Here is a 109,051-nt window from a genome sequence, read left to right as displayed (position 1 = left end):
CCACCAATCAGGATGGTGGCACCGTCGTGGATCTGGGAGAGCGCTTCCGTTAGGGTCGCTGCACTTTTATCTATCATGTCATCAACCTTTGGATGAAAACGGAAAATAAAGAAATACCATAAACCTAAGAGATGAACACCGATGAAGTGTCATCTCTACTGACATATCAGCTATCGTCATCACGCACAGAAGACGGATGACGATTGAGCGCCATGACTTCAATTTTCATATACGGATATAGCGGTAAGCCTTGTAAAATCGTATGTAGCTCTTCATTACTTTCGACATCAAAAATACTGATATTGGAATATTGTCCGGTAATACGCCAGATATGACGCCATTTGCCTTGGCGTTGCAACTCTTGTGAATAGGCCTTCTCGACCGATTTAATCTGATTGGCCTGATCAGTAGGCATGCTAACAGGTAAATGCACATCCATACGAACTTGAAACAACATAGTAAATTTCCTCTTCCTTAATGACGGCGTAACTGTTCGAGTTTGTCTTCGTCGACCTCAATTCCCAGACCTGGCGTATTGGGAACCACCAGCTCGAAGTTTTCATATTGCAAAGGTGTTTTCAAAATGCTTTGCGTCAGCAATAAAGGCCCGAACAGTTCAGTGCCAAACTCTAGTGTTTCAAAGGTACTAAAGGCATGTGCCGATGCAATACTGCCGACAGGCCCTTCGAGCATGGTGCCACCATATAAACTGATTCCCGCAAGACGCGCAATTTTTGCCACTTCACAGGCTTCAATCAGACCACCCGATTGTTCGACTTTTACTGCAAACACATCGGCACCCGATTTTTTGGCAATTCGATAGGCACTGTCTGGGCCAGTCAAGACCTCATCTGCCATAATGGCCACATCAAAACGTGCGGTCAGACGTGCTAAAGCATCTGTATTTTCAATCGCACAGGGCTGCTCAATCAGATCGATTCCACCATCTTGAAGCTGTTGAATCCCTTTAACACATTCAAGCTCAGACCATGCACGGTTCACATCTACACGTACACTGATTTCCGGGCCAAGTGCTTTTTTAATGGCAATTACATGATCGACATCATGCTGTAGCGGATTTGAACCAATTTTTAATTTAAAGGTATTATGGCGCTTTAATTCGATCATTTTTTTGGCTTCGGCAATATCTTTATCGGTATCACCTGAAGCCAATGTCCACAACACAGGTAATCGATCACGAATACGTCCACCCAGCAATTCACTCACGGGTATATTCAGTCGTTTAGCCTGTATCTCTAAAAGTGCAGTTTGAATTGCACATTTGGCAAAGCGGTTGCCATTGATACTTTTACGAATTAATTTTAGGGTTTGGGCTACATTTAAAGACGTCTTGATGGACAAGAGCAATGGCTTGAAATAGGTGTCGATATTGGCTTTAACACTTTCTGGACTTTCTTCGCCATAGTTTAATCCACCAATCGTGGTCGCTTCGCCCCAGCCTACAATGCCATCTTCCGTGATGATTTTGATCAAAACTAATGTCTGCGTCTGCATCGTGGTGACCGAAAGCTTGTGCGGACGAATAGTTGGAATATCGACTAAAATAGTTTCCACTGATTTATACATCGGTCCATCTTCTTTTCAATAAATACTATTTACATACCTTAAATTAATGTAATAATAAAAACGATAAACAATTTGGTATTTTTGCATACTAAAAAGGTATATAAAATCAATTAGGGCGTATAAATGGAACTAAGACATCTCAGATATTTTGTGACCGTGGTTGAAGAGCAAAGCATTTCCAAAGCTGCTGAAAAGTTGTGTATTGCCCAGCCGCCCCTCAGCCGACAAATTCAAAAACTCGAAGAAGAATTGGGAATTCAGCTATTTGAACGCGGCTCCAGACCGGCTAAAGTGACTGAAGCAGGTATGTTTTTTTATCAGCATGCTGTGCAGATTTTGACTCATACTGCACAAGCGTCCTCAATGGCAAAACGAATTGCAACGGTCAGTCAAACCTTGAGAATTGGTTACGTCAGCTCCTTATTGTATGGTTTGTTACCTGAAATTATTTATCTGTTTCGTCAACAAAATCCTGAAATTCACATCGAACTCATCGAATGCGGCACCAAAGATCAAATTAATGCCCTTAAGCAGGGAAAAATCGATCTGGGTTTTGGTCGGCTCAAAATTACCGATCCTGCAATTCGACGTATCGTGTTGCATAAAGAACAGCTCAAACTTGCAATCCATAAGCATCATCATCTCAATCAGTTTGCAGCAACAGGAGTTCATCTCTCTCAAATTATTGATGAACCGATGCTGCTGTACCCTGTCTCTCAAAAACCTAATTTTGCGACCTTTATTCAGTCACTCTTTACCGAGCTGGGCCTAGTACCATCCAAACTCACCGAAATACGCGAAATTCAACTGGCGCTCGGCTTGGTGGCAGCAGGTGAAGGCGTCTGTATCGTCCCGGCGTCTGCCATGGATATTGGGGTGAAGAATCTGCTTTATATTCCAATTTTAGATGATGATGCCTATAGCCCAATTTCACTCGCGGTGCGAAATATGGACCACAGTAATTACATTCCTAAAATTCTCGCCTGTGTACAGGAGGTGTTTGCAACACACCACATCAGGCCACTCATCGAATAAAATATGTCTGAAAAATTTCTACTATTTATTCAACGCGTAGCGCTTGGCTGAGTTGATCGAGTGCTGCGCTGTAATCGATGAACGTTTCATCGAGTGTTTGAACATGTTTGATTGACTGCTCAAGTTGAGCCTGACACTGCTCAATCAATTCACTCGTGGAAGCTTTGACAGCTTGTTGAAGCTGCTGCGTGAGAATCGTGTACAAGCCATCATGCACTAACATTCCCGCAATGCGTTCATACTGCATTTTTTCGATTTTTTCGATCTTGCTAAGCGAATCCAAATTTAAACCATAAGCATCAAGCTGAATTGCAACCTGTTGTTCGAATGCGACGTTCATCCACTCGTTCAAACTGTTCACTACGGCATCAATATCTTGTGTATTTGCATGTTGCTCAAGAAGTTGTGGCAGCTCAGGCAATACGCTACGCCAGACTGCCTCGGCTAAATCGGTGTGTCGCTGTCGTAAATCATCTTGAGCCTGTTTGAGGTCCTGTTGTATTTGCTCTAGATCGGGTTGCAGATAAAGCCTTAAACCTTCAATGACGTGTTCTTGCAAAAAATGCAACAATACTTCGGCAGGTTTACGCTGCTTATAGCGCAAAGCAGGCTCAATAAGGGCCAAAAGTGCTGCAAATAATCGCTCAAAACCAGCCTCGTTCATGGCTTGTGGAGTCATATCTGCTTCACGCGCCATTTGAGTTGAAACGGACACGGGCGGCTTTAATAAACTCACGTCCACTTGCATACTGTGCAATTTTTCTTGCGCACGCATTAATACATCAGACTCTTGCAACGCGCGTTGTTCTAAATTTTTATTGCAAAGCACTGTACATAGCTCACCATCAATTTCATCTTCTTCGACAAAATCGCTTCGGGTAATAACAGGAAATAAAGGTTTATGACGCTTTAACTCGCGCCCCAGTGCATCTAGCTCTTGCACCTGACCCGGTGAAGTTGCGCTACTGAGCCACAGCACACCATCTGCACTGTCGATAAATTTTTGTGTGAGCGCTGCATTTTCCTGAGTGCCAGAATGCAAACCTGGTGTATCTAGCAAAATAAGTTTTTCACCCAGACATACACCCTGTAGTTGCGCTGTCGTCTCGGTTGCACCTTCGCGTAAGCGAGATTCGGTATAAAATATCTGTTCATTTTGAACATGAAAATATTGCACGGTTTGTCCGTGAGAACGAAAGCATTCGGCCAGTAAGTTACACAATGAACTCTTTCCGGCATTAAACTTACCGAATACAAGCAACATCACCCGATCATGAAATACTTCGGCAACCGATTGAGCAGCACTAAAAGTATGCCATTCGGTATCCCAATTCGATACATGCGTTGTAAGCTTATGGTTAAATTGCTTGAGTTGATTGGCGATTTTTGCCTGCGTTGACCAGCCCGTTAAATCAAAGGTATTTTGTTTTAAAGCTGTAGCAAATGCTTCGCGCCATTGCTGCATCGATTGCAATGCCAACTGTATATCCCCTTGGGCAGTCGCAATCTGCCGGGTGTGTTCGATAAACAATTGAATGTGTCCGCCGCTGGTCATGCTGCACTCTCCATCTGTTGCAACGCCATCATTGCATTTTGAATACACCCTTGCTGCCGAATTGTCTGCTCAATCTTGGCAGCTAAAGCCATTCGGCCTGCTGACTTTTCAAAATAAAATCGAAACTCTCTTTGCAAGCGTTGTCGTTCGGTATCGGTATAAAACAATGCACGTAGCTGATCGCGAAATTTCACTGAAATTCCAAAAACCGCAACAATGACCGTATCAATACTTTTAATCGTAGTTTGCTGCTCTGTAGGTAAACCCACCACACCGTGACGTATGAGATGGCTATTGATCTCGATACAGGCACGTGAGTAAGCAATCTGCACTTTGGCACGTTGCTGCTTGGCTGCTGTATTTTTAAACATCGTGGCAAATGAATCTGGATTAAGTGCTTGATCTTGGCCATCTATATTTACAATGGGCTCTAAATCTACTCGAATCTTATCGAGTATGTTGATGAGTCCTGTATCAAAGTCATGTAATTGCTGCTGCTGTGTCTGTTGTAGTTGCTGAAGTACGCGTTTTTGATCGAGTAATAACTGATTGAGTTGATGATGCAAACCAGACAGTAATCTATTCTTTTCATATGCTCGTGCCGATGGAACCTGAGCAAGTGCCTGCTCAAGTGTATGTCGCAATGCACCGATTCCACTTTTTTCGATCAGCAAGGTTTTTCCGTTTTCAATGCCCTGACGGTGGCGAGTGGCCGAAACAGCCCAAATATCGAGTTTGGGTACCTGCTGTGCAATTGAGGTTTTAATCTGGGTTAAAATTGTCTGATCCGGTATCTGATCTATCTGGGTCAAGACCAGTATGGTTTGGCGCCGGCTATGGTCTGCATCTTCAATAAGTTGTTGTAAAAGATGATGCTCGGTTGCATCGAGTTCGCCTTCTCGGACTGAATGCACAAAAAGGCGAATATCTGCCTGTGTCCAGACTGCTTCAAAAGCATGACGATCATCCACTGCCGCAACATCTGCATCGAGTCCGGGTGCATCTAACCAACGCACCTGATCTTGTTTATGTTCGGCCAGTTGAATCGTCTCTCGTTTATCGGCAACAGAAAAAATATCTGTCCCGATCAGCTCATTGAGTAGTCGGCTTTTACCATGATTATATTTACCAATGACGGTAATGGTGGGGTCACAAGCAAACTGCATCAGACGAACCAAGCGTGCCAATTGCCCAGCCTGATTCGGCAATACGCTTAAAATTTTATCTACGGCTTCCTGAATGATTTGATTGTCCACGTAATTGTCTCCACCCTTCCCTGAAATAAAAACAGGCCAGTGATCTTGATCACTCGCCTGATAATTTTGAACCATTTTGGTGTATTACACCGCTAGACGTGGACGATCAACAACTTGGTTATCCACACCATCAACCAAACGCGTCAATTTTAGATCGAAAACCATTTCAGCGAATGGGCCTTCAACATCATTGGCCTTAATGGTTTCAGGATCGGTGTGTTCCACTGCATCAACCACCAAGCCTTCACGGGTTGCATAAGCAAAGTCGTCATAGGTGTACGGATCGCCAGCCACATTAATTTGCGTAGTCAGTTTGCGGTGTCCATCGGCAGAAACAAAATAGTGAATGTGCGCAGGGCGGTTACCATGACGGCCCAACTGATTCAGCAACTGTTGCGTTGGACCTTCTGGTGGGCAACCATAACCCGCAGGCAAAATGGTACGAACGCGATACTGACCGTTTTCATCGGTAATAATACTACGGCGCATATTGAACGCTTGCTGCTCGCCTGTCGGGTCGAAGTGTGAATAAAAGCCTTTGGTATTGGCATGCCAGATTTCAACTTTGGCATTTGGTAAAGGTTTTCCATCTGCATCAAAGATCGTGCCATGTAGAATCAGGGTATGACCATTTGGATCACTTCCGTCATCCATGCGCGCATAACCTACCGATTCAGGCGCACCTGCCACATATAGCGGGCCTTCAATGGTACGTGGTGTTGCATTTTCAATACCTAGTGCGGCATCTTCGGCATCCATACGCATATCGAGGTAGTGGTCAAAACCCAAGCCTGGCGAGAGTAAACCAGCTTCTTGATTGGCACCCAGCTGATTTAAATATGCCACACCCGCCCAGTATTCATCTGAAGTGATATTCAAATCTTCAATGGCTTTATATAAATCTGAAAGCACACGATGGATGATCTGCTTTACACGCGGATTGCCACCTTCTTGCTCAAGTCCGCTTGCAACACGTAAAAAATCTTGCACATCCTGAGTATTGAATATTTTAACTTCCATGGCTTTCTCCTTGAAATCGCCAAAACATCATTTGATAAACTTATCTGTCGACGCTATCGTTGAATGTGTTGTGCGTATTGGTTCAATTAACCTTTGCTTGGTTTGCCTCAGCCTTAAGCTTTACCTTGCTTCACACACCACAAACTTATTTATTTCGATAGTCGTTTCTATACCTTCCATACTGATCAACTGTATCTGAAACTTATGGGTAGTCCAATTCCTAAGAGAGTATGTTTTCATGCTTTTTTGGTATACTAATTTTTTCGACATCTGATTTAAAAATAAATCTTAATAAAAATTTTCAGGCTAAAATTCAAAATAAAACAATAAAATTCAAATATATATAATGTATTTAAATTTTAAAAAGTAAATTTAGCTCATAATGTGATCATTGCTATGGCCGAGCAGATATCGCTAAATACCTTCATAAAAGGAATATTCAGGAGTTAAAAAATTGTTATGCATTGAACTACTCAAACCCATGGTGGTTTCAACAGGAATGAAATAGAAACAAATTAAGCTGAGTGATATGTCATCTCTTAAAAAACAAAATTCGCCTTAGAATAAAGCGAATATGATAGAAATAATCGAATGGTCTAAATGACAAATTTAATTTAACTGGCTTTGGGTTTTAGTAAGATGAAATAGGCCAGCATGCCAATACACATCCCCCAAAACACCGAACTCAAGCCCAAGAAATGCATACCCGAAACGGTTGCCAAAAAGGTAATCAGTGCAGGATCTCGTTGCTGATCTTCTTGCATGGCAATTTTAATATTGCTTGCTATTGCACCCAAAAGCGCAAGTCCGGCCAGTGCAGCAATCAGCTCTTTGGGCAATAAGCTAAACAACGCTACAATACTACCTGCAAACACACCTCCCAAGATATAAAACAAACCATTTGCTATTCCAGCAATATAGCGTTTGTCTTTGAGTTCATGTGCATCTTTACCCATACATAAGGTGGCTGTAATGGAGGCCAAAACAATGGTAATTCCACCTGCAAAGGCAGCAAACAACGAGGCCAAGCTTGCGGCGGCAATAATTGGTTTGGCAGGTGTGTTATACCCACTGAGTTTTAAAATGGCCATGCCAGGGAGAAACTGCCCTGTTAAGCTCACCAAAATTAGTGGCAGCGCCAAATTTAAGGTTGAAAACCATGACCACTCTGGTGCAATAAACTGCGGACGTGCAATGTGAAATTCTAGCGGTACCGGATTCATTTTTCCAAGAAAAAAACTAAACGCTACACCACAAATAAGCACCCAAAGCATGCAGTAACGCGGTGAAAAGCGTCGACTGATCAGATAACACAGCAACATGCTAAACACGATCAAAGGTAAAGTATCGGTGGCAAGAAATAGCCCAAGACCAAACTGGAATAAAATGCCGGCCATCATGCCAGCAGCAATTCCCTGCGGTATCCATTTGAGTAGTTTGTCAAAATAGCCGGTAATGCCGACCAGAAAAATCACAATTGCCGCGGTAATATAGGCGGCAACGGCTTCATTTAAACTAATGTTGGGAAACAAAGTAACCAACAATGCCGTCCCGGGTGCCGACCACGCGGTCACTACAGGTGTTTTAAACCGAATAGATAAAAAAATACCTGTCACGGCGGCACCGATCGAAATAGCCCAAATCCATGAGATCATCATCTCTGTCGAGACGTGTGCTTTTTGTGCCGCCTGAAAGAAGATAATTAACGGGCCCGAGTATGAAATCAGGACCGCTAAAAAGCCTGCAATCGTGGCCGATAACGACCAATCTTGCTTCAATGTTTTTAACAGGGTTGTCATGATGCCTCCTTGCAGTCTCCCTTTAAATAATGACCATCAGATCATCCCTGATCGCCCCCACCCACCGGAAGCACGCTGCCCGTGATGTAAGAAGATTCATCTGAGGCTAAAAAGGTAATCGCATTGACTTGTTCATCAATACTGCCATAACGCCCTAAAAAGCTTCGATCAATGGTTTGGTCAACCACTTGTTGCATCCAGACTTTTTCATTTTCCGATAAAGGCTGAGCATTACGTGGAATCTTACGCGGCGGCGCTTCAGTTCCTCCCGTTGCAACCGCATTCACACGAATACCATGCTGGGCATGCTCAAAGGCAAGTGAAGCCGTTAAGGCATTTACACCGCCTTTTGAAGCCGAATATGGAATTCGGTGAATACCTCGTGTCGCAATTGACGACACATTCACAATAGTGCCCTGTTGATGTTTTAGCATTTCTGGAAGTACTGCACGGCAGCACCAGAGCGTTGGAAATAAGGAGCGATGAACCTCCTGAATAATTTCCTCTTCTGAAAACTCCTGAAAGGGTTTCATCCAGATTGCACCACCGACATTATTGATCAGCACGTCGATGCGTCCGTATTCGGCAATTGCGTGTGATACCACCGACTCTGCGCCAGCATAAGTTTCCAAATCTGTCTCAACAGCAATTGCCAATGCGCCCAAGGCTTTGATCTCAGCCAATACCGCCTGAATCAGATCAGAACGGTCGGCCAATACCAGACGCCCTCCCTCTTGGGCAATCCGTAGTGCAACACCACGACCAATGCCTTGAGCTGCACCTGTTACAATGACAACTTTATGTTCAAAACGTTGTGTCGAATTCATATCGGTCTCCGTTTTGAGTTAGTTGGCAGAGAATTTTTCAAATAAAAAGTTCGCGGGTTGAATCCCTTGTGTATCCAGCCAGCTCCGCACCGCTTCCACCATAGGAACCGGTCCGCACAGATACACATCAACTTCACCGCCATTTAGCCAGTCATTTTCGATATGACCCGTGACGTAACCTTTACGTTCATGTTGACTTTCTGCATGTGCCACCACGGTACGATATTCAAACCATGGTAGTTTCTGCTGAAGTGCATCGAGTTGTTCAAGCGCCACCAGATCACAATCTTGCGTTACGCCAAACACCAGTCGTACCGGATGCTCACTGCCTTTTTGCTCAAGTACTTGCAACATCGATAAAAACGGTGCGATTCCCGTACCGCCAGCCAGCATGAGCACAGGACGCTTGACTTCACGCAGATAAAAACTACCAAATGGTCCAGTAAAGCTCATTTTGTCGCCTGCTTTGGCCTGCACACTTAAATACTCGCTCATTTTACCTTGCGGCACATTACGAACCACGAACCCGGTTAAGCGATTGCCCGGTTGTGAGCTAAACGAATACGAGCGTGTTTCCGTGGTGCCCGGCAGCGTCACGTTGACATACTGCCCTGCCAGAAAATGAATATCGGGCTGACCGTCATCGAGCTGAATATCAAAGGTGATAGTCGAATCCGACAGATTTTCAACCCGCGCCAACGTGCCTTCAAAATGATGAATCTTGGTTTTACATACCTCAGAAGATGCCTGAATTTGAAATACAGCATCCGAAGTTGGACGACATTGACATGCCAAAACGTAACCCTGCTGCGCTTCTTCTGGGGTGAGTGCATCTTCAATGTAATTGTCTTCAGGCATGTCATAGTTGCCAGATTCACAAAAGGCACGACAGGTACCACACGCGCCTTCACGACAGTCCATTGGAATATTGATTTGCTGACGGTATGCGGCATCGGATAAGGTTTCACCTTGAGCGACGCGAATAAAACGGGTAACGCCATCTTCAAATTGAAGTGCTACTTGATGGTTTGACATGGCAGGAATCCTATTCAAATATAAACTCATAAATCCTCAGTCAAGTGTCCGTTTGACTGAGGTACAACTGATTTAGATATGATAAATATCAATGACTTGATTAATGTAATCATTCTTAAGCACCACATACTTGCTCAAGATTTTTGGTTGTTCACCTGAAAAATCGATTACATAGCGTGACATGCCAAAATAGCTGTAACTGTTTTTATAGCGGAAACTTAGCGTATTCCAGTTAAAACGTACTGTGACTTGAAGGCCATCACGTGATTCAACTTCGATATTGCTAATATTGTGTGCCGTACGCGTATCTGGCATGGTCGCCGATGAACGCTCGGTTTTAATCCGAAATACTCGATCTTCAAGACCTTGGCGATCTGGATAATAAATCAGCGAAATCTCAGTTTGAGGGTTTTCAGTAAGCTGATCGTTATCGTCCCACGCGGGCATCCAAAATGAGGCTTGCGGTGCGTAACATTCAAGCCAGTCATCCCATTGCTCATCATCTAAAAAACGGGCCTCGCTATACAAAAACTGGCTAATCTGTTCGATGCTGATGGTGTCTAAAAGTGCTGTAGCATTCATGCGTTCTCTCCCTGACGCGATGCAAATTCTTTTTCCGCAGCAATCGCTCGCTTCATACTTTTGAGCCAGTATTGATGCTGTGCCAAATACAAGCCTTCGTCTTCAGTTTTAATACCACTAATAGCCGGTTTTAATCCGATTTCATTAGCGGCATCATCTGGTCCATAAATCCAATGTTTTGATCCGCGGCACATGTCGTTCCATTCCAGTTCAATACCTGCATAACCAGCCTGACAGGCACGGAACTCCTCAAGATCGTCTGGTGTCGCCATTCCAGATGCATTAAAGAAATCTTCATACTGGCGAATACGGCGTGCACGCGCTTCGGGTGCTTCACCTACAGGCGCAATACAGTAAATGGTGACTTCGGTTTTATTGACCGAAATTGGACGTAAAACACGAATTTGCGAACCAAACTGATCCATCAGGTACACGTTTGGATATAAACACAAGTTACGTGAGCGTTCGATCATCCATTTCGACATTGCGGCACCGAATTTTTCGGTATATTCCGCTGCTTTAGGAAAGTTTGGTCGGTCTTCCGGATTACCCCATTGTGTCCAGAGCAACATATGACCATGTTCAAATCCATATGAACCACCGCCATGTTTCCCCCACGAGCCCGCACTCATCGCGCGAATGGTATCGCCTGCCTGTTTTTCTTTACGATGCTGCGTGGTGGCTGCATAGTTCCAGTGTACCGCCGAAACGTGATAGCCATCTGCTCCGTTTTCTGCGGTCAACTTCCAGTTTCCTTCATAGGTGTAGGTCGAAACACCACGCAGTACTTCAAGGCCCTGATCGGATTGCCCGACAATCATGTCGATAATTTTGGTGGTTTCCCCCAAAAACTCTTGCAGTGACGGTACATCAGGATTCAGGCTACCAAATAAAAAACCTTTATAACTTTCAAAACGCGCCACCTTTTTTAAGTCGTGGGAACCGTCCTGATTAAAACAATCTGAATAACCGGCATCGCTTGGATCTTTCACCTTCAACAGTTTTCCTGAGTTATTGAAGGTCCAGCCATGAAATGGGCAAGTATATGTGGCCTTATTACCACGCTTATGACGGCACAGCTGTGCACCACGATGTGAACATGCGTTAATCATGGCGTTAAGTTCACCGTTGCGATTACGCGCAATCAAAATCGGTTGTCTGCCAATATAGGTGGTGTAATAGTCGTTGTTGTTGGGAATCTGGCTTTCATGAGCCAAATAAACCCAATTTCCTTCGAAAATGTATTTCATTTCAAGATCAAAAAGTGCCTGATCTGTAAATACAGAACGATGTAACTTAAATTCACCTGTTTCGGTATTGTCTACAAGCAGTTCATCAATTCGGTCAAGATGGCTAGTATTAATGACGGGAATACGTGGCATATCCTTTCTCCAACATTCCAAAATAAGAAACTTGTCTAGGCCAGAGCAAAACGCTGTGCTTAGTCAAACATTCAATTAAACAACGCAACGCATAAAATGTTTACTTAACGGCAGAACCGTCGAATAAAACGAATATCCATTTCAGCTTTCAATTTTCCAAATTGAAGAAAGCATTTAATGGTTTAAGCCCCTGCCTTCTTCTTGTCTTTCTTGCTTGTTTATACCTTAAAAGAATGTTTTAATAAGTTCAAACACATTATTTGTATAATAAAATACCTATGGAGTATTTTTAAATGGAACTTAGACATCTCCGCTATTTTGTGGCGGTGGTTGAGGAGCAAAGCTTCACCAAAGCCGCAGACAAATTATGCATTGCACAGCCGCCCTTAAGCCGACAAATTCAAAATCTCGAAGAAGAATTGGGGATTCAGCTTTTAGAGCGCGGCAGCAGACCCGTCAAGACAACACCTGAAGGTCACTTTTTTTATCAGTACGCCATCAAACTATTGTCGAATGTCGATCAAATGGTTTCCATGACCAAGCGCATTGCCTCGGTTGAAAAAACCATTCGTATCGGATTTGTGGGTTCGCTCCTATTTGGTTTACTGCCACGAATTATTCATTTGTATCGTCAGGCGCATCCCAATTTACGCATTGAACTTTACGAAATGGGCACCAAGGCACAAACCGAAGCATTAAAAGAAGGCCGTATCGATGCCGGATTTGGTCGACTTAAAATCAGTGATCCCGCCATTAAACGTACCTTATTGCGTAATGAACGTTTGATGGTGGCCGTACATGCCAGCCATCCGCTTAATCAAATGAAAGATAAAGGCGTGCATTTAAATGATTTGATTGATGAAAAAATTTTGCTTTATCCAAGCTCGCCTAAGCCTAATTTTTCTACCCATGTAATGAATATCTTTTCTGATCATGGCTTAGAACCCACCAAAATTAATGAAGTCCGTGAAGTTCAACTGGCGCTTGGATTAGTGGCAGCGGGTGAAGGAATTTCATTGGTTCCGGCCAGTACGCAAAGTATCCAGCTTTTTAATCTGAGCTATGTGCCGCTTCTAGATCCCGATGCCATCACGCCCATCTATATTGCCGTGCGCAATATGGAGGAAAGCACTTATATTTATTCGTTGTACGAAACGATTCGCCAGATATATGCCTATGAAGGTTTTACTGAGCCACCGAACTGGTAGCAAAAAAACCCATCAGACTGTGAGGTGCTGATGGGTTTTTATAAATTTTTAGATTAATGCGAGACTGCTTCACTCACTTTCACCGTAGTGGTGTCGTTTTGATGGGCAATCGGGCTGATCGGTTCAGGTTGATACATACGTCGGTCATTGATTAAAAATACCGTAACAATACCAAGAACCGCAGGAATACTCAGTGCCAGAAAGTTATAGAAGTGCGGCAGTTGCAAAGACAATAACCATCCAGTCAAGATTGGCCCTAAAATTGCGCCGACACGCCCCATGCCAAGCCCCCAACCAATTCCAGTAGAGCGGACATTTGGGGCATAAAATTTTGCCATATAGGCCAGCAGCATAATTTGAGCACCAATTGAGGCTGCGCCCGCACATGCAATTAAGATATACAAAATCACACTGCTAAACTGGAAAGACAACAGACTCAGTGAAATCGCACCCAGCAATAACAAGCCCATGGTCACAAATTTGACGTTGTAGCGGTCCGCCAGATATCCACCCAAAATAGAGCCGATCATTCCCCCCACGTTTAAAGAGAACAAGAAAATGAGACTCTTCGAGAGGTTATAACCTGCTTCAATCATCAGTTTTGGCAACCAGTTCCCCAGTGCATAAACCATAATTAGTGTCATAAAAATTGAGCACCAGAACATCATCGTACTAAACGCACGCTGTTCCTGAAAAATCATTTTGACTGGCGCTTGTGCCTGATTTTGATTCGATGAGTTCAGTACAAAAACATGATCGGGCTGATACTGATACGACGGCACCATTTTGGTCATAATAAAACGAACCGTTTCATCTTTCTTTTTGCGAACCAGATAGTCAATCGATTCAGGCAAAACTTTCATGAGAGGCAATAACAACACCAATGGAATTCCGGCAATCATAAACATGATTTTCCAGCCATAAAGTGGTACCAAAATCGACCCCAGAAAAGCTGCCGTCATGCCGCCAATGGCATAACCACTAAACATTAACGTTACAAAAAAACTTTTAAATTTTTTCGGTGCATATTCACTGACCAGCGCAATTACGTTTGGCATTACACCACCAATGCCTACACCTGCCAAAAAGCGAAATATGGAAAATTGCGTGGTGGTTTCAGAAAAACCGCACAATACCGTGCACAAGCTAAATAAAATAATACAGACCGCAATGACTTTTTTACGGCTCACACCCAAATGTTCAAGCTTGTCGGCGATGGTGCCAAAAATCAGGGCACCAAACATCATACCAAACAATGCAATACTGCCAATAAAGCCCGCGGTGACCGGATCAATGGCCCACTCTTTCATCAGAAGCGGTAGTGCCACCCCGTAAATTACCAGATCGTAGCCATCAAAAATAATAATGAGGGTACTGAGTATAATCACTCGCCAATGAAACGGCGTGAGCTTTGAGTCGTCAATCATCTGGTTGACATTAATTTCTCTAGACATAACATTCCTCCATCCATAAGGATTTAGCACCAAGCACTCAGAATTTTTTGGTGTAAGTTAGAAATAAACGATTTTCGTTAAAATCCGTTCCGTAACGGACTTTATACGGGATATACAACCACTGGAATCCGACGCCTTTTAGCTTTGGATTTTGAAAGGCGTAATTCAAAATAAAGTTGCTTTCTTGCTCTTTGTTTTTCAGACCTGTTGCGGTCTTAAAGTCGTACCCATACACATGCTTAAAGGTAAAATTTAAACCCGGTACATAATCTTTAAAGTCGTAGCCATAGATAAAGTGAACTGATTTTTCATCAGCTTTAAAGAAGCCTGTGGTGTTCCAGTTAATGAAATAGGTTTCAGGTAAAAAGCCATCTGGCAGTGGGTAAGCATCTCCTACAATTTGCTGATAACCCAATCCAACAGTATGATTTCGGTACTTTAAAGTTTCTAAAATTCCGAAGTTTTGGCTATCGATGTTGTAATTTTTATTGTCTTCACTGGCATTAAAATATTTAAGCTTGGTGTGCAACGAGGCCTCAGGCGAAAGCTTGTAGCTATAATCTGCGCCAAGATAATGTTTGTTATAAAGATTTTCTAAATTACCAAAATAATATTCAAGCTTTAAATTCGGTAAAACCTGATACTTTAAATCGATGTAATTTAAACCGTCCGAAACGTATTTGATGCCATTTTTGGTGAAGGTCAGTTTACGAAAATCTTCTTCGTTACGTGGCGATACTTTAGAAATTATCCCGATTTCACCGGTAAGCTTACTGGTCAGTTTCGAATTGAGACTAACCCCCTGATACGAAGTCAGTAACTGACGGCTACGGTCTACCGCAGTGACGGGTAAATCTGGCCAAAGCTCGCCCACACGAAGCTCGGTTTGATCATATTTAAGTTTAAGTGTTCCACCATATTTTAAATAATCACGCGCCTGCTCTTGGCTTACCGGATCAAAAGGTAAAATGGTATCTGCCACACCCTTGTCATGACTCAAACGAACCGCATATTGCACTGAACCATCCACACCAATTTCAAGTCCATCGATGGGTGTTTTGTAATAGTCAGATTTATAAAATAAAGAAGCGCCTTGCGACCAGCTACCGGTGTCCTTGACAGCATTGCCGTCATAATCACGATCGATATAAGCGTTTTTGAGGCTAAGTGTCCAGTTATCTTGAGCATTGACCACTGTCGGTATCACACCGATACAGCCTACCATGCCAAAAGTAACCCCCATTCGTAGCATAAACTGATAAAGACGCGTTGTTGAATATTGCATAGGTCCTTCCCAAAAGATCATCCTGATCATGTAATAAAAATAATTATTGATCGCTAATTTATTTTTTTTAATCACGTGTGTCGATATTCAAAAATACATATATTCATACCTTTAGGATATGTTAATGCGGATAAAACGCCTGAAATCTATAAAATCAACTTTTATACACAACTCAAAAAGTATCTTTGCTATAGTCAAAAAAGATTCAATGGACGATGAAAAGATGATGTTGTTTCTGATGTAGTCGCGAGCAACGTTTCTTTGTTTTTGAAGGATTCAAACTATGCAAATTTCATCAAGTCGTGACTGGTGCCAAGTTAAAGATTATTTTTATAAAACGGGTCAAGTTCCAGAACAAACCGAGCTTGATCCAACCATTTTACAGATGTGGCATAAAGCCAAAGCAGCGGGCTTGAGCCCGTTCACGCCAGTTCCAGCCTCGACACAGCAGCCCCTAACCACAGACGATATGCGTCTATCTGAAACGGTTTTTCCTATTTTGAAAGATATTTGGGCGCTGTTTAAACATCAGAATATTTGTACATTTTTCCTGAATACCCAATTTAAAATTATTGCCGAATATCAAAATCCTGACCCTCATTCGCCCTATCATTTTTTAAAGCAAGGTCAAGTTCTGGATATTGCACAGTTTGGCAGTATTGCGCCCTCGTGTAGTATTTTGAGTCAGATGCCGATCATTATGATGGGCCACCAGCATTATTTAAATGAATTCTCTGACTTTTACTGTGCATCTGTACCTGTGTTCAATGGTCAGGGCAAAATACTGGGCGCGCTGGACATCACCTCGTATCGTGAACAACTGGCCAGTAACTGGCTAAGACACCTGCTTTATCAGGGATATGTGGTTGAAAATGAAATTATAAAAAAGAATATGCCAGCACAGCATCAGCTGCTTTATTTTCAGCATTCAGAAGATTTATTAAAAACAGCCTATACTGGCATGATTGAAATTGATGCCACGGGGCAGATTCAAAAAGCCAATCAAATGGCACTAACTTTACTCAATACGTCTATTGATCAATTATTGTATAAGCCCATCTCGAACTATTTCAGTTCGATCAGTACCCTCGCCTCACTTGAGCAGCAGACGCAATTTATACGTAGTCAAGACGAAGCGCTGTTTTATGCACGTTTATACACGCCTCAAATGACTAAAAAAGCAAGCCACCTATTCAGCATATCTACACCCGATTTCAAAGATATTGCCAAATTAAGCAAAATCTTGCATTCCGATGTACCCATTTTAATTACGGGTGCCACAGGCTCAGGTAAAGATCATTTGGCACGTCAAATTCACGAATTTGCGGCAAAAGATCAGGCATTTATTTCGATTAACTGTGCAGCTATTCCTGAACACTTACTTGAATCTGAACTTTTCGGCTATGAAGCAGGTGCTTTTACAGGAGCAAGTGCCAAAGGCAAACGTGGTTTGATCGAACTTGCTCATCAGGGCATTTTGTTTTTAGATGAAATTGGTGATTTACCCAAACATTTACAGGCAAAATTATTACGCGTTTTACAAGATCAATTTTTTTATCGTGTAGGCGGTCATAAGCCGATTCAAAGTCAGTTCAAATTAATTTCTGCCACCCATCAAGATCTATTGGCAATGATTGACAACCATGACTTCAGAAGTGATTTGTATTACAGAATATGTGGCTATCAGATCGAGTTACCACAACTCAAAGACCGTCCAGATAAAATTGATATTTTTAAGACACTGCTGGCCAAAGCCAAAATTTACAGTTGGTCGGTCAATGTTCAAGAACAGTTCGATCGCTACGATTGGCCCGGAAACATTCGAGAATTGGCTCATGTGATTCAACTTTCTGCGGCGCTTATAGCGCATGATTCTCTTGAACATGCGCATCTTGAACATTTACATGTACCACAGCAACGAAAAGTTACGCCCCAATCCTCCCTAGCAAATAAGCCTCAAACTTCACTGAATCAGATGACCAAACAGCTCGTTTTAGACATTTTGCAACAAGAAAAAGGCAACATCTCTCAAGCCGCTAAGCGACTCAATATCTCAAGAACAACACTGTATAAGTATTTACAGTAATAAATCCTAAAAGTAGTACTGTACATTGTTCAGATTCTGGACAATGTACAATTCAATAGTGTTCAGCCCCTGAACAACCACCCGAAAATTTAAAAAATTAATTAAATAAAAACAATAATTTAAATATTGGCACATTCCCTGCAATAGGTGTGATATCGATACTACACATACGATTTTAGTCTGTGTGATTTTAAACAATCGTAAGAACGAAATTATCGAAAAAGCACGAACAGGACGTTACGAGGTCTATATGACATTACTTGATGCTTCAATTTGGAACAAAAAATTATTTAACGGCGGTTGGTTTGAAAGCGGACAACCCTATGGTGTGGTAGAAGTTGCCACAGGTGAGCAGCTCGGCCAGACAGGCTCTGCATCGCCCACAGATGTTGCTCAAGCAGCGAAAGAAGCGCAAACGGCACAGCGGCAGTGGTGGGCGCTCGATTATTTAGAACGCCAAGCCGTATTTGAAAAAGCCGTACAGATTGCCACAGAGCACCAAGATGAACTGGTCAATTGGCTGATTCGTGAAAGTGGTTCACTGGCACTTAAAGCTCAGTTTGAAGTGAAAGTAAGCATTCAAATGCTTAAAAACTGTATTGCCTTTCCGCAGCTAGATCAGGGGAACGTATTACCGAGCCGCAACGGTAAATTAAGCTTGGCCAAACGCTTACCGTTGGGTGTGGTCGGCGTAATTTCACCTTTTAATTTTCCGCTTTATTTGGCGCTTCGTGCGGTTGGGCCAGCTTTGGCATTTGGTAATGCGGTGGTACTTAAGCCAGATGAACGAACGGCGGTATGTAGTGGTTACGCAATTGCCCGCATTTTTGAACTGGCTGGCCTACCAAAGGGATTACTGCATGTATTACCAGGTGGCGCCGATACAGGTGAGGCACTCACACTCGATCCACATATTGCCAGCATTCAGTTTACGGGTTCAACGCAGGTGGGCCGTATCATTGGTGCCAATGCCGGCAAAACTTTGAAAAAAGTCTCGTTAGAACTTGGCGGCAAAAACTCGCTGATTATTCTTGACGATGCCGATCTCGATTTAGCAGCCGAGAATATTGCATGGGGTGCATTTTTGCATTCTGGCCAGATTTGCATGACATCTGGCAAAATCTTGATTCATGAAAAAATTTACGATGCTCTCAAAGCGCGCGTAATCGAAAAGGTCAAACGCTTTGTGGTGGGTAATCCTTTAGAGCAAAACGTGACCATTGGCCCTTTGATCAATGAAAAGCAAAGCAAGCGCGTAGAAGCATTGGTTCAAGCCGCGGTTGAACACGGCGCGACCCTTGAAGTTGGAGGTAAAGCGAATGGCCCGTTCTTTGAGCCAAGCGTACTTTCACAGGTGCAAGCAGATAATCCAATTTTCAGTGAAGAGATCTTTGGGCCAGTGGCCGTACTGATTCCTTTTGCAAGCGATGAACAAGCGATTGAACTGGCCAATATGGGGGATTATGGGCTTTCGGCTGGCATTATTTCATCCAATGTGGGGCGTGCCATGCAACTCGGTGCACAGCTAAATGTCGGTTTGTTACATATCAATGATCAGACCGTAAATGATGAAACGATTAATCCATTTGGCGGATTTGGCGCATCTGGCAATGCAACACGAATTGGTGGGCCAGCAAATCCAGATGAATTTACTCAGTGGCAATGGATGACCATTCAGGCTGAGGCGCCACACTATCCATTTTAATTTTTTTCTCATACAGGATGTACAGAAATGACAAAGTTTACCGAAATCACAGCAGCAGTGACCGAATGCAAAGGCGCAGACTTTGAGCTCAAACAGCTCAAGATTCGTGAACCTCAAAACGATGAAGTATTGGTTAAAATTGTAGCAACGGGAATGTGCCATACCGATCTGATTGTGCGTGATCAGTATTATCCTGTTCCATTACCAGCAGTGCTTGGTCACGAGGGTTCAGGCATCATTGAAGCCATTGGCCCGAATGTCAAAGATTTGGCTATAGGTGATCACGTGGTGCTCAGCTATGGCTTTTGTGGAAGCTGTGAGCAGTGTAGCAGCGGACAACCAGCCTACTGTCAGGATTTTTTTGGTCGAAACTTCAGTGGTGGAGATCCAGATGGGCATTCTGCCGTATGCACGCACGATCATCATAAAATTCATGATCATTTCTTTGCGCAATCTTCATTTGCAACCTACGCCATCAGCCGTGAAAATAATGCCGTAAAAGTGAGTAAAGATGTACCGCTTGAACTTTTGGGGCCACTCGGCTGCGGCATACAAACTGGTGCAGGTGCTGCAATCAATGCGCTGAAAGTCGCGCCTGCCAGTAGCTTTGTCACTTGGGGTGCAGGCGCAGTCGGACTCAGTGCACTTCTTGCTGCAAAAGTATGTGGTGCGACCACTATTATTGCAGTGGATATTGTCGAGTCTCGTTTGGCGTTAGCCAAAGAACTTGGTGCGACCCATGTTATCAACAGTAAAACGCAAGATCCTGTCGAAGCCATCAAGGAAATCACAGGCGGTGGTGTAAAGTTTGCTCTTGAATCGACTGGACGCCCAGAAATTTTGAAACAAGGGATCGATGCGCTCGGTATTCTTGGCAGCATTGCAGTGGTGGGTGCCCCTCCTTTAGGAACGACCGCAGCATTTGACGTGAATGATTTATTGCTTGGCGGCAAATCGATTATCGGCGTTGTAGAAGGTAGCGGCGTACCGAAAAAGTTTATTCCGGCTTTGGTTTCGCTGTATCAGCAAGGTAAGTTTCCGTTCGACAAACTGGTTAAGTTCTATGATTTTAAAGATATTAATCAGGCGGCAATTGATAGCCATAAAGGCATCACACTCAAACCCATTTTAAAAATTGGTTAAGCATTGAGAAGTGATGTCTTGAACAAGACATCACTTCTCAAATCGTAAATAAATCAAAATGATTTAAAAAGGATTTTTAATACATGTTACAGAGTTTAGATCCACAACTGGCAAGTTTTTTTGCAATGCTTGAAGCTCAAGGTGCACCTGCATTTGATATTGGTACTCTAAATGATCCAAATATCAATGAAATGAGAAACTGGTATCTCAATTTTGGTCCTCACGTCGCGGGGCAATTCATTGAACTTCAAGACGTAGAAGATTTATGGATACAAGTAGACGATGGTAACTTACGCTTAAGATTGTACAAAACTCAACGCCAGCATAGTGAATCATGTGAAACACTGATTTACTTCCATGGCGGAGGTTGGTGTATAGGGAGTATCGAAACGCATGATTTACTTTGTCGACATTTGGTGAATGATCTAGATGTTAATGTCATTAGTGTCGATTATCGTCTTGCGCCTGAATACCCATACCCTCAAGCTGCTCATGATGCGATTCATGCCACACAGTGGATTTTTGAACATGCATCTGCTCTTGGCATTCATCCAGACCATTTATATGTTGCAGGAGACAGCGCAGGAGGCAATCTGGCAGCAATCACTGCTCTCACTTTTAAAGAACAAACGTATAGAACTTCTTTAGCAGGGCAAATTTTAATCTACCCATGTATTGATCTGACCGTAATACATGACAATAAATATCCATCCTTTGAAGAACAGAAGCTCACTCCTCCTCTATCTGCCGAACAAATGTCAAAGATGATACAAATCTATTTGAAAAATGAAGATTTTGCTTATCAATGGCTTGCCTCACCACTACTCGCTCAAAGTCACCAACATCTTCCATCTACATTAATTATAACAGCCGAATTTGATCCTTTACGTGATCAGGGTCGTGTTTATTTTGAAAAATTAAAAAGCAGTTTAGTAAATACTGAATATCATGAAATAAAAGGTGTGGTACATAGTTTTTTTGAAATGTATGGCGTACTCAATAAAACGAAAGAGACAATCAATATAATAAGAGCATGGTTAAAAAACAATACACAAGCCAAATAATCATTTTTTAATTAAAAAGGTTCTTATTAAGAACCTTTTTAATTTACCCATAAAATTATTATATCAATAATGTATAAATATATACTCTCACATGACTAAAAATATAAAACTAATCATTTAAAATTTAAAATATTCTAAATAATTTTAGATAAATAAAAGTCAAATGGTTTGACTTATCAAATACAAGGATTTTGAGTATGTTTCCTCATAAATTATCTCTGGTTCTGATCGGCTGTATGCCGTTATCAAGCTATGCATTTAATGGCGTTTATAATACTGGATCTGGACAGGTTTCAAGCGGTATGGGCGGTGTAAGTCTTGCTCAAGGTATGGATCGAACCTCGATTCATGATAATCCTGCCAATCTGTCTTTTCAAAACAGTGGTGCAGATGCCCAACATTCGTTATTAAATATTCGTTCTAAAGCAACCTTACTGAATCAATCAGAAGGCTTTTATTCCAATAAAGTCATTCCGATTCCAAGTCTGGCTTTGGTGCAGCATTATAACGACCGCTTAAGTTGGGGTTTAAGTCTCACGGGTGCAGGTGCTTCAGTAGACTATGATGAGCCTGCAATCCATGGGTTTCCAGCCGATAAAGCCAAAGATAATCTGGCGATTATAAAGGCAAGCCCAACGGTATCGTACAAGGTTTTACCGAATCTCAGTTTGGGTGCGAGTTTAGATTTAGGCATTCAGCAATTTAGGTCAAAAGGTGTACTTGCAGGAGTCGATGGACAAGGCACGCCTATTTTTCTAGAAAGCCATGGTAATCAATGGGCCTATGGAATTGGTGCAAGTGTAGGTACGACTTGGGAATTTCAACCCAATTGGTGGCTTGGCGCGAGCTATAGCACTGAAATGAAATTTTCGAAGCTCGATGACTATAAAAATGATTTATTGGCACGCAGTGAAGGCAGAATTAATTTGCCAGAACGTTATGGAATCGGGATTAAACACAAACTGAATCAAAAGCTTACTCTAGCAGCCGATATCGTACGCATCAATTGGCAAGATGCTGATGGATTAGGAAAAAAAGGTTCTTTTAACTGGCAAAATCAAACGGTTTATCGAGCTGGCGTGGATTATCAGTTCACACCTCATGATCATTTGCGTTTTGGCTATAGCCATGCAGACTCAGTTGTAGATGCTCAAGACACATTGGTGAATTTTTATGCCAATGCCGTCGCCAATCAATCATGGACTATTGGCTACGGCCGTGATCTTGGTTTTGCAACACTCAATCTTAGCTATGAATATGCGGTGAACAAAACCTTAAATGGCACTGGAAACAGCACAGGTACCAATTTAAGTAATCAGAACCATGTGATTACCCTCGGAATTTCAAAAGACTTTTAAACGCGATCAATACATTAAAGGACGATCAAAATGACAACATATGTACTTGTTCATGGCTCATGGCACGATGGCTCTCTCTGGGAACCTGTAGCCACTCATTTACGTACTCAAGGCCACACCGTGCACTGTCCGACTGTGGCAGGCCATGGCCCAAATGCCGACCGGAATGTGACTCACACGCAGTGCAGTCAATCGATTGCGGATTATATCGTAAAGCATGATCTCAGCGAGATTGTACTGCTTGGGCACAGCTATGGTGGCACCATTATTTCCAAAGTCGCCGAGGCCATTCCTGAGCGCATTCAAAGGCTGATTTACTGGAATGCTTTTGTTTTACAAGACGGCGAAAATATGTTTGATAACATGCCGGAAGCCTACTACGAGCTGTTTACGAGTCTGGCCGCAGCATCGGGTGATAATACTGTTTTACTGCCTTATGAAGTATGGCGTCATGCTTTCATCAATGATGCAGATGATCAAATGGCCGAGGAAACATACAAGATGCTTACGCCTGAGCCTTGTCAGCCCTTTCATGATCGACTGGATCTAAAAAAATTCTATACGCTGAATATCCCCAAAAGCTACCTGAACTGCACCGAAGATCAAGCTTTGCCTGCTGGCTTTTGGCATCCTAAAATGTCGAGCCGACTCGGAGAATTCAAGTTGGTTGAAATGGGTGGAAGCCATGAAGCAATGTTTACCCGCCCTCAGGAATTGGCGACTAAAATTATTGAAGCCAGTCATGATTAATTGTTTAGACTGCTGGGCTTAGCCCGCGGTCTTACAAAACTGAAATAACCTTTTTACAGGTTTGAATCAACCATGTCCGAGCAAGGGGCTCATTGGTTTGGGCAAACCAATGTAAGCCCACATAAAATTCAGACATTTGAAACGGCAACTCCAAAACACGGACATGGGATTGATTTAAATATTGCTGTGCAGCACGACTGGGCAGCGTCACCATCAAATCTGTTTTATCCAGCACACCTTGTAAAACTCCAAAATGAGGCACTTCCAAAGCAATTTTACGCTGATGCCCCATTAGTTTTAATACATGATCGACCTGAGTATGCCCGGTAGATGACTTTATCGCCACATGAGATTCATTCAAATACGCATCAAAACTGAGCGTACTTCCTATTCGCGGATGATTCATATTCACCAGTGCAACATATCGCTCTAGAAAAAGAGTCTCATATTCAAGATGCTTAAACTCCAAATGTGTACTATTAAAAATAGCCACATCAATAAATCCTTCGATTAACCATTTTTCGACTTGATCAATTTTAATCTCTTCTACTTCTATTTTTATTTTTGGGGCATGTGCTCTTAAGTATTCGATTAATGTCGGTAACAAGCAAATTTCACCAATATCTGATAAACCAATTCGAAAGATTTTATTGGAAGTGAGTGGATTAAAATTTAATGCCTCATCGACTGCTATTTCAATTTTTAAAATCGACTCTTTAAATACAGGATATAATTCATGCGATAATTTAGTTGCTTCCACACCATATTGCGTGCGTTCAAATAAAGGATTATTTAAATGCTTACGTAATCGATTTAAATTATAGGTAACAGAAGGTTGACTCAGATTTAAAATCTCAGCGGCTTTACTGATATTTTTATTTTCATAAACACAAATAAAAATACGGATCAGACTTAAGTCCACGTTTTAAGATCTTCCATGATTTTAATTTAATCCTATCATAAACACTTTTATTTAACTTTTTCAAAATAGAATTGTGCTAAAGGCACAAGTCGTTTAAAACACTCTTGTGCCAAATTGTTAGTGTTTAAATCGTTGCAACAGGCGATAGCGCTGCTCGGGCCGCTAACATGTCTTTTGCTAAATCATGCTGCCATAACCAGTCAAAACGGTTTTGCAAATGTGCACCCACTGCTTCAAAGCTTGGATACAGCGCTGAGTTAAGTTCATATATTTGCCCAGACTCACGCGAAGTACGCTGAACCTTACAGGCGCGTTCTTTTCGGATCTGTTCATAAATTGCAGAAACTCGCGGTAAATCTTCAACAGTCAGCTCAGTGTGCTCAAACAACACTTTTAGCGTAAGTGCATCTTCAAGCCCTTGTCCTGCTCCGGCACCCTGATGTGGAAGCATAGCGTGTGCAGCATCTCCCATTAATATGACGCGGCCAGAGTGACTTTGATAAGTCGGCAATTCGGCCAGTTCGTGCAGTGCCCACAAGGTCGGACGCTCAATCAAACAGAGTAAAATTCGGCAGCTTTCGCTCCAGTCCTGAAAATCGTCCAACATTTCCTGTTTGTCTACCGCACGTGTCCATGGGGTATGTTCTGCAAGCGTAAGCTGCTCAGCGTTTGTCTTAAACGCCACAATGTTAATGTCTTCACCTTGACGAATCGGAAAGGTCAAAATGTGCTTGTTTTTGCCTAAAAACATTTGTGGTACGTCGGCAATTTCTACATCTAGGCCGGCTGCCACAATGGCCTGTCTAAATTCTGTCGCTTTGATGATACCGCGGTAAGCCCACGTGCCAGTAAAATTAGGACGTACTGGAGCAAACTGATGGGTTTGCAGCACATAATCACGCGTGGCGGAGTGTATACCATCTGCACCGATGACATAATCGGCTTCGGCGCGTGTCCCATCTTCAAAACTCAATTCAATATGCGTATCGTACTCCTGAATCGATTTGAGTTTTTTATTAAACTTACACTGGTGCTGTGGAATATTTCCTAAAATAGCATCTAAGAAATCGGCACGATGCACCGAAGACTGACCAACCTGAGGAGAAATTGAACTCGACAAATAATCATCGTTATAGCCATTTCGCCATTGAAACCATACATCCTGAAATGGCGCAGATACTTGATCTGCAATCGCGGTATATTGCGAAGCCAAACCAAGTAGCTCAATGGCACGAACCGCATTCGCGCCAAATGAAATTCCGGCACCAATTTCAGAAAATTGAGGTGCTGCTTCATATAAGCAAACATCTAAATGCGGCTGTTTAAATAAGTTGGCTGCAAGCGCGACTCCCGCAATACCACCACCCACCAATGCAATACGAACTTTTTTCATCACACAATTCCTTTGAGTGTTGTTTTATCTAATTTCATCTTGCGTTAGCGCACAAAACTTATCCAATTAAAAGATCTCAATGACAGACATCAATATTTTAAATAATCTAAAAAAAACAAAAACCTAAAAACAAATGATCATTAAAAAAATTTCAAATATCTTTTCTACAAGACAAAAGATCGATCAAAATGGCCATTTTCTTATATTAAGCACTTGAAAATATGTAACTTCTAACAATGAGAAGATCGTGAATTCATTCTAAATCTAATTTTTTCTTAATTTTTGAGTTTTCTAATATACCTAGAATCTCAATGAACATTTAAAGACCAAAATATGTTTGCCGCTTTAACACCAAACAAACAATGGCGTGTCTCGATACACACCTTTAATGCTGTTCTGGCTTGCTGGTTGGCCAGTTTTACCAATGGCAGTTTTTATCATAAAGTTTTGCAGCTCAGTGCATTTGACGGTTTGATGCAAGTACTGTTTATGAGTGCCACATTTTTACTGATTGCTGGCGTAAATTTTATCTTTTTACAATTGATCAGTTGGCGAGCATCTGCCAAAACTGTCGCTGTGATCATGATTGTATTAACGGGGTTAACCTCTTACTTTGTCAATCAACTCGGTGTAAATGTCAATACCGCGCAGATTGAAAATGTCATGCAAACCGATACGCGTGAAGCTTTGGATTTGCTCTCTATACCCCTGTTGTTATGGGTACTTAAAATCATTGTGGTACCTTTAATTGGTCTTTTATTTATTCAAATCAAGCCAGCAAATAACCTTAAGCATTTGTTGATTGGTAAATTCGGCAGCTTGGCTGTAGCACTTTTTATCATAGGTGCTGGGCTTTTTTCTTTTTATAGCCAATATGCGCCGATCTTTCGCGAAAATAGAGAGCTTAAAGCACAGATTTCACCGCTAAATGTGATCTCGAGTAGCTGGAGTTATTCCCGCCGGCAATATAAAAAACGCGATCTGCCTTTGGTCAAATACGGTGAAGATGCACACATCGTACATACTGTGGGTGCACATGCACCTAAAATTATGGTGCTGGTGGTGGGTGAAACAGCGCGTGCAGAAAACTTTAGCCTAAATGGTTATCACAAACCGACCAATCCAGAGCTAAGTAAACTTGATCTGGTAAATTTTACTCAAGCCTCCTCTTGTGGTACGCAAACCTCAGTTTCAGTGCCGTGTATGTTTTCAGGCATGAAGCGTAGCGCGTATGACGAAGCATTGGCGGGTCATCGTGAAGGCCTGTTAGATATTGTACAGCGCGCAGGCTATGAAGTGACATGGATTGACAACAACTCGGGCTGCAAAGGCGCATGTGATCGTATACAACATTATATTTCGCCTAAAGATGATCCACGTTACAAAAATGAGTGTAAAGACGGCGAATGTTATGACGGAATTTTAATCGATGCCTTAAAGGATTATCTTAAAGCGCTTGACTTAAAACAGCTCAAAAAAGATCAATTGATTGTATTGCATCAACTAGGGAGCCATGGGCCAGCTTATTACAAACGCTACCCTGCTGCTTTTAAAAAATTTACGCCGACCTGTGACACCAACAATATTCAAAACTGCTCACGCGAAAGCTTGATCAATAGCTACGACAACACCATTTTGTATACCGATCACGTACTGAGTACATTGATTCATACCCTCGATGCTTTACCGGTCTCGACAGGTCTGATGTATTTATCGGATCACGGTGAATCGACTGGTGAAAATGGATTGTATCTCCACGGTACGCCTTATTTTATGGCGCCGAAAGAACAAACGCACATTCCTATGTTATTCTGGTTTTCAACGACATGGCCACAGCAACAAACAATCAAGCAGTGCTTAAACGGACAAAAAAATAATCCGGTCAGTCAAGATAATTTGTTTCCAACCGTGTTGGGCTTGTTGCATATTCGAACACAGGTATTGGATTCAAGCTTGGATTTGACCGCTCAATGCAGAGGTAAACTGTAGCGTGATCAGAATTTTATACATAGAAGACGATGTCATGATCGGTAAAACGACTTTCAAGCTGCTTCAGCATGAGAAGTTTGAAGTCGATTGGGCCAAAAATGGCATCGAGGCACTCGATTTTTTATTTCGCCAGACTTATCACTTGGTTTTACTCGATTTGGGCTTGCCGGAACTTGACGGCCTAGACGTACTCAAGCACATTCGTAAAAAAATGGAGCTAAACAAGCTGGCAGTGATTATTATCAGTGCCCGCGATCAGAGTAAAGAAAAGATTCAGGGTTTGAAGCTCGGCGCAGATGATTATATCGTCAAGCCTTACGATTTTGATGAGTTAGTGGCACGGATTGAATCCGTTTTGCGACGCGGTAATTATTCCTCTTTAAGTGAAATTAGTTTTAAAGTGGGTCAGATTCAGCTTTTTCCAAATACACATCGACTGCTCAAAGAAGGCCAGCCCATTAATGTTTCAAATAAAGAGTGGGCCATTTTAGAACCAATGATGATGTATCCCAATCAGATTTTTTCTAAAAATATGCTCGAAGAAAAACTCTACGATTGCGATGATGAAGTGAACAGCAATACCATTGAGGTCCATATTCATAATTTAAGACAAAAGCTAGGGAAAGATTTTATCCGAAATGTGCGAGGCTTAGGCTATTGTGTTGAAAGCACAGACAAATGACCACCGAGGCCTGAAATTCAGGTTCAGTCAGCTTCGATCCTTTTATCGCGAAAAACCACTCAGCCAACGTATGACGTGGAGCATTTCGCTTTTCAGTATTTTTTTGCTTTTTTTTATCGGAATTGCGGCGTATCGAATTGCATTAGAAGAATCTCAGGAGGTAATCGATCGCCAAATGCAGGAAATGGCGGAATTTCTCGATAAAAACGACTTGTCATTACGCTTATCTACTTATGATCCTAAAGCTGAGTATGATGAAACCGATGTCTTTATTGATATTATTAAAGATACCGAACTTGCAAAACTAAGCCAACAATACGACTATATTTTGCCATACTCCTCTACCCCATATTTCACAAGAAAAAAAACCATCCGCGGCGAACTTAAAATTTATGTGTATCCTGCCAAAGACAAGCAAATTCAGATTAGTCAGTTAATCAAAGTTCGGCGACATCTGGCCAAAGAATTGGCATTTAACATGCTGATTCCGTATATCTTTTTTATGCCATTTGGTATTTATGGGGTATATCGTTTGATTCGTCATCACCTTAAAACGCTCACCAAACTTCGTAGTACCTTTTCAGAGCGCAATTACACCGATCTGTCAGAGGTCAAAATTGATCATTTGCCGATGGAAATCCGCCCAGCCATAGATGAACTCAACTATTTGTTTAAGCGCATTGATGAGGCAAAAAATCAGCAGCAAGTGTTTATTGCCAATGCTGCTCATGAACTTCGAACGCCACTGACTGCTTTAAAGCTACAAACCTCACTTTTACTTAAAACACCACAAGATCATCCGTTTTATCAAGAAAATCTGAATGATCTATCTCTGAGTCTGAAACGCATGTCACATCTGGTCGATCAGCTCATGAGTTTGGCACATCAGGAAATTCAGCAAGATGAGCCACTACAGTCACTCAATCTGGTCAATGCACTTCGCTTAAGTGTCGGTCAGTTATTGGCCAATGCGCGTAAAAAACAAATCGAAATTCAAGTCAGTATTGAGCCCGCTCTCGAGCAAGTGATGATTTTGGCGCGCCCCAATACCTTGCAAAGTATATTTATCAACCTCATCGATAATGCCATTAAATACAGCCCACCCAAAAATCAGGTCTGTATTTTAGTTTCATACGATCATGAAATGATCTGTGTCGATATCCACGACAATGGCCCGGGAATCTCAGAGCATCAATACAACCATGTGTTGCAACGTTTTGTTCGTTTAGAAAAAACTCAGCATAATGCAATAGGAAGTGGTTTAGGGCTTTCGATTGTCAATACCGCATTGCAGTCACTCGATGCATCTATGCAATTTAAGACGTCTAATCTTTTAAATGGATTATGCGTGCAATTAAAATTCAAGCCCATTCCTGAATCAAAGGACGAATGAACAACATTTTAGGCCAAAAATTAAAGATTGAATGACTTGATTGAATTTATTGTTATGTTATAACATAACAATAATACAGATCACTGTAGCTCCCATTTATTCACTGCTTAATAATATTGACTATGATTCGTAAAAACCCATCAGGCCATTTGCCGCAAATTCATCAATCTGCCTACATTGATCAGACTGCCATCATTTGTGGCAAAGTCATCATTCACGCCAATGTGTTTGTTGGGCCTTACGCTGTCATTCGTGCAGATGAAACCGATGAAAATGGTGATATGGAACCGATCGTGATTGGTGCAAATTCGAATATTCAAGATGGTGTGGTTATTCATTCAAAAGCCGGTGCAGCCGTTCAAATTGGTGAAAACTCATCAATTGCGCACCGATCGATTATTCATGGGCCATGCGTCATCGGTGCGCGTGTTTTTGTCGGTTTTAACAGTGTACTATTTAATTGCAAAATCGGTAATAACAGCGCCATTCGTCATAATGCCGTTGTCGATGGTCGTGATTTACCGCCTAACTTCTATGTCCCTGCCATGAGTTATATCAACGCCAAAACCGACTTGGCGGCGTATCCCCCAATTGACGTCTCGATTACCGAATTTTCAGAAAGCGTGGTGACCACCAACATTGAATTGGTTCAAGGATATAAGGCATTATCTAATGAGTTTTAATGCCTTACCCAACCTGATTATTCGTAACGCACATCTGGTCAATGAAGGTCATAGCCAATTTTGTGATGTTTTGATTCAGCAAGGCCGTATTTCCAAAATACAGTCCTCGATTACAGGCATACATCGTGCAAAAGAGATCGAGGCCAATGGCGCTTGGCTACTGCCCGGCATGATTGACGATCAGGTTCACTTTCGTGATCCAGGTGCGCCACATAAAGGCACTATTGCCTCTGAGTCGGCAGCAGCAACTGTAGGTGGCATTACCAGCTTCATGGACATGCCCAATACCAAGCCCGCTACGCTAAACTTAGATGCCTTGAATGCCAAAAAAGCAATTGCAGCGCGCTCGAGTCATGGCAATTATGCATTTCATTTTGGTGTAAGTGCAGACAACCTGTCGATTATTGAGCAGCTCGATCCAAAGCTGGTCAGCGGCGTGAAAGTCTTTATGGGTTCTTCTACTGGCAATATGCTGGTAGATGATCCAAAAGCGCTTGAGTTTTTATTTGCTCATGTTCCCACTATTTTACTCACGCACTGTGAATCTAGCCCCATAGTCACTGCCAATGAGGCGCTGTATCGGGCGCAATATGGTGAGAATGTTCCTGCGCATCTCCACCCACTGATTCGCGATGAAGCTTGCTGCTACGCAAGCTCAAAAATGGCAGTCGAGCTGGCAAAAAAATATCAAACACAATTGCACGTACTGCACCTGACCACAGCCAAAGAATTATCACTTTTTGAAAATAAACCGCTTCATGAAAAGCACATAACGGCTGAAGTATGTATTCATCATTTACATTTTGATGCCCAAGATTACGACCAGCTCGGTCATCTGATCAAGTGTAACCCGTCAATCAAAACAAAAACTGATCGAGATGCCTTGATTAAAGCTCTTTCATCAAGTGATTTGTTAGATATTATTGGTACAGATCATGCTCCGCACACTTGGGATGAAAAACAAAACAGTTACTTTAATGCACCAGCAGGTTTACCCCTTGTTCAGCATGCCCTGCCTGCATTGCTTGAGCTGGTTGCGGCAGACCAATTGCGTATCGAAGATATGGTCAACAAAACCTCACATCGCGTGGCCGATTTATTTAAAATTAAAGAGCGCGGCTATATTCGAGAAGGTTATTGGGCCGATCTGGTTTTAGTCGAAAAAAATCCATGGTCCGTTGCCGAGCAGCCGATTTACATGCACTGTGGCTGGACCCCTTTTCAGCATAAAAGTTTTCAGTATCGCGTCGCCACCACCATCGTATCGGGACAAATCGCGTGGCACAATCAACAGTTGTATCTCAATTGCCGAGGTCATGCACTTGAAATTGATCGATGAATCTGGGTCATCTTTCATTAAGAGGATTGAACCAAATTAATCTTTCTTTATCTAAAATATTCATATAAATTGCTTATTTTTTTATAAGCATACCCCCAGTTGTCAATTTTTTACACAGGTGGCGATGCTTATATCCTCTATAATCAACTTTTTTTGTATTCGAGATCTTATGAAAATTTTAGATGGCGGATTTGGGCGCGAGCTGGCTCGTCGTGGTGCACCTTTTAGACAACCTGAATGGTCAGCTTTGGCACTTACCGAAGCACCTGATATTGTGAAGCAGGTTCATCTAGATTTTATTCGTGCAGGCGCTGAAGTCATTACCACCAACAACTATGCAGTTGTACCTTTTCATATTGGTCAAGACCGTTTTGATCAAGAGGTCACTGATTTAGTCAAGGTTGCCACTACTCAGGCCAAACGTGCAGTTGAAGAAAGTGGCGCTGCGGTGCAGATTGCGGGCTGTCTTCCTCCACTTTTTGGTTCTTACCGCGCCGATTTATTTCAGGCAGATGAAGCAGCCACTTTGGCACGCCCTATTATTGAAGCATTGTCGCCTGACGTTGACTTATGGCTTGCAGAAACTCAGTCGTGTTTGGCAGAAGTTCGTACTGTTCGTGAGCTTTTACCTCAAGACGGTCGTGAATTCTGGGTTTCCTTTACCCTCCAAGATGATCAGGCGCTTCCTGCTGCACAGCTACGTTCTGGCGAAAGCATCGCAGAAACTGCCGAACTGATTAAATCACTAAATGTCAGTGCCGTACTGTTCAACTGCTGTCAGCCAGAAGTCATTCTTCAAGCGATTCAAGAAATTCGTGAACTCATTCCAGACACCATTAAAATTGGTGCCTATGCGAATGCATTTCCGCCACAAAACAGTGAAGCCACAGCCAATGATGGTCTAGATGAAATCAGAAAAGACTTAGATCCAGACGCGTATTTGCAATTTGCCAAACAATGGCAAGATGCTGGCGCCAGTATGATTGGGGGATGCTGTGGTATTGGTCCTGAACATATTCAGAAACTCTCTCAATTTTTTCAAGACTAAGCCGCATGTCCACTTCTAAAATTGGTTTACTCTCCCTCACCGCCTTGGTGTTTAGTTCCATGGTCGGTTCAGGCGTATTTAGTCTGCCACAAAATATGGCTGCTGTTGCCAATGGTTCTGCTTTACTGTTTGCATGGCTGATCACTGGCGTCGGTATTATTTTTCTGGCGATATCCTTGCTACATTTGACCCGTCAACGTCCAGATCTGGATGGCGGGATTTACAACTATGCACGCGAAGGCTTTGGCGATTTGATCGGCTTTTGTTCTGCCTGGGGTTACTGGCTCTGTACCACTGTCGGGATTGTTGGCTATGTGGTCATTGCTTTTTCTGCGGTGGGTATGTTTACCGATACGCCTGAACATACCTACTTTGGTGAAGGCAATACCCTATATGCGCTTATAGGCTCATCCATTTTTGTCTGGCTTGTGCACTGGCTGGTTAGTAGAGGCATTAAAGAAGCGGCTTTGGTCAATTTGCTGGCAACAATTGCCAAGATTGTGCCACTTGTCGTATTTATTTTGTTTTCGTTTGTGGCGTTCAAGCTTGAACTATTCAAATTAAATTTTCTCGATACATCCTTACAAATGCCAGTATGGCAACAAGTGCGTGATGTCATGCTGATTACGCTCTGGGTATTTACAGGTATCGAAGGCGCCGTTGTCCTGTCGTCACGCGCCAAACGTAGAAACGATATCGGTAAAGCAACTCTACTGGGTGTGTTATTGGCACTGGGCTTTTATGTCATGGTGACGGTATTGTCATATGGTATCAATACACGTGCAGAGATTGCAGGCATGCATAATCCCTCTATGGCCAGTATCCTTGCGCAATTGATTGGTTTGCCGGGTACCATTGTCATTACATTGGGACTGATTATTTCAGTTTCTTCGTCCTACTTAAGCTGGACCTTATTTGCAACCGAAATTCCATTTTTGGCTGCAAAAAATGGCGCCTTTCCAAAAAGTTTTTTAAAAACCAATACCAATAATGTACCGATTACATCATTGTGGCTGACCTCGATTGTGGTACAGCTTTCATTGATTGCAGTATGTTTTTTCAATAAAAACTACACCCAGCTTTTACTGATCTCATCGGTCATGATCCTGTTGCCTTACTTTTTGGTTTCTGCTTTTTATCTGAAAGAATCTGCACGCCACAAACGTGGCAAACATATTTTTATTGCCGGTATCGCAACCTTATATGCGGTGTGGCTGTTATATGCTGCAGGTCTGTCTTTGTTATTGTTGTCTGGTATTTTGTACCTGCTCGGGCTCGTGATTTATTTTTATAGCCGCTATTCGGTCAAACGCGGCAATACAGAAAAACTACTCAACGATTAAAATAATTCATGATTTCAGCCATACAGTGATGTAGCTTAAACATGACCATGTTCATGGCTTAATCTTCATCACTGTATTTTTTTCTTTGTAATTTACTCATTATAGTCTGTTCATTTACTTGTGGACTTTCATCAACAGCGGACCAACACGCTTCGCAAAGATTTCACATTGAGTTGATTAAACTCATCTGAGCGAATAATGTGATAAGTTTTGATTGATCCATCTAGAGGTACATCCGATATGAGTTATAAGCATAATAATCTTATGGCAATGCGTGAAAAGTACTGGAGTGACAACGCTTCACATCATGTGCAAAATGAAAAAACGTTCTTTTGCGAAACCTTGCAAGAACACAAAATTTTTGATCAGCCTTCACTGGACGATGCCCGATACTTCTTTTTTACACTCCCTAGTATTGTTATTGTAAAAGGATACGCCTTGGGTTTTACTCACGATTTGGTCAAGAGCATGATTGCCAAGCATATTGAAGCTAACAAGGTTCAACTCAAACAGCGTCACCAGATCAAGATTCAGTATGCGATGTAGTCAAGCTGGATACTGAATAACAATACTTGGTGAAAAAGTTGAATGAATTCAGATAAATCGACTGCAGTTCATCACAATTCAGTTTTATTCACTTACAAAATTGCCTTAAAATACGATACCCTCAATTTCAGCGTCTGATTGCAGTAATACTTTTCATCTTTTAAACAGCCTATGACTGTTTTAATACGATTAGAGCCTGTAGTATTCGTTACAATTGTCTTCATTACTTTTCTGCGTGTTTCAGCAAAGGATTTTATATGTCAAATCAGAACGATAAGCTTAAGAATTTAAAAACTTCTTCGATGGATCGACGCTTATCGATCGCAAAAGCCTCGTTCCTCGCAGGCACGCGCTGGGCCACTGCAAGTGCAAGCTCAATGTTTTCAAGTGAAGCAGAAAAGGAAAAGAAAAGAAAAAAAGCCATGACCGAGCAAGCCAATTATTTGGTTTCTGAAATTGGCAAGCTGAAAGGCTCTATCGTCAAAATCGGCCAGATGATGGCACTCTACGGCGAGCACTTTCTACCTGAGGAAATTACTCAGGCACTCAATACCCTCAATAACCAGACCGTCGCATTGGCTTGGCCTGCAATCAAATCGCATTTACAAACGCAACTGGGCAGTAAGCTGGATGATCTTATTATTGATCATGAACCTATCGGTACCGCTTCATTGGCACAGGTTCACCGCGCAACACGTAAATCTGACGGTCTAGAGCTGGTATTAAAAATTCAGTATCCAGGTGTGGCCGAAGCTATTGACTCGGATATGAGCCTGTTTAAAAACATGCTGAAACTCACCCGCATGGTGCCGCAAACACGTGAGTTTGATCAGTGGTTTGAAGAAGTCAGAGAAATGATGCACCGTGAGGTGAGTTACGATATTGAAGCTGCAACTACGCGTCGCTTTGCAGAGCGCTTAAAAAGCGATCCACGTTATGTTGTTCCTCAAATTGTCGATCGCTACTGTACAAGCAAAATCTTATGCATGACCTATGAACGTGGCGTCCCAATTAATAGCCCCGTGATGTTGTCTTTGCCACAAGAACGCCGTAATCAATTGGGTGAAGCCTCTCTTGAAATTGCTGTCCGCGAGATTTTTGAGTGGGGAGAAATGCAGACCGATCCAAACTTCGGCAACTATTTGGTACGTTTGGGCAATGGCGAGGACATCAACGACAAAATTGTTTTACTCGATTTTGGTGCGATCCGCCAATTCGATGATCATCTGCTCAACGTTGCACGTAATTTGATTCAGGCTGGCTATCATCACAGCAGTGAAGAAATGGTTGCAGCCATGACAGGTTACGGTTTCTTTGACTCAATCCCGCAAAGCATCAAGCCAGATATGGCCAAGGTTTTCTTGCTGGCAACTGAAGCTTTCAGTTCACCACAAAATAATCCAGACATGCCAGAAGGTCTGATGGATCAGGATAACCGCTATGACTGGAAAAAAAGCCAGCTACATAGCCGTGTGATGCAACAAGCCAGCAAATCGATGGCCTCGCGTTATTTTTCTGTACCGCCTAAAGAGTTTATGTTTATTAGCCGTAAATTCATTGGTGCATACACCTTTATGACCGTGATTGAAGCCAAAACCAATGTTCGCCGTATGATTCAAAAATTTGTTCAATGATTCAATTGACTAGGATGACATTTGTCATCCTAGTCAATTCCGTTAAAAGCTCATTTTCAAAAATCGATTAAATTCCATAATATTCATACACTTATAAAAATAAAAAATTGTCTTTTACCGTTAGTCGAATTTTTTTCACCTGTCATCCATGACATAGTCTTTACTTTTACAGCATGTCAGCATAGTTCGTATTCCCTTCAGGGCAACGGAGTTTGCAATGTCAAATATGGTGAGTAAGGCGCAAGGTTTAGGACTATCATTGATTACCAAACTTGCAGGAAGTGACGTACTTGATCAACTCAAACTTAGAAAGTTTGTAGAGCGATCACTTTATCAAGGTTCAAAAACAGGCTTTAAGGCGCTTTCAAAAGCGCAGAAAACGTTTAAATCCAACTCAATTGATCGACAGCGCCTGCCTCGGCAAAACAAAGATTTATTTGATTTGAGTTTGACCGAAGAACAAACCATGACGCGCGAAGCCATGCGCAAATTTGCACAGGAAGTGCTTTATATACATGCACATCAAGCTGATCATGACGGACAATTCCCCGAAACTATTTGGCAATATCTAGATGAACTTGGCCTGAATTATTACGCCCTTCCCGAAGCTGCAGGAGGTGTAGCCAGTGAGCAAAATATTGTGAGTAATATTTTAATTGCAGAAGATCTGGCGCAAGGTGATTTTAGTCTAGCCGCAGGGATTTTAAGCAGCTTTAGTGCCATCAATGCGATCACTCGCTGGGGATCACAAAGCATTCAATCACGTTATTTATCCGCTTTTGCTGAAGATAGTCAGTTAAAAGCCACTTTTGCAACGCAAGAGAATACTGCCGCATTTAATCCGTTCCAGCTTAAAACGACAGCCAAGCGTGAAGGTGACCATTTTTACTTGGATGGACAAAAAACACTGGTGCTTTTAGGTGAGCATGCCGATCTTTACCTCGTCAGTGCCATGCTTGAGGGCCAGCCCGATGTATTTGTAGTTGAGCGAAGTGACACCATTGCCATAAAGTCATCGCCGGCGATGGGTTTAAAAGCGACTGAAACGGTAACACTTGAGTTTCAGCAGACCCCTGCCCAGCGCTTAGGTGACGATGATTTTGACTACAGTGCATTTGTCGATTTGGGTAACTTGATGTGGTGTGCCATGGCAGTTGGCACTTGCGAGGCGGTCAAACGCTATTGTATTGACTATGCCAATGATCGGATCGCCTTTGGCGAACCTATCTCGCATCGTCAAAGTGTGGCATTTATGGTGGCCGATATGGCGATAGAGATTGATGCAATGCGGATGCTGGTTTGGAATGCGGCCAGTCTTGCAGAAGCTGGTCAATCCTTTCATCGTGAAGCGTACTTGGCTCGTTTATTGTGTGCCGAAAAATCCATGCGGATCGGCACAGATGGCGTGCAAATTCTGGGCGGTCATGGCTTTACCAAAGAACATCCTGTCGAACGCTGGTATCGAGATTTGCGCGCAACTGCGATTGTTCACTCGGGCTTACATGCATAAACACACGACAAGCAGAAGAAAGGATATGCCATGAACTTACAAACTCCCAAAAAATTTAAAATGATGGTCAGTCAGGCGCATGATGTCGCAGTCAATGTTTTACGCCCCATTTCACGTAAATATGACAAAGCTGAGCACGCCTATCCTAAAGAACTCGATATGATTGCCTCACTGATTGACGGCATGAATGAAGGTGGTGACGGAATCAATGCAGGCGCAGCGGGTGCGAGCAAACGCGGCGATGAAAATCGAGAAGGCATTCGAAACGGCACCAATATGTCAACCGCACTCGGTATTATAGAAATGTGCTATGGCGATACCGGATTACTGCTCAGTATGCCGCGTCAAGGACTTGGTAACTCTGCAATTGCAGCAGTAGCGAATGACGAACAACTGAAACGCTTTAAAGGCATCTGGGCTGCAATGGCCATTACCGAACCCAATTGTGGCTCTGACTCCGCTGCCATTCGAACCACCGCAGTAAAAGACGGTGATCACTACATTTTAAATGGTGAGAAAATATATGTAACATCGGGTGCTCGTGCTGATGCCGTGGTGGTTTGGGCAACACTGGATCGAAAGCTGGGTCGAGCTGCAATTAAGTCGTTTGTGGTGCCTAAAGGTACGCCGGGCATGACCATTGAACGTCTGGAGCATAAACTTGGAATTAAGGCCTCAGATACCGCTGCAATTAGTTTTGTCGATTGTCGAATTGGTGCCGAAAACTTGCTTGGCAATGCCGAGATCGATGTTGCCAAAGGCTTTGCAGGAGTTATGGAAACTTTTGATAACACCCGCCCACTGGTTGCTGCTATGGCCATAGGATGTGCCAAGGCATCACTTGAGCGCATTAAAATACTGTTAAAAGATCATCTCGATTCGCATTACAGCACCCCCTATTTACAGACTTCTCATTTGGCGGCGCAGGTCTATCGAATGGAAGCTGAATGGGAAGCGGCCCGTTTATTGACCCTTAAAGCGACATGGATGGCTGACAATAAACAACCCAACTCGAAAGAGGCCTCAATCGCAAAAGCCAAAGCTGCACGGATTTGTAATGAAATCACCCTAAAATGCGTCGAACTCGCGGCAGGTTTGGGTTATAACGAAGATGAACTACTCGAAAAATGGGCGCGTGACTCAAAAATTCTGGATATTTTTGAAGGAACTCAACAAATTCAGTTACTCATTATTGCACGGCGAGAACTCGGTAAATCGTCCAGCGAGCTCAAGTAATCCAATTTTTTAAGTTTAAAAAAAGCCTCTAATGAGGCTTTTTTATTTATTCAGATGATTGCGTTGGATCGGTTAGACCAAATTTTGCAAACAATTTGGCACGGCGTTTAGGATATATATTGGCTTTAGATAAATCGCCTTTATAATGCGCCAGCACACGCTGATCCATCATTTTGAACCAAAGTGGTGGAATCATGGCTGGCAATAACATGCTGGCATATCCGCTTGGTAACTCAGGTGCTTCATCGAAATGGCGTAACGCCTGAAATGGTCGTGTTGGATAAGCATGATGATCAGAATGACGCTGTAACTGGTACAAAAATAAATTGGTCACAATATTATTATTGTTCCAGCTATGTTCAGGCATGGTTCGTTCGTATTGACCATTCTCTTTTTTCTGCCGTAATAGACCGTAATGCTCAATATAGTTAATAATTTCAAATAAACTAATGCCATAAAATGCCTGAGTCACCAAATAAGGCAGTGTCCCCTTACCAAATATACCCAGCATACTGCTGTGAAAAGCAGCACTCATACCCCAGCCTTGCAACAGTTCATTCTCCTTCGACCAGAACTTTTTACCTTTACGTTTTAGACGCGTTGTTTCAATTTCGATCGCAGATTTAAGTGAACCAAATACGGTGCGTGGCCAAAATTCATAAAAGGTTTCTCCCATTTGCGATGACGCGGGATCTTCTGGGGTTGCCGCACGTTTATGGTGCCCGTAAGGATGTTCGATCCGAAAATGGTTATAGCCAGTCGGAACCAAAGCCAGATGTGATAAAAGATGATCAATGCGATCCTGTTTATGACTTAATTCGTGTGCTGTATTCACGGCAATGCCATTAATCGCCCCCATTGAAATGCCGAGTAAGATTTTATCTAAAAAGGATGTTTGTTTACGGCTCGTTAGATAGCAAGCATATACGTTGGCGATATATTGCAAAGGAATGAATGTTTTGACTAACCGAGCATAATAGGGATCATTTTCGAGTTGTTTGATCTCTTCCACACTCGGATTACTGGCATCTTTGCCAATCAGCGTATCAATCGTCGGAATAATTACGTGCAGAAGTAATGGACCGCCCAATGCAAAGATCTTTTTGATCGGACGAGGAGAAAATTGATAGCCTGCCAAAATTCCGATACCCAAAACTGGAAGCGCAGGACTGATCATCCATAAATAGCGTTTGCGATCAATCTCACGCATCGACTTAGTTGCCTGAATGGCGTCTTCTAAAGACGGGTCCACTTTCACTGGTGCGTTCATTGTGCATCCTTTCTTTTTCTTGCCTTGTGTTAAAGCTATGATTATGTATTCTGCGCCGTTAAAACAGTCGTAGGCGTCCAAAAAACCTATTTAAACGTCTTTGGCATTTTCATCCATTTCAATGACCTAAAATCACATGTAGATGAGAAAATCACGTAATATAATCAAGACATAAAAAGAATCTGAAACGCGGTATGGATGCACTGAGTAAAATCTTTGATGATATTCATTTAAATAAGTCTGAATATTTATACCTTAAAACCCAAGGTGAATGGGCTTTTCATTGCGGTGCACAAGATGCATTGGTGACTCATATCATCTTGATGGGAAGTGCAACATTTTACATCACCGATGGCACGCAGGTTGAAGCACAGGCAGGCGATATTGTGCTGATTCCCTCTGGAAAAGCACATCACGTCTCGAATGATAGGCAGAGTAAGCTGATTGACAGCATGAGTATTGATCATCTATTCAATGGTCATCTCAATGACGCGATTGAATTCGGCTCTGGATCAAATGAACACGCCCTGATCTTTACTGTGCGTAGTCATATTGATATGCATATGGCTGGGCCACTACTCGATGCTTTACCTGCATTTCTTCATATTCATCATGCCATGAGTTCGACTGGGCCTGAATGGCTACGCGTCGGGTTGTATTTTGTGGCACTCGAGACGCAGCGGATTCAACCGGGTCGAGATAAAATTTTTGATCATTTGATGAGTATTCTTTTCATTGAATGTGTTCGCGATTATATTGCACAGCTTGACGATCAAGAAAGCTGGCTTACTGCACTGAAACATCCAGAATTGTCTAGCGCTCTAGCGGCAATTCATGCATATCCCGAACAGCCTTGGACGGTCGAAACACTCGCAGATCAATGCTGTATGTCGCGTTCAAAATTTGCCAGTTTGTTTCAGAGTGTACTACGCGAAACACCACTGGCTTATTTACAGCAACATCGTTTACGGCTCGCGGTCCAACTACTCAGAACCAGCAACTTCAATATTCAGCAAATTGCCCATAAGGTGGGTTATGCTTCTGAAACTGCATTTAGTCAAGCCTTTAAGCGACAGTTTGAACAAACACCCAAACAGTATCGACAAAGTATTAATGTAAATGTCGAATAAAAAAAGCGCCATTTCGGCGCTTTTTTTGATTGAAACTTATTTTATTTTTGCATGAGACTTCAGATATTGGGTGTAATCATCCAATTCCTGTTGTCCGCGGAAACGTTGATAAAGCTTATTCAACTCTTGAAGCTGCTCTGGATTCAATGCATCAACTGCTTTTGAATTGACATCAGATACGGCAACCACAACCATTTCGTCGGGTAGCTTAGTCGCAGCTACAGACCACATACCGGCTTTTGGTGCGCTTAGGCTAAATGCTGTACGTTCAATTTCGCGTTTTAGGCCTTGAGAGCGAGCAAATACTCCTGCATTTTCAAAACGTAAACCACTTTTTGCAACCACTTGTGCCGCAGGTTGTGTTTTAAAGTCATTCAGAATCGTTTGAATTTTTGCTTGAGCAGCTTTAAAGGCCTTATCTTCGATGAGTTTAGCACGCACTTGGGCAGTTGCAGCGGCTAAAGGTTTTACACCTGCTGCATGATAATTGCGGACTTTCACCCAAATCGTATCACCATTGGCCAACTGAATGTTGGTCGATGCATTACGATCACCGTTCTTTACATCATCACTAAAGAGTTTTGCCTTGACACTGGCTTGACTCAATAGTGGGTGTTGCGTTCCAACTGTGACGCCGTTGAGTGCTTCAACTTTGCTGCCTTTTACTTCTTGAGCAACTGAATCTAATGCATCGCTACTCACCACCATTTCATTTAAACGATTGATGGTGTCTGAGTATGCATTTGCTGCTTTAGACTTTTGTGATTCAGCAGTTAATCTGGCTTTTTCTGCCTCAAACGAAGGCACATTTTGCTGAGCCGTTTCAACCTGAATAATATGATAACCATATTGCGTTTTCACAGGTTTGGAAATCTGACCATTTTTCAATGACTGGACTGCCTGATCGAAATCTGCCGAGAAGACACCCGGTTGGTAAGCATCGACTAAACCACCATTAGCTTTTGAGCTGGTGTCATCTGAATACTGCTGCGCGGCCTGAGCAAATGAAGTTCCAGCCTGAATCTTGGCATAAACATCATTGGCCAGTTTCAATGCTTGTGCATCAGTTCGGTTATCCAAAGTAATCAAGATGTGCTTTACATTTCGTTTGGCATCTTTCTTTTGATTTTCTACAAAAGTGCTATAAGCCTGTTGCAATTCTGCTTCAGTAACCGCAGCCGGTGCCGTCGTTATCTGTGATGGTGAAACCACAATATAGTCGACATCTACACTTGCAATCTGTTTGAAGCTGTTTTTATGTGCATTGTAATAGTCAGCAATTTCTTGATTGGTTACACTGATATTCTTCTTATATTCATCAAGTTTAATGCTAGCCAAATGCAACGTACGCTGCTCTGTTTGTAAGACAGCAACTTGCTGGAGATCATGTTTACTCACCAGTGCTGTATCGACCACGCTTGACGTCAGCATTTTCAAAGCATGATCTTGACGAAGACTTGCGATCAATGCCTGACTGGTCATGCCAACCGAGCGCAAGTAATTGCTGTATAAGGTTTCAGAAAATTTACCATTTTCCTGGAAACTTGGTTGCTGAGCCAGCATTTGTTCAATTTGTGCATCGCTCAAAGAAATGCCTAATTTTTCTGCTTGCTGTAACAATAGACTACGAGCAATAAGGGTATTGAGCGCATTTTCTTGAATATACGATTGATTTAATAAGGTTTCATCACCTTTCACTAGCGACAAATACTGTTCTTTATAGGTTTTGGTTAAATTTTCCAAATCCTTTTTGGAGATATCTTGACCATTTACCGTTTTAGCAACATCTGCTTTGTTTCCCCCGCCAAAATAGCCTTCAATTCCCACGAGCGCCAAAGGGGTCAAAAACAAAATCAGCAGGACTTTTCCAAGCCAACCCTTAATGACTTTACGAAACGATTCCATAAATATTCCAATATTTTATTTCGGAGGGATTTTAACTGAAAAACGCTATTGAATGAATGTATGAAACACTCAGAGACGCATCTTTTTTTAATAAAAAACGCGCCTTAAGATGGCGCGTTTAATTTTATTAAAAGATTAAGCAACAGAATCTTTTAAACCTTTACCAGCTTTAAAGCTTGGTACTTTGGTCGCTTTAATTTGAAGCTCTTCACCAGTTTTTGGGTTACGGCCCGTACGCGCAGCACGATCTTTCACGCTAAATGTACCAAAACCTACTAAAGTGACAGAATCACCTTTTTTAAGCGCTTCTGTTACAGAAGCAATAGTCGCATCCAATGCCTTACCAGCATCAGTTTTAGACAATCCCCCTTTCTCCGCAATCGCATCAATTAATTCTGATTTATTCATGAAGGTAACGTCCTCTTAATTCGTTTATTTGAGATCCAAGGCTGAAGTTTAAAAAGGCCATGACGCCTTTATAGCAATGCTTTAGGGGGAAACGCAATACTACCTAAGCTGTTTTAGTTAAAATAACGACGAATTTATGAAGAAATTTGCCAAAATCAGTTTTTTCTCACTTTTCATTTAATTTCGCTTGCAACTTTTGATTTTCTTGTATCAACAAATCAACTTTTGCCGTAAGTTGTACTAACATTTGCTCCAGATGCTGAACGTCTTTTGTAGTCACAAGACCAATCCGATTCAGCGAATGATGGACACTATGGTCAATCATCTTTTCAACTTTGTCCTTTGTATCGACGACAGATTCTTTGGCTTTTTCAGTTACCCGATGTACAGTTTGATCGGCAACATCTTGGGTTTTTGACTCAAGCTCTTCTCCAACTTTGACCAATGAGTCAAAAAGCTTGTTCCCTTCTTCCTCTGCACGTGAGAAAGCCCCTAAACCAGCCAACCAGATCTGCTTGGTATATTTTCTAAAATCTAAAGCCGATTTTCGAGAAGCTTTTATTTTTTCACATTTTTTTTCTGATTCATTGTCTAGATCATCTGCATTGACTGATTTTTTTTCCATTCGTCTTTACTCCTGATTACTTTCGCATCACTTTGTCGGATTTGTATTAAAAATACTTCTATAATAACAAGCCAGCACTTGATCGTTTATTAAAAGTGTTCTACAAAGCAAACTAAATTGATTTTTATATCGAGCTGTATTACTCAACACATGCGTTATCTAAGGATTCACTTTTTATGAGCGAAGCGCAACAAAGAAAAGAACAAAGTTATTTGTTGCTCAATATTATTTTGATCATCCTTGAAACTGTCTTCACTTTTATCTTAAAGAACGACGGTGTCATTGCTTTGCAAGCAAAAAAGTTTGTTCAGAACAAAGTGACCATCCGCATCAACAGCTATCTTCCTTATTTCGACTGTTATGTGCAGTTTTGTGAAAAAGGCATTTTGTTCGATTATAAAGCGCCAGAGCATCCAGTAGATCTTACCGTCAATACGACTTTAATGGATTTATTTAAAGTGTTGTCTGTGGGTAATCGCTATAGCATCAAAAAAATGCGTATTGAAGGCGACGAACAGCTTAAAGAACAATTCAAAGATATCATTCTTCACTTTAGTGTACCTAAGCTTTTTGCAGACTGGAAACAATGGTTAAACCAACCGGCTTCTCCAGATGATATTTTAGGTTCAAAAAAGCGAATCGCTCCCCTCTTGGACAAGATCGATCAGCAACGCACCCATATCAACACGCTAACTGTCGAAGTAAAACAATATAAAAACCGTTTACGTCGCTTGGAGCGTCGTCAGCGCATCACCAATATCGGCTTTGGTATTACGACAATCGTTTTGGTTTTGTTATTGGTGTATACTACGTGGCTGAATTACAACTAATAGAAAAATCTGATTATCTAAAGCGATTTAAATGACAGTGAAAAAACTTGACTAATTTAGTCAGGATTCATAAAATTCCATTATCTAGTCTCAACATGTGTACCGAATCATGCGTCTTACAACTCGCGGTCGCTACGCAGTGACTGCTTTACTTGATTTAGCCTTGCAGCCAACTGAACAAACGATCACGCTAGCAGAAATTGCAGCTCGCCAATCCATTTCAGTGGCCTATCTCGAACAACTCTTTGCAAAACTCAAGCGTCATGGCTTGGTTTCGAGTGTTCGCGGAGCAAATGGTGGTTACCACTTGGCACGCAACTCTGCCGAAATCACGGTTTTAGAAATCATTGAAGCAGTTAATGAAACTGTCGATGCCACGCGTTGTGACCATAAAGGCAACTGCCAAAACGGTGCAATGTGCTTAACACATGACTTATGGCAAGAACTTTCTCACCACATTGCCGATTACTTAGCAAAAATCACACTGGCTGACTTGATCGCACGCGACAACGTTCAAACCGTTGCACTACGTCAAAATTCAGTTCATTTCGATTCACCGCTTCTTTCGGTTACAGGTATTTGACATGAAACGTCCGATTTATCTTGATTATGCAGCCACCACTCCCGTTCTTCCAGAAGTAGCGGAACGTATGATGGAATGTCTTACTTTTGAAGGCACATTCGGTAATGCTGCATCACGTTCACATGCATATGGCTGGCAAGCTGAAGAAAAAGTTGAATATGCACGTGAACAAGTTGCCAATTTAATTAAAGCAGATCCACGCGAAATCGTTTGGACTTCTGGTGCAACAGAATCTGACAACCTTGCGCTTAAGGGTATCGCACAATTCTACGGTTCGAAAGGTAAGCACATTATTACCAGCAAAATCGAACACAAAGCTGTGCTTGATCCATGCCGCGAACTAGAAGAAGAAGGTTTTGAGATCACCTATCTAGAGCCAGAGCCACGTACAGGTTTGATTACACCTGAGATGGTGAAGGCTGCGCTTCGTCCAGACACCATTCTTGTTTCACTTATGTTGGTCAACAACGAATTGGGTACGGTAACTGACGTTGCTGCGATTGGCGAACTTACACGTGCCAATAAAACATTCCTTCATGTCGATGCTGCCCAAGCAGCAGGTAAAGTCGAAATCGATCTTTCGACCATGAAAATTGACTTGATGAGCTTCTCTGCGCATAAGGCTTATGGCCCTAAAGGTATTGGTGCACTTTATGTTCGTCGTACTCCACGCGTTCGTTTAAAAGCACAAATGCACGGTGGTGGTCACGAGCGTGGTATGCGTTCAGGTACTTTGGCAACACATCAAATTGTTGGCATGGGTGAAGCGTTTGAACTTGCAGGAAAAAGTATTCAAACAGAACAAGCGCGTTTACGTGTTTTACGTGACAAATTATGGAATGGCTTGCAAGGTCTAGAGCAAGTTTTCTTAAATGGTCATCCGACACAAAACGTTGCAAACTTCCTTAACGTAAGTTTTAACTTTGTAGAAGGCGAATCCTTGATGATGGCATTAAAAGATGCTGCTGTATCAAGTGGTTCAGCATGTACATCTGCTACGCTTGAGCCATCGTATGTATTACGTGCTCTTGGTTTGTCGGATGAACTTGCACACAGCTCAATTCGTTTTAGCTTCGGTAAATACACCACAGAAGCGGATATTGATCACGTGCTAGAAGTAACCAAAGCCGCTGTTGAGAAACTTCGTGAACTTTCTCCGCTTTGGGATATGTACAAGGAAGGTATCGACCTTTCTACGGTTGAATGGGCTGAACACTAATTTTAATTGAAATCGGTGTTTTAACCCTCATATTTAATATTAGGCTGACCCCGAGGTTTGGAGAAGCAACATGGCTTATAGCGAAAAAGTAATTGATCATTACGAAAACCCACGTAACGTTGGTGTTTTAGACAAAAATGCTGAAAATGTAGGCACTGGCATGGTTGGTGCTCCTGCATGTGGCGACGTAATGCGCTTACAGATCCAAGTAAATAATGAAGGCGTTATCGAAGAAGCACGCTTTAAAACTTATGGCTGTGGTTCTGCGATTGCCTCAAGCTCTTTGGTAACAGAGTGGCTAAAAGGTAAGACGCTTGATCAAGCACAAGCGATTAAAAATATCGATATTGCAACCGAGCTTGCATTACCTCCTGTAAAAGTACACTGTTCAGTACTTGCAGAAGATGCAATCAAAGCCGCAATTGTCGATTATCGCAACAAGCAATCAAAAGCTTAATTAGCACTACAACGGAGTTTTCATGATTCACTTAACTGAAAATGCAGCAACTCATGTGCGCAACTATTTGCTCAACCGTGGTAAAGGCGAAGGCATTCGGGTGGGTGTGAAAACTTCTGGCTGTTCCGGTTTGGCTTACGTGCTTGAGTTTGTCGATGATGTTAATCAGCACGATGAAATCTTTGAACAGCATGGTGTAAAAGTGTTTGTAGATCCAAAAAGTCTAGTTTATCTCGAAGGTTTGGAGATGGACTACGTCAAAAATGGATTGAATGAAGGCTTTGAATTTAATAATCCAAATAAAAAAGGTGAATGTGGTTGCGGTGAATCCTTTACCGTTTAATCCTTAACCTTCCCTTCTTCTTAATTAAAAACAGTGATCTTCACTGTTTTTAATTTATGATTAACTTCGGAATTCATCTCCCATGAATCATTTTGAGTTGTTTGACTTACCGGTAGCACTCGACATTGATTTAGTCGCTTTAAAAAATAATTTTCTGAAATTACAACAGCAGTATCATCCAGATAAAGCTGTAGATAAAGAACAGGCGCTTATTCAATCTAGTGACATTAATCAGGCTTACAAAACCTTAAGTAATGTCGATAGTCGTGCTGCCTATATGTTGGCGTTGAAAAAACAAGATCATCACCTCGACCAATCTATTCATGATTTTGAATTTTTACAATCTGCACTCGAAATTAGAGAGCAGCTTGATGAAGCCTCGACTCCATCTGAGCTTGATTTACTCAAAAATGAAGTGAATCAATGGATCGATGGTCTTATTCGCGAATTTAAAATTGACTATAACGATGAAGACTGGTCGGAAGCACGTGACACCGTACGAAAATTACGTTTTTTTCAACGAGTCTTAAACGATATAGACAAAGCAGAAGATCAGCTACTTGATGAAGATAGCTTCGATCTTGATGACGACTTTTAATTTTACTGCATAGATTTACTCAAGGGATTTTACATGGCACTCTTGCAAATTGCTGAACCTGGTCAATCAAGTGCCCCACACGAGCATCGCATTGCGATTGGTATTGACCTTGGAACAACACATTCTTTGGTTGCAACAGTTCTTTCTGGGCAAGCCAAAGTGTTACAGGACGAAAAAGGCCATGTCTTATTTCCTTCGATTGTGCATTACGCCGATCAGTCGATTGAATATGCCAACGATGCCAAACCATTTTTGACTACTGATCCGCAAAATACCATTGTTTCGGTCAAGCGCTTTATGGGGCGCTCAAAAGCGGATATTAAGTTTCAGCACCCGTACAAACTGGTGGGTAATGACAATGAAATGCCTGCATTTGAAACGGCGCAAGGGCGTAAAACGCCAGTCGAAATTTCTGCAGCCATTTTGACTCAGCTCAAACTTCGCGCAGAAGATAGCCTAAAAAATCCGATTAATGGTGCTGTAATTACAGTGCCTGCGTATTTTGATGAAGCACAGCGTCAGGCAACGCGCGATGCTGCCCAGCTTGCTGGATTAAACGTGTTGCGTTTATTGAACGAACCCACTGCGGCGGCAATTGCATACGGTTTAGATCAAGAAAACCAGTTAGCTCAAGACCACAATTATGTGATTTACGACTTGGGTGGCGGAACATTCGACGTTTCCATCTTAAGATTTTCACAAGGTGTTTTTGAAGTACTGGCCACTGGTGGACATACGGCTTTAGGCGGTGATGACTTAGATCGACTCATTGTTAAATGGGTGAAAAAACAGTTACAGATTGAATCACTCGATGATCACGAATATGCAGCCTTTATTGTGGCTGCACGTAGTGCAAAAGAACAACTTTCTGAATTGCCTGAAGTGACCTTTAAAGCACTGGATCATCAGATCGTACTTACCCGTAGTGATTTTGAGTCGATTATTCAAGTTGCACTTGATAAAACCATTAGTGTTTGTAAACGTGTCTTACGTGATGCAAAACTCAGTTTAGATGAGATTGAGAAAGTGGTTTTGGTGGGTGGTTCTACACGTTCGTATGCCGTTCAAAATGTGGTGCGTGAAGTATTCAAACAAGAACCACTCTGTTCAATCAATCCTGATGAAGTCGTGGCAATTGGTGCATCGATCACTGCCAATCAATTGATTGGTAATACACAAGATGGATCACTTCTATTGGATGTTACGCCATTGTCTTTAGGTTTAGAGACGATGGGTGGTTTGGTTGAGCGACTGATTTCTCGTAACACTGCAATTCCTGTGGCACGCCGCCAAGAATTTACCACGTATCAAGATGGCCAGACTGCAATGTTGATTCATGTGGTTCAAGGCGAGCGTGATCTGGTTGAACATTGTCGTTCTCTGGGTAAGTTTGTACTGTATGGTATTCCACCAATGACTGCGGGTCAGGCACGCATTGAAGTTACGTTTCAAGTGGATGCAGATGGCTTGCTCAATGTTTCTGCGCAAGAAACCACATCCGGCGTCAAAGCACAGATCGATATTAAACCATCTTATGGGCTTTCTTCTGCAGATACAGAACGCCTATTGTTAGAAGGTTTTGAGCATGCCGAAGAAGATAAAAATCTTCGTCACTTGCAAGAAACCAAAGTTGAAGCACAACGCGAACTCGAAGCACTCGAACAAGCATTGAAAGCCGATGCTGAATTACTCGATTCATCGCAGGCAAAAGCACTTGTTCAAGCGAGAGAAGCGCTTCAGCAACAATTACAATCGAATGATATTGCTCAAATTGAAGCAGCTGCCGCCAAGCTTAAGGTGCATAGCGATGAATTTGCTGCTATGCGCATGAATCGTCATATCGATCATGCACTTAAAGGCACCAAACTTGAAGATTGGTCAAACTCACAGAAATAAAACAGGTGAATTACTATGCCACGTATTAAAGTTCTTCCGCATACACAAATTTGCCCAGATGGTGCTGAGTTTGAAGTAGAAGAAAATGCCAACCTTTGTCAAAGCTTGCTTGCAAACGGCATTAAGATTGAACATGCTTGCGACATGTCATGCGCATGTACCACATGCCACGTGGTTATTCGTAAAGGCTTTGATAGCCTTGATGAAATGAATGATGTTGAAGCAGATTTACTTGATCGTGCTTGGGGCTTAGAGCCAGATTCACGTTTGTCTTGCCAAGTAAAAGTTGTGACTGAAGATTTGGAAGTCGAAATTCCAAAATACACCATCAATCATGCCTCAGAAAATCATTAATCAAAAAAAAGCCATCGTTCAACGATGGCTTTTTTATATGCTTTAGCGGATTATTCGGATTTTACTTCATCTTCAAGTGACAACTTCACCACGCCTTCACTATTGGTGACTGCCTGCTGATCTTGAATACGCTGGATCATTTTTTCCATCACTTCAATCAGCTGTGCGTATTCATAACGCTGTACTTCTTCTAAATTTAACAGTAGATGAAAGCCTTTATACTCATAATCAAACCAGCGCTGAAACTCCTCATGGCTTCCCGTATATTTTTCAAGAATTTGCCAAGTTTTAACCGCGTTTTGAATACCTTTTAAATAAATTGGCGCTTTCGGCGCACATAAAAAATCATCTTTAATGAGCTGGTAAGTTTCATCCGAAATTAAAATTTCATCAACTTCTGCTGCATATTGCAAACGTGCTGCCAAGTTAACATCACGACCTACTATGGTATAGGCCATACGATATGTCGCACCATAGTTTCCCACGTGGCAATAACCCGTACTAATTCCCATCCGAATATTTAAAGCGGGATATCCCATTTTTTTCCAGCGCTCTCGTAACAGTTTCATTTGCTGACGCATCGCAATGGCCATCTCAACACAGGATCTGGCATCTTGCTGAACACCCTGAGAATTTGGATCACCAAAGAAAATTAAAATGGCGTCGCCCATAAACTTGTCAATTGTTGCTTCGTACTGATTGGCAATTTCAGTCATATGACTCAAATAATCATTGAGCAAAAAAGCCAAATCGTCTGGAATCAATGTTTCTGAAAGCTCGGTAAATCCCTGAATATCAGAAAAAAATACGGTCAATTTTTTACGTTTGTATTCAATTTTAGCTTCTGACTCTCCGCGCATAATCGACTGCCATAACTGCAAAGGTGCATAACGGCTTAACTGATTAGCAAATGTCATATAGCGCGTCATTTGGTTGTAATAGTCTTGACGCTCTAAGTTGAGTTTTTCAATATATAAATTTTGATAGTAATTGCCCATACTGATAAAAATAATCAGGCAAATCAAACTGATCACGATTAATTCTTGGCTAGTCGCTCCGAGATAACCATGAAAACCGAAAATAAACAGTGTGTTGAAGTAAAAAAAGGCAATACCAGATAATACAGCCAGAGCCATCACAGCAAATGGAATTCGGCTGTTGATCGCACTATATAAAAGTGCAAACAGGCTAACAAAAGTTAAAACAAGATTTAAATGAACACCCGCCAGAAACATTGATACCACAATGGTATCTATAATAAAAAAAACGCTGAGAACAACTTTTCTTTCAAACTTATCTTCTAAGTAGCGATTAAGTTTTGGAATAACAATTAAGATGGCTAGGAAAAGCGCAGGAACAAAGATTTGAACAGTTGAATAAGGTGAAGTGAAGGCATATATCACCAAATTGAGTGAGAGAATGAAGTATCCCATCATCCGATGAAAATACATAAATTGTTGAGGCTCTCTCTCAAGCAATCTCGTGAGCATCCTATCCTCCACTTCGCAGCTTAGGCTGCATCATTCCAGATGCAGCACATTGGACTTAGTCCATACGCCAGTCAAATGGCATATCACCTTGACCACGCAATGCCAGCATTAAGGTTTGACGCATATGCGCTAAAACATCATTAGAATACGGGACCGCAGGTGTTCCCCATACCGGTTTCGGCCAAACAGAATCGTTTTGGTAACGCACAACATGATGAAAGTGTAATTGAGGCACCATATTACCGAGTGCAGCCACATTCATTTTGTCTGCACGAAACACGCGCGCCAGTTGGCTCGACAACCAGCTTGATTCTCTCAAAAATTGTTCTTGATCAGCTTGGCTCAGTTCATAAAGCTCTGAAACCCCAGGAACACGTGGGATTAAAATAAGCCATGGAAATTGCATATCATTCATTAAACGACATGTTGAAAGCGGAAAGTCGCCAACAAAAAAAGTATCTTGAGCAAGTTGTGGATGCAAACTAAACATATCTTTATAAATGACACAATAACAGTGATGGCTAATACTATCACATCAGTTGTGATGTGAATATTATTAGCCAAGTGTTTACTTACAAATATCAATGATTTTGTTCAAAAAAATCGAGTTAAATACAGCACGCTAATTTGCTTTTATACATTCAACTCATTAATAAGTTTAGATAATAAATCCTGCGCAAATTGGATACGTTTATCATATGCTTCAAGCTGAACCATGACTTTAAGGCGCTGCCCACCTTCCATACGGTAGTAGGTCGGTTGCTTTTGCATAAGCTGAATAATACTGATTGCCTGAACTGGTGTATCTTGAGCAAACTCGATGTAGCCACCTTGCGTGTTGAGATCAATCTTGGTGATTCCCAACTGCTCAGCTTGCAGTCGAATGTGATGAATACTAAACAATTGCTTCACAGCAGGTGGTAGTGTACCGAACCGGTCAATCAATTCCATTCGAATATTGTCTAGTTTCTCTTGAGTGTCGGTATTACTGATACGCTTATAAAACAGTAAGCGCTGATGTACATCGCCCAAATATTCATCCGGGATCAAAGCCGGCATATGTAAATTAATTTCGGCTGTGAGCGTGAGCGGCGCATCAAAGTTAGGCGTTTTACCCTTTTGAATCGCTTTGGTTGCTTTTTCAAGCATTTCCATATACAGGCTATAACCAATCGCCTGCATAGATCCACTTTGCTGCTCGCCCAATAGTTCGCCTGCACCACGAATTTCTAAATCCTCTGTAGCCAGCATAAAACCGGCCCCTAACGTTGATGCGCGTTGAATCGCATCCAGACGTTTTTCTGCATCCCCTTTAAGATGTTTGATTGAAGGCACCAATAGATAGGCATAAGCTTGATGATGCGATCGTCCAACACGGCCACGAAGCTGATGGAGTTGCGCCAAACCTAGCTTATCGGCTCGCTCCATAATAATGGTGTTGGCATTGGGTACATCAATACCCGTTTCAATAATGGTTGAGCAAACCAAAACATTATATTCTTTGTGATAAAACTGCTGCATCACTTGCTCAAGTTCGCGCTCGCGCATTTGACCATGTGCCACGGCGACACGCGCTTCTGGCACCAAATTACGAATATTTTCTGCTGCACGCTCAATCGTATCCACTTCATTGTGCAGGAAATAAACCTGACCACCTCGAAGCAACTCACGTAAAATGGCTTCCTTAATGGAGTCATCGGTATGTTCTTGAACAAACGTTTTGACTGCTAGACGTCTGGCTGGTGGTGTTGCGATAATGGATAAATCGCGCATGCCCGAAAATGCCATATTTAAAGTTCGCGGAATTGGTGTTGCTGTAAGGGTCAACATATCGACATCAGCACGCATGGCTTTGATTCGCTCTTTATCACGAACACCAAAGCGATGCTCTTCATCGACAATCATCAGTCCAAGGTCATGAAATTTGACGGTTTCCTGAAGTAACTTATGTGTACCAATCACAATATCGACTTTACCCGCCTCTAAATCTTCAATATTTTTTTGATGGGTTTTATTCGAACCAAATCGCGATAATACTTCAATACGTACCGGCCAGTCGGCAAAGCGATCTTTGAAAGATTCATAATGCTGCTGGGCTAATAGTGTCGTGGGAACCAATACAGCCACTTGCTTATTGTTTTGCACCGCGACAAATGCCGCACGCATGGCCACTTCAGTTTTTCCAAACCCAACATCACCACATACTAAACGATCCATTGGCTTAGCCAGTTGCATGTCATGCAAGGTCGCCTCAATAGCATTAGCTTGATCGAGTGTTTCTTCATAAGCAAAGCCACTTGAGAATTGCATATACAGACTATGATCCAGCTCAAACGCAAATCCCGGCTTAGACTGACGTCGTGCTTGTATGTGAAGCAACTCCGCAGCCACATCATGAATTTGCTCCAGTGCTTTACGTTTGGCCTTATTCCATGCATCAGTGCCAATTTTGTGTAATGGCGCTAAATCTGGATCCCCTCCACTGTAGCGGCTAATCAAATGTAAATTGGTGACAGGCACATATACTTTTGCAGCATCGGCATAATCGAGCTGCAAAAACTCATAGTCCTGTCCATCAATCTCCAGCGTGACCAAACCGGCATAACGCCCTACACCATGATCGATATGTACAACCGGGGCACCTATATTAAGTTCTGTTAAACTGCGGATCAGAAACTCTTCAGAGACATCTTGCTGGCGTTTTCGACGACGCTGAACGACTCGATGCTCATAAAGTTGATTTTCAGAAATAACCGACAGTTGATCAACAATCACCAAACCACGATCAAGAGGCGCACTGGTAATTGAAATAGGATGCTGCTGCTTTAGAAAATCTTGAAAGCTGTCGATTGTTGGGATATCACCCAAACTTGGACGTAGCGCATCCTTTAGGGTTTCACGGCGACCGGCACTTTCTGCAACAAGTAAAACCGGATGACCAGCCGAATCGATATAGTTTTTTACGACTTCAAAAGGTTGCTGTTTTTTTGGATCGACAGGTAATCGTACAGGTTCTGCTGTTGGTAAGTTAATTGCACCTGCACGTGATGAAGCTGGTGCAGCTGACACTTCAATACGAGGTAGTTGATTGAGTTGCTCTAACACTATATTAGGCGTTAAAAATAATTCTTCTGGCGTCAAAATTGGGTGATCGATATTGTGTCGGCGGCTTTCATAACGCTGTGACACATCTTTCCAAAATGAGATTAAAATCTCATCCAATGTATCATTTGTAATGACAATGCAATTTTTAGGTAAGTACGAAGTAAAGTAACTACCCTGTTGTACACTTTCTTTACTAAAAAATAGGGGTAGATAAAACTCAACACCAGGCGATGCAATACCGTCTAAAACATCTTGATAAATCGGATTTTTCTTCGGATTTGCAGTTGGAAATGCTTCTGCATAACGCTCACGAAAAACAGATCGACCTTCTTTTAACGGAAACTCTTTAGCAGGTAAAACACGAAATTGCTTTAAACTTTCTGTCGTACGCTGGGTTTCAGGATCGAAAAACTTTAATGTATCAATTTCATTATCAAACAAATCGATACGAATGGGCTGTGATTGTCCAGAGGCGTAAATGTCCATAATACTACCCCGAACTGCAAATTCACCATGGTCATATACAGTATCGACTAAATGATATCCTGCCTGAATCAATCTTAATTTTTCTTTTTCTAAGTCAAATTTCTGCCCAACCTGAATGTCAAAATGCTCCCCCACAATCCAAGAAATTGGTGCAATTTTTTGTGCGAGCGTTGAAGCTGAAATCAATAATACGCCCTGCTGCGGCATATTGGCCAATATTGCTAGACGTTCAGACACAATATCCTGATGCGGTGAAAGACGATCGTATGGAAGAATTTCCCAATCTGGAAAAATAACCGGTTTTATGCCATAAAATTCCAATTCACTTTCAAGTTGTGCAAGATGCTGGCTATTCTTTGCAACCACCACAATCAGTGAGGAGATTTGGGCAGACATTTCTTTGAATAGAAGTGATCCAGATGAACCCAAGAGTGAACCGATCCAGCGTTTCTCGCCTGTTTTTAATTGCTGTAATTTGAGTTGTGAAATTTCGTGTTGGAACATTGAGGTCGCATATCTAGTAGACATGCGCTGTATCTTAGCATGTCCGAATTGATCTATGCCTTACTTATCTCGTTTAAACTCTCGATAATAATGATTCAATTTTTCAATAATTGCCTTGAATTCTCGTAAGTTATTCTCGTTATTTTGTAGCCGCTGCACATAGTTTCCAGTAGCAATTTCAAGATCGATTTTTTCATTAATCACAATACTTGCAAGGTAAAGCGCTGCCAAATCATCGAAACGATTCAGACGGCGATTCGAAAAATATTCGAGTCGTTCTGAAAGCGTGTTTACCACTATGCCGTTTACACAGTAACCCTGTTCAGGATGATATGAGATGTCATGATCTTTCATATACTGGGCTTCTAGATTGTTTTTGGAGCCACCCATCCAGTCCGTGATTTTTTTAAACATGTCTTGTCTCAGCTTCAATCAGGATGTTCAATTTTACCCGATTTCGTCATGCCAGAACACGTAACACGCATTCTGGCAATCTCATGCATTATGTCCAAATTGATTAGATTGGGTGTTTAAGAATGTCCATACTGTTTTTTCAAGTATTGAACAATAAGCGCCGACTCAAATAATTTGGTTTGCGTATTTGGATCATACAAATACGGCACTTGCATTTTCCCCTGCATGAGTGGCAATTGCTTTTCACGCTTCCCACCTTTCAGTGGGCAATATTTACCGGGTTTCAATCGTAAAACAGCCGGCCCCATATCTTGCCAACGCTCTTTAGAGACATTATGCAAACGATAAGGTAACTCCAATTCTGTTAGCGTCTCTCGAACCAAACGAGAGTAAGGACTCGCCTCAAAACTCCACAACTCAAGTAACTGCTCTGGCGCTGCCCGATCAATAATTTTCTTATTGACCCATACACCACGTGCTGTATTGACAAGTGTTGCCAGTATCCCTGCAACAGGCAATTTCGGATAATGAGTATATTTCTCAGGTGTTTTGCCTGTTTGTCCATAATGCTTAAATAGATGCTGAATAATCACCTCTGACTCATACAGCTGATCACCCGTATTTTCATCAATTAAGAAAGGAAATTGAGTCTTACCGCCTTTTTCTTTTACAAGTTTCCTATACTTTTGCCCACCTTTAGGACATGGATAGACTTCAACATCCAGATTTAATAAGGTAAGAACTTCTCGAACACGTCGAGAAAAGGGCGATCCTTCAAACTCATAGAGTTTAATCGGTTTTTCTGGCTGCTTTGGAAATGCAGTTCCAGTCACTCCGCGCCCGCCTTCAATAATACTGGCAGCAACGGATTGTAAAACTTTAACTTGATGAATCAGCATAAAACAACCTTTATTAAAATTGATGAAGTGGTTCTTCTGTCACAATTATTCCATTGTTGTCGGCGTATAGATAATGGCCAGACTGAAATCTCACATTTCCAAAATAAACAGGAATATGTGTTTCGCCTATCCCTTTGCGATGACTTTTTTGAGGAATTGCAGCCAATGCATGCACACCCAGATCAAGTGTTCGTAGTACGTCAACATCACGGACACACCCGTAGATCACGACTCCATGCCAGCCATGTTCTACAGCAGATGCGGCAATCATATCACCCATTAATGCACAGCGCATCGATGCACCGCCATCTACCACTAGCACCTTTCCATGCCCAGGCGTTGCTAACAGCTCTTTTACTCGAGAGTTATCCTCGAAGCATTTCACTGTAACAATTTCTCCCCCAAAGGTTTGGCGTGCGCCATAACTTTTAAAACTCTTACCGTCTAGCGATGGCACCAGTACTTGAATATTTTTGTCTGGATGATCATCAAGTAAATCACAGGTCACAAACGGTACCACTGTTGTCATTTTATTCTCCATTTATGTCATTGTTTGAATCTGCAAATTATCATATATCTGTAAAGGTTGTATTTGCTGCTTTGACGCAGTTAGCATTGCTTTAGCCACTTGATCTGCATGAACCGGCTTATATAAAAATGGCTTTTTCACAAGATGCTCAAAAACAGTAAATGCGCGCTGTCCAACTCCTTCAAGTAAACGCTGCTCGTCTCTCATGCCTATTAAAAGTGACGGCTGGAAAATCGAGACCCGATATAGCCCAAGCGATTTAATATATTCTTCGAGCTCCCCCTTCACGCGGTTATAAAAAAACATAGAAGATACGTTTGCACCTAATGCACTGATAAATAGAAAGTGTGTTTGCTGATTCTGTAGCAAATCTGCTACATGTGCATTGATCTCGTAATCCACCGCATAGAATTTTTGTTTAGACCCTGCTTTTTTTAAAGTTGTGCCTAAGCAGCTAAAAACATGGGTATATCCAGACAAATCTTCATCATTTAATAATAAAAAATCATCGAGCACATATTGTTCAACACGAGGAATATCATTCAATGCGTCATTTTTGTGCCGTACAATAACGGTGATCGCATCGAAGAATGCTGAAGTTTGTAGCTGTTCAAGTAATGCGCTTCCAACCAAACCTGTCGAACCCAAAACCAGTGCTTTATTTTTTAAATTAGACATGTTTTTTACTACCGAATTATTTTTATAGCTAATTTAACGTTTTCTTTGGCATTAATCAGCATCAAAAACGTAGCAAAAACGTCTCAAGGCTTGACTTACCGACAGGGATTCATCAAAATATGGCACTTGTTTACGGGCTGGTGATTGTTTTATTTTTTAAGTAAAGCTTCAGCCCGCCCAGACCAATCAAATTTCAAGGAGTGCAAGAGTGGCAAACTCTGCTCAGGCAAAAAAACGTGCGCGTCAAAACGTTAAAGCGCGCAAACACAACGCAAGCTTGCGTTCTATGGTTCGTACATACATCAAACGTACTGTAAATGCAATTGCAGCTGGTGATTATACTGTTGCTACAGAAGCTTATAAAAAAGCTGTTCCTGTAATCGACCGTATGGCTGACAAAGGCATCATCCACAAAAACAAAGCAGCTCGTCACAAGAGCCGCTTGAATGCTCAAGTTAAAGCACTTGCTTCTAACTAAGTAATTCATAAAAAAAGCCCGATGGGGCTTTTTTTATATCTGCTATTTAGCTTATCTGATTTTGTCATTACTCATGTCGATTTAAGAAATCAGAAACCCTCAAATGATGTCGTTCACCACGCCACAACCAGTTTAGCTCGCTCCCAGCAAAATCATCTCCTTCAAACCATACAAATAAACCTTCCATCATGGCAGGCCAATCTTCTTGATCAATTTGTTGGCGCCCAGCCATGACTGCGACAATCGCTGCAATAATTGTATCGTGACTGACCGCAAGACTTAAACCATAAGGTGCAGAAGGGTGCGTGTTATAAATCAACTCAAGCACATCGAATACACCCGTAATCGGATGTTTCATACCGGGTAGCGCGTTATTTACAAAACTATTTATAAAACCAAGCGCACCCTGCTGTCTAAAGAAAGGTGCAGCTTGTTTGATATCAAGCACAAAACTTCCTGGCTCCACCAGCAAACCTTGCTCGACAATTTCAATCGTATGGGTATTTGGGCAACGTGCCACCGCATCGGCACCCTCAATGATCAATGCAGCAGTATCAACACAGCGCTGAATGGGACTTGAAATACAATGCTGAATGGTTCGACCAGTGTTTTCAATCAAGTAAGCCCCCCACGCTTTGGCTAACTCACGTCCTTGATCAGTTAACTGTAGATCATACCCAGCCAACCCTTGCCCATTCACCAACTCTCTCAGCGAATGGCGGGTAAACAAAGTCACAGGTATGTTTGGATCTGGAAGTAGATCTAAAGCTCGGAACATGCTGGGAGGAAGCAATTTAAGTGTCATGATCAAAATCATTAATTCTTTATTACGTTATCACTATACCACGCAACAAAAAACACTCAATTATAATTGTCCATATGACTCAACAGGTCTTTGGCAAGCTTTTCATACTTAGGGCTGGCAAATGCTAAGAAGCCTTTATTCAATAAGGTATCGCGAACGTTATACTTAAAAGGCAATCCTTTCAAAGAGACCAACCCTCCGCCTATACTTTCTAAAAGCCCCTGACCTGCGCTGGTATCCCACTCAGAAGTGGGATGAAAACGTGGATAAAGATCAATCTCACCTTCAAGCATTAAGCAAAATTTGTAAGCACTGCCCGCTTCCAAACGCTCAACAGTATAGTGTTGCTCCAGATACGTCATGAGTTGCTGATACTGATCATTTTTATTGTTATGACTTAAGCCAACTCGAATTACATTTGAATGCTGATCGCTATCTGCTTGATAACGCCACCAGCGTTTGGACTGAAACTCGTATTTATATGGATGTTGATCGAGATATCCTAAATAAGCAACACCTTTACAAGGCACAACCAAAGCTGAAAAGTTTGTTTTATCACCACACACCAAACTTAAATTGATCGTAAATTCTGGCCGTTTATGTAAAAACTCTTTTGTCCCATCGAGTGGATCAAGCATCCAGAAACTTTTCCATTCGGATCGCTGCACACTTTCACTTTCTTCAGAAAGTACAGGATAGAACAGCTCAAGTTTTGCCAACTCCTCAGTTATATACTGATTGACGCGAAGATCCGCTTGAGTGACTGGAGAAGTATCCTCCTTCCGATCAATCTTAAACACTTTCCCCGACGCATAAGTATCAAACTCTTGAACCAGTATTTTCGAGGCATGAGCTAAAATATCAAGAATTTTCAACAACAATGGATCATGAGACACCGGATCAGATATAACAAACATAACTAGATCTTCTCTATCTATTTAGAATTTAAATTATTTTATTTAAAATAATCTGAAAGAAGATTTGTTTTTTTAATAAAATATTTAAAAAATTTACATTAAAAATTAAGTTTTAATTAAAAAATCAACCAATTACACAAATGCATAACAAATAAGCAATAATATGAGACAAAAAATTCAAATTAAATTAAAATATGAATCGCTACAGCACTAATTAATATAATCTGGATCAAACTAACATGAACTTAATTAAATTTTTAAAGAGTTTCAATACGGCCAATACTTATCTATTCATGACCTCAATCGTTTTACTATTTCTAGTCCTCTATTTTTATGTGATTAGCCCCAAATAAGCCACTGATGTGGCTTTTTTAATCTTTCATTACAACAAAAAATACTTTATTTTGTCCGCTTTTTATATCATTTTGTCTCGCTTGAACAATATAAAACTGAATGTGTAAAAAATTAAAGGAACTATTGAAACTGTTCAGAAAGCCCTTATATTTAGAATCTGTAGCGTGCCTAGAAGTAAAAAGGCAAAATCAAACTGCTTTGTGGCTTTTGTAAGGATTTTGATGTCAAAACAGCAACATGAAGAAAAAAGTATCGATTCAATGCGAGTCGATAAATGGTTATGGGCAGCTCGTTTCTTTAAAACACGTTCAATAGCAAAAGCTGCAATTGAAGGTGGCAAAGTTCACCACAACAATGAACGCGTAAAAGTTTCCAAAGATGTGCGTATCGGAATGGAGCTTACCATTCAGCAGGGAATCGAGCGTAAAACTGTTGTGGTTAAAGCACTATCGAGCATGCGTGGCCCTGCTCCAGTTGCACAACAGTTATACGAAGAAACGCCTGTCAGTATTGCACGAAGAGAGTTGATTGCTTCGCAAAGAAAATTGCATAATTTAGCTCGACCAGATCATCGTCCATCCAAAAAAGATAGAAGACAAATCAATCGGTTCAAGCAAGATAATGATCAGCAGTTCGATCAATCGTGGTCATACAATGATGAGTAAACTCATTTGCGTTTTGAGCGTCATAATGTGTCGTACTAGCACATTATCGACATAGAAGAGAAAGAGCAAATCTGTCACTATACATCAGTGGAACGAGGTTGAAATTCAATACATCCACTTTGAATGAAAGTGATATTACACAGTTTTGAGGTTGTGAGATGGATGATAATAAAAGTAAGGCATTACAAGCTGCCTTAAGCCAGATTGAAAAACAGTTTGGTAAAAACACAGTTATGCGCTTAGGCGACAATACCGTGCAAGCCGTTGAAGCTGTTTCTACAGGTTCGCTCACGCTTGATATTGCGCTTGGCATTGGAGGTTTACCGAAGGGTCGTATTGTTGAAATTTACGGTCCTGAATCCTCAGGTAAAACCACCATGACATTACAGGCAATTGCTCAATGTCAAAAATCTGGCGGTACATGTGCATTTATCGATGCAGAACATGCACTAGATCCTCAATACGCACGCAAGCTCGGTGTTGATATTGAAAATCTTTTGGTTTCTCAGCCAGACAATGGTGAACAAGCCCTAGAAATCGCGGATATGCTGGTTCGCTCGGGTGCGATTGATCTAATCGTGGTCGACTCGGTTGCCGCATTGACCCCAAAAGCTGAAATTGAAGGTGAAATGGGCGACTCACATATGGGCTTGCAAGCCCGCTTGATGAGTCAAGCGCTACGTAAAATTACGGGTAATGCCAAACGCTCTAATTGCATGGTGATCTTCATTAACCAAATTCGTATGAAGATTGGTGTAATGTTTGGAAGCCCTGAAACCACAACGGGCGGTAATGCACTTAAATTCTATGCATCTGTTCGATTGGATATCCGTCGTATTGGCCAAGTAAAAGAAGGTGACGAAATCGTCGGTTCTGAAACCAAAGTAAAAGTGGTTAAGAACAAAATGGCCCCTCCTTTTCGCGAAGCTATTTTCCAGATCCTGTACGGCAAAGGTGTTAACCAGTTAGGTGAACTTGTCGATCTCGCAGTTCAACAAAATATTGTTCAAAAAGCAGGTGCTTGGTATTCATATCAAGGCAACAAAATTGGACAAGGTAAAAATAACGTGATTCGTTATTTTGAGGAAAATCCAAGTATTTCGGCAGAAATTGAACGCGCTATTCGCGAACAATTGCTCACCAAAAATACAGATCCAGCCGCTGCGCATGATGATGAGCCAGAAGAACAGCCCGACTTTATTGAAAGTTAAGCCACGACACTATCAAACGCCCTCTGGGGCGTTTTTTCATGAGTTTGAATATGTATTTCCAAAAAAAGAAACCCGATAATCCCACCCTAACAGGCACTCGCCTTCGCTCTTTAGCATTTGCACTTCTAACGCGAAAAGAATACAGCAAAGCTGAATTAATTGAGAAACTCAATCTGTACGCGCTTGATCAAGCCGAAGTCATACAATTGGTAGAGGAGTTATCAGATCAAAACTATCAAAGTGATCAGCGTGTTGCAGAAATGGTTCTGGCCAGTCAAATGCGCAAAGGTAAAGGTCCTAATCAAATTAAACACGCTTTAAAGAAGAAAGCGCTTGACCGTGAATTAATTGATGATGAATTCAATGATATCGACTGGTTTGAACAGGCATATCAATTAAAAAGAAAGAAGTTTGGTGATACTGTGGAGAAAGATCCTAAACAAAAAGCAAAGCAAATTCGGTTCTTACAATATAGAGGTTTTGATATGGATATTATTTTGAAAGCGATAAATTACACAGCAGAAGATTAGAATGGTGGTAACCCTACTAGCAAAACCTCGGCACATTATAGATCTGCTACCGTTGCTACCTTCCGGTCCTGGCGGGGTTCACAGAGTACAATTGCGAAGCCACCAGCAGGGCTACCATTGCAAGAACAGAGTATAGAGATTTTTATAAGCCTTGCAAGTACTAATTAAGGTTTTAAGTCAAAATCAGTTTCAAGTGGTGAATTCATCATCAGCTCATTCATTTTAAAGGCAAAATTTAAACCAATTGAATCGTTTCATGCTTTCACTTATTAAAATGCTACAAGTTTGTAAGTACATCTTGCATTTCTATATACCAATGCTTTAATGACTACATGAAATGACAACAGTATTTAAGATGACTCTGCTCGTCTTATGCATAGCGCATTTTTCTAAGTTTTTAAATGGAATTCTCTTATGCTCAACAAGCATTTGCTTTTTACAGCCGTTCTTCTTTCTATTGGCGCACAAACATATGCAAATATTCCCATTGAATCGCGCGGTCTGAGTCAAAACACTGGTAGTTCTTTATCTGGTACATCTCCTGCTGCACCCATCAATATTAACTGGGAGCTCATGCAAAAAAACCAGCAGCTCGAAAACGAGATTCGTAGCTTACGCGGTAAATTAGAAGAACAAGACAACGAAATTGAAAAACTGAAGAATGACTTACAAAATCGCTATACCGATCTTGATCAACGACTGGAGTTATTGAATCAGAAACTTGATCCTGATAGCAGTGCTGCTGATCCGGATACGCAGTCGAATACAGCACCTCCTGCCAATTCTCCAACAAACACAGCATCCCCTACAAATACCACCATTGCGCCTTCAGCTGCCTCAAATTCAGCTCCAGCTGGCAATAACGCTACCCCTACTGCTAATCAACAAGATCCAGTAGAACTTGAAAAGGCCGCTTACACAGTTGCTTTAGATGCCTATAAACAAGGCGGTGCAAAAAAAGCGATTGCTCCCATGCAAAATTTTATCAAGAATCATCCCAATAGCATCTATACAGGGAACGCTTACTTCTGGTTAGCAGAATTTAACTTGGCTACAGATCCGGTGAACTATTCAGAAGCTAAAAAGAATTATGATATTGTCGTAAAACGCTATCCAACATCAAGCAAGGCGCCACGTTCACTTTATCAGCTATATAGTATCGCCAAAGATGTTGAACACAACACGACAGCAGCCAACCAACTAAAGACCAAGCTATTAAAAACCTATCCTCAAGCTGAAGAAGTAAAATACTTCAAATAGGCCAAAAAAAAGACACTTTGTAGTGTCTTTTTTTTATTAACGACTTAACGCACAATACCACGCTTTGAAGAAGTTACTGAGTCGATTAAAAGTTCAACTTCAGGCGTTTCGGGTAAGATATCGGTACGAATTTTTTCAATGGCTTGCTCCGTAGTCAATCCTGACTTATAGATCAGCTTGTAAGCTTCACGTAAAGATTGAATCACATGCTTTGACCAGCCTTTACGACGCATACCTTCAACATTCATACCGAATGCATGTGCTGGATTTCCAGAGACCATAACATAAGCTGGAACATCCTTTAAAATTAAAGATGCACCACCTACCATGCTATACGAGTCAATCTTACAGAACTGATGAATACCTGAGTTTCCACCTACAACCACATGGCTGCCAATTTGCACATGACCTGCAACCCCCACGTTATTTGCGAAGATATTATGGTCACCAATTTGGCAATCATGGGCAATATGCGTATTCACCATCAACAGGTTGTGGCTACCAATTTTGGTTAAGCTATTGTCCTGTACTGTACCGCGATGCAGACTAGAATGCTCACGAATCAGGTTATGATCGCCGATTTCTAACCAGGTCTCTTCACCTTGATATTTAAGGTCTTGACACACTTCACCGACGCTTGCAAACTGAAAAATTTCATTATGCTCACCAATTCGGGTGAAACCACCAACAACGACATGCGAATGAAGTTTTGTTCCAGCCCCAATCGTGACGTTGGGACCAATTACACAATACGGCCCAATTTGAGCATCTGCTGCAATTACAGCAGACGGATCAATAATAGCGGTAGAATGAATTAGGTCGTTATTGCTCATGCCTGCTCTGTTCTTAAATGTGAAACTATAATTTCAGCGGTTGTCGCGACTTTACCGTCAACTGTCGCAATACAATTGTACTTGTAAATACCACGCTTTTGCATCACAAGCTCAGCTTTTAACACCAGCTGGTCACCTGCAACCACTTGCTTTTTAAAACGTACTTTCTCTGCACCTGCAAACAGAAACAAAGAACCCGGCTTTGGTGTTTCATTATTCATAATGAAACCCAAAATACCTGCTACCTGTGCCAGTGCTTCGACAATCAAAACACCAGGCATAATTGGATAGTTTGGAAAATGGCCTTGAAAAAACTCTTCGTTAATCGAAACGTTTTTATAGCCTACAATATTATTTTCACCGACTTCAGTTACACGGTCGACCAAAAGAAATGGATAGCGGTGCGGTAAGTATTCACGAATTTTTTGAATGTCCATTGGCAATTCAGGGATCGTAAACGCAGGAGTGTTTGACTCAGTCATCATATTCTATTTACGCAATTTAAAAGTTGATTCAAGAGACTCAATTTGAGCTTGTATATGATCGAGTCGTTTCATGACTTGGGTCAATGGCACATCTGCTAATTGTCTAAAGCGAACAATGGTACGTTTCCAATGATGATTGTCCAAAAGACCTGTACCTGAAGAATAAGTTCCGGCTTCAGAAATACTTTTTGTGACCATTGACATTCCCGTTAACGTCACATTATCTGCAATGTTGATGTGACCGACCACACCACAGGCACCCGCAAGGATACAGTTTTTGCCAATTGTGGTACTGCCTGCAATCCCGCAATTGGCTGCAATTGCAGTATTCGCACCGATATGGACGTTATGAGCGATTTGCACAAGATTATCAATAATCACGCCATCTTCAATAATGGTGTCATCAAGTGCCCCACGATCGATACAGCAATTTGAACCAATACGCACATCATTACCGATTCGAACTTTGCCTAATTGCACAATACGATGCCATCGACCCTGATATGGCGCAAAACCAAATCCTTCCCCACCAATTACGGTATTGGCATGGATACGTACACGATCCAAAATTGTGGTGCCTTCAAGCAAAGAAACATGTGAATCGATCATGCAATTATGACCAACAGATACATTATCTGCCAACACAGTATGAGAAAGAATAACGGTATTTTCACCAATCTTGCAGTCTTCACCAATGACTACATAATGGCCGATATAGACATTTTCAGGAACAACGACTGATGGATGTATTTGGGCCGTCGCTTCAATTCCAGTTTGCGTATGCTTTTTTTCAAAAACATGCGTCAATTTAGCAAATGCCAGATAGGGATTATCCACAACAATAAAATTTTGATGCTGTGTCAGCTTTTCTTTCAACTCTTGCTGAACAATGAGTGCACCGGCCTGTGTGGAAATTGCAGCATCAAGATACTTTTCTCCATTCACAAAGGCAATGTGTTGGTTATCAGCATGCTCAAGGCTTGCCAAACCCGACAATTTCAGTGCTGCATCACCAAAAAGCTCACCTTGTACAAGATGAGCCAATGTTTCTAAAGAATATTGATGAACTTTCATGGATTATTTAATTGCATTCACTTTTTGAATCATCTTGTCAGTTAAATCATCTTTTGTATCCGATGCGATCACTGCATTTTTATTCAATACATAATCCAGATTATTCTCTTTTCTGAGTTGCTCAGCCGCTTGTTTGACACGTGCTTCAAAGGTGTTGTTCATATTCTGCAACCCACCCTGAACTTTGGTCTGCAAGCTTTGCTGGGTTGAATTGAACTCACTTAATTTGGCCTGATACTGTTGATTCAGCTTTTGAATATCAGCTTCTTTCATACTCCGCCCTTCAGTTTCAGCTTTTTGGCGAAGCGCATCAAGCTCTTTACCCAACTGTTCTAAACGTGTTGTACTTGGCTTTACCGACTGGTTCAAATTTGCATTTTGCTGTTTTAGATAGGTGCTGTTATCGACTACGCGAGCCAGATCAACCACTCCAATACCAGCAGCATGTGTAAGACCCGATGATGCAATACCGAGAACCAGTAAAATTTTGTTCATTTTATTCATAACTGTCCCTTAATCAGGAAAACATACAGATCAAAAGTGAACCGTACTTTAGAAAGTACGGCCAATTTCAAATTGGATCGATTGTGTATCGTCACCATCTTTTTTGTTAAGTGGGTATGCGTAACTCAAAGATAATGGACCAATCATCGTAATCCACGTAAAGCCTACACCCACACTATATCTGAGGTTACCCAGATCGAAGCCGTAGTTATCTTCACAATACTTCTTGGCATCTACACCATTAATCGAATATTTCCCAGATGGAAGATCACATTTGGTGTCAAAAACTTGACCGCCTTCAGCAAAGATCACTGGTCTGAACTGACGCGCCCAGTCACCTTTAAACGGTACAGGGAGTGCAAGCTCTGTACCAAACTGCACCAGTGCATTACCACCCACTGCTTCCCAATCAGGATCAGTCTTACCAGATTCTTGATAAATAACACCCGGATAACGCGGACCTAATGTGCTACTTTCGAAACCACGTACCGAACCATAACCACCAGCAAAGAAGTTCTTATAGAATGGCAAATCGTTGCCATAACCAAGTTTACCGTAGCCTCTGAGTACGAAGTCTTTTCCTAATGGGAAATAGGCTTGCGTATCGTATGATAACTTCTGGTAATCGACGTCACTACCCGGCAAACCTACTTCAAGGTTAACACGATGTGACGTACCTGAGGTTGGTAAAATCGGACGGTTAAGGGTGTTGTATGACCATCCTAAGTTCAAGATGTAAGTTAAGTAGTCACTTTCGAATTGAGAACCATAAGGTTTTGAAGTTTGCCCCTCAGGACATAAACCTGTTGTCGTATCCAAATCAGTTAAACAATAAGTCGATGTACCTGTGGTTTTTCCGCCATTCGCCAATAAGTAATCACGTACATAAGTAGAGACATACGGGCCAGTTTTTACTTTAGTCGAATCGATACCCAAAGATGCACTTAAGCTTTGATTTTCATCAATTGGATAACCGAATGACAAACTGCCACCAAAACTATCCGTGACATAGTTATTAACAGTGTATTCGTCGTTGAGTTTGGTTTTACGGTAGTAAAGGTTGTAACCACGACTTACACCATCAATGGTAAAGTAAGGGTCTGTAACACTTAAGTTGTAATAGTCTTGTGTTTGCGAACGAGTCAAGTCAAGTGCAAAACGATTCCCCGTACCGAGCAAGTTGGTTTGACTTAAACCTGCTTGGAAGGTAATACCTGCACTTTGAGAATAACCTACAGCTAAGGTTGTAGAACCTGAATGCTGCTCTTCCACATTGACATTAAGATCAACTTCATCTGGTGAGTTTGGTACACGAACTGGCTTAATATCAACTGTTTTGAAGAAGCCTGTACGCTCCAGACGCACTTTTGAAAGGTCAATTTTTTCGTTACTTGCAAGTGCGCCTTCCATCTGACGCATTTCGCGGCGCAATACATCATCAGCGGTTTTGGTATTCCCCGTAATATTGATACGACGAACTTTAACCTGCTGACCCGGGTTGATATAGTAATTAAGATCAACTACACCGGTTTCATTATTGATTTGCGGAACAACATTCACTTCTGCAAAGTAATAACCAGCATTACCGTATTTACGCAAAAGCAATTGCTTAACAGCATTTACTTTCTCTTGCGAGTAAGTATCACCGTCTTTATAGATTTTGAGAGCTTCTAACTCTTGTGGCTGATAAAGCGCATCGCCAAGAAACTTGGTTTGACCAAATTTAAATTGACTGCCTTCGGTAACTGATACTTCAACAAAGATTTTTTTCTTGTCTTCGCTGATATTTAACTGAGAGTTATTAATATTGAAATTAATATACCCTTTGTTTAAATAAAGCGCGCGCAGTGATTCAAGACTTGCCGCCATTTTCTCACGTGCATAACGATCATTACGCGTAACAATTGAAGACCAGCCGCTCTCTTTAATGGCAAAGGCTTGCTTGATATCACTGTCACTAAATACAGTATTACCAATCAGATTGATTTCGACAACTTTAGCAGGCTTTCCTTCATAGAAATCCAGCTTTAAAGCAACACGGTTATTTGGCTGCGCGATGGTCTCAACTTTAATGTCTGCATCATAGCGACCTTGCTGCGCATATTGCTGCTCAAGTTCCGTTTCAATGGTCTGTAGTGCTGAGCTTTTAAGCACATCACCTTCAACCACACCCATTTTTTTCAGACCTTCAGTCAAGGCCTCTTTAGGAATGAGCTTATTGCCTTTAAATTCAATTTTAGAGATGACTGGCCGTTCAACCACTCTAAAGGTGAGGACATCGTTTTGCTTATAGGTTTTGATGTCATCGAAAAGACCCGTTGCATACAATGTACGAATGGCATCGGCAATCGTAGGATCATCAACACGATCCCCACTGTTAATCGGTAACATATTGTAAACATTTGAAGGTGTAAGACGGACTAAGCCTTCTATTTTTACTTCGCGTGCAATGAAACCATTTGCTGCATATGCTTGTTGTACCGCTGCCATAGCACTAACAAGTGCCAAAGGCATTAATAAATGTGTGTGCCGCATGCCAGTTTTTTCCAGTAAGTTAATTTTTCCATATCAGCGTTTATAGACGCATAAAATCATTAAAAAGCGCTAAAAGCATCATGCTACCGAGCAGTACCATACCAATTTTTAGACCGAACATTTGTATTTGTTCGGAAACAGGTTTACCGCGTATGGCTTCAATAAAGTAATAAACCAAATGTCCTCCATCCAGCATAGGAATCGGCAGCAAGTTTAAAATCCCCAAACTCACACTCATGAGAGCCATAAAAGAGATAAATGTTTGCCAGCCCATTTCTGCGCTTTGACCTGCAACTTTAGCAATTGTAATCGGACCTGATAAATTCTCAAGACCAATCAAACCACGAACCATTTTCACAATGGAATTCAATATCATGCCAGAGATTTGCACGGTCTTATCAACAGCCATACCCATTGCCTGGATAGGAGTATATTGAATTAACTGCTTATATTCAGCAGGAATCGTTACCTTACCAGGATTACTTTGAACACCCAGCATTCCTGTAACATTACCCATACTGTCACGTTTACCTTGTGGCATCACTTGTAAATGAACAAGCTGCCCCTCGCGTAAGACATCTATATTAAGCAATTTCTCAGGTGATTTTTGAACAATATCGACCACATCGAACCAATCGTTCATCTTTAAGCCGTTTATACTTAAAATGCGATCTCCAACCTTCATCCCCTGACGTATTGCAGCACCATCCTCACTCAACTGATGAATGACTGCTGGCATGGCGGGACGATACGGCAGAAAACCAAGTACATCAAGCGCTGATTGGCTCTGATTTTTCAAAAAATCTTGTATCGGCAAATTTACCGTTTTATCTGTACCCTGATCATTGACCATGACACGGATTTGACCCGTTTCACCTGCACGATCAACCAGTGCAAAATTTAGACGCTCCCAAGTAGGTGTTTCTTTACCATCGACAGATACTACTTGATCACCTGCTTTTAATCCCATTTCGGCTGCAGGTGTATTGGGAATAACTTTCCCAATTCGCGTATTGAGCTGTTCTTGTGAAGGTAAAAAGAGAATCCAAAACAAAACCACAGCAAACAGTAGGTTAATCAAAGGGCCTGCCGCGACAATTGCAATCCGTTTCCATGGCGATTGACGATTAAACGCATACGGCAAGTCAGCCTCGGCCACATTACCTTCACGCTCATCAAGCATCTTGACATATCCACCGAGCGGCAACGCCGAAAGCTGATACTGTATGCCCGATTTTTTAGACGTCCATTTAAGTAATGTTGGCCCAAAACCAATTGAATAGACCAACACTTTCACGCCCAGTTTTCGAGCCACCCAGTAATGACCAAACTCATGTATCGCAATAAGAGGACCTAGCAGCAATATTGCAGCGATGACAATATACAATACACTCATCTTTCTAGCCTCTGATCTGTTGGATGTAACGACCTGCAACCTGTCGTGCTACAGCATCGATCTCTAGAACATGCTCAATACTGGTTGCCTTATCATTTTGCACGTGATTCAGCACATGCTCAACCACTTCCGGTATCGAAGTGAATTTTATTTTATGATTTAAAAATGCCTCAACTGCAATTTCATTGGCTGCATTAAGTATACATGGCGCCAAACCACCAGATCGCATCGCTTCTCTGGCAAGCGTTAAGGAAGGAAACTTTTGTGTATCAGGCTGTCTAAAATTCAACTGCGCGTGAGCAAAGACATCCAGAGCTGGGACATCTGTTGCTATACGCTCAGGCCACGCCAGTGCATGCGCAATTGGTGTACACATATCTGGATTCCCCATTTGCGCTAACGTAGAACCATCTACATATTGAACCATGGAGTGAATAATACTTTGTGGATGAACGACAACTGTAACAAAATGTTCGGAAATTGAAAACAAATGACAGGCTTCGATTAACTCAAGCCCTTTATTCATGAGTGTAGCGGAATCAACAGAAATTTTTTGTCCCATTGACCAGTTTGGATGTTTACATGCTTGTTGCGGAGTTACTTGTGACAACAAATCATCTGGATAATCCAGAAATGGCCCACCCGATGCAGTCAATAAAATTTGAGATACACCAAGCTGAGGAGATCCTGTTGGGGACAGACTCAAGTAATTATGTGGTAAAGACTGAAAAATCGCATTGTGTTCTGAATCGACAGGCAACAACAAGGCACGATGTTCGCGAGCAGCCTGCATCATGATATCACCAGACATCACCAGCGATTCTTTGTTTGCAAGCAATACACGCTTACCTGCCTTAACTGCTGCGAGTGTTGGCAGCAAACCCGCCGCACCTACAATCGCCGCCATCACAATGTCTACGTCCGGAGCAGAAGCCACACTGATCAAACCTTCAGATCCGACCCGAATCTCAATGTGTTCAAGTTGAGCATCGATAAAAAGCTGTTTAAGCTGAACAAATTTTTCAGCAGGAATCACCACAACTTGAGGATTTACCCGTTTGCATATCGCCAGTAGTTCATCAATTCGACTATATGCGGTAACAGCATATACTGAATATTGATCTGGATGCTGCTCTAAAACTCTTAAAGTGCTTTGCCCAATCGAACCGGTCACACCCAATATACAAACAGATTGTGTCATTTATAAATCTACACCAATGAGCTTCAATAGATAAATTCCTGCAGCAAAAACAGGAGCAGCAGCCAACAATGAATCAATTCGGTCAAGTACACCACCATGACCTGGCAAGATACGTCCTGAATCCTTGATTCCCGCTCGACGCTTAATCATGGATTCAAACAAATCACCTAAAACAGAGGCAAATACAGTCAATAAAGATAAAATCAGAAAAAGAATATGTTGTGCAAGGGATAGATCTAGATAAAAGAACTCAACCACAATAATCACGACAACCGTGATCACTACACCACCAATCAACCCCTCGATTGATTTATTTGGACTGACCGTTGGTGCAAGTTTTCGCTTACCAAATTTCCGCCCAACAAAGTAAGCACCAGTATCCGCACCCCAAACCAGAAGAAATAGATACATCAGCCACCACGGAGATGCTTTCCATACTTCAAAGATCGCAGTGACAGCAGCACTCACCAGAATTAGACCAAGTATATACAATGTCGCGTTGTACCAGCCATCGTACTCCGGATAAGATTTCACCCAGAAGCTACTCACCAACCATGTCAAAATGGATGCCGACCATAGTAAGAGTGCCACGTCATTATAAAATAACGCCAGCCCTGCAATCAGTGCAACTACAGCACCATAGCACCATGCTTTAGGCTTGACCACATGTGGTGTGGTTCTTGGCATAAGCTTGAACCACTCATAGCCTGCAACACCTGCCGCTAAGATCATCAATCCAAACATAGGATAATGCGATTGGGTAGCAAACATGCAGATCAGCACCACTGCCACTAACACCAACGCGGTTAGGATCCGCTCTAACATTATTAATTCTCAATTTTATCTTGTTGGATTTGCTCTGATGTTTTACCAAAACGGCGTTCACGGCCAGCAAAAACATCTAATGCGTGGTCGAACTCTTGAGTTGAAAACTCTGGCCACAATGTTTCTGTAAAGTAAAGCTCTGCATAGGCAGCCTGCCAAAGCAAAAAGTTAGACAAACGATAATCGCCTCCAGTTCGAATCAATAAATCGACTGGTGGAAGCTCGTTCAGACTAACATACTGACCAAATAAGGAAGCGTCAATTTGCCCAATATCCAGATGACCCGTGTGTACATCACTGGCAATTTGTTTTGCCGCCTCTGCAATGTCCCACATCCCACCATAGCTCACAGCAATGGTTAGCGTCATGGAGCTAAAACTTGCTGTTTCTTGCTCTGCACTTCGCATAAGATCACGCAAATGAGGAGATAACCGCGAACGATCACCAATAAACTGCAACTGAATATTGAATTTACGCATGCGAGGCAATTGCTCATGAATCGCCTCCTCGAGAAGCTTCATCAGCAAATCGACCTCAATTTGCGGACGATTCCAATTTTCACTCGAAAAAGCAAAGACCGTTAAGGCCTGAATTCCTCTTGAACGGCAATGCTCAACAATCGGGTCTAAACTATTTTTACCCTCTCGATGACCATCTCCTTTTTGCATTTGATTTTTTTTGGCAAAACGGTTGTTGCCATCCATAATGATGGCAACATGTTTTGGAAGATGGTGCTCTTCTAATAAGGTCATAAAAACTTAGACCTTCATCAATTCTGCTTCTTTTGCTGCCAAACGCTTATCAACTTCAGCAACATATTTATCGGTAATTTTTTGAATATCATCACCTGCACGGCGCTCATCATCTTCAGAAATTTCTTTTTCTTTCAACAATGCTTTGATATCACCAAGTACATCACGACGAATATTACGGATCGCAACTTTGGCATTTTCAGCTTCTGTACGTGCAACTTTTTGCATGTCACGACGTGTTTCTTCAGTCAAAGCGGGTAATGGCACACGAATCGCGTCTGCAGTGATTGGGTTTAAACCCAAGTCGCTTTCACGAATCGCTTTGTCAATTGCAGATACCATCGTACGTTCAAATGGCTGAACAATAAGCGTACGTGAATCTTCAATACCCACGTTGGCAACCTGATTAAGCGGCACATCTGAACCATAGTAAGGAACCATGACACCATTTAAAATTGATGGATGTGCACGACCTGTACGAACTTTTGCAAAACCTTGCTCTAGCGATTCTAGAGTTTTTTGCATACGCTGTTCGCTGTCTTGTTTGAGATCGTTAATCATATGATCTTCCTTACTTATTCATTCAAAAAGTGTAAAACTAAATTAGTGGGCTAGTATAAAGAGCTTTAAAGGCGCCGTCATCTGTTGGTGACGTGGGTTCCTTCTTTTTCACCCATGATAACCGACAATAATGCACCTGGCTTATTCATATCGAATACTTGTAACGGCACATTATGATCACGGCATAAGCAAATCGCAGTCAAATCCATTACACCGAGTTTTTCGTCAAGCACTTGATCAAAGCTCAATTGATCGTACTTAACAGCATCATCGTATTTACTTGGATCTTTATTATAAACACCATCAACTTTTGTGGCTTTTAAAATAAGATTAGCTTCAATCTCAATACCGCGCAAACATGCAGCTGTATCCGTTGTAAAAAATGGATTTCCGGTACCTGCTACAAATACACAGACTTCACCCTGACCCAAATAACGAATTGCATCACGACTTGAGTATGGTTCTACCACAGTACCAATCGACAAAGCAGACATCAAACGAGTTTTAATGTTACGGCGTACTAGTGCATCGCGCATCGCTAGACCATTCATGACCGTCGCCAGCATGCCCATTTGATCGCCAGTTACACGGCCTACCAAACCATCTTTTTGCAATTGACTGCCACGGTATAGGTTACCACCACCAACCACGATACCAACCTGCACACCCAAGCCGACCAAGTGTGCAATCGATAAAGACATTTGATCGAGCACTTGAGCATCGATTCCCATATCTTTATTGCCTGACAATGCTTCGCCCGACAGCTTTAACAAAATTCGTGAATAACGAGGACTGTTCGTATCAGCCATAATTATGCTCCAAAATGCGATGTTTAAATTGAATTCTGTTTGTTAACGCGCAACTAAGCTGCTTTGATCTTGATCAGCTTGGCATATAAGTCATATTCGTCAGCGTCGGTAATTTCCACTTCCAGCAACTGGCCAGGCTGAATCATGGATTTATCAATATCTTCGACAAATACGTTCCCATCGATTTCAGGTGCATCAGCATAAGAGCGAGCCACTGCTACTGGAAATTCATCTTCAAGATCATCCACCAAAACAGTCATGGTTTGACCGATACGCTTTTGCAATTTGGCAGCCGAAATTTCTTGCTGAACTTGCATAAAACGCTCGTAACGATCTTGTTTAATCTCTTCTGGAACATGATCTGGCAAATCGTTTGCTGTCGCACCTTCAACAGGTGAATAGGTAAAGCAACCTACGCGATCGAGCTGGGCCTCTTTAAGCCATTCCAATAAAATTTGGAAATCTTCTTCAGTTTCACCCGGAAAACCGACCACAAAGGTTGATCGAATGACGAGATCCGGGCATTTTTCACGCCATACTTTTAAACGCTCTAAAGTATTTTCACTATGGGCTGGTCGCTTCATCAATTTTAAGATGCGCGGACTGGCGTGCTGAAAAGGAATATCTAAATACGGCAAAATTTTGCCTTGAGCCATCAAATCAATTACGGCATCGACATGCGGATAGGGATAAACATAATGTAAGCGTACCCAGATACCCATCTGACCCAAGGCTTCACACATGTCGTAAAATTTGGTTTTTACAGGTTGACCGTTCCAGAAATCAAGCTTGTATTTGGTATCGACACCATAAGCAGACGTATCTTGTGAGATCACCAAAACTTCTTTAACGCCAGAACGCTTAAGCGCTGCGGCCTCTTCAAGCACCGATCCAACTGGACGCGATACTAGATCACCACGCATGCTTGGAATGATACAAAAGGTACAGCGATGATTACAGCCTTCTGAAATCTTCAGGTAAGCATAATGCTTTGGTGTAAGACGAATACCTTGCTCTGGAACTAAATCGATAAACGGGTTATGTTTAGGCGGCGCAGGCACATACTCGTGTACCGCTTCCATCACATCTTGATACGCTGCTGCACCAGTGACTTTAAGCACATTTGGGTGCATTTGACGGATTTTGTCTTCGTCTTTACCCAAGCATCCTGTCACAATTACACGGCCATTTTCATTCATGGCTTCGCCAATCGCATCTAATGACTCTTGTACTGCAGATTCAATGAAACCACAGGTATTCACAACAACTAAATCTGCACCATCGTAATTTGATGCTACTTCATAACCTTCAGTACGCAACTGAGTTAAAATTCGTTCAGAATCTACCAATGCCTTAGGACAACCTAAAGATACAAAACCGACTTTGGGGGATTTCATGAATCTGCACTCCACTAGAATCCGCGTATTGTATGATGTTTCTGAAAAGAAAAACAGGTCGATTCATTAACGATTCATTAGCGCACCAAAATAATTCATAAAAATTTATATTTTCATCAAAATGCACCAATTAAATGCATAATTACAGATCATGACGTAAAGAATGTGTTAAAAAAATTCACTAATAGATCATGTAGCACATTTTTAACTCAAAAATATTGCTATTGCACTTTAATTGGCAAAGTTGGCGTGCATTTTGCTTCGGATATATCTCATAACAAGGACAGATATTTTTTAACAAGATGCCATTGCGCCATTTTAAAACAGGATACTTCCGCTAATGGATCACCAACCGACTATCGACTACCGACTTTTAGTGGACAATATGACCACTGCTATTTTATTGGTCGATAGCAATCTGAATGTGTTTTATTTGAACTCATCCTGTGAAGCACTATTCGACATCAGCCTATTAAGGGCTGCCGGTCAACCTGCCATTAACTTAATGCATGCACCTGATGATACCTTTAATACCTACGAGGCGCTTTTAAACACCCTGAATTCTGGGCAGCATTATACGCGGCGTGAGGCGGTAATTAATGTCAATTTCAAAGACATTCATGTCGACTATACCGTTTCACAGCTTAATACCGGCAAACCGTATCATCCATTGCTATTGATCGAGTTAAATCCGATTGATCGGATGCTGAAAATTTCTAAAGAAGAAAACTTTATTCAGCAACATCAAGTTGCACGGCAACTGATTCGCGGCGTTGCTCACGAAATCAAAAATCCGCTTGGTGGTATTCGCGGCGCAACTCAACTTCTGGCACGTAGTCTTAACGATCCGAAATACGAAGAGTTTACTGATATTATTATCAGCGAAGTGGATCGTCTTCGAAATCTGGCCGATACCATGCTGGGTTCGAGACAGCTACCAAGTTATGAAGATGTCAATGTACACGAGCCTTTAGAGCGTGTGCGCTCACTAATAGTCAATCAAACCAAAAAGAAAATTAAGATTACGCGCGACTACGATCTTTCACTGCCAGATGTCAAAGCAGATCGCGATCAACTCATTCAAGTCATGCTGAATATTAGTGTAAATGCCATTCAAGCCATGACAGAAAATAAGGAATTTTTCGTTGAAGAAGCGCCACATTTATCGTTACGTACGCGTATTCAACGACTTGTGACCATTAATGGGGTATTAAACCGCTCAGCCATTCGAATTGATATAGAAGACAATGGCCCGGGTATTCCGCAAGATATTATTGAATCTGTATTTTACCCACTGGTTACTGGGCGCGCCAAAGGCACAGGACTGGGCTTGAGTATTGCTCAAAATATTATGCATCAACACAACGGGATGATTGAATGCCAATCTGTACCCGGAAAAACTGTATTTAGCTTATATCTACCTTGGGAGACAGACCATGTCGCGAAATAAAATATGGGTAATTGACGACGATCGCGCCATGCGCTGGGTCTTAGAGAAAACCTTTAAAGAAGAAGGTTTTGATGTCACCAGTTTTGAAGAAGCTCAGACTGCGCTTGACCAATTACTCGACGATGCACCGGATGTGATCTTAACCGATATCCGTATGCCAGGTATCGATGGCCTTACTTTTCTAGGTAAAGTCAAAAACAGCAATCCAGATTTACCTGTGATTATTATGACAGCGCATTCAGATCTTGAATCGGCTGTGTCTAGCTATCAAACGGGTGCTTTTGAATACTTACCTAAGCCATTTGATATCGATGAAGCTCTTGCACTGGTCAATCGTGCCATCTTGCATATCAATAAATTACAGCAACAAGAAGCCAGCAAGTCAGCATCGGTTGCTCAATCAACTGAAATCATTGGCGAATCGCCTGCCATGCAGGAAGTATTCAGAGCAATTGGGCGCCTTTCTCAGTCGCATATCACTGTGTTGATCAATGGCGAATCGGGAACCGGAAAAGAACTGGTTGCACATGCACTGCATAAGCATTCGCCACGTAGCAGCAAACCCTTTATTGCGCTCAACATGGCCGCCATTCCAAAGGACTTAATTGAAACCGAGTTGTTCGGTCATGAAAAAGGTGCTTTCACTGGTGCCAATACACAGCGTCAAGGCCGCTTTGAACAGGCCAATGGTGGTACGTTATTTTTAGATGAAATTGGCGATATGCCATTTGAAACGCAAACACGACTACTTCGCGTACTTGCAGATGGCGAGTTTTATCGTGTAGGTGGCCATATTCCAGTTAAGGTCGATGTACGTATTGTTGCAGCAACGCATCAAGATCTGGAAAAACTGGTGAATGAAGGACGCTTCCGTGAAGACTTGTATCATCGTTTAAACGTGATTCGTATTCATATTCCTAAGCTGGCCCACCGCAGCGAAGACATTCCAATGCTGGCGCAGCACTTTCTTGCCCGAGCTGGAAAAGAGCTTGGGGTGAGTCCCAAGATTTTGCGTACCGAAACAACTGACTATATGCAGCAACTGCCATGGCCAGGTAATGTGCGTCAGCTCGAAAATACGTGCCGCTGGTTGACGGTCATGATTACTGGTCGAGAAGTTTATCCGGAAGATTTACCTTCTGAACTCAAACAAATCCCGATCCAGAAATCAGCAGATACAAATATTGCGACACCAAACTTTGATCGCATTTCTCTACATCACTGGGATGAGCTATTAGGCCAATGGGCGATTCAAAAGCTCAAAAATGGTGAGATGAAAATTTTGGATATTGCCACGCCAATGTTCGAAAGAACACTCATTAACGCGGCACTGCAACAAACTCGTGGTCGAAAACGCCATGCTGCTGAGTTACTTGGCTGGGGTCGAAACACGCTTACCCGAAAGCTCAAAGAGCTCGGTATTGCGGCTGAAGACGATGTAGAAGAAGAATCTGAAATCTAAATACTTTAAAGTGAGAGTCACATGTGGGCTCTCACTTTAAAAACCTCTCAGCCCCTGCACCAGCCCCAAAAGCACAACATCAAACAATTTGTTATACTTAAATACACGATTAGTATTACCCTCCTTTTTTATGTCTAAACAGATGACACGACAACCCTGCCCGACAAAGTGCGATCTCCCCTTAACACGTCGGGGGCATGAGCGCTGGCTGGCTTTATTACTTAGTGCGACAGAACTGTTTCTTGAAAAAGGGTATGATGCGGTGTCTTTAGATGATGTCGTAAATCATGCAGGTGGATCGAAAGCCTCGATTTATAAATACTTTGGTAGTAAAGAAGGTTTGTTTACTGCGATTTGTGATTATCGTCGCGAACTTTTTTTCAAAAATATCTGTGCCTCTTACGACGCTCAACAGGATGATCTTCGTTCCTTTTTAACCAGCACCTTATATAACTTCTTTGCCAAAATTACCTGCACAGAAAATTCTGCTTTTATGCGTTTATTAATCGAGCAGTCACAGCGTAATCCAGATCTAGCCCTGTACTTGCACCAAAAAGGTCCAGAATATATTCAAAAATGCATTGCTGATGCACTGCAATATGCCGCAGAAAAAGGACAGATTGAGTGCAAAAAACCCTTAAATTCAGCCATGATGTACTTTGGTATCCTTCGAAATATTGAATGGAAGATTATTATGGGGGTTCCTTTAACGACCGATTGTGAGGACATTCACGAACACATCGATTATTGCGTTGATCTTTTTTTAAACGCGCACAAATTAAACTAATTTTTTTGCATTTTTTGTATCATATAGTATATTAATCGATTGTTTTTTTCGTTCACCAACCAGCAACTAATTGTTATAAAACAATTATTGTGGAGTAACCATGGCTCTACGGCACTTTCTTACTTTACGCGATCTTTCTTCTACTGAATTAAAGAATCTCCTTGATCGAGCAAGCGAACTAAAACGCCAGCAACACAATAATGAACTGTTTCAGCCATTTAAAGGTAAAGTGTTGGGAATGATTTTTGAGAAATCAAGCACACGAACTCGAATTTCATTTGAAGCAGGAATAGCTCAATTTGGTGGAAGTGCAATTTTTCTTTCACCACGTGATACACAACTAGGCCGTGGTGAACCGATCGAAGATTCTGCACGCGTTATTTCAAGCATGCTTGATATTGTCATGATTCGCACCTTTGGTCACGATGTTGTGCAGCGCTTTGCATCTTACTCTTCTGTCCCTGTGATCAATGGTCTGACAGATGATCATCATCCATGTCAGCTACTTGCAGATCTTCAAACCTATCAAGAACATCGTGGAAGTATTCAAGGCAAAACCGTTGCATGGATTGGCGATGGCAATAACATGTGTAATTCATATATTGAAGCTGCGCACATGATGGGCTTTAAATTAAAGGTTGGTGCACCTAAAGGTTATGAACCAAAACCTGAATTTATGGCTGAATTTGCGCACTGTGTTGAAGTATTTAATAATGCTGAAGATGCGGCTGTAAATGCAGATTTGATCGTGACCGACGTGTGGGCCAGCATGGGACAAGAAGAAGAACAAAAGTTACGTGAAGCAGCTTTTGCCGCATTTCAAGTCAATGAAAAACTGATGGAACTTGCTCATCCAGATTGTCTATTTATGCATTGCCTACCGGCACATCGTGGTGAAGAAATTTCTGAACACATGCTCGATCATAAAAGCTCTGTGGTATGGGACGAAGCTGAAAACCGATTGCATGCACAAAAAGCATTGATGGAATTTTTATTGAATGAAAATTTAAAGCGATCTTAAGCATAAATTTTAAAAAAGCCTGATCTCCAATATCAGGCTTTTTTTTGCATAAAATTTAATTGAGCGCTATTTGGGTTGCAAAATAATCAGACTTGCACCAAGTAAAACCACTGCTCCACCCAATAGATCCCAACGCGTTAGAGCAACTTGATCTACAAACCTCAGCCACATGAGTGCAGTAAAAATATAGATTCCACCATAAGCCGCATAAATACGCCCTGACGCTGCGGGATGCAACGTCAGCAACCAAACGAAAAGAGCCAAACTCAAGGCCGTTGGAATCCAGAGCCAAGCCGACTTACCCTCTTTTAAAATCAGATAAGGGAAATAACAACCAAGAATTTCTGCAACCGCAGTCACAAAAAACAACCCGAATACACTGAGTATTCGGGTTGCAGAGAAGTCTTCTAATAACATTTATGCAGGTTCTGCCGTTTGGTCCTCAAATACGGAAAGCTGTAATCCAACCTCTTTACCGTCTTCTTTTTTAACAGATACCGCAACGTTACCGCCATGATCGGCCAGTTCACCAAATAGAATCATTTCAGCCAGTGGCTTTTTCAAATGCTCTTGGATTAAACGCTGCATAGGACGTGCACCCATTAAGCGATCATACCCGTTGGCCGCGAGCCAGTCACGTGCAGACTGATCCACCTCAAGTACCACTCTCTTATCATCGAGTTGCGCTTGAAGCTCAGTAAGAAACTTATCAACTACTGACTCAATCACAGTGGTTGGTAATGCTTTAAACTGAATCACACCATCAAGACGGTTACGGAACTCTGGAGAGAATGCGCGCTTCATGGCCTCTTGGTTATCGTTGCTGTTGTCTTGCTCGGTAAAACCAATACTGTTGCGTGAAATACTTTCAGCACCAATATTCGTTGTGAGCACGATAATCACGTTTCTAAAATCAGATTTGCGTCCGTTGTTATCGGTTAAAGAACCATGATCCATCACTTGAAGCAACAGATTAAAAACATCCGGATGCGCTTTTTCAATTTCATCGAGTAGCAATACACAGTGCGGATTTTTATGAATTGCATCTGTCAGTAAACCACCTTGATCATAACCGACATATCCAGGAGGCGCACCGATTAAACGAGATACCGCGTGACGCTCCATATACTCCGACATATCAAAGCGAACCAGTTCGACACCTAAAAGTTTTGCAAGCTGTTTGGTGACTTCGGTTTTACCCACCCCGGTTGGGCCAGCAAATACAAAATTACCGACAGGCTTATCTGGTGCTTTCAGACCTGCACGCGATAGTTTAATAGCAGAAGCAAGTGCAGTAATGGCTTCGTCTTGACCAAATACCACGCGTTTTAAATCGCGCTCCAGATATTCAAGCACTGCTTTGTCATCTTTCGATACCGTTTTAGGCGGAATTCGCGCAATTTTAGAAACAATATCTTCGATGTTCTCGACCGTAATCAAGCTGTCATCAAGTTCTGCTTTCAGACGGCGCTGCGCTCCGGCTTCATCAATCACATCGATTGCTTTGTCTGGCAAGAAACGATCATTGATAAATTTCGAAGAAAGCTCTACGGCAGCAACTAAGGCCTTATCGTCATACTCCACATGATGAAAGTCTTCAAACTTCGTTTTTAGACCACGTAAAATATCAATCGTTTCTTGGATACTTGGCTCGTTTACATCGATTTTTTGGAAACGACGCGATAAAGCATGATCTTTTTCAAATACCTGACGATATTCTTGGAAAGTGGTCGAACCAATGCAACGCAAAGTTCCATTTGCTAACGCTGGTTTGATGAGATTCGAAGCATCCATGGTGCTGCCCATGCTTGAGCCAGCCCCGATAATCATGTGAATTTCATCGATAAACAAAATTGCATTTGGATTTTTCTTGAGTGCATTGAGTAGCTGTTTAAGGCGTTTTTCAAAATCACCACGGTACTTAGTACCCGCGACTAACGCACCGATATCAAGACTGTACACTTCAGCATTAGCTAGTGGCTTAGGTGCTTTACCATTTACAATTAGCCATGCCAACCCTTCTGCAATTGAGGTTTTACCCACACCCGGATCACCCACAAGAAGTGGATTATTTTTGCGACGACGACATAAGATTTGAGCCGTACGTTCAATTTCTTTTTCGCGACCAATCAGCGGATCGGTTTTACCTTTGAGCGCTTCATTGTTCAGATTAAGCGTAAATTGCTCTAGAGGGCCTGCATTAGACGAAGCTGAACTTTCACCTTCGATGTCTTCTACTTCTTCTTCAGACTGCGATTCATCTTTACGTGTACCGTGAGATAAATACTGAGTCAGGGTCAAACGATTAATTTGATGACGTTTGAGCAAATAAACCGCAAAGGAATCGCGCTCGGAATACATCGCAACCAGCACGTCGGCACCTTCGACTGTACGATCTCCACCGCTTGATTGCACATGGAAAATCGCGCGCTGCAAAATACGATCAAAACTTTCAGTTGGGTGCGGTGCTTGCTCGCTATTTTCCCCAAGTTTTGGTGTATGTTGCTCCACATATTCTTCTAGTTCTTTACGTAATGACACGATGTCTGCGCCACATGCTTTAAGTGCATTGACTGCTGAATCATTATCGAGCAAAGCCAGCAATAAGTGTTCTACAGTGAGAAACTCATGCCTTTTTTGACGAGCCATGCTTACAGCCAAACGTAAGGACACCTCTAATTGACGACTGAGCATACGACCCCCTTAATCTTTGGGCTCAATCTGACAAAGTAATGGATGACCTTGAGACCGAGCATAGTTATTAACTTGGTTTGCTTTCGTTTCCGCGATGTCTCTTGGATATACGCCAGCAACACCTTTTCCCTCATAATGTACTGTTAGCATTACTTGAGTGGCTTGGTCAAGATTCAATGCAAAGTATTGTTGTAAAATTTCAATTACAAAGTCCATCGGGGTGTAGTCATCGTTCATTAAAACGACAGCATAAAGGGGTGGACGCTTTAATTCTGGGGGAGCAGTCTTGACAGCAAGATCACCATCGGGCGCATCGGTTTGCGAATCACCCAAGCGTGGATTGATGTGCCAGTCAACATATCCTGTCTGATAAAAGGATGCTTTGACTTCATTTAAACTAATTTGGCGCTTGTATGTTCGCATAGACTCTTGTATTCACAATTAATTTGCATTTGCTTCAGCTTGTGGGATCTCGCCCACAAAGGCCGAAGATGACTCGACAGGTTTCCCTCGCTGCCAGCTAAACCGTTTAACTACTGGCGCGCCATTATCTGTAATTCGCACCTCAATAAATTGCGGTGTAAATCCATTAGGCATTGTCCAGCGCCCTGTTAAACGCTCATAATCATAAAAATTGAAGTTTTTGTCGTTCATTGGAACGACCAACACTTCAGTACCTTGAATCAAGCGCAATTCGATACTGCCGATCGCACGTTGTTTACCCGGACTCACCTGAACCAAATCTACCTGATATTCATAGGCATTTTCAGGCAAAGGTTTCACCGCAATATTTTGAATCGTCAGAGGCAATCCACCTCTCAAACGTAACACTTCACGATAAAATGCACTCATATTCATCATTTGTGCATTGTCATTTTTCGCTTGTGTTAATGCTTGATACAAGTTATTGGCATTGTCTACTGCAACATCGCGCTCTTGCACCGCCGCATTCAGGCTTTTGTTGACTGAATCAAGTGATGTTTTTTGCTTTTGAACCACATCCACCAGTTGAGCTGCATCGGCGTCGTATCCAACAACAGTCAAGCCTTGGCGGTTACCTACTGTATACCCCAATGTAAAGCTTCCTGCAATCAAAACAACTGCCGCAATCGCCAGAGGTAGGTTTGTTTTCAAAAATGGCTTTTTGGGTGATCGTTGATCAGACAAAGTCGCCACGTGTTCGGTGTCTTGCATCGCAATCTCGATTTAAAGATAGTACCTGACACACATTTAAATCGAAATTTAAATGTGTGTGAAGTCTTAAGCTGTTTTTATGGCAGCAAACCAATCCCGTCCAGACCGGTTGCCTCATCGAAGTTGAACATTAAATTCATATTTTGTACTGCTTGGCCAGCAGCCCCTTTCACCAAATTGTCTTGTACCGACAATATGATCAGTTTATTTGGCTGAGGCTTGTACAGCGCAATTCTAAGCTCATTCGAACCACGAACACTTCGGGTTTCTGGCGAGCTATTGGCTGGCATCACATCGACAAATCGTTCGTGTGCATAATACACTTCGTATAAAGATTGCAAATCACTGTTTGCACCTTCATCGGTCAGGTCGATGTAAATGGTGCTAAGCATGCCACGGATCATTGGCACCAAATGCGGTACAAACAAAAGCTGATCGAATACGCCAGTTTGCCCTGAGATATTTTCAAGCGCTTCCACAATTTCTGGATGATGACGATGCCCTGCAACTCCATACGCTTTGAAGTTATCTGCATTTTCAGTGTAAATCATGCCTAGGCTGGCTTTACGCCCTGCTCCAGAAACACCCGATTTGGCATCCACAATAATACTTGATGGCTTAATCAGTGCTACATCGGCTTGTAAAAGTGGCGCCAAACCTAACTGTACCGTAGTCGGATAACATCCAGGATTACCCACCACCTGCGCCGTCTTAATTTTTTCACGGTTTAATTCAGGTAAACCATAGACCGATGATTTTAAAACATCTGGACATTCGTGCTGTAGGCCATACCACTTTTCGAATTGCTCAAGATTTTGCAAACGAAAGTCAGCGGCAAGATCAATCACTTTTACGCTCGACTCAACCAATACTTTGGCATGCTTCATGGCTACACCATGCGGTGTCGCAAAAAAGACCACATCGCATTGTTTTAAAAGATCTTCATTAAGGTCGGAAAATTCAAGGTCAGTATGTCCTCGTAAACTTGGAAACATCTCTGAAACGCGCTTTCCTGCCTCTGTACGTGACGTTAACACACGAACAGTTACCTGTGGATGACGAAGCAATAAGCGCAGCAATTCAACGCCCGTATAACCAGTTCCACCTACAATTCCGACAGAAATCACGTGTCTTACCTCAAAGTTCAACAGAATGTTGCCTAGTATGACAGGATGTACTGATTTTCAAAACTATTTATCGAATGCACTGTGATTTTTTATTGGAATGATTGAAGTGAATCCGTATTTATTACTGGCGATACACCAATCAAATTACGTTATGCGCTGTACCACCAGTGTGGCAACTGCGTCTGTTTCAGGCGTTGTCGATGTTTTTGAAAGGCTTGGTCATGATGTTGTACTTCTGTCCAAAACTCGGGACCATGATTAAAATGACGCGTGTGTGCTAATTCGTGAATACACACATACCGCACAACAGCAATATCCATGAGCACCAAGCCAGCATGCAGCATGATATCTTTTTGAGCGGTGCAACTGCCCCATCGTGTTTTAGGTCGACGGATTGTGCATCCATTGAAAGAAAGTGTAGTCTCGCGGCTGATCTGCATTAAGTAGTCAGGCAAAACTTGTTTGGCGTAATTAAAGGTGGCCTCTTTTAAAGCGTATGCCCGATGGGCCGCGTTAATGAGTAATTGCTTGTTGTCGTGATCGAAACGATAGAGTTTGATCGCCTCATGCTCAACGATTCGATAGGTCGAATCATTGAAAAAAGTCAGGGCTTCAGATGAACTGGAAATAGCAGCATTTCGTTGCTGCATTTGCTGCTGCCACGTTTTTTCAAGCCATGTTTGTGATTGCGCTAAAAACGCTTGAATCTGTTTTTGAGTACAAAAGACGGGAACGGTGAGGCGCACCGCGTCTGGTTCAACACGTAAGCGCAAGCGTTTTGCCCTTACGTGTTTGACAATTTTGATCTCGGGAAGATCAGTCATCATTAAGACGCTGTGCGCTCTTCAATGCCGTTATTTGTTGCAACAATTGCAATGGTTGCAGCATTTAGGGCAAAAATACCATTGGTCACCACACCTGGAATATCATTAATGGTTTTCTCAAGCTCAATCGCATTGAGGATATTCAGGTTGTATACATCCAAAATCACATTACCATTATCTGTGACTACACCTTCACGGTAAACAGGATCGCCGCCAAGACTCACCAGTTTACGCGCAACAGCAGAGCGCGCCATAGGGATCACTTCAACAGGCAACGGGAACTCACGACCCAACTGTTCAACCCATTTTGAATCATCTACGATACATACAAATTTCTTTGCAATTGATGCCACAATTTTTTCACGTGTGAGCGCGGCACCGCCACCTTTAATCATGTGCATGTGACGATCAATTTCATCGGCACCATCGACATATGCGTCTAAACCGCCCACATGGTTCATGTCGAGCACTTCTATGCCCAATTCTTTTAGGCGTTTAGCTGTGGCTTCCGAGCTGGCAACCGCTGCTTCAAGCTGTAGTTCAGGTAAAAGTTCAATCAGAAAATTGACTGTACTTCCGGTTCCCACTCCTAAAATGCCCCCTTTAGGTAAGTGTTTTAAAGCAGCTTTCGCTGCTGCTTGTTTTTTCTCATCTTGGGTAGCATATAGACTCATGACATCACTCAACTTTTTTTCACCTTTTGCGCAATTTTAAAACGCAAATGTGCAGGGGTTTGTTACAATAAGCGGCTATTTTAAACTGTTACATGGAAAATTAACATGCTGTCTCGTTTGGTTCGACAAATTTTACAAGCAACGGTCTATGACGTTGCAATCGAAACTCCACTCGAAGCAGCGCCACGAATTAGTGAAAAACTAAACAACAATATTCGCTTTAAACGTGAAGACTTACAGCCCGTTTTTTCGTTTAAGTTACGAGGTGCCTATAACCGTATCAGCCAGTTACCCAAATCACAGCTTGAACGCGGTGTGATTACGGCTTCGGCAGGCAACCATGCACAAGGCGTGGCGCTATCTGGTCAAAAACTGGGAATTCGCGCCATTATCGTGATGCCAAAAACAACGCCAGACATTAAGGTTCAAGCGGTTAAACGTTTGGGTGGCGATGTGGTGTTGCATGGCGATTCGTTTGATGTTGCCAATAAATACGCCATTCAGCGTGCTCAAGATGAAGGCATGACGTTTATTCCTCCTTATGACGACGAACTGGTCATGGCAGGTCAAGGAACGATTGGCAATGAAATTTTGCGCCAGTGGCGAGATGTCGAATATGTGTTTGTGGCGGTGGGCGGTGGCGGCCTGATTGCAGGTGTTGCGGCGTATTTAGGCGATGTAGCCCCCCATGTTAAAGTCATTCCAGTTGAATATGATGAATCTGCATGTTTGAAAGCGGCATTTGAACACAATGCGCGTGTGGTGCTTCCACAGGTGGGGCTGTTTGCAGATGGAACCGCAGTTGCACAAATTGGTGAAAAACCCTTTGAAGTGATTCAATTGCAAAAATCTGACAACTCTGGCCCAATCGTTGAGCGTGATGTGGTCTTGGTCAATACTGATGAAATATGTGCAGCCATTAAAGATACTTATGACGAGTGCCGCAGTATCGTTGAGCCATCAGGTGCAATGGCGCTGGCAGGCATCAAAAAATATATCGAGCAACATAATTTAAGTCATAAAAATATTGTCTCGATTGTTTGCGGCGCCAATATGAATTTTGACCGTCTGCGCTATATCGCAGAGCGTACCGAACTTGGTGAACGTAAAGAAGCAATTTTTGCGGTGAGCATTCCAGAGCAAAAAGGTGCATTTTTAAATTTCTGCCGCGCACTCCATGGTCGTAATATTACTGAATTTAACTACCGTGCCAGTGACAGTGATGCCGCTCAGGTTTTTGTCGGCATTAGCTTAAAATCGGGTGAAAAAGAGCGTCATGACATTCATGAATTACTCAAAAGCCAATATGATGTGGATGATTTGTCTGACGATGAGGTGGCTAAACTCCATATTCGCTATTTAATTGGCGGTCATGCCAACATCGCCAATGAACGTCTATTTCGTGTTGAATTCCCTGAGCGCCCGGGTGCACTATTGACCTTCTTGGAACGTTTAGGTCCATCACATAATATCAGTCTGTTTCATTATCGAAACCACGGCGCAGCGGAAGGTCGCGTACTGGTTGGATTACAGGCAACTGATGTGCAGGAAAATCCTGACGTATTGATTCAGACGCTCGAACAAATCAATTATCCATATGAAGAAATTACTCACAATGCCGGCTATAAACGCTTTCTTAAATAAAGCGATCTAGCTATAAAAAAACCAGCCGTATGTGCTGGTTTTTTTATGATCGACTTCTATACTCTGTTTCGTAACATTTATGTGCTTTAAACCCAAACAAAAACTACTACACTGATTTTTATGAAACTATAGCCGAAAAATAGCAATAAGGTTTTTTATATGGCGCAATTTGCAGTAATTGGACTGGGAAGTTTCGGTGCAACTGTTGCAACCGAACTGGTGAAGTTAAATCATGATGTGATTGGCATCGACTCCATCAAGCGAAATGTTGAAGATTTAAGTGATCAACTTACCCATGCAGTGATCGCCGATGCCAGTGACGAACATGTACTTGAAGAGTTGAACATTCAAAGTTGTGAAACAGTCGTTGTTGCAATTGGCGAAGACATCGAAGCCAGTATTTTATGTGTGCTGCATTTAAAAAATATGGGCGTGCCCAAAATTTGGGTAAAAGCCAAAACCAAAGCACACAGCATGATTTTGTCGCATTTACATGTCGATAAAATTATTCATCCCGAAGAAGATATGGGCGTCCGAATTGCTCAAGCACTGAACTACCCAATGGTCAGCCGCTATATGGCACTCGATGATGATCACTATATTGTAAAAGTTGAAATTCCTAAGCACTTAAATGGCATTCATCTTTTGGGGCTAATCAATGATATGAGTCATGTTAAAACGATTTTGCTCAAACGCGGCAAAGATATTATTTACGAACCTGACCCGACTTGCCCAGTGCAATCTAAGGATATCTTGATTGTTGAAGGACACATCGATCAACTTAAAAAACTTTCAGTACGGTTTTTGCCTCATGAAAAAACAAAAACTTAAGCAAAAATCATTTAATTTAAGTCCGCCCTCTCTACTGGCTCTAGGGTTCTTAAGTTTTATTATTATCGGTACTTTTTTACTTAAGCTGCCTGTAGCCAACAACGGCCACCTGAGCTGGATGGATGCCCTGTTTACCTCAACCTCGGCAGTGACCATTACTGGTCTGTCAGTCATTAACATCGGGCACGCCTTAACCACTACGGGACAAATTATTTTACTGTTTTTGATCCAGATTGGGGGTTTAGGCTTCATGACCTTTGCCATCTTGGCCGCACTTAGTTTGGCGCCTCAATTGGGTCTTAAACAGCAAATCATGGCGCAAGATTCAATCGGCCATACCAGCTTGTCTAAAGTAACGTTTGTGGCACAAGCCGTATTTATTTATACCCTTATTTTTGAGTTGATTGGCACCGTGATCTTGACTGTGGTCTGGACATCGCAATTTGGTTTTTTACACGCGCTGTACTACGCCATGTTTTATAGTGTTTCAGCTTTTAACAATGCGGGTTTTTCTTTATTTCCTAACAATCTAATCAACTTTTATGACCATTATATCGTCTGCCTCACCATCAGTTTTTTATATATTTTAGGCGGAATGGGTTTTTTGGTTTTAATGGATATCAAGCAGCACAAACGCTGGCGAAAACTCAGCCCTAATAGCAAAATTATTATTGTGAGTATTGGAGTGCTTAATCTTGTTGGCTTTCTGATGATTTGGCTTTTGGAAGCCAATAATCCCCTCACCTTGTACAACATGAGTTTCGGCGAACAGGCAATTAATGCATGGTTTCAGGCAACCGTACCACGTTCTTCTGGCTTTAATACCATTGATATTGGCTCAATGACCAATAGCTCTACCTTACTGACCATGTTTATGATGTTTATTGGTGGCGGCTCACTCAGTACAGCAGGTGGTATTAAAGTCGGTACGGCAGTTATTTTACTTTTTAGCGTGATTGCCTTTTTAAAACGCCACGATGAAGTACGCATTTTTAATCATTCGATTTCTTATGAAAGTACATTTAAGGCTTTGGCTGTTGCCATTATTACTTTAATTCTGATTTTTGTCGGCTTTTTTACAATCTTAATTTTAGAGCCACATAAGAACTTTCTGGATCTATTTTTCGAAATTGTCTCTGCGGCATGTACGGTTGGTCTTTCGAGAGGCATTACCGGCGAACTCAACAACAGCAGTTTATTTGTATTGACTTTATTGATGTTTGCAGGACGGTTAGGCCCACTCACGCTGGCCTACCTGATTGCCACACCACGTAAAAGTCGCCTGAAACATCCAAATGCCGATATTCAAATTGGATAAAAAAGAGGAAGCATCATGCTTCCTCTTTTTATTCAAAATCAAATTAAAACCAATCTAGCAATGAAACGCCAAGACCGACATAAGTCGCACGGTGGTTATAATCAATCAGACTTTCACCATAACCGTTAAATAGTTGGAAATTGCCACGCAATTTACCGGTAATTGGGAAAGCCCAGTCAAACTGCACGGCCCCATGCGATTTATCACCATCTTTTAAAGAATGACGCAACATTAACGAAAAGTCATTTTGTTTCCAGCGATAAAATGCCGTTAGATCACCACGGCCCACATAATCTTCGATATCGGGATTATTGTCATCTTTAGCAGCTTCTTCAATGCGAATCCATGGACGCAACATTAAAGCAAAATTGTCGCGCTCAAAACCCACATTAAATATCACACGATTCCAGCTACGAGATAATGGATCAGAACGACCATTCGACTGATGATTCAGTGTGACACCAAGCAATCGTCCATCTAGACCAAATACCCGATAATTGGTACGAAACATCAAACTCGCTTCAGGTTCGTAATTGGTTTCACGAAAAGGACGCGATTCTTCACCGTTAAAGACTTGCCAACGTGATGACTGAGTGTAGCCAAGCCATAAATCACCATTATTGCCAAAGATGTTTTCCCACGCTTTGGTTTTAAGCGATAACTGAAACTTCGACTCTAGCGACTTTAAGTTTTGATCCTGAGTAACGGTGTTATTTGGGTTAGGGCTTGATGGAAACTCATTTTTTTTGCTGGTCCAAAATACTGGAAGCAAATACACCGGTTTGTAGCCACGAATATTCCACGTTCCAAGCTTGGCTTTTTCAGACAGCTCCCAGCGTTTATCCAACAAAGAAACCGTTGGATCGATCGGACCGGCATCTAAAGAAAATACATTCCCAACCTTTTCCTGAATTTTTTCAGGAAGAGTTTCTGGAGTTGACTTTTTTTCTGGAGCCAGAGGTGCGGCTGCCTGAGCCGCCAGCATGTTATTGGTATCGATAGGCGTTTTAAACAGCGCATCATAACAGGCTAAGCGGTCTGCATTTGAATCTAATCCAACACACGCCTTGGCACTTGCTGGACTAGGCGATGCTTCTACTGTCGTAGAAGCAACCGCTTTGGGTGGAAATGTACTCTTTATATCTGCTGCATAGGCTGCCGACACCCCCAGACAACCCAATATGCTCAGCATACTGAGTTGTAACGGTGTTCGTTCAACAAAATTGAACGACATATACGCTCTCCGTTTTTCTTTTAGTTCACTTGTTTAACTGTAAAACCAAGCTGCTCAAGTTCCTGTCGTTTCGCTACCGGAGCCACCACTGCTTTGGTTGGTTTTTGCTGAATCAGATATTCGCGTGCCACGCGTTGCAAATCTTCTAATGTGACATGCAGTAAACGTGTGCGCAGGGTTTTTCTAAAAGCAGGTGTACGGCCATGAAGCAAGGCATAGCAAGCCGTAATTGCTTCGCCAGCAGGTGAGCCTGGTTTATCCATACTCGAGACCAGCCCCAATATCGCCTCTTCCAGTTGATGTGCTTGCTGAGGTGTATTCAGCAACCATTCAATACTCGCCTCGAAGTCTTTAAAGGTCTCTGTTAGGCGTGGGTCTCGGTAGCTATAAAAACGAAATGCGCATGCATTACCGTCATAGCTTGCACCACCACCATACGCACCACCTTTCTCTCGAATCGCACTGTGCAAGAAACCATTACGTAAGTAACCTGCAAGTACCATTAAAGGCGCTGCATCTGGGTGAGTGACTTCAACCGCTGGGTATGACGTTGCACAGAACTGTACGTTGGTTTGAATCAGCCAAGCTTCGTCCTGATCATCATTCAAGTGCGTAAACTGTTCAACTTGCGCCGCTTGCGTGTCTACGTCAAGATGATCCCATACTGTCTGCATTTTCTCGACCAGCGTTTCAGAAAACTGCTCTTCACAGACCAGTAAAAACTGTTTTGGGGCTTGCAAAAGTGCAAGGTGAATCTGTTTTAATGCATCGATCAAGGCGGTATAGGCCTGCTCATCCTGTTCTATTTGGTCGACTAGATCGCTTAACCAATTGAGTGCACCCAAGCCCGTATTATGATAATCACGTTGCGCTAATGCACTGGCATTACGTGATGCCACTTGCATTGCATAGCTGTGACCAGAGCCCGACAGACGTGATTTCCAGCGCGTTGCACGCTGTTGTAACAGCTCAACAATGCGATCTTTTTCATCAAAGCGCAGTTTTTCAAACGCAAGCTTAAGCAACTCAATGGCATCATATTTTTCATTCAGTGATTTAGTGGTTAGAGTCAACCACGCACTAATTTTGCCTTTATCATCGACTTTACTACGTAATGAAGCGCCCATGCCTAGGCCACCGCTGACAGCGGTTTGCAATTGTTGCAACTCAAGATAATCGTAATCGCCAGCGCCCACCTCACCCATCAAAATAGACAGTAAATTAAAGTACGGCGATTGCACCACAGCGTCTGGAATTTGAATCAATACTTGTTGATAGTACAGACCGTTGGTTCCCGCATGATACAAATTGAGCGGATAATCATGTCGGTTGGAAATAATTTCTCTTAACTGGCCCTGCACTATATGCAAATCGGCAGGTACATCTTCTAATCCTACTTTTGGCAGTAAATCGAGATTGTCTGGTGTATCTTGACGCTGTTTTAATGCTTCGGTTTCAGCTTGAATTCGAGCACGATCTGCATCAGTTAAAGTTTCACCCAAAGCCGCCAAACGTGCTTTTTCTTCTGCCTGTTCTTTGGCCGATTTTTCTGCATCGGGTATCAACGTCATTTGAACTCGATGCGGATTATCTAAAAGATGTGTCTGAATCAGATTTGACAGCCACATCGGATCTTTAAGCTCTTCTTTCACTTGCTCAATGGCACTGTCGACATCCCAAACGTGGATCGGGTCATTATGATGAATGGCACTGCTTAATCCATTTAAGATTAAGCTCAAACCATACGGCATGCCGTCACCATTGATTTCACGCTGATGTAATTCGATCTGATGTAAAATCGCATCGACCCAAGCCGGATCGATTGGTGCAGCAGCCACATCGCTTAAAATCTTGAGCACACCTGCTTTAAACTCTTCTGCGTGTTCCGGATTTGAACCCTGAACACCACAGTAAAAGGTCATTTCAAAGTTTGAATCATCGACACCCATCAGTGGGCCTGTCGATTGCGCATAGCCACAGGTCTCAAGATAATGACGCAGTGGTGAAGCCGAGTTTTCAAGTAAAATGCCTTCGACCAAACGCAAACCTAAGCGTAGTTTGATATCGCTTGCTTCAGGAAGTAACCACGCCAGTACATGATAGGTTTTATCTGATAAATCATCGCTATCGACCGCATAATGCTCGCTGACCTGAATAGGCGCTGCAAGACGCTTTTCAGGTTTTGAGTACAATGTCGTACCCTTTTGAAACTTCGCCAGTGCCAATTTTTCAAATTGCTCTTGTAACTCATAAGCACTTTGATTGCCAAAGGTCATAAATACGGCGTTACTCGGGTGATAATGCGATTTGTAAAATGACACCAGCTGGTCATAGGTCAAATCTGGAATGTCTTTAGGATCACCACCAGAGTTGTAATGATAGGTTGTTTCAGGGAATAAATGATGCGCAAGCTGATGATATAACTGATCCGAAGGTGCACTCATCGCACCTTTCATCTCATTAAATACCACACCCTTGTAAACAGGTTCGCCATTTTCAAGCTCAACGCGAATTCCTTCTTGTGCGAAATCAAGCGGATTCAAATTCGCTGCAAACGCTGCATCGAGATAGACAGAAAGTAAGTTTTGAAAATCTTTTTTATTTTGAGTTGCAAATGGATAAGCAGTCCAGTCTGCTGAAGTGAACGCATTCATAAAGGTATTGAGTGAACGGCGAATCATCAAAAAGAATGGATCACGTACCGGAAATTTTTCCGATCCACACAGTGCCGTATGCTCTAAGATGTGCGCTGTACCTTTGGAATCCATAGGTTGCGTACGAAATGCAACCAGAAATACATTTTCATCGTGAGAGGTGGCCAAATGATAATGAACTGCTCCCGTCACCTTATGAGCATACTCAGAGACCAAAATATCTAAGGCCTCAACATGGTGTTGACGTACCAACTGAAACGCAGGATGGACAGTTTGATTAATGGTTCCAGTGACATCTACAGTCATGTGATCTCCTACTATTTTCAATTTCTAACGTGTTCCCATTATAGCCTTAGTTTTTACTGAAATTGATAGCTTTAATCCGACTCAAATACTAAGTTTTTCCAAAAAATGAATCTTTTTTATTAAATTCTCGATCTGATCAAGTCTTATTGCGTTTATATCGATGCAAGAATGCATGGATATCTAATATTCCCCTCATCTAAGCTGATGTTGTGTTGTTCATAGACGATGAATAGGTATTTCACGCCATAAACTACAGCTTGCGATCATGATCGTGTAAAATTTGGATTTTTAAATCGAGATGTGAACATACGCCATGGCAACAGTTGATCTTTTTGCAATTGGAAACGCGCTTATTGACCAAGAATTTAAAGTGTCGGATGAGTTTTTAGCTGATGTTGGTTTGCAAAAAGGCACCATGCAATTGACCGAGGGTGATACTCAGGCTGCGCTTTACGAAAAACTTTTGGCATCACAAGAATATAAAGGTCAAGCCAGTGGCGGTTCGGCTGCCAATACGGCAGTGGCATTTAGTGCCTTGGGTGGACGGGCTTTTTATGGTTGTCGCGTTGGTCATGATGAGTTGGGCTCGATTTACCTCCAAGGATTAAACGATGCGGATATCGTCACCTCGGAAAAATCTCTCACGGAAGGTGTAACTGGAACATGCATGGTACTCATTAGCCCAGATACTGAGCGCACCATGCATACCTATCTCGGTATTACCACCGCACTTTCAGTCGATCAAATTGACTTTGAGCCTTTAAAAAGCGCGAAGTGGTTATATATCGAAGGCTATTTATCGACTAGCCCAAGCGCGCGTCAAGCTGTCATGCACGCCCGTGAGATTGCCAAAGCACATGGCGTTAAAGTTGCGCTGTCGTTATCTGATCCAGCAATGGTGCAATATGCACGTGAAGGGCTTGATGAAATGATTGCAGATGGTGTGGACTTATTATTCTGTAACGAACAAGAAGCACTGATGTATACCGCCACAGAAACGCTTGAAGCTGCATTTCAGGTCTTAAAAGCCAAAAATCATACTGTTGTCATTACACAAAGTGCAAAAGGTGCAACTGTATCGACACCATCTCAACATTTTCATCTCGATGGCCGTCGTGTTACTGCAATCGATGCCAATGGTGCCGGCGATGCATTTGCAGGTGCCTTCTTATTTGCATTAAATCATGGCATGTCTCTTGAAGATGCGGCGCAGTTGTCTATTCTGATTTCAAGTGAAGTGGTTTCACAATATGGCCCACGTTTGGACGTCATAACTTATGCTACACTTTTGACAAACTTTCAAACTGAATGTGCTTGATATATGGAAAAGATCTGCATGACGGAAGACATTCCTGAACGTGAAGCTCGCGCCTTTGATCAGGTCGAGGGTGAAACGATTTTTATCACACAACGTGATGGTATGTTTTACGCCTATAAAAATATATGCCCGCATTTACAGGTCGAACTTGAGTTTCTGGAAAACCAGTTCCTCGATTACGATCATGAATATATTCAATGTTCGACACACGGCGCCTTGTTTAATGTCGAAACAGGTGAATGTATTTCGGGTCCGTGCCTTGGAGAGGCTTTAACCAAAGTCGAAATTAAGGTGCATTCCGATGGCGGCATTTATTTAGCAGAATAAGAAGGAGCTTCGGTCATGGTGGAGTTTTTACTCAACTATTACTTTTTGCCATTTAACTTAAGTGTCATGGCATTGGTAATCCTCAGCATGGCCGAAACCATCGGAATATATATTGGCATTCGACCAAGTATTTTTCTTAAACGCTTTTTACCGCGTTGGTTAAGCCACTCCCCCCTATTTAATGTTAAATTTTCTAAAGTGCTGATTTTGGTTTTCTTTCTCATCAACTTCAGTTTTGCAGGCTACTTTTTACAGTTATCTGTGTTTGCTAAACAACACTTTTTTATCTCTCCGTTTTACCTGATTTTGCCTGCATTGATCATTGCCATTTTCTTTACCGTCTTTATGATTCATTGCCTAGATCAGGTGATCAAACCGCAAGTGGATCATCAGTTTGGTACTTTGCTCGGGCGCTTGGCTACGCTCTCCAGTGGTAATGCCCGACCTGGTTTTTCTGCGCAAGCCCGTGTTCGAGATGAGTTTGGGCAAGTCCATTATGTACAGGTGGAACCTGAATTTGGTGAACTTGAAGTGCAGTCTCAAGTTATTTTAATTCGTTTTCGTCAAACACATTACATTGCTAAGCGAATTGCCAGTTCAAATCAACTGTTTAATTCAGATTAAAAGCCTACTCAATAACTTCGGTTTTACAGGCAAAAAAAAGGAATACATATGTATTCCTTTTTTTACTTCTAATTAGCGCTGAGGTAATGGAATGTACTGCGAGTTCTGGTTTTGAACCTTACGCTCACCTACTTTCACTTGTAGATTTTGACGTTGACCATTGCGTTCAACCTCGAGCGTGATGCTACTGCCGGGTTGTTGCAGTGCAACATAGTTAATCAGATGCGATACCGAATTAATCTGTTCGTCATTCGCCTTAATGATCTTATCATTGACCTTCACACCCGCTTGTGCCGCCGGGCCGTTTTGAAGAACATCGGCCACAACCACACCCGGTTGTTTTGGCGCGAGTACATCATCTTGTGTAGGCGCAACCAAGCTAATGCCGAGCCAGCCGCGTACAACACGTCCATCTTTTAAAATTGAATTCAATACCTGTTGACACACACGTGCAGGAATAGCGAAACCAATACCGAGTGAGCCACCTGTTTGCGAGAAAATAGCGGTATTAATTCCCACCAGATTTCCTGCTACATCAATCAAGGCACCACCTGAGTTACCCGGATTGATTGCTGCATCGGTTTGAATAAAATCTTCATAGGTATTGATGCCTAAATCTGAACGACCGGTTGCAGAGATAATCCCCTGAGTAACGGTTTGCCCTACACCAAATGGATTTCCGATTGCGAGTACTACGTCACCCACTTCATTTCCGCTGAGTTTAAAGGGTAAAACCGGTAGTTTATCCAAATCAATTTTGATGACTGCCAAATCGGTATCTGGATCTGTACCCACAACTTTTGCTTCGGCACGTCGTCCGTCATAGAGTGCGACCACAATCTGGTCAGCTTGAGCAATCACGTGATTATTGGTCAGAATATACCCATCTGCACGAACAATCACACCTGAGCCCAGACTGTTTTCATTTTTCTGTTCTGTTTGATTCGGTAATTGATTACCAAAAAACTCCCGAAAAACAGGATCGTTAAGTAAAGGATGGTTAAGCTGTTTGACTTTTTGCGTGGTAAAGATATTAACCACCGCAGGAGCTGCCACTTTAACGGCAGCATTATATGACACCACCCCACCCGATCTTGATGTATCGACTAAAGACTCAACTTTTTCTGCTGGCATTTGAACGCCGTCTGCCGCAATTGGCGGCTTCGGTTGCTGGAATTTTTGCCAAGCGAGAAAGCTTAAAGTGACAATGACGAGTAATACCCAGGGCAACCATTTGAACGTCTGACGCACGAATATATCCTCAAAAAGTTTTTAATGTATTGAAGCAACTATATTTTTGGCTATTTTAAAGCATAACTTACTCACGAGCTCAGAACACATCAAAAGATTTGTCTAGCTTTAGTTACATTCAAATGCATGCTGTAATAAGATCTTTAATCATATAGATGTAAAAAAGGTTGATTCATGACCCAGTTAAATGAAATCGTCAGCTGGTGCGATCAAACATTAAGTTCCGCTCAATTCAAAGACTACGCACCGAATGGTTTGCAAATTGAAGGTACATCCGAAGTAAAGCATGTGCTGTGCGCAGTTACTGCCTCAGAAGCGGCAATTGACGCTGCAATTGCCATGCAGGCCGATGTATTGCTGGTTCATCATGGTTATTTCTGGAAAGGCGAACCCTACCCGATTACTGGTATGCGCGGTCATCGAATTAAAAAACTCATTCAAAACAATATTTCCCTACTTGCTTATCACTTGCCACTCGATGCACACCCAACACTGGGCAATAACGCTGCAATTGCAGACCTACTCGAACTTGAACGCATTGAAGCGCTCGATCCAAACGAAAAATTTCCAATAGGCAATATCGGTTATTTAACGCAGGCTGTCTCACCTGAAACATTTAAAGCCAAACTGCAAGATACGTTTGATTTTAATATTATTCACTTACCAGCACAGGTTAAATCGATACAAAAAATTGGATTTTGTACCGGAGGTGCGCAGGACTTTATTGCCAAAGCAGCAGCACAAGGCTGTGATGCTTATATTTCAGGCGAAGTGAGCGAACGAACATTTTATGAAGCACAAGAATTAAACGTACATTATTTTGCCTGCGGGCACCACGCAACAGAACGCTACGGTGTTCAGCGTCTAGGCAAAGCACTAAGCGAGCATTTTTCGCTCAAATACACCTATTTTGAGTTGAATAATCCGATTTAGGACGTATAAACGAGATGTAGGCCTTATACGTATTAATTCGAGCTTTATTGTGTATTGTTATTTTAATTGATGACCTTTTGCACATAGAATGATTTACACTAGAGCCACCTAAATGAAGGGGCTGTAAGCTTTTTTTAGCATTTGTGTGCTATAAAATCGAGATACGATAACAGTCTCAAATACCCAGCGAACGCAAGGAAATTAGACATGACAACCATTACTTTACCTGCTTTACCTTATGCTTATGATGCACTTGAACCACATATTTCTAAAGAAACTTTAGAATACCATCACGATAAGCACCACCAGACTTATGTGACTAACCTGAACAACCTGATCAAAGGCACAGATCTTGAAGGTCAGGAACTTGAAGACATTATTAAAGCAAGTGCAGGCGATTCATCTAAAGCAGGTATTTTCAACAATGCTGCACAAGTATGGAACCACACTTTTTACTGGAACTCGATTGCTCCAAATGGCGGTGGTAAACCAACAGGCGCACTTGCTGCAAAAATTGATGAAGCATTTGGTTCATACGAAAAATTTGCGGAAGAATTCACCACTGCTGCAACCACTCAATTTGGTTCAGGTTGGGCGTGGTTAGTGGCTGACGAAATCAATGGTAAACTTTCAATTACTAAAACTTCAAATGCAGACACTCCGCTTGCACACGGTCAAATTGCTGTATTGACCATTGACGTATGGGAACATGCTTACTACATCGACTACCGTAACGCGCGTCCTAAGTACATCTCGACTTTCCTTGAAAGCCTTGTGAACTGGGATTATGCAAACGCGAAACTTGCTGGCCAACCTGCTGGCGTTGAAAAATAAGTTCTCTATTTTTCAAAAAAAGCTGCTCTCATTAGAGCAGCTTTTTTATTTTTTAAGCAAAAATGTGTAATTATCCAACACAAGTTCATGTTTTGATTATAATTAAATCAAATAGATAGATATTTTTAAACATTTGCTTGACCAAGTAAAAGCTTCTGCATAAAATGCGCATCAGATTCTCCAATAGCTCAGTCGGTAGAGCGACGGACTGTTAATCCGCAGGTCCCTGGTTCGAGCCCAGGTTGGAGAGCCAAAACTAATCTCCCATAGCTCAGTCGGTAGAGCGACGGACTGTTAATCCGCAGGTCCCTGGTTCGAGCCCAGGTGGGAGAGCCAGATTCAAAAACCCTCAAGTACTTCATGCTTGAGGGTTTTTTTAATGGCTTTAGTTTTTGCAAAAAAAAACAGCACCTCAGGCACTGTTTTTAGTTTTTTATCTTACACCACGTATCGATCTGGTCGATGATTCAGTGTAAGAATCATATTTAAAATAATGGCACCCAAAATAGAGATCGCCAAAAGTGTCACGCTGACAAAGACGCTTGAGGCCAGCAAAATCGTGACATCTAAAGCCATTTGCACTTTGCCTGCTCGAATTCCGTAACGCTCTTGGATAAACAACACCAGTAAATTAAAGCCCCCCAAACTAGAGCGATGTCGAAACAGAATTAAAAAACCCAAACCCATAAATACATTGGCTAATACGGTGGCATATAGTGGTGAGAGCTTATCGAGATGAAGAAAGAGTGGATGCACCTCAGTGAGTACAGAAAGCAACCCCACTGCCAAAAATGTCTTTATGACCATCGACATACCTAGGCGCTTATAGGCCAGATAATAAAATGGCAAGTTGATGGTAAAAAACACCACACCAAATTTAATGCCCGTAATGTAATGGATGAGCAATGACAACCCTGCTGTTCCACCCGTTAAGGTACCAGACTGCTGCATGAGCATCATGCCAAACGAGATAATAAACGTGGCAATGATCATGGCAAGCATATCTTCAACTGAAGAATGCGAAGGTTTAGATATCTGCATGGTCAGATCAGCTGTATTACTCATGTGCTACGCCTATCATCATTTGATGATTTTCTTTAACGCGCTCCAATACAATTGAGGTATTAAAATTACCTATATTGATGTTCAGCGACATCAATTGATTAATCAGCTGGCTCATTTGCTCTAAATCCTCAACAGTTACTTTCAATACGTAGTCATAACTCCCTGTCAATTTATAGACTTCACGAATCATCGGTTCGTCTTTTACAAATCCTAGGAACTTTTCCAGTGTTTCTAGGCTGTAATGTTGAAATTTAATTTCAATCATTCCCATAATCGGTTGTTTTTCTGCATGTGGGTGCAACTGTGCGTAATATCCCATAATCATGCCTTTTTGCTCGAGCGCAATACGTCGTCTTGAGCATTGTGATGTCGATAAACCCACAATCTCAGCCAATTCCTGATTACTCAGGCGGCCATTACTTTGCAAATGCTGTAGAATCTTGTAATCATAATCATCAAGACTGTGGCTCATTCAGACAACCTCAAATAAAATTTAGATAGATCCAACTACTTACTCAGTATACTTACAGCTGGCTTTGCCGACTGAAACTTCACGCGATAAAGAATAAAGAGCAGTATCAGCCAGACAGGCACTAAAAAGACAGCCATGCGCATTTCAGGCGTAAAGCTCATAATGAAAAGAATAAAACACATAAATGCAATGGTGACATAGTTGGTAAATGGCGCACCAATACTCTTAAACAAGGTCACACGCTGCATCTGTTGCATGTGCTGACGAAACTTAAGATGTGTCACCGAAATCATGAACCAATTAATCACAAGCGCAGCGACCACCAACATCATCAAAATATTGAAGGCACTTTCCGGCATCAGATAGTTAAGCAGTACGCATAATGCGGTTACTGCTGCTGAGGCAAATAATGCATTGACCGGAATACCGCGCTGATTGACACGCTTTAGCATTTTTGGTGCATTGCCCTGCTCCGCCAAGCCCAACAACATACGGCTGTTACTGTAAACGCAGCTATTATAGACAGAAACAGCCGCAATCAACACCACCAGATTCAAGACGTTCGCGACACCAGAATTATTAAGTGACTGAAAAATCATGACGAATGGACTTCCACCCTGAGCAACCTGATTCCAAGGGAACAAGCTGAGCAAAATACCAATGGCCCCTACATAAAAAATCAAAATACGGTACACAATTTGATTGGTGGCTTTAGGAATCGTTTTTGAAGGATTTTTGGTTTCAGCAGCAGCAATTCCCACCAGCTCAAGCCCACCAAATGCAAACATGATAAATGCCATCGCCATAATCAAGCCCGACCATCCATTTGGCATAAAACCACCGTGTTGCCAAAGATTTTGCACACCTGCCTGTGACCCCGCGCTACCGCTAAACAACAAATAGGCACCAAAGCCGATCATACTGATAATTGCAATAATTTTGACAAGCGAAAACCAGAACTCAAGTTCACCGAAAAATTTTACATTGATAAAATTAATTCCGTTAATCAGAATAAAAAACACCAATGCAGTCAGCCATGTCGGAATTTGTGGCCACCAAAACTGAACAAAAATTCCAATGGCACTCAACTCCGCCATACTGACTAAAACATACAGTACCCAGTAATTCCAGCCCGACATAAAGCCAGCCATTGGTCCCCAGTATTTATTGGCAAAATGACTAAAAGAGCCACTTACTGGCTCTTCAACTACCATCTCACCCAACTGACGCATAATTAAAAATGCAATCAAACCTGCGATGGCATATCCCAGCAACACAGATGGACCAGCCAGTTGAATGGTATGAGAAATCCCCAAAAATAAACCTGTACCTATAGCACCACCCAAAGCAATCAATTGCACATGCCGGTTAGACAAACCTTTTTTTAACTTATGACTTGTAGAATCTGACAACGTAAAACACCTCATCCATATTTACGCAATAATGATGCAAATGATGTGCCATTTTAGGATAAATGATCATTTTTATTGTATTTGTGAAATTTAATCCTATTTTACTAATAAAGTTCACACCAAGCTATGCATCAGAATGTGACATTACGCCTTAATATGATGCACAAGCCAAATCAGCATATTGAGTGTTTATGAACTTAAATTTTACCGACCTTTATGGCCAAATCTTATAAAATTGCTGATTTAAACAACACTCACGCAATTTTTTGAATTATTTCATCATTATGGCTTGACCACATTGGCTTCGCCCCATACAATGCGTTCCAGATTCTCCCATAGCTCAGTCGGTAGAGCGACGGACTGTTAATCCGCAGGTCCCTGGTTCGAGCCCAGGTGGGAGAGCCAAGATTCTGAAAACCCACTCTTTTGAGTGGGTTTTCTTTTTAAGCGAAGTAAAAGTGTGTTTGATTTTTTTCAGGTTTTCTTTATTACAGTAGGTATTTTTTCAAGCCTTACCCTCTTGTTTATTTGCATTAAGCCTTATCTAAAACTACAAAAACAATATCACCCACGCCCTATCATCACACCTTTTGAAGCCAAGATGTTTAAGCAGCTCAAAGCCGCTTTTCCAGATCTAAATGTATTGGCTCAAGTTGCATTTAGCGCCCTCATTACCAGCGATCAATACAAAATTCGAGGGCGCTTTAATCGAAAAGTCACCGATTTTGTCATTTTGAATCAAAAACTAGACGTTGTGGTTATTATTGAACTCGATGACCCAAGCCACCTTAGCAAACAACAAGAAGATAAGTTTCGAGATCAAATGCTCCAAGAAGCTGGCTATCGCGTGCTGCGTTACACTCAAATTCCGTCGGTGCGCCAGCTTCATAAAGACATTCAACTTTAAATGCGAGCCAGAATCAGAATAGTTTATTCTGCTTTGTTTTGAGCACGTCGTTTCGCAATTTCTTCTTTTTGCTGTTGATATTTGCGGTGATTCTCAGCATCACTTTTTGCTGCCAAGAATGCCAAACCCAGAACACCAATTGGAATCAAAAGCCCCAGCGCCATCAACAACCAAGGTACTTTCTTTTTTGGGGGAGATGACTGATTCATCTAGATATTTACCTCTACAACATTTAGATCATATTCTCCGAAGCACAATAACTTAAAAACGGATGGCATGCCATGCTAAAATCATGACCAAGCATCACTATAAATAAAAAAGCCTACAGATAATGTAGGCTTTTTAACACGGCTGAAAGATTAGCTGAACTGACCGCTCGACTGAGTCGGTGTAAGCACATCAGCTCGCTGAGGTTGTGCTTCAACCAGATCTTGTTCATCATGAGCTTCAGACTTTGCTACCACCGCAGTTGCAATACTATTACCTATCACGTTCGTTGCAGAGCGACCCATATCCAAGAACTGATCAATTGCAAGGATGAGCAAGATACCAGCTTCAGGCAGCTTAAACATAGACAGGGTTGCTGCAATCACCACGATAGAAGCACGTGATACACCCGCAATTCCTTTACTCGTAATCATCAAGGTTAACAAGATCAGCACTTGCTGTGTAAAGCTCAAATCGATGTTGTAGGCCTGAGCAATAAACAATACTGCAAAAGACATATACATCATCGAGCCATCAAGGTTAAACGAATAACCGAGTGGTAATACGAAGCTTGAAATACGCTTTGGTACACCAAACTTGTTTAAACCTGCAATAATTTTTGGGTATGCAGATTCACTGCTTGATGTTGCAAATGCAAGTGCAGCTGGTTCTTTCATAAATCCAAGCAGGCGAAATACATCTTTTTTCAAGAAAATATAACCTACCGCAATTAAAGCCGCCCAAAGAAGCGCTAAACCTGTATAGAACTGCCCAATAAAGATACTGTAGTCAATCAGTAGCTTTGGACCTTTCACTGCAATCGCAGCAGCAATTGCAGCAAATACTGCAACAGGTGCAAATGCCATCACGTAGTCCGTGATTTTAAACATGATACGTGCGAGTTCATCGATCAGGCGAGCAATTACTGTACCCTCTTCACTTTGATGATTGACATAAGCCAAGGCTGCACCAAAGAAAATTGAGAATACTAAGATTTGCAAAATTTCATTGTTCGCCATCGCCTCTGCAAAACTACGAGGGAAAATATGTGTAATAAAATTTTGTAAGCTTAAATTTGAAGCTGAAACACCAATATCCACATGCTCAACAGGAATTGCCAAGTTCATGCCTGCACCTGGTTGGAAAAAGTTTGCCAATCCCATACCCAGCAACAATGATACCAATGATGCACCAATAAACCAGCTCATTGCTTTTAATGTAACCGATCCCAATGAAGACGATTTGCCCATTGAGATTAAACCAGAAACAATGGTTGCAAATACCAGCGGACCAATAATCATCTTAATTAAACGCAAAAAGACATCGGTCAAAATTTTAAAGTAGGAGGCGATTTTTTCTGTGAGCGCTGCATCAAATGCACTGTGACAAGCCCATCCAACAAGAACACCTAGGATCATTGCAATCAAAATATATTTGAGCAATTTTTTCTGATTCATATCTATTTCCTTTTCACAAGCAGTTCGCTTCGATTATTAAGCTAGACAAACCTAATCCGATGCGATCTTCCATGTTGATCAAACTCGCAAGCAACGATGCAGCTGATTACGAAATATTCGATTCCACCATATTTTGGGCAAGTTTTACTGGTTTTGTTTTAAAAGAAAAATGCAAAAAACAGATTATTCATGCAAAAAATGCATACATGAATTATTTAATAAATATTTAAAATAAGAATGATCTCAGTTTTTATTCGGTCGATTTGTGTTTTATAGATAAAACTTTAACCATGAAATAAATCTTGAATGGTGCATTTTCAACATTTGCAGTGCTTAGAGCAGAAAAAATAATTTAAAAAATAACATATTGAATTTTAAATAAATTTGAATATTCACGTAATTTCTTATATGAATTATTGGTTTTAGCTATAAGTGATGAAATGATAAATTTTAAGCACTTAAAAAACAAAAAACCCATCATATACATGATGGGTTTTTTATTGACCTTTTCAAGATCTTCACAGTCAGCTTATGCACACTGCTTTATATGGTGGGGGCGAAGAGACTCGAACTCTTACACCTTGCGGCGCTGGAACCTAAATCCAGTGCGTCTACCAATTTCGCCACGCCCCCAAAACTTGGGTATTTACAACAATATCTGGCAGAGGATCAAGGACTCGAACCTTGACGAACGGTTTTGGAGACCGTCATGCTACCATTACACCAATCCTCTTTAACATCTGACCTATTTTCAGGTCACTTAAAACCACTTCAGTTTTAAGTTGGTGGGGGCGAAGAGACTCGAACTCTTACACCTTGCGGCGCTGGAACCTAAATCCAGTGCGTCTACCAATTTCGCC

Annotated in this window: 100 protein-coding genes, 5 tRNA genes, 1 other RNA gene and 1 pseudogene; 49 read left to right on the top strand and 58 right to left on the bottom strand. The window is 41.9% G+C overall.

The features are described from left to right. From QLG00_RS08945 to QLG00_RS08935, 3 genes and pseudogenes are all read right to left on the bottom strand, one after another. A pseudogene (locus tag QLG00_RS08945) lies at positions 1 to 77 on the bottom strand (3-oxoadipate CoA-transferase); the annotation flags it as partial. A gap of 89 nt (positions 78 to 166) precedes the next feature. Further along, positions 167 to 457 carry a muconolactone Delta-isomerase gene (catC, locus tag QLG00_RS08940; protein ID WP_004925455.1) on the bottom strand — a complete coding sequence of 97 codons (291 nt, stop codon included), beginning with the start codon at positions 455 to 457 and terminating at the stop codon, positions 167 to 169. Positions 458 to 474: 17 nt separating this feature from the next. Then, on the bottom strand, positions 475 to 1,587 hold the full coding sequence (locus QLG00_RS08935; protein ID WP_076032663.1) for a muconate/chloromuconate family cycloisomerase: 1,113 nt from the start codon (positions 1,585 to 1,587) through the stop codon (positions 475 to 477). Positions 1,588 to 1,710: 123 nt separating this feature from the next. On the opposite strand from QLG00_RS08935, the gene catM reads away from it, so the two are divergent. After that, positions 1,711 to 2,622, top strand: a complete 912-nt coding sequence (catM, locus tag QLG00_RS08930) for a cis,cis-muconate-binding transcription regulator CatM (RefSeq protein WP_004946733.1) — start codon at positions 1,711 to 1,713, stop codon at positions 2,620 to 2,622. Between the two features lie 25 nt (positions 2,623 to 2,647). On the opposite strand, the gene QLG00_RS08925 is transcribed toward catM, so the two are convergent. The 8 genes from QLG00_RS08925 to benA all read right to left on the bottom strand — a co-directional run bounded on the left by QLG00_RS08925 (position 2,648) and on the right by benA (position 12,078). Continuing rightward, positions 2,648 to 4,177: a dynamin family protein gene (locus tag QLG00_RS08925; protein WP_282470824.1), complete on the bottom strand. Its 1,530-nt coding sequence runs from the start codon at positions 4,175 to 4,177 to the stop codon at positions 2,648 to 2,650. Further along, positions 4,174 to 5,433: a GTPase gene (locus QLG00_RS08920; RefSeq protein WP_282470823.1), complete on the bottom strand. Its 1,260-nt coding sequence runs from the start codon at positions 5,431 to 5,433 to the stop codon at positions 4,174 to 4,176. The genes QLG00_RS08925 and QLG00_RS08920 overlap by 4 nt, the downstream gene beginning before the upstream one ends. A gap of 84 nt (positions 5,434 to 5,517) precedes the next feature. Continuing rightward, positions 5,518 to 6,453: a catechol 1,2-dioxygenase gene (catA, locus tag QLG00_RS08915; RefSeq protein WP_004936949.1), complete on the bottom strand. Its 936-nt coding sequence runs from the start codon at positions 6,451 to 6,453 to the stop codon at positions 5,518 to 5,520. A 614-nt stretch (positions 6,454 to 7,067) separates the two neighbouring features. Continuing rightward, complete coding sequence (benE, locus tag QLG00_RS08910) at positions 7,068 to 8,252, bottom strand: benzoate/H(+) symporter BenE (RefSeq protein ID WP_282470822.1); 1,185 nt, start codon at positions 8,250 to 8,252, stop codon at positions 7,068 to 7,070. Positions 8,253 to 8,293: 41 nt separating this feature from the next. Further along, positions 8,294 to 9,079 (bottom strand): benzoate diol dehydrogenase BenD, encoded by a 786-nt coding sequence (gene benD / locus QLG00_RS08905; protein WP_282470821.1) that lies wholly within the window; start codon positions 9,077 to 9,079, stop codon positions 8,294 to 8,296. 18 nt (positions 9,080 to 9,097) lie between these two features. Next, positions 9,098 to 10,114, bottom strand: coding sequence for a benzoate 1,2-dioxygenase electron transfer component BenC (gene benC / locus QLG00_RS08900; RefSeq protein ID WP_151796299.1), 1,017 nt, complete (start codon positions 10,112 to 10,114; stop codon positions 9,098 to 9,100). Positions 10,115 to 10,186: 72 nt separating this feature from the next. Beyond that, entirely contained in the window at positions 10,187 to 10,696 is a 510-nt protein-coding gene (gene benB, locus QLG00_RS08895) for a benzoate 1,2-dioxygenase small subunit BenB (protein WP_004936940.1), read from the bottom strand. Continuing rightward, positions 10,693 to 12,078 (bottom strand): benzoate 1,2-dioxygenase large subunit BenA, encoded by a 1,386-nt coding sequence (benA, locus tag QLG00_RS08890; protein ID WP_282470820.1) that lies wholly within the window; start codon positions 12,076 to 12,078, stop codon positions 10,693 to 10,695. Before benA ends, benB begins: the two co-directional genes overlap by 4 nt. Positions 12,079 to 12,371: 293 nt before the next feature. Here benA and benM point away from each other — a divergent pair, with 293 nt between their 5' ends. Then, positions 12,372 to 13,286 (top strand): benzoate utilization transcription regulator BenM, encoded by a 915-nt coding sequence (gene benM, locus QLG00_RS08885; protein WP_004925500.1) that lies wholly within the window; start codon positions 12,372 to 12,374, stop codon positions 13,284 to 13,286. 53 nt (positions 13,287 to 13,339) lie between these two features. Here the strand turns inward: benM and benK are convergent, their stop codons facing one another. Continuing rightward, positions 13,340 to 14,740, bottom strand: a complete 1,401-nt coding sequence (benK, locus tag QLG00_RS08880) for an MFS family benzoate transporter BenK (protein WP_282470819.1) — start codon at positions 14,738 to 14,740, stop codon at positions 13,340 to 13,342. Between the two features lie 37 nt (positions 14,741 to 14,777). Next, complete coding sequence (gene benP, locus QLG00_RS08875) at positions 14,778 to 16,025, bottom strand: benzoate transport porin BenP (RefSeq protein WP_048763774.1); 1,248 nt, start codon at positions 16,023 to 16,025, stop codon at positions 14,778 to 14,780. Between the two features lie 283 nt (positions 16,026 to 16,308). On the opposite strand from benP, the gene areR reads away from it, so the two are divergent. The 6 genes from areR to QLG00_RS08845 all read left to right on the top strand — a co-directional run bounded on the left by areR (position 16,309) and on the right by QLG00_RS08845 (position 24,131). Continuing rightward, positions 16,309 to 18,111, top strand: coding sequence for a sigma 54-interacting transcriptional regulator AreR (areR, locus tag QLG00_RS08870; protein WP_282470818.1), 1,803 nt, complete (start codon positions 16,309 to 16,311; stop codon positions 18,109 to 18,111). 250 nt (positions 18,112 to 18,361) lie between these two features. After that, complete coding sequence (gene areC, locus QLG00_RS08865) at positions 18,362 to 19,816, top strand: benzaldehyde dehydrogenase AreC (protein WP_282470817.1); 1,455 nt, start codon at positions 18,362 to 18,364, stop codon at positions 19,814 to 19,816. Positions 19,817 to 19,843: 27 nt separating this feature from the next. Then, a complete protein-coding gene (gene areB, locus QLG00_RS08860; RefSeq protein WP_282470816.1) occupies positions 19,844 to 20,959 on the top strand; it encodes a benzyl alcohol dehydrogenase AreB in 1,116 nt (371 codons plus the stop codon). An 83-nt stretch (positions 20,960 to 21,042) separates the two neighbouring features. Beyond that, positions 21,043 to 22,023 carry a benzyl esterase AreA gene (gene areA, locus QLG00_RS08855; protein WP_282470815.1) on the top strand — a complete coding sequence of 327 codons (981 nt, stop codon included), beginning with the start codon at positions 21,043 to 21,045 and terminating at the stop codon, positions 22,021 to 22,023. A 197-nt stretch (positions 22,024 to 22,220) separates the two neighbouring features. Then, complete coding sequence (locus QLG00_RS08850) at positions 22,221 to 23,381, top strand: outer membrane protein transport protein (RefSeq protein ID WP_282470814.1); 1,161 nt, start codon at positions 22,221 to 22,223, stop codon at positions 23,379 to 23,381. A 30-nt stretch (positions 23,382 to 23,411) separates the two neighbouring features. Further along, positions 23,412 to 24,131 carry an alpha/beta hydrolase gene (locus tag QLG00_RS08845; RefSeq protein ID WP_282470813.1) on the top strand — a complete coding sequence of 240 codons (720 nt, stop codon included), beginning with the start codon at positions 23,412 to 23,414 and terminating at the stop codon, positions 24,129 to 24,131. Positions 24,132 to 24,162: 31 nt separating this feature from the next. Here QLG00_RS08845 and QLG00_RS08840 read toward each other — a convergent pair whose 3' ends face one another. Then, positions 24,163 to 25,053, bottom strand: coding sequence for a LysR family transcriptional regulator (locus QLG00_RS08840; RefSeq protein WP_055414538.1), 891 nt, complete (start codon positions 25,051 to 25,053; stop codon positions 24,163 to 24,165). A gap of 124 nt (positions 25,054 to 25,177) precedes the next feature. Continuing rightward, a complete protein-coding gene (salA, locus tag QLG00_RS08835) occupies positions 25,178 to 26,449 on the bottom strand; it encodes a salicylate 1-monooxygenase (protein WP_282470812.1) in 1,272 nt (423 codons plus the stop codon). 330 nt (positions 26,450 to 26,779) lie between these two features. On the opposite strand from salA, the gene QLG00_RS08830 reads away from it, so the two are divergent. The 11 genes from QLG00_RS08830 (at position 26,780) to QLG00_RS08780 (ending at position 39,849) form a co-directional block, all read left to right on the top strand. Continuing rightward, a complete protein-coding gene (locus tag QLG00_RS08830) occupies positions 26,780 to 28,435 on the top strand; it encodes a phosphoethanolamine--lipid A transferase (RefSeq protein WP_025094898.1) in 1,656 nt (551 codons plus the stop codon). A 1-nt stretch (position 28,436) separates the two neighbouring features. After that, positions 28,437 to 29,117, top strand: a complete 681-nt coding sequence (locus tag QLG00_RS08825) for a response regulator transcription factor (protein WP_025094897.1) — start codon at positions 28,437 to 28,439, stop codon at positions 29,115 to 29,117. A gap of 70 nt (positions 29,118 to 29,187) precedes the next feature. Beyond that, on the top strand, positions 29,188 to 30,510 hold the full coding sequence (locus QLG00_RS08820) for an ATP-binding protein (RefSeq protein ID WP_151796308.1): 1,323 nt from the start codon (positions 29,188 to 29,190) through the stop codon (positions 30,508 to 30,510). A 122-nt stretch (positions 30,511 to 30,632) separates the two neighbouring features. Continuing rightward, positions 30,633 to 31,193, top strand: coding sequence for a hypothetical protein (locus tag QLG00_RS08815; protein ID WP_004946685.1), 561 nt, complete (start codon positions 30,633 to 30,635; stop codon positions 31,191 to 31,193). Next, on the top strand, positions 31,183 to 32,532 hold the full coding sequence (locus tag QLG00_RS08810; RefSeq protein WP_282470811.1) for a dihydroorotase: 1,350 nt from the start codon (positions 31,183 to 31,185) through the stop codon (positions 32,530 to 32,532). The genes QLG00_RS08815 and QLG00_RS08810 overlap by 11 nt, the downstream gene beginning before the upstream one ends. A 169-nt stretch (positions 32,533 to 32,701) precedes the next feature. Continuing rightward, on the top strand, positions 32,702 to 33,580 hold the full coding sequence (locus QLG00_RS08805; protein WP_004936890.1) for a homocysteine S-methyltransferase family protein: 879 nt from the start codon (positions 32,702 to 32,704) through the stop codon (positions 33,578 to 33,580). A gap of 5 nt (positions 33,581 to 33,585) precedes the next feature. Then, complete coding sequence (locus tag QLG00_RS08800) at positions 33,586 to 34,923, top strand: basic amino acid/polyamine antiporter (protein WP_004936887.1); 1,338 nt, start codon at positions 33,586 to 33,588, stop codon at positions 34,921 to 34,923. Between the two features lie 240 nt (positions 34,924 to 35,163). Further along, complete coding sequence (locus QLG00_RS08795) at positions 35,164 to 35,469, top strand: hypothetical protein (protein WP_048763756.1); 306 nt, start codon at positions 35,164 to 35,166, stop codon at positions 35,467 to 35,469. A gap of 257 nt (positions 35,470 to 35,726) precedes the next feature. Continuing rightward, positions 35,727 to 37,103, top strand: coding sequence for an AarF/ABC1/UbiB kinase family protein (locus QLG00_RS08790; protein WP_104124794.1), 1,377 nt, complete (start codon positions 35,727 to 35,729; stop codon positions 37,101 to 37,103). A gap of 226 nt (positions 37,104 to 37,329) precedes the next feature. Beyond that, the gene (locus QLG00_RS08785) at positions 37,330 to 38,613 is read left to right on the top strand and encodes an acyl-CoA dehydrogenase family protein (RefSeq protein ID WP_171076836.1); all 1,284 of its coding nucleotides are present in this window, start codon (positions 37,330 to 37,332) and stop codon (positions 38,611 to 38,613) included. Positions 38,614 to 38,643: 30 nt separating this feature from the next. Further along, the gene (locus QLG00_RS08780) at positions 38,644 to 39,849 is read left to right on the top strand and encodes an acyl-CoA dehydrogenase family protein (protein ID WP_025094889.1); all 1,206 of its coding nucleotides are present in this window, start codon (positions 38,644 to 38,646) and stop codon (positions 39,847 to 39,849) included. Positions 39,850 to 39,895: 46 nt separating this feature from the next. On the opposite strand, the gene QLG00_RS08775 is transcribed toward QLG00_RS08780, so the two are convergent. After that, the gene (locus QLG00_RS08775; RefSeq protein ID WP_025094888.1) at positions 39,896 to 41,119 is read right to left on the bottom strand and encodes an alkane 1-monooxygenase; all 1,224 of its coding nucleotides are present in this window, start codon (positions 41,117 to 41,119) and stop codon (positions 39,896 to 39,898) included. Between the two features lie 194 nt (positions 41,120 to 41,313). Here QLG00_RS08775 and QLG00_RS08770 point away from each other — a divergent pair, with 194 nt between their 5' ends. Then, the gene (locus tag QLG00_RS08770; RefSeq protein WP_004936875.1) at positions 41,314 to 42,249 is read left to right on the top strand and encodes an AraC family transcriptional regulator; all 936 of its coding nucleotides are present in this window, start codon (positions 41,314 to 41,316) and stop codon (positions 42,247 to 42,249) included. A gap of 36 nt (positions 42,250 to 42,285) precedes the next feature. Here QLG00_RS08770 and QLG00_RS08765 read toward each other — a convergent pair whose 3' ends face one another. From QLG00_RS08765 to QLG00_RS08755, 3 genes are all read right to left on the bottom strand, one after another. Further along, positions 42,286 to 44,154 (bottom strand): SurA N-terminal domain-containing protein, encoded by a 1,869-nt coding sequence (locus tag QLG00_RS08765; RefSeq protein ID WP_282470810.1) that lies wholly within the window; start codon positions 44,152 to 44,154, stop codon positions 42,286 to 42,288. A 135-nt stretch (positions 44,155 to 44,289) separates the two neighbouring features. Continuing rightward, entirely contained in the window at positions 44,290 to 44,562 is a 273-nt protein-coding gene (locus tag QLG00_RS08760) for an HU family DNA-binding protein (protein WP_004936869.1), read from the bottom strand. Positions 44,563 to 44,728: 166 nt separating this feature from the next. Next, positions 44,729 to 45,187: a phasin family protein gene (locus QLG00_RS08755; protein WP_048763749.1), complete on the bottom strand. Its 459-nt coding sequence runs from the start codon at positions 45,185 to 45,187 to the stop codon at positions 44,729 to 44,731. A gap of 176 nt (positions 45,188 to 45,363) precedes the next feature. Between QLG00_RS08755 and QLG00_RS08750 the strand changes: the two genes are divergently transcribed. From QLG00_RS08750 to fdx, 8 genes are all read left to right on the top strand, one after another. Next, on the top strand, positions 45,364 to 46,017 hold the full coding sequence (locus QLG00_RS08750; protein WP_055414549.1) for a hypothetical protein: 654 nt from the start codon (positions 45,364 to 45,366) through the stop codon (positions 46,015 to 46,017). A 109-nt stretch (positions 46,018 to 46,126) separates the two neighbouring features. Further along, the gene (locus QLG00_RS08745) at positions 46,127 to 46,600 is read left to right on the top strand and encodes an Rrf2 family transcriptional regulator (protein WP_004946658.1); all 474 of its coding nucleotides are present in this window, start codon (positions 46,127 to 46,129) and stop codon (positions 46,598 to 46,600) included. Position 46,601: 1 nt separating this feature from the next. Further along, positions 46,602 to 47,819, top strand: coding sequence for an IscS subfamily cysteine desulfurase (locus tag QLG00_RS08740; RefSeq protein ID WP_004936859.1), 1,218 nt, complete (start codon positions 46,602 to 46,604; stop codon positions 47,817 to 47,819). A 70-nt stretch (positions 47,820 to 47,889) separates the two neighbouring features. Beyond that, positions 47,890 to 48,276 carry a Fe-S cluster assembly scaffold IscU gene (gene iscU / locus QLG00_RS08735; protein WP_004936858.1) on the top strand — a complete coding sequence of 129 codons (387 nt, stop codon included), beginning with the start codon at positions 47,890 to 47,892 and terminating at the stop codon, positions 48,274 to 48,276. A gap of 22 nt (positions 48,277 to 48,298) precedes the next feature. After that, complete coding sequence (gene iscA, locus QLG00_RS08730) at positions 48,299 to 48,619, top strand: iron-sulfur cluster assembly protein IscA (protein ID WP_004936854.1); 321 nt, start codon at positions 48,299 to 48,301, stop codon at positions 48,617 to 48,619. Positions 48,620 to 48,701: 82 nt separating this feature from the next. Then, positions 48,702 to 49,217: a Fe-S protein assembly co-chaperone HscB gene (gene hscB, locus QLG00_RS08725; protein WP_004936852.1), complete on the top strand. Its 516-nt coding sequence runs from the start codon at positions 48,702 to 48,704 to the stop codon at positions 49,215 to 49,217. 33 nt (positions 49,218 to 49,250) lie between these two features. After that, positions 49,251 to 51,113, top strand: coding sequence for a Fe-S protein assembly chaperone HscA (gene hscA / locus QLG00_RS08720; RefSeq protein ID WP_282470809.1), 1,863 nt, complete (start codon positions 49,251 to 49,253; stop codon positions 51,111 to 51,113). Positions 51,114 to 51,128: 15 nt separating this feature from the next. After that, positions 51,129 to 51,467, top strand: coding sequence for an ISC system 2Fe-2S type ferredoxin (gene fdx / locus QLG00_RS08715; RefSeq protein WP_004936847.1), 339 nt, complete (start codon positions 51,129 to 51,131; stop codon positions 51,465 to 51,467). Between the two features lie 50 nt (positions 51,468 to 51,517). Here fdx and QLG00_RS08710 read toward each other — a convergent pair whose 3' ends face one another. The 7 genes from QLG00_RS08710 to QLG00_RS08680 all read right to left on the bottom strand — a co-directional run bounded on the left by QLG00_RS08710 (position 51,518) and on the right by QLG00_RS08680 (position 59,572). Beyond that, positions 51,518 to 52,957 carry an adenylate/guanylate cyclase domain-containing protein gene (locus QLG00_RS08710; protein ID WP_111812345.1) on the bottom strand — a complete coding sequence of 480 codons (1,440 nt, stop codon included), beginning with the start codon at positions 52,955 to 52,957 and terminating at the stop codon, positions 51,518 to 51,520. A gap of 55 nt (positions 52,958 to 53,012) precedes the next feature. Then, the gene (locus QLG00_RS08705) at positions 53,013 to 53,447 is read right to left on the bottom strand and encodes an HIT family protein (RefSeq protein ID WP_004936845.1); all 435 of its coding nucleotides are present in this window, start codon (positions 53,445 to 53,447) and stop codon (positions 53,013 to 53,015) included. Between the two features lie 143 nt (positions 53,448 to 53,590). Continuing rightward, entirely contained in the window at positions 53,591 to 57,052 is a 3,462-nt protein-coding gene (mfd, locus tag QLG00_RS08700) for a transcription-repair coupling factor (RefSeq protein WP_282470825.1), read from the bottom strand. 60 nt (positions 57,053 to 57,112) lie between these two features. Further along, positions 57,113 to 57,466, bottom strand: a complete 354-nt coding sequence (locus QLG00_RS08695) for a hypothetical protein (protein ID WP_025094880.1) — start codon at positions 57,464 to 57,466, stop codon at positions 57,113 to 57,115. A gap of 116 nt (positions 57,467 to 57,582) precedes the next feature. Beyond that, complete coding sequence (locus tag QLG00_RS08690) at positions 57,583 to 58,365, bottom strand: glutathione S-transferase N-terminal domain-containing protein (protein ID WP_216198456.1); 783 nt, start codon at positions 58,363 to 58,365, stop codon at positions 57,583 to 57,585. Between the two features lie 13 nt (positions 58,366 to 58,378). Further along, positions 58,379 to 58,894, bottom strand: coding sequence for a ribonuclease E activity regulator RraA (rraA, locus tag QLG00_RS08685; RefSeq protein ID WP_076032688.1), 516 nt, complete (start codon positions 58,892 to 58,894; stop codon positions 58,379 to 58,381). 12 nt (positions 58,895 to 58,906) lie between these two features. Further along, positions 58,907 to 59,572 (bottom strand): NAD-dependent epimerase/dehydratase family protein, encoded by a 666-nt coding sequence (locus QLG00_RS08680; protein WP_048763739.1) that lies wholly within the window; start codon positions 59,570 to 59,572, stop codon positions 58,907 to 58,909. Between the two features lie 208 nt (positions 59,573 to 59,780). Between QLG00_RS08680 and rpsT the strand changes: the two genes are divergently transcribed. Then, the gene (gene rpsT / locus QLG00_RS08675) at positions 59,781 to 60,050 is read left to right on the top strand and encodes a 30S ribosomal protein S20 (RefSeq protein WP_004925626.1); all 270 of its coding nucleotides are present in this window, start codon (positions 59,781 to 59,783) and stop codon (positions 60,048 to 60,050) included. A gap of 67 nt (positions 60,051 to 60,117) precedes the next feature. On the opposite strand, the gene QLG00_RS08670 is transcribed toward rpsT, so the two are convergent. Both QLG00_RS08670 and QLG00_RS08665 read right to left on the bottom strand, forming a co-directional pair. Continuing rightward, positions 60,118 to 60,855, bottom strand: coding sequence for a phosphoglycerate mutase family protein (locus QLG00_RS08670; protein ID WP_004936829.1), 738 nt, complete (start codon positions 60,853 to 60,855; stop codon positions 60,118 to 60,120). Positions 60,856 to 60,911: 56 nt separating this feature from the next. Beyond that, positions 60,912 to 61,772 carry a 3'(2'),5'-bisphosphate nucleotidase CysQ gene (locus QLG00_RS08665; protein WP_282470808.1) on the bottom strand — a complete coding sequence of 287 codons (861 nt, stop codon included), beginning with the start codon at positions 61,770 to 61,772 and terminating at the stop codon, positions 60,912 to 60,914. A 575-nt stretch (positions 61,773 to 62,347) separates the two neighbouring features. On the opposite strand from QLG00_RS08665, the gene QLG00_RS08660 reads away from it, so the two are divergent. From QLG00_RS08660 to QLG00_RS08650, 3 genes are all read left to right on the top strand, one after another. Then, on the top strand, positions 62,348 to 62,791 hold the full coding sequence (locus QLG00_RS08660; protein WP_004936824.1) for a S4 domain-containing protein: 444 nt from the start codon (positions 62,348 to 62,350) through the stop codon (positions 62,789 to 62,791). 158 nt (positions 62,792 to 62,949) lie between these two features. Further along, positions 62,950 to 64,002 (top strand): recombinase RecA, encoded by a 1,053-nt coding sequence (gene recA, locus QLG00_RS08655; protein WP_025094874.1) that lies wholly within the window; start codon positions 62,950 to 62,952, stop codon positions 64,000 to 64,002. 50 nt (positions 64,003 to 64,052) lie between these two features. Beyond that, entirely contained in the window at positions 64,053 to 64,532 is a 480-nt protein-coding gene (locus tag QLG00_RS08650; protein ID WP_048763734.1) for a regulatory protein RecX, read from the top strand. 11 nt (positions 64,533 to 64,543) lie between these two features. On the opposite strand, the gene ffs is transcribed toward QLG00_RS08650, so the two are convergent. Then, positions 64,544 to 64,640: signal recognition particle sRNA small type (gene ffs / locus QLG00_RS08645), an RNA gene on the bottom strand. A gap of 306 nt (positions 64,641 to 64,946) precedes the next feature. Here ffs and QLG00_RS08640 point away from each other — a divergent pair. Then, entirely contained in the window at positions 64,947 to 65,792 is an 846-nt protein-coding gene (locus tag QLG00_RS08640; protein ID WP_282470807.1) for a YbgF trimerization domain-containing protein, read from the top strand. Positions 65,793 to 65,836: 44 nt separating this feature from the next. Here QLG00_RS08640 and lpxA read toward each other — a convergent pair whose 3' ends face one another. From lpxA to rimO, 12 genes are all read right to left on the bottom strand, one after another. Then, positions 65,837 to 66,625, bottom strand: a complete 789-nt coding sequence (gene lpxA / locus QLG00_RS08635; protein WP_004936813.1) for an acyl-ACP--UDP-N-acetylglucosamine O-acyltransferase — start codon at positions 66,623 to 66,625, stop codon at positions 65,837 to 65,839. After that, entirely contained in the window at positions 66,622 to 67,107 is a 486-nt protein-coding gene (fabZ, locus tag QLG00_RS08630; RefSeq protein ID WP_025094871.1) for a 3-hydroxyacyl-ACP dehydratase FabZ, read from the bottom strand. Before fabZ ends, lpxA begins: the two co-directional genes overlap by 4 nt. A gap of 6 nt (positions 67,108 to 67,113) precedes the next feature. Continuing rightward, positions 67,114 to 68,184: a UDP-3-O-(3-hydroxymyristoyl)glucosamine N-acyltransferase gene (gene lpxD / locus QLG00_RS08625; protein ID WP_004936807.1), complete on the bottom strand. Its 1,071-nt coding sequence runs from the start codon at positions 68,182 to 68,184 to the stop codon at positions 67,114 to 67,116. A gap of 3 nt (positions 68,185 to 68,187) precedes the next feature. Beyond that, the gene (locus QLG00_RS08620) at positions 68,188 to 68,688 is read right to left on the bottom strand and encodes an OmpH family outer membrane protein (RefSeq protein ID WP_004936804.1); all 501 of its coding nucleotides are present in this window, start codon (positions 68,686 to 68,688) and stop codon (positions 68,188 to 68,190) included. Between the two features lie 48 nt (positions 68,689 to 68,736). After that, positions 68,737 to 71,223 carry an outer membrane protein assembly factor BamA gene (gene bamA, locus QLG00_RS08615; RefSeq protein WP_282470806.1) on the bottom strand — a complete coding sequence of 829 codons (2,487 nt, stop codon included), beginning with the start codon at positions 71,221 to 71,223 and terminating at the stop codon, positions 68,737 to 68,739. Positions 71,224 to 71,263: 40 nt separating this feature from the next. After that, positions 71,264 to 72,619, bottom strand: a complete 1,356-nt coding sequence (gene rseP / locus QLG00_RS08610; protein ID WP_004936798.1) for an RIP metalloprotease RseP — start codon at positions 72,617 to 72,619, stop codon at positions 71,264 to 71,266. Positions 72,620 to 72,623: 4 nt separating this feature from the next. Then, the gene (gene ispC, locus QLG00_RS08605; RefSeq protein WP_048763728.1) at positions 72,624 to 73,820 is read right to left on the bottom strand and encodes a 1-deoxy-D-xylulose-5-phosphate reductoisomerase; all 1,197 of its coding nucleotides are present in this window, start codon (positions 73,818 to 73,820) and stop codon (positions 72,624 to 72,626) included. Beyond that, on the bottom strand, positions 73,821 to 74,645 hold the full coding sequence (locus QLG00_RS08600) for a CDP-archaeol synthase (RefSeq protein ID WP_004936791.1): 825 nt from the start codon (positions 74,643 to 74,645) through the stop codon (positions 73,821 to 73,823). Positions 74,646 to 74,647: 2 nt separating this feature from the next. Further along, complete coding sequence (gene uppS / locus QLG00_RS08595; RefSeq protein ID WP_025094866.1) at positions 74,648 to 75,397, bottom strand: polyprenyl diphosphate synthase; 750 nt, start codon at positions 75,395 to 75,397, stop codon at positions 74,648 to 74,650. A gap of 6 nt (positions 75,398 to 75,403) precedes the next feature. Continuing rightward, on the bottom strand, positions 75,404 to 75,958 hold the full coding sequence (gene frr, locus QLG00_RS08590) for a ribosome recycling factor (RefSeq protein ID WP_055414565.1): 555 nt from the start codon (positions 75,956 to 75,958) through the stop codon (positions 75,404 to 75,406). 77 nt (positions 75,959 to 76,035) lie between these two features. Continuing rightward, positions 76,036 to 76,767, bottom strand: a complete 732-nt coding sequence (gene pyrH, locus QLG00_RS08585; RefSeq protein WP_004936781.1) for a UMP kinase — start codon at positions 76,765 to 76,767, stop codon at positions 76,036 to 76,038. A gap of 53 nt (positions 76,768 to 76,820) precedes the next feature. Continuing rightward, a complete protein-coding gene (rimO, locus tag QLG00_RS08580; protein ID WP_055414566.1) occupies positions 76,821 to 78,164 on the bottom strand; it encodes a 30S ribosomal protein S12 methylthiotransferase RimO in 1,344 nt (447 codons plus the stop codon). A 340-nt stretch (positions 78,165 to 78,504) separates the two neighbouring features. On the opposite strand from rimO, the gene glnL reads away from it, so the two are divergent. The 4 genes from glnL (at position 78,505) to argF (ending at position 82,884) form a co-directional block, all read left to right on the top strand. Then, a complete protein-coding gene (glnL, locus tag QLG00_RS08575; RefSeq protein WP_004936777.1) occupies positions 78,505 to 79,614 on the top strand; it encodes a nitrogen regulation protein NR(II) in 1,110 nt (369 codons plus the stop codon). Then, complete coding sequence (glnG, locus tag QLG00_RS08570) at positions 79,601 to 81,076, top strand: nitrogen regulation protein NR(I) (RefSeq protein ID WP_004936774.1); 1,476 nt, start codon at positions 79,601 to 79,603, stop codon at positions 81,074 to 81,076. The genes glnL and glnG overlap by 14 nt, the downstream gene beginning before the upstream one ends. A 130-nt stretch (positions 81,077 to 81,206) precedes the next feature. After that, positions 81,207 to 81,863 (top strand): TetR/AcrR family transcriptional regulator, encoded by a 657-nt coding sequence (locus QLG00_RS08565; RefSeq protein ID WP_282470805.1) that lies wholly within the window; start codon positions 81,207 to 81,209, stop codon positions 81,861 to 81,863. Between the two features lie 100 nt (positions 81,864 to 81,963). After that, positions 81,964 to 82,884: an ornithine carbamoyltransferase gene (argF, locus tag QLG00_RS08560; protein WP_004936766.1), complete on the top strand. Its 921-nt coding sequence runs from the start codon at positions 81,964 to 81,966 to the stop codon at positions 82,882 to 82,884. A gap of 66 nt (positions 82,885 to 82,950) precedes the next feature. Here argF and QLG00_RS08555 read toward each other — a convergent pair whose 3' ends face one another. The 7 genes from QLG00_RS08555 to rpiA all read right to left on the bottom strand — a co-directional run bounded on the left by QLG00_RS08555 (position 82,951) and on the right by rpiA (position 89,397). Then, complete coding sequence (locus QLG00_RS08555) at positions 82,951 to 83,301, bottom strand: YnfA family protein (protein WP_004936763.1); 351 nt, start codon at positions 83,299 to 83,301, stop codon at positions 82,951 to 82,953. Continuing rightward, entirely contained in the window at positions 83,302 to 85,578 is a 2,277-nt protein-coding gene (gene clpA, locus QLG00_RS08550; RefSeq protein ID WP_004936759.1) for an ATP-dependent Clp protease ATP-binding subunit ClpA, read from the bottom strand. Between the two features lie 9 nt (positions 85,579 to 85,587). Continuing rightward, entirely contained in the window at positions 85,588 to 86,001 is a 414-nt protein-coding gene (gene clpS, locus QLG00_RS08545; RefSeq protein WP_004936756.1) for an ATP-dependent Clp protease adapter ClpS, read from the bottom strand. Positions 86,002 to 86,019: 18 nt separating this feature from the next. Continuing rightward, complete coding sequence (locus tag QLG00_RS08540) at positions 86,020 to 86,772, bottom strand: DUF6776 family protein (RefSeq protein WP_004936753.1); 753 nt, start codon at positions 86,770 to 86,772, stop codon at positions 86,020 to 86,022. Between the two features lie 77 nt (positions 86,773 to 86,849). Then, on the bottom strand, positions 86,850 to 87,899 hold the full coding sequence (gene argC / locus QLG00_RS08535; protein ID WP_282470804.1) for an N-acetyl-gamma-glutamyl-phosphate reductase: 1,050 nt from the start codon (positions 87,897 to 87,899) through the stop codon (positions 86,850 to 86,852). A 149-nt stretch (positions 87,900 to 88,048) separates the two neighbouring features. Next, complete coding sequence (locus tag QLG00_RS08530; RefSeq protein WP_282470803.1) at positions 88,049 to 88,726, bottom strand: SprT family zinc-dependent metalloprotease; 678 nt, start codon at positions 88,724 to 88,726, stop codon at positions 88,049 to 88,051. Further along, on the bottom strand, positions 88,726 to 89,397 hold the full coding sequence (gene rpiA, locus QLG00_RS08525) for a ribose-5-phosphate isomerase RpiA (protein ID WP_004936744.1): 672 nt from the start codon (positions 89,395 to 89,397) through the stop codon (positions 88,726 to 88,728). The genes QLG00_RS08530 and rpiA overlap by 1 nt, the downstream gene beginning before the upstream one ends. A 105-nt stretch (positions 89,398 to 89,502) precedes the next feature. Here rpiA and ilvA point away from each other — a divergent pair, with 105 nt between their 5' ends. From ilvA to QLG00_RS08510, 3 genes are all read left to right on the top strand, one after another. After that, positions 89,503 to 91,041: a threonine ammonia-lyase, biosynthetic gene (gene ilvA / locus QLG00_RS08520; RefSeq protein WP_004936741.1), complete on the top strand. Its 1,539-nt coding sequence runs from the start codon at positions 89,503 to 89,505 to the stop codon at positions 91,039 to 91,041. Between the two features lie 159 nt (positions 91,042 to 91,200). Beyond that, the gene (locus tag QLG00_RS08515) at positions 91,201 to 91,872 is read left to right on the top strand and encodes a TrkA family potassium uptake protein (protein WP_004936738.1); all 672 of its coding nucleotides are present in this window, start codon (positions 91,201 to 91,203) and stop codon (positions 91,870 to 91,872) included. After that, a complete protein-coding gene (locus QLG00_RS08510) occupies positions 91,853 to 93,190 on the top strand; it encodes a potassium transporter TrkG (protein WP_004936733.1) in 1,338 nt (445 codons plus the stop codon). The genes QLG00_RS08515 and QLG00_RS08510 overlap by 20 nt, the downstream gene beginning before the upstream one ends. Before the next feature lie 43 nt (positions 93,191 to 93,233). Here the strand turns inward: QLG00_RS08510 and QLG00_RS08505 are convergent, their stop codons facing one another. Beyond that, positions 93,234 to 94,424: a phospholipase A gene (locus QLG00_RS08505; protein WP_119689582.1), complete on the bottom strand. Its 1,191-nt coding sequence runs from the start codon at positions 94,422 to 94,424 to the stop codon at positions 93,234 to 93,236. Positions 94,425 to 94,444: 20 nt separating this feature from the next. Beyond that, on the bottom strand, positions 94,445 to 97,384 hold the full coding sequence (locus QLG00_RS08500; RefSeq protein ID WP_216198471.1) for an insulinase family protein: 2,940 nt from the start codon (positions 97,382 to 97,384) through the stop codon (positions 94,445 to 94,447). A 313-nt stretch (positions 97,385 to 97,697) separates the two neighbouring features. Between QLG00_RS08500 and QLG00_RS08495 the strand changes: the two genes are divergently transcribed. The 3 genes from QLG00_RS08495 to QLG00_RS08485 are packed head-to-tail and all read left to right on the top strand — an operon-like array spanning position 97,698 to position 99,653. After that, a complete protein-coding gene (locus tag QLG00_RS08495; protein WP_282470802.1) occupies positions 97,698 to 98,702 on the top strand; it encodes an adenosine kinase in 1,005 nt (334 codons plus the stop codon). 18 nt (positions 98,703 to 98,720) lie between these two features. Further along, positions 98,721 to 99,029 carry a Rieske (2Fe-2S) protein gene (locus QLG00_RS08490; protein WP_004936723.1) on the top strand — a complete coding sequence of 103 codons (309 nt, stop codon included), beginning with the start codon at positions 98,721 to 98,723 and terminating at the stop codon, positions 99,027 to 99,029. Positions 99,030 to 99,044: 15 nt separating this feature from the next. After that, positions 99,045 to 99,653, top strand: coding sequence for an OB-fold-containig protein (locus QLG00_RS08485; protein ID WP_004936720.1), 609 nt, complete (start codon positions 99,045 to 99,047; stop codon positions 99,651 to 99,653). 72 nt (positions 99,654 to 99,725) lie between these two features. Here QLG00_RS08485 and QLG00_RS08480 read toward each other — a convergent pair whose 3' ends face one another. Next, positions 99,726 to 100,904, bottom strand: a complete 1,179-nt coding sequence (locus QLG00_RS08480; RefSeq protein ID WP_004936717.1) for a trypsin-like peptidase domain-containing protein — start codon at positions 100,902 to 100,904, stop codon at positions 99,726 to 99,728. A gap of 174 nt (positions 100,905 to 101,078) precedes the next feature. Here QLG00_RS08480 and QLG00_RS08475 point away from each other — a divergent pair, with 174 nt between their 5' ends. From QLG00_RS08475 to QLG00_RS08460, 4 genes are all read left to right on the top strand, one after another. Next, positions 101,079 to 101,837, top strand: a complete 759-nt coding sequence (locus QLG00_RS08475; protein WP_004946580.1) for a Nif3-like dinuclear metal center hexameric protein — start codon at positions 101,079 to 101,081, stop codon at positions 101,835 to 101,837. Between the two features lie 207 nt (positions 101,838 to 102,044). Further along, positions 102,045 to 102,671: a superoxide dismutase gene (locus QLG00_RS08470; protein WP_004936712.1), complete on the top strand. Its 627-nt coding sequence runs from the start codon at positions 102,045 to 102,047 to the stop codon at positions 102,669 to 102,671. A 177-nt stretch (positions 102,672 to 102,848) separates the two neighbouring features. After that, positions 102,849 to 102,924, top strand: a tRNA-Asn gene (locus QLG00_RS08465). A 7-nt stretch (positions 102,925 to 102,931) separates the two neighbouring features. Then, a tRNA-Asn gene (locus tag QLG00_RS08460) sits at positions 102,932 to 103,007 on the top strand. A 102-nt stretch (positions 103,008 to 103,109) separates the two neighbouring features. Here the strand turns inward: QLG00_RS08460 and QLG00_RS08455 are convergent. Genes QLG00_RS08455 through QLG00_RS08445 form a run of 3 tightly spaced genes read right to left on the bottom strand, consistent with a single transcriptional unit; the run spans position 103,110 to position 105,635 of the window. After that, a complete protein-coding gene (locus QLG00_RS08455; protein ID WP_048763512.1) occupies positions 103,110 to 103,736 on the bottom strand; it encodes a YitT family protein in 627 nt (208 codons plus the stop codon). Beyond that, positions 103,729 to 104,208 (bottom strand): Lrp/AsnC family transcriptional regulator, encoded by a 480-nt coding sequence (locus tag QLG00_RS08450; protein WP_048763513.1) that lies wholly within the window; start codon positions 104,206 to 104,208, stop codon positions 103,729 to 103,731. The genes QLG00_RS08455 and QLG00_RS08450 overlap by 8 nt, the downstream gene beginning before the upstream one ends. Before the next feature lie 35 nt (positions 104,209 to 104,243). Further along, a complete protein-coding gene (locus QLG00_RS08445; protein WP_282470801.1) occupies positions 104,244 to 105,635 on the bottom strand; it encodes an amino acid permease in 1,392 nt (463 codons plus the stop codon). A gap of 314 nt (positions 105,636 to 105,949) precedes the next feature. Here QLG00_RS08445 and QLG00_RS08440 point away from each other — a divergent pair. Both QLG00_RS08440 and QLG00_RS08435 read left to right on the top strand, forming a co-directional pair. Next, positions 105,950 to 106,025: transfer RNA gene (locus tag QLG00_RS08440), tRNA-Asn, on the top strand. A 55-nt stretch (positions 106,026 to 106,080) separates the two neighbouring features. After that, a complete protein-coding gene (locus QLG00_RS08435; protein WP_218262562.1) occupies positions 106,081 to 106,527 on the top strand; it encodes a DUF2726 domain-containing protein in 447 nt (148 codons plus the stop codon). A gap of 23 nt (positions 106,528 to 106,550) precedes the next feature. Here the strand turns inward: QLG00_RS08435 and QLG00_RS08430 are convergent, their stop codons facing one another. The 4 genes from QLG00_RS08430 to QLG00_RS08415 form a co-directional block, all read right to left on the bottom strand. Then, entirely contained in the window at positions 106,551 to 106,736 is a 186-nt protein-coding gene (locus tag QLG00_RS08430; protein WP_218262563.1) for a hypothetical protein, read from the bottom strand. Positions 106,737 to 106,886: 150 nt separating this feature from the next. After that, positions 106,887 to 108,191 (bottom strand): dicarboxylate/amino acid:cation symporter, encoded by a 1,305-nt coding sequence (locus tag QLG00_RS08425; RefSeq protein ID WP_218262564.1) that lies wholly within the window; start codon positions 108,189 to 108,191, stop codon positions 106,887 to 106,889. 548 nt (positions 108,192 to 108,739) lie between these two features. Beyond that, positions 108,740 to 108,824, bottom strand: a tRNA-Leu gene (locus QLG00_RS08420). Between the two features lie 26 nt (positions 108,825 to 108,850). Further along, a tRNA-Trp gene (locus QLG00_RS08415) sits at positions 108,851 to 108,924 on the bottom strand. Positions 108,925 to 109,051 lie beyond the last annotated feature (127 nt).

This window comes from Acinetobacter sp. V89_7, assembly GCF_029967895.1.
GTDB lineage: Bacteria > Pseudomonadota > Gammaproteobacteria > Pseudomonadales > Moraxellaceae > Acinetobacter > Acinetobacter soli.
Note: the sequence above shows the minus strand (reverse complement) of the source record. Positions and strands in the feature narration are given on the sequence as shown.

Coding starts and splice junctions, on each gene's coding strand:
- catC (WP_004925455.1), bottom strand. CDS start 457: ATGTTGTTTCAAGTTCGTATGGATGTGCATTTACCTGTTAGCATGCCT.
- QLG00_RS08935 (WP_076032663.1), bottom strand. CDS start 1,587: ATGTATAAATCAGTGGAAACTATTTTAGTCGATATTCCAACTATTCGT.
- catM (WP_004946733.1), top strand. CDS start 1,711: ATGGAACTAAGACATCTCAGATATTTTGTGACCGTGGTTGAAGAGCAA.
- QLG00_RS08925 (WP_282470824.1), bottom strand. CDS start 4,177: ATGACCAGCGGCGGACACATTCAATTGTTTATCGAACACACCCGGCAG.
- catA (WP_004936949.1), bottom strand. CDS start 6,453: ATGGAAGTTAAAATATTCAATACTCAGGATGTGCAAGATTTTTTACGT.
- benE (WP_282470822.1), bottom strand. CDS start 8,252: ATGACAACCCTGTTAAAAACATTGAAGCAAGATTGGTCGTTATCGGCC.
- benD (WP_282470821.1), bottom strand. CDS start 9,079: ATGAATTCGACACAACGTTTTGAACATAAAGTTGTCATTGTAACAGGT.
- benC (WP_151796299.1), bottom strand. CDS start 10,114: ATGTCAAACCATCAAGTAGCACTTCAATTTGAAGATGGCGTTACCCGT.
- benB (WP_004936940.1), bottom strand. CDS start 10,696: ATGAATGCTACAGCACTTTTAGACACCATCAGCATCGAACAGATTAGC.
- benA (WP_282470820.1), bottom strand. CDS start 12,078: ATGCCACGTATTCCCGTCATTAATACTAGCCATCTTGACCGAATTGAT.
- benM (WP_004925500.1), top strand. CDS start 12,372: ATGGAACTTAGACATCTCCGCTATTTTGTGGCGGTGGTTGAGGAGCAA.
- benK (WP_282470819.1), bottom strand. CDS start 14,740: ATGTCTAGAGAAATTAATGTCAACCAGATGATTGACGACTCAAAGCTC.
- benP (WP_048763774.1), bottom strand. CDS start 16,025: ATGCAATATTCAACAACGCGTCTTTATCAGTTTATGCTACGAATGGGG.
- areR (WP_282470818.1), top strand. CDS start 16,309: ATGCAAATTTCATCAAGTCGTGACTGGTGCCAAGTTAAAGATTATTTT.
- areC (WP_282470817.1), top strand. CDS start 18,362: ATGACATTACTTGATGCTTCAATTTGGAACAAAAAATTATTTAACGGC.
- areB (WP_282470816.1), top strand. CDS start 19,844: ATGACAAAGTTTACCGAAATCACAGCAGCAGTGACCGAATGCAAAGGC.
- areA (WP_282470815.1), top strand. CDS start 21,043: ATGTTACAGAGTTTAGATCCACAACTGGCAAGTTTTTTTGCAATGCTT.
- QLG00_RS08850 (WP_282470814.1), top strand. CDS start 22,221: ATGTTTCCTCATAAATTATCTCTGGTTCTGATCGGCTGTATGCCGTTA.
- QLG00_RS08845 (WP_282470813.1), top strand. CDS start 23,412: ATGACAACATATGTACTTGTTCATGGCTCATGGCACGATGGCTCTCTC.
- QLG00_RS08830 (WP_025094898.1), top strand. CDS start 26,780: ATGTTTGCCGCTTTAACACCAAACAAACAATGGCGTGTCTCGATACAC.
- QLG00_RS08820 (WP_151796308.1), top strand. CDS start 29,188: ATGACGTGGAGCATTTCGCTTTTCAGTATTTTTTTGCTTTTTTTTATC.
- QLG00_RS08815 (WP_004946685.1), top strand. CDS start 30,633: ATGATTCGTAAAAACCCATCAGGCCATTTGCCGCAAATTCATCAATCT.
- QLG00_RS08810 (WP_282470811.1), top strand. CDS start 31,183: ATGAGTTTTAATGCCTTACCCAACCTGATTATTCGTAACGCACATCTG.
- QLG00_RS08805 (WP_004936890.1), top strand. CDS start 32,702: ATGAAAATTTTAGATGGCGGATTTGGGCGCGAGCTGGCTCGTCGTGGT.
- QLG00_RS08800 (WP_004936887.1), top strand. CDS start 33,586: ATGTCCACTTCTAAAATTGGTTTACTCTCCCTCACCGCCTTGGTGTTT.
- QLG00_RS08795 (WP_048763756.1), top strand. CDS start 35,164: ATGAGTTATAAGCATAATAATCTTATGGCAATGCGTGAAAAGTACTGG.
- QLG00_RS08790 (WP_104124794.1), top strand. CDS start 35,727: ATGTCAAATCAGAACGATAAGCTTAAGAATTTAAAAACTTCTTCGATG.
- QLG00_RS08785 (WP_171076836.1), top strand. CDS start 37,330: ATGGTGAGTAAGGCGCAAGGTTTAGGACTATCATTGATTACCAAACTT.
- QLG00_RS08780 (WP_025094889.1), top strand. CDS start 38,644: ATGAACTTACAAACTCCCAAAAAATTTAAAATGATGGTCAGTCAGGCG.
- QLG00_RS08775 (WP_025094888.1), bottom strand. CDS start 41,119: ATGAACGCACCAGTGAAAGTGGACCCGTCTTTAGAAGACGCCATTCAG.
- QLG00_RS08770 (WP_004936875.1), top strand. CDS start 41,314: ATGGATGCACTGAGTAAAATCTTTGATGATATTCATTTAAATAAGTCT.
- QLG00_RS08765 (WP_282470810.1), bottom strand. CDS start 44,154: ATGGAATCGTTTCGTAAAGTCATTAAGGGTTGGCTTGGAAAAGTCCTG.
- QLG00_RS08760 (WP_004936869.1), bottom strand. CDS start 44,562: ATGAATAAATCAGAATTAATTGATGCGATTGCGGAGAAAGGGGGATTG.
- QLG00_RS08755 (WP_048763749.1), bottom strand. CDS start 45,187: ATGGAAAAAAAATCAGTCAATGCAGATGATCTAGACAATGAATCAGAA.
- QLG00_RS08750 (WP_055414549.1), top strand. CDS start 45,364: ATGAGCGAAGCGCAACAAAGAAAAGAACAAAGTTATTTGTTGCTCAAT.
- QLG00_RS08745 (WP_004946658.1), top strand. CDS start 46,127: ATGCGTCTTACAACTCGCGGTCGCTACGCAGTGACTGCTTTACTTGAT.
- QLG00_RS08740 (WP_004936859.1), top strand. CDS start 46,602: ATGAAACGTCCGATTTATCTTGATTATGCAGCCACCACTCCCGTTCTT.
- iscU (WP_004936858.1), top strand. CDS start 47,890: ATGGCTTATAGCGAAAAAGTAATTGATCATTACGAAAACCCACGTAAC.
- iscA (WP_004936854.1), top strand. CDS start 48,299: ATGATTCACTTAACTGAAAATGCAGCAACTCATGTGCGCAACTATTTG.
- hscB (WP_004936852.1), top strand. CDS start 48,702: ATGAATCATTTTGAGTTGTTTGACTTACCGGTAGCACTCGACATTGAT.
- hscA (WP_282470809.1), top strand. CDS start 49,251: ATGGCACTCTTGCAAATTGCTGAACCTGGTCAATCAAGTGCCCCACAC.
- fdx (WP_004936847.1), top strand. CDS start 51,129: ATGCCACGTATTAAAGTTCTTCCGCATACACAAATTTGCCCAGATGGT.
- QLG00_RS08710 (WP_111812345.1), bottom strand. CDS start 52,957: ATGCTCACGAGATTGCTTGAGAGAGAGCCTCAACAATTTATGTATTTT.
- QLG00_RS08705 (WP_004936845.1), bottom strand. CDS start 53,447: ATGTTTAGTTTGCATCCACAACTTGCTCAAGATACTTTTTTTGTTGGC.
- mfd (WP_282470825.1), bottom strand. CDS start 57,052: ATGTTCCAACACGAAATTTCACAACTCAAATTACAGCAATTAAAAACA.
- QLG00_RS08695 (WP_025094880.1), bottom strand. CDS start 57,466: ATGTTTAAAAAAATCACGGACTGGATGGGTGGCTCCAAAAACAATCTA.
- QLG00_RS08690 (WP_216198456.1), bottom strand. CDS start 58,365: ATGCTGATTCATCAAGTTAAAGTTTTACAATCCGTTGCTGCCAGTATT.
- rraA (WP_076032688.1), bottom strand. CDS start 58,894: ATGACAACAGTGGTACCGTTTGTGACCTGTGATTTACTTGATGATCAT.
- QLG00_RS08680 (WP_048763739.1), bottom strand. CDS start 59,572: ATGTCTAATTTAAAAAATAAAGCACTGGTTTTGGGTTCGACAGGTTTG.
- QLG00_RS08670 (WP_004936829.1), bottom strand. CDS start 60,855: ATGACACTTAAATTGCTTCCTCCCAGCATGTTCCGAGCTTTAGATCTA.
- QLG00_RS08665 (WP_282470808.1), bottom strand. CDS start 61,772: ATGTTTGTTATATCTGATCCGGTGTCTCATGATCCATTGTTGTTGAAA.
- QLG00_RS08660 (WP_004936824.1), top strand. CDS start 62,348: ATGTCAAAACAGCAACATGAAGAAAAAAGTATCGATTCAATGCGAGTC.
- recA (WP_025094874.1), top strand. CDS start 62,950: ATGGATGATAATAAAAGTAAGGCATTACAAGCTGCCTTAAGCCAGATT.
- QLG00_RS08650 (WP_048763734.1), top strand. CDS start 64,053: ATGTATTTCCAAAAAAAGAAACCCGATAATCCCACCCTAACAGGCACT.
- QLG00_RS08640 (WP_282470807.1), top strand. CDS start 64,947: ATGCTCAACAAGCATTTGCTTTTTACAGCCGTTCTTCTTTCTATTGGC.
- lpxA (WP_004936813.1), bottom strand. CDS start 66,625: ATGAGCAATAACGACCTAATTCATTCTACCGCTATTATTGATCCGTCT.
- fabZ (WP_025094871.1), bottom strand. CDS start 67,107: ATGACTGAGTCAAACACTCCTGCGTTTACGATCCCTGAATTGCCAATG.
- lpxD (WP_004936807.1), bottom strand. CDS start 68,184: ATGAAAGTTCATCAATATTCTTTAGAAACATTGGCTCATCTTGTACAA.
- QLG00_RS08620 (WP_004936804.1), bottom strand. CDS start 68,688: ATGAATAAAATGAACAAAATTTTACTGGTTCTCGGTATTGCATCATCG.
- bamA (WP_282470806.1), bottom strand. CDS start 71,223: ATGCGGCACACACATTTATTAATGCCTTTGGCACTTGTTAGTGCTATG.
- rseP (WP_004936798.1), bottom strand. CDS start 72,619: ATGAGTGTATTGTATATTGTCATCGCTGCAATATTGCTGCTAGGTCCT.
- ispC (WP_048763728.1), bottom strand. CDS start 73,820: ATGACACAATCTGTTTGTATATTGGGTGTGACCGGTTCGATTGGGCAA.
- QLG00_RS08600 (WP_004936791.1), bottom strand. CDS start 74,645: ATGTTAGAGCGGATCCTAACCGCGTTGGTGTTAGTGGCAGTGGTGCTG.
- uppS (WP_025094866.1), bottom strand. CDS start 75,397: ATGACCTTATTAGAAGAGCACCATCTTCCAAAACATGTTGCCATCATT.
- frr (WP_055414565.1), bottom strand. CDS start 75,958: ATGATTAACGATCTCAAACAAGACAGCGAACAGCGTATGCAAAAAACT.
- pyrH (WP_004936781.1), bottom strand. CDS start 76,767: ATGGCTGATACGAACAGTCCTCGTTATTCACGAATTTTGTTAAAGCTG.
- rimO (WP_055414566.1), bottom strand. CDS start 78,164: ATGAAATCCCCCAAAGTCGGTTTTGTATCTTTAGGTTGTCCTAAGGCA.
- glnL (WP_004936777.1), top strand. CDS start 78,505: ATGGATCACCAACCGACTATCGACTACCGACTTTTAGTGGACAATATG.
- glnG (WP_004936774.1), top strand. CDS start 79,601: ATGTCGCGAAATAAAATATGGGTAATTGACGACGATCGCGCCATGCGC.
- QLG00_RS08565 (WP_282470805.1), top strand. CDS start 81,207: ATGTCTAAACAGATGACACGACAACCCTGCCCGACAAAGTGCGATCTC.
- argF (WP_004936766.1), top strand. CDS start 81,964: ATGGCTCTACGGCACTTTCTTACTTTACGCGATCTTTCTTCTACTGAA.
- QLG00_RS08555 (WP_004936763.1), bottom strand. CDS start 83,301: ATGTTATTAGAAGACTTCTCTGCAACCCGAATACTCAGTGTATTCGGG.
- clpA (WP_004936759.1), bottom strand. CDS start 85,578: ATGCTCAGTCGTCAATTAGAGGTGTCCTTACGTTTGGCTGTAAGCATG.
- clpS (WP_004936756.1), bottom strand. CDS start 86,001: ATGCGAACATACAAGCGCCAAATTAGTTTAAATGAAGTCAAAGCATCC.
- QLG00_RS08540 (WP_004936753.1), bottom strand. CDS start 86,772: ATGCAAGACACCGAACACGTGGCGACTTTGTCTGATCAACGATCACCC.
- QLG00_RS08530 (WP_282470803.1), bottom strand. CDS start 88,726: ATGATGACTGATCTTCCCGAGATCAAAATTGTCAAACACGTAAGGGCA.
- rpiA (WP_004936744.1), bottom strand. CDS start 89,397: ATGAGTCTATATGCTACCCAAGATGAGAAAAAACAAGCAGCAGCGAAA.
- ilvA (WP_004936741.1), top strand. CDS start 89,503: ATGCTGTCTCGTTTGGTTCGACAAATTTTACAAGCAACGGTCTATGAC.
- QLG00_RS08515 (WP_004936738.1), top strand. CDS start 91,201: ATGGCGCAATTTGCAGTAATTGGACTGGGAAGTTTCGGTGCAACTGTT.
- QLG00_RS08510 (WP_004936733.1), top strand. CDS start 91,853: ATGAAAAAACAAAAACTTAAGCAAAAATCATTTAATTTAAGTCCGCCC.
- QLG00_RS08505 (WP_119689582.1), bottom strand. CDS start 94,424: ATGTCGTTCAATTTTGTTGAACGAACACCGTTACAACTCAGTATGCTG.
- QLG00_RS08500 (WP_216198471.1), bottom strand. CDS start 97,384: ATGACTGTAGATGTCACTGGAACCATTAATCAAACTGTCCATCCTGCG.
- QLG00_RS08495 (WP_282470802.1), top strand. CDS start 97,698: ATGGCAACAGTTGATCTTTTTGCAATTGGAAACGCGCTTATTGACCAA.
- QLG00_RS08490 (WP_004936723.1), top strand. CDS start 98,721: ATGACGGAAGACATTCCTGAACGTGAAGCTCGCGCCTTTGATCAGGTC.
- QLG00_RS08485 (WP_004936720.1), top strand. CDS start 99,045: ATGGTGGAGTTTTTACTCAACTATTACTTTTTGCCATTTAACTTAAGT.
- QLG00_RS08475 (WP_004946580.1), top strand. CDS start 101,079: ATGACCCAGTTAAATGAAATCGTCAGCTGGTGCGATCAAACATTAAGT.
- QLG00_RS08470 (WP_004936712.1), top strand. CDS start 102,045: ATGACAACCATTACTTTACCTGCTTTACCTTATGCTTATGATGCACTT.
- QLG00_RS08455 (WP_048763512.1), bottom strand. CDS start 103,736: ATGAGTAATACAGCTGATCTGACCATGCAGATATCTAAACCTTCGCAT.
- QLG00_RS08450 (WP_048763513.1), bottom strand. CDS start 104,208: ATGAGCCACAGTCTTGATGATTATGATTACAAGATTCTACAGCATTTG.
- QLG00_RS08445 (WP_282470801.1), bottom strand. CDS start 105,635: ATGAGGTGTTTTACGTTGTCAGATTCTACAAGTCATAAGTTAAAAAAA.
- QLG00_RS08430 (WP_218262563.1), bottom strand. CDS start 106,736: ATGAATCAGTCATCTCCCCCAAAAAAGAAAGTACCTTGGTTGTTGATG.
- QLG00_RS08425 (WP_218262564.1), bottom strand. CDS start 108,191: ATGAATCAGAAAAAATTGCTCAAATATATTTTGATTGCAATGATCCTA.